Genomic DNA, 103196 nt, shown 5'->3' on the forward strand with positions numbered 1-103196 from the left:
ATTGTTATAGATTTAATCGTCGTTTCACGCTTGAGGATATGCTGCCTCGGTTTATGTTCGTTGCCTTACGTACTCCGCCTATGCCACAACGCTATTTAAGCATGGCTGAGCTTTATGGGTAATCAGGTATATTTATGTCTGACGAGATAAAAGAAAAGTGTTTTTATAAACAGCAGGATCCCCCCACTTTCTGTAACAACATAAAAAAGGGGCCGTGAACTTGCCCCTTTAATATTAAGCCATCTGCTCTATATCTTTGAAAATTTGTAGGTTCGATAACCACCAATCAGGTTATAAGCTGTGTAGCCATTATTGACAAGCTGACGATATGCCACATTACCACGTAGTCCCACTTGACAATAAATAACAATTTCTTTGTCTTTAGGCAACTCTCCCATGCGTTGACGAAGTTCGTCAACAGGGATATTAATCGCACCTGCAATATAACCCTCATTTTGCAGTTCATCTGGATTGCGCACATCCAGCAAGATCTGCTGATCGCTTAGATTATCAATTTCGTCATAATGGATCGGCATTGCATCGCCCTTGATGATATTACAAGCAACAAATGCTGCTTGGTTAATAACATCTTTGGCACTGCCATAGGGTGGCGCATAGGTCAGCTCAAGGTGTTGCAGCTGCTCAACGGTCATACCGGCACGTTGCGCAACAGCCATGATATCAATACGCTTATCAACACCGTCTTTTCCTGCGGCTTGCGCACCTAAAATTTTACCTGTCTGAGGGTCAAAAAGCAGCTTGAACGATACAATTTCAGAGCCGGGGTAGTAACTCGCATGGCTAGCCGTATGCACATAAACCTTTTCAAACTCGATTCCTTCGCGCTTAAGTTGCTTTTCATTTTTGCCAGTAGCCCCCACTGCGAGGTCGAAAATTTTACAAATTGCCGTCCCCTGTGTGCCTTGGTAAGTTTCCTGACGACCAAACATGTTATTTGCCGCCATCCGTCCTTGGCGATTCGCTGGTCCTGCGAGTGGGACAATCGTTTGCTTACCGGTTACGAAATCGGTTTCTTCAATTGCGTCACCCACGGCGTAAATAAAGGGATCGCTGGTCTGCATCGTCGGCTTAGTCCAAATACCTCCGAGCTCTCCAATCTTAAGACCCGCTGCGGATGCAAGTGTAGTTTCAGGGCGAACGCCAATCGCCATAATGAGGATGTCAGTCTTGAGCGATTCCCCATTACTGAGCGACAGATTCAAATGGCCGTAAATATGCTGATGGTTAGTACTTTCACCCGAATCAAAGCTTGCGATATGAGTTTCAGGTACATATTCAACAGCAGATAGTGCTTGTCCAAGACGTAAATCGATACCGTGACTACGGATTTCTGCGTGAGCAAAACCAGCTATTTCTCTGTCAACAGGTGCCATCACTTGATCTGCTAGCTCTAACAACGTCGTTTTAATACCACGTTGATGGAATGCTTCCATCATTTCAAGACCAATAAAACCACCACCAACGACCGTCGCGTGCTCTACGCTATTGGTTTTTATGGTATCAAGGATGCGATCCATATCTGGAATATTACGAAGGGAGTGCGTTATCGGGTTATCAATACCGGGGATGGGTGGAACGATAGGGCCTGCACCAGGACTGAGCAGTAAGAAATCATAACTTTCTGTATATTCGCTACCGTCTAATCGATTATTGACAGTCACCGTTTTTTGTTCTTTATTAATAGTTAAAACTTCATGCCTAACTCGCACATCGACATTGAAGCGTGCCAAGAAACTTTCAGGTGTTTGCAGTATAAGCTTGCTACGATCCTCAATATCGCCACCAATATGATAAGGCAAACCACAATTGGCAAACGAAACGAAAGATCCACGCTCAAACATAATAATTTCAGCTTGTTCATCTAAACGTCGTGCTCTAGCAGCTGCAGATGCGCCACCTGCAACACCGCCAATAATTAATATTTTTTTAGACATTGTTTTCCCCGAAGATAGTTACGTAAATATAATAATGAAATGGAAATTTAAAATAGTCGCTAAGAATAACTCACTTTTCTGAGTCCGATGGGGCGGATTTACAGCCACATTTCTTTAACAAAAACACCGCAGGACAGATCCCGGTAAAGGCGCTTTGCAGTAAATTAGCCCCCACAAAGAGGGTTAACCAAATAAAGGTGGGATGAACAAACTGTGTCAGGAAGACTGAAAGCAATATCATCAAACCAGCCATCGCTCTAACGCCATTTTCAATTGTCATTTCTATTTACCTTAAAAGTGAAGATTGATATACACAACAATGATAACCAACTAAATTAGTGCTGTCTAATAAATATTACCCTAAATTAGATTGATTAATAATTTAACTATCTGTAATATGTTTTCACTCAAATTAAGGGGACAGAATGAAAAATAAGTTAGCTAAAATTCATAATAAAGCAGCAGAAGTCAGTGAACTGCTAAAACTGATGGCACATGCTGATCGCATGGTTGTTTTATGCTTATTATCTGCGGGTGAAATGGGTGTTTCTGAACTGCGTGAACATACAAAATTAAGCCAATCCGCTTTCTCCCAACATCTGGGTGTATTAAGAAAAAATGAACTAGTCAAAATACGAAAAGAATCTCAGCAGGTATTCTATTCCTTGGCTGATGGTCGAGTCAGTTTATTACTTAATGCCCTACAACAGGCTTTTTGTCCGCCAGACGAATCCGATAAAGAATAGCAAATTATCTAATTAGTAAAATTTATATAAATTTAGTCCAGCATGATATAAATCTAACTGCGACCATTTTAACATTTGGAGTTCACGATGGAAAACTTTACCCCTTGGTCAGCCTTAGCGGGTGGCGCGCTACTCGGTTTGTCTGCTTCCCTACTGATGTTGTTTTCAGGAAAAGTTGCAGGTATCAGTGGCATTATTGGTGGTTTATTAGCTCCGCAAAAAGGCGAGTTTACATGGCGACTTGCTTTTGCTGTCGGCATGGTGGGCAGTTTATTTCTTTTAAAGCCCTTTTCAATTGATTTACCTGACCTAGTCAGCCAGCCGTCTGTGTATATTATACTAGCAGGCCTTCTAGTGGGTTTTGGTACACGTCTTGGTAATGGCTGTACCAGCGGGCACGGTATTATCGGGCTGGGCCGTTTTTCTAAACGCTCTATTGCTGCCACCAGTGTTTTTATGATTGTTGCCGCCTTGGTAGTATTACTTCGTCAACAGTTTGGAGTTTTATAATGTTAAAAGTTATCATCGCTTTAATTTCTGGCATCTTATTCGGTGCAGGCATGATCATCTCAGCCATGGTTGATCCTACCAAAGTGATCGCCTTTTTAAATGTAACAGGCAACTGGGATCCAAGCCTCGCATTTGTGATGGGGGGGGCACTGGCAGTTTTTACCCCTTGCTACCACCTGCTCATCAAAAAACGCAGCCATGCATTAAATGGAGACAAATTTAGCTGGACCAGCAATACTAAAATTGACCGCACATTGCTTTCTGGAGCCGCAATTTTTGGCGCTGGCTGGGGGCTTGCAGGATTTTGTCCTGGCCCCGCGATGGCAAGTATAGGTGGCGGTTCGACAACTATTTTCATTTTTATTATCAGCATGCTAATCGGTATTGTCTTAGCGAAACAATACCTACAAGGCCGGCTACCTTTTATTGGACGACGTAAAAAAGGGTGTGCTGTTTAAGAGCTGCTCAAGATAAAAACACATATGGATAAAATAGCTGTCATGATTTAATAATTTGCCAGCTATCCTACCTTCTCATCTTCCTATATAAAATGTCCACGCACCATAACAGGCTCGAACACTTCACTTCTTAAACAAAGCATTAACTGCAAATAGCAGAAAAATCAGAATGAAAAAAGATAAAATTTATATGCTTTGTCCCAAAAAACAAAATGTAAAAAATGTTGACTTGATTTTTATATTCGAGGTGTTTAATCTCAATCGCGTCTATAAACAAAACCCCTACAAATGTGATGACAGAAGCTTGGGTATCCACCCCATTATCAAGGAAAGGATAAAATAATGAACACGGGTAAAAGATCATTTAATACACTCTTCAGCACGATCACAGTGATGCTCTTATTATTTATGCTCGGTTGCCAGTCTGAAAATAAAGAGCTTAACAATATAGTCGTTACACCCAAATCACTTATTTTAGATGTTGGTGAGAATGTTAGCCTTTCAGTTACCGGTATCTATTTAGATCAGACAGAGGCAGATATTACTCCTTTAATGCTTGATTCCGGTCTTTGGCTAAGTGCCAATGAATCAATCGTCACCATTAATAAAGGAACAGTTACTGCGGTTGGTCTAGGTGAAACCTATTTAATGATCAAACTAAATACTCATTCAGCAAAAATTAACGTAGTCGTATCAGCAAATAAGGCAAAAGCAGCCGAAAAAAATGGACAACAAGACAATGCATTACAACCCGCTGACCACAAGTACTTAAAAATAGGTGCCACACTCAAAACAAAACGCTACCAACACAGCAGTAGTATAATCAACGGTAAACTTTACGTCGTTGGGGGGAACTCAGAAAGCGGCACCCTAAGCAGTATGGAGATATATGATCCCAAAACTGATAGTTGGACTGCGGGCGCACCATTAGCTACCGCCAGAAAAATGCATTCAGCGAATGTACTCGGTGGGAAACTTTATGTCGTTGGTGGTCGTGATGCTAAGGATAATGATCTAAATAGCCTTGAAGTTTATGATCCCGCCACCAATAAATGGCAATCAGGAGAGGCATTATCCACAGCACGTTATATGCACAGTAGCAGCGTGCTCAAAAATAAGCTCTATATAGTTGCCGGCGCCAATGCAAAAGGCTCTTTGGATAGCCTTGAGGTTTATGATCCAGTCACTGGAAGTTGGACAGTACGCGCGCATCTGAAAAAAGTGCGACGCGAACATAGTAGCAGCGTTCTAAACGATAAACTTTATGTTGTCGGCGGATATGGTACAACGCAATCATTAAATAGCGCAGAGCTATATGATCCGCTTAAAAATAGCTGGACGGAGATAGCCCCTTTAGCTATAGCCCGCCGTGGACATACCTCGACAGTCGTTAAAGGTAAACTTTATGTTGTTGCAGGTTATGGTGTACTTGGTTACTTAAACAGTGTTGAAGTTTATAACCCAGCAACAGGTAGTTGGACAACCCAGTCCGCATTGGCTAATGCACAATATCGGCATACCACCAGCCTGATAGACGGCATACTCTATTATATTGGCGGTAATGGCGAGGCGGGTAACTTAGATAACGTCAATAGTAATAATCTTGTTCAAGATAAATGGGTCCCGAGCACAACCTTGAAAACGGCGCGACGAGATCACACCAGCAATATCATTAATGGCAAGCTTTATGTCCTAGGCGGACAAAATGATATTGGCACACTCAACAGTCTAGAAATTTTTGATTTCACAGCAGATACTTCAACCTCGGCAGCAAGTGACGTTGTCATTGCACCATCAACGCGAACCACTGCTACCGATAAAAACACGGCGAAAGCATCGCTTCAAGTAGCCATGCAACCATTGCCTCAACCTGAAATTTTGCTATTAGAAACGGCCACTGAAAGTAGCCTGAATGTTGCTTGGAAAGCCGTCGACAAAGCCACTATTTATAGTGTTTATGTGGCAGAAAAAACGCTTGCTGGTACGACTAACTTTGCTAAAGCAGGGACCACCAGCTCAATTAACTACAATATCAGCGGACTGATACAGGGTAAGCAATACAGTGTCAAAGTAGAGGCTTCTAACGACAGCAGCAGCGCTATCTCCGATATTAAATCAGCCTTGCTATATTCCAATACTCCTCACCTAGCAGTGGGCAGTCCATTAGTAAGTAACAGATACCAACATACGACTAACAATATCAATGGTAAGTTTTATATTGTCGGGGGGCAGAATAAAAATGGCACCCTAAGCAGTGTCGAGATTTATGATCCGGCTAATGACAGCTGGACAACGGGGACATCATTAAGAACAGCCCGAGATCTACATAGCAGCAGCGTAGTGGGAGGGAAGCTTTATATCGTCGGCGGGCGAGATAGTGAAGGCAACTATTTACGCAGTATGGAAATTTATAACCCGACGACAGACTCTTGGGCAAAAGGACCATCATTAACAAATGCACGTTATCTACACAGTAACAATGTTATCAATGGTAAAATTTATGTGCTTGGCGGTAGTGATCAAAATGGTTACTCAAATAGTGTTGAAGTTTACAATCCAGCCACTCGGCGTTGGAGAGAGCGCGCGACACTAACAACCGCTCGAGAACAACACAGTAGCAATGTCATAGAAGGAAAAATTTATGTCACCGGCGGTTATAATGAGAGTGGATCATTAAACAGCACTGAGGTTTACGATCCCATTAGAAACCGTTGGACAATGGGTGCTACATTAGCAACCGCTCGACGTTACCACACCAGTAATGTTATCAAGGGCAAGTTATATATTTTAGGCGGCTATTCCGCCAGTGGATATTTAAACAGCGTGGAGATTTATGACCCGCTCGCAAATACGTGGACAAAGGGTCCAGCCATGACGACGGCTCGCTATGGGCATACCAGTAACCTTATCAATGGTAAATTGACAGTTATTGGCGGTATTGGTGAGACGGGACAATTAAACACGGTGGAGATCCTTGACAGCACTACTGATATCTGGACCGCGGGTAGCCCATTATCAACACGGCGCTATGGGCATAGCACCACCGTTAGCAATAACAAACTGTATATTATTGCTGGGTATAATGATAATAACTACCTAAATGATCTGGAGATTTACAATACTGCAGTTGACAAATGGACTGACTCTATTGCTTTGTCGATAGCTCGTTATGAACACACAAGTAACGTACTCGATGGCAAACTGTATATTGTAGGTGGATATGGTGATGGCAACGCCTTAACCAATATGGAAGTTTTTGATCCAAGCTCTGCGCGTTGGGCTTCCGCTCCCGCATTGCAAACTGCTCGATACGCGCATACGAGTAGCGTTATAAATAACAAACTTTATGTGATCGGTGGTCGTGATAGTCAAGGTGGCGATCTAGATAGTGTAGAAATTTATGATCCGGTCAGCCAAAGTTGGAGTACTGGAGAAAAAATGTTTACCGGTCGCTATCAACACACTAGCACTGTCATAAAAGGTGAAATTTATGTTGTTGGCGGATTTAATCGCAATAATGAGCCGTTAACCAGTATGGAGGTTTACGATCCGGTTACGAACAAATGGACCCGTAGTGCCAACTTAGCAATGGCAAGATATATGCACAGCAGCAATCTGCTTAATGATGAGCTTTATGTAACGGGAGGTTACAATGGCAGCGAAGGCGCCTTAAGTAATACTCAGACTTATGATCTAGTGACATTAATGGATCCCAGTGTTGTGGCTACATCCAGCAATCAAATAACGATCAGCTGGCCTGCAATATCTGCGGCAAGTGAATATCGTCTGCATTGGAATAAGAAAGGTAAGGTGGACAAGGAGGATAAATTCATCACCATCGCTGCGATGGAGAATCCCACTTATGTACATAATAAACTGGCCGCTAATACGCAATATTATTATCGCTTATCTTGGCTGATTGGAGGAAAAGAGATTGTGCTTTCTAACGAGCAGTCTGCGATAAGCAAACGTTAAACAAGTCAGTTAAGCCACTAGGGAAATGCACCAAAGTGCATTCCCTAGCCAAGATTATCTAATACTCACCGCTGATAGGGATAATGAAAACGCAATTATCTTTAATATTAGAAAGTTAAAATTTCATCCCCTACAGTGCTGACAGTCTTGTGCTGTTCAAGGCAAGTCAACCTAGCTATTGCTGCTAGGTTGATTTAACGCGAAAATGGCCGCTCTGTATCAATTTGCTTATTGCCTATGGAGGTTACCTACAAACGCCTCGCATCGAGCACATTTTTTAACTGTGTTAATTTAGTTAATAACAGGGAGATCTCTTCTCTATTATGAACCTCTAAATTCAGGTCAATAGTGGCTGATTGATTTTTTATATTAGAGAGGCTGTTTACAGCCAATAGATTCACTTTTTCATTGGACAACAATGTCGTAATATCTTTTAATAGCCCGCTGCGATCCAGCGCCTCAACACGCACGGTTAATGAATAACCGGAAGAGTGAGATTCCCCCCATGAAGCGTCAATAATCCTTTCCGGATGTGCCTCGCGTAGATCAGCAAGTTGTTCACACTGCTTACGATGCACAGAAATCCCCCGCCCTTGGGTGATATAACCTTCGATAGGTTCACCGGGAATGGGTTGGCAACAACGGGCCATTGTATGCATTAAATTACCAACACCATCTATGATGATATTCTTACTAACCGTCTTAGGTGTAAAACTATTTTTACGTTTTTCTAGCGCCTCAAGCACCGCAAGATCTTGTTGAGCCAATGTTTGCTGATGATGATAATTATCTAAAAAATGTATTAATTGGTTAATACGCAAATCACCATTACCAATACCGGCAAAAATATCCTCGTTTGAAGTGACATTAAAACGTTCAATCGCAGGGCTAATATCCGTTAATTTTAGTTTTACTTTACTCAGTTCAACTTCTAATAGTTCGCGCCCAGCTTGCACATTCTTATCACGGGCCTGTTGTCTGAACCAACTGGCTACTTTATGTCTTGCGCGCGGTGCATTGATATAACCTAAGTTCGGATTCAGCCAATCGCGACTCGGATTAGCTTCTTTTTGAGTTAGAATTTCAACTTGATCACCGGTCTTTAGTTGGTAAGTAAAAGGCACAATATGGTTTGCTATTTTAGCGCCAATACAGCGATGACCAACTTGGCTATGAATATAATAAGCGAAATCTAGTGGTGTCGCCCCTGCAGGCAAATCAATCACCTCTCCTTTGGGAGTAAATACATAAACACGATCATCAAATACCTGACTGCGCACTTCATCAACTAAGTTTTCAGTATCAGAAATATCTTCCTGCCATGCCAGCAGTTTACGTAACCAAGCTATCTTCTCTTCATACCCACCCGCAGCCTTACCACCCGCAGCCCCTTCTTTATATTTCCAATGAGCAGCGACACCCAACTCGGCATTATCATGCATCTGTTGGGTACGAATTTGCACCTCGATCGCTTTCCCTTCAGCACCCAACACAACCGTATGGATAGATTGATAGCCGTTAGGTTTGGGATTGGCAATATAATCATCAAATTCACTGGGAATATGGCGCCACTGGGTATGAATAATGCCTAATGCAGCATAACAATCTTGCAGTTTTTCAACCACCACCCGCACCGCTCGCACATCATACAGATCTTCAAATTGGAGATTCTTTTTCTGCATTTTTCGATAAATACTATAGATATGTTTTGGACGGCCATAGGCTGTACCATTAACCTGCATCTCTTTTAGCGAATTTTTTACACGTTCAACAAACTCATGAATATAATTTTCTCGGTCAATACGTTTTTCATCAAGTTGTTTTGCTATTTTTTTATAGATCTCAGGTTGTAGGTAACGAAAAGAGAGATCTTCTAATTCCCATTTTAATTGACCAATGCCTAAGCGATTTGCAAGGGGCGCATAAATTGATGATATTTCACCTGCTACTAGCACCTTTTTCTGCTCATCAGCGTCCTTAACTTGACGCAAAAAACATATCCGCTCGGCTAATTTGATCACCACTGCTCGTACATCTGCAACCATGGCCAACAACATATGGCGTAAGTTATCGACTTGTGAGACGCTGATTTGTGATCCGCCTTGATTCTGCAGCGCGCGGATCCCTTCCATATCGGTCGCCCCCTTAACGAGTTTGCCGATACGTTTCCCCCATAATTCATCAACCTGCTCTTGGGTTAATATTTTATGATCAAGTAAGGGGAAAATAAGTGCAGCATTTAAGGTGTCCATATCCATATTCAGGGTAACCAAAATTTCGACCATTTCGGTACCCAATTCTAATAGGTTTAATTGTTCAGGATGAGAACATAATGCAATGATTTTGTTGTTATTTTCTAATAACTTTTGTTGGTCTGAGGCACTTAACCCCAGTGTGGTCACCCATTTTTCAGGATCTTTCTGCGCGGTTTGATAAAAATGCGAATCTCGAACTGAAACCATAGAAGCAACTCCCAAAACAAAAACAAAAACAAAAAAAATACAAATACAAATACAAATACAAAAGAAGAGTTATCAAACTAGACTTTTATTTTAATCACAAACCACTCAGCAATAAACCGTAATAGCCGATTTAAATACACAAATTAGCAACGGATAAATAGCGCCATTGACTCCATATGTCCTGTCTGTGGGAACATATCGAGTAAACCTAACTTATCTAACTTATAGCCTTTCTCAAGCAGCAACCCACTATCACGGGCGAGTGTCACTGGATCGCACGATACATAAACAATATGTGATGGCTTAAGTGAGAGGATAAAAGGAATACAATCAAGTGCACCCGCGCGCGCAGGATCAAGCAATATTTTATTAAATTTCTGCATTGCCCAATGTTGTTTACCTAAATCAACGGCACTTAAATCAGCTTGGTAAAAAGTCGCATTGTTAATATGGTTAAGAGCCGCATTAGCAGTGGCACGATCCACCATTTTTTGTATCCCTTCAACCCCCACCGCAGAAGCCACTTTTTTAGCTATCGGCAGGGTAAAGTTACCCAAGCCACAAAAGAGATCTAAAACGATATCACCTTGGCTTAAGGCTAGCCAGTTCAAGGCCTGCGCGACCATTTTCTGGTTTACCTTACTATTAACCTGTAAAAAATCCGTGGGGCTAAAAGTATACGAGCAATCCCATTCAGGTAAGCGGTAACTAAGCTGCTCACTACCACTTAAACACACTAATGTAGAGGTAGAGTCTTGAGTGAAAAAATTTAATTGATGCAGCTCAGAAAACTGTTCAATCAGTTGCCGATCACTTTCAGGTAACGCCTTAAGATGTCGCAATAAAACGACAACACCTTGATCTGAAAAGATAAGTTCAATATGGCCTAAATCCATTTTACTTTTAAATGAATTTAATAAGCTTTTTAGCGGCAAAATTAAACACTCTAATTCGGGCAGTAAAACAGGGCAAACTTTTTGAGTAATGAGATCGTTACTTTGCGGACGGCGAAATCCCATTTTCAACTGTTTCAGTTTTTTATCATATTGCAGTCCAAAACGCGCGCTACGTCGATAACACCATGCTTTATCAACAATGGGCTCGGCAAGTTGCTGGGGCGATTGCTTCGCAAAACGTTTAAATAATGAAATTAAACCTGCCGATTTGATTTCAATCTGTTGTTGATGGCTTACGTGCTGCAAATGGCAACCACCACATTCATAATAGTGAGGGCAGCTCGCCTCGACACGCAACTCACTCACTTTATTGATTTTCTTAATCAAACCTGTGCTATAACGTTTTTTACTTTCTAAAATCTGAATATCCAGCAATTCACCGATAAGCGCGCCATCAATAAAAAGTGGCTTATTGTCGAAAGAAGCGATACCACGACCTTGATGGTCCAAATTTCCTACTTGTACATTTTTTAAAATACGATTTTTTGCATTATTTGTGCGTGATGCTTTAAAGAACTGAGCCATAAGTTATTCACAGGTGAGAGAAGCTATGCCATCATAGCTTTATATGTATAATTATCAATTGTACCATTGTCACAATGGTACGCAGAAAAGAATTCTTTACTCCCGACTCATTTTAGAAATAAGACCTATGACAAAATATGGACTGCGCGCTCAAGTTATTGCTTATACCATTTTGCCGACTATTCTTATCGGCGGATTATTAGCGAGTTATTTCTCATTTCATCGATATCAGCAAGCCAATGATTATTTAATTAACCGTGCGATTAATATTAGCGAACCACTCGCGATTGCTAGTGAATCGGGCATGTTAGATGAAACAAGAACCATCTTGCGCCGCCTGATCAGCGCAACGCATCGTAAAAACACACCAATGATTAAAAGCATCGCTATTTTTGATGCGAAAAATAAACTCTTTGTGACCAGTAATTATCATCGTAATTTCGAGATGTTACGTATCCAAGACGGTCAAAAAATTCCTGAGCTCACGAAAGTGACACATTTCCAAGACTCGATCATAATTCAGAGTCCAATCATAGACGAAACTAATTTTTTAGAATACCAATTAACCTTTGATCAACCACGAGAAATTGTTGGGTATGTTGCGCTGGAGGTAAATACCGATGAAGTTGAGTTGCAACTATATCGCGATACGGCGATCTCTTTTGCGATTGTGTTATTAGGTATCTTGGGCAGTTTATATCTAGCCTTTATGCAAGCCAGACGAATAACCGCGCCTATTTCTGAAATGGCTTCAGTGGTCGAAAAAATAAGCCTTGGACGCCTTAACTCTCGGGTAGAAGGTGATTATTCTGGCGAAATAGCACTTTTGCAACAAGGTATTAATGAGATGGCAGTGGCAATGTCGAAACATCATGAGGAGATGCAAGATAGTATAGACCTTGCCACCAGTGAACTACGAGAAACACTGGATCAGATGGAAATACAAAATATTGAGCTAGATATCACCCGAAAAGAGGCGCAACAAGCGGCGCTGGTGAAATCTGAATTCTTAGCGAATATGAGTCATGAATTACGCACCCCGTTAAATGGCGTAATCGGTTTTGCGCGGCAACTACTTAAAACTCAACTGAGCAATAACCAAGCGGATTATCTGCAGACTATTGAGCGTTCTGCGGGTAATCTCCTCAATATCATTAATGATATCCTCGACTTTTCGCGGTTAGAAGCGGGAAAATTAACCCTTGAACATATTCCCTTTGATCTACGCGACTGTCTCAATGAAACAATGCACCTGCTGGCCCCCAGTGCACATGAGAAAAATCTTGAGCTGACCATTATAATTGACAGTGAGATACCACATGAAGTCGTGGGTGATGCCATGCGTTTACAACAAATCCTAACCAACTTAATTGGTAATGCAATTAAATTCACACGCCAAGGCCATATCGAAGTACAAATTCAGAAAGTCAATGTAACACCAGAGAAAGAAGGTTATGTCACCTTGAAGATGATGATTTCCGACAGCGGCATCGGCATTTCAGAGAAGCAGCAAACGCACTTATTTAAAGCCTTTGGTCAAGCAGATACGAGCATCACACGTCAGTATGGCGGCACAGGATTGGGGCTGGTGATCACGCAAAAACTGGTCAAAGAGATGTGTGGTCGTATTGAACTAAAATCGGTGCCTACGCAAGGATCGACCTTTTGGTTTACCATTGAAATGGAAAAAAATCCTCACAGCCCCCTAGTTAGCTTAGCAATAGAGAGTTTACAGCAACAATCGGTCTTGGTTTATGAAACAAATCAGTATGCCGCGCGAGCTTGCTCACAACTGCTTAAACAATGGGAAACCAAGCTGTCACTAGCAGAAACCTCGCAACAGTGGCAAGAGCGGCTTAATAAACAATACGATAATATTATAATTGGTTATAGCCAGTGTGAAAACTTGCAGCCGCTTTTCAAACAAATACGCCAGGCTCGCCAATTTACAAGCAATATCATCGTACTCATCAATTCAAGTGATCCCAGTATTTATGAACAACTGATGGCAACGGGCATCAACCATTGTTTAAGCAAACCTATCAATCATAAAAACTTAGCCAACACACTTATTTCAGATAAATCAATGCTTACTGAGCTTGGACTGCCAAAAGCACTTGCGCTTGAGGTACGAAAAGATATTAATGTGATGGCCGTCGATGATAATCCAGCCAACCTTAAACTAATTTCGGCGATGCTCGCTGACCGAGTTCATCATGTCATCACCTGCATTGATGGCCAGCAGGCCGTTGAGCAAGCAAAAAATCAGGAATTTGATCTTATTTTTATGGATATACAGATGCCAGTACTTGATGGTATCAGTGCTTGCTTAGAGATAAAAAAGGGTAAAACCAACGCCAATACGCCGATAATTGCGGTCACTGCACATGTATTACCCAGTGAAAAAGAGCAGTTTTTACAGCAAGGGATGGATGATTGCTTAGCGAAACCGATTGATGAAATAGCGCTGCAACATATTATTAATAAATGGGCGCAAGATAAACCCGTACTGGAAAGTATAGCAGCGCAAATTGTCTCCGCTCAAACCTCGCTAGACAGCCATAACGGTATAACGAATAGCTCCTTTGATTGGTCACTGGCATTGCAACAATCTGCGGGCAAAGAAGATCTTGCCAAAGAGATGTTGCTTATGTTGATTGATGATTTTGCAACAATCAAAATGGAAACGAATAAAGCAATTGTGGGAAAAATAGATACTGCTGATTTTGTACAAATTATTCATAAATTCCACGGTGGCTGCAGTTACAGTGGCGTACCTAAATTAAAAAAGATTGCCGGCTTGATTGAGGAGGAGTTAAAACAAGGGATCAAACCAGCGTTACTCGAGCCTGAGTTATTAGAGCTGCTCGATGAACTCGATAATGTACAACACGCCGCACAGGTTTATTTAACCTAAAGCGGCTATTTAAACTAAAAAACGGCCTTGTTAACCCAACAGCAAGACAACTATCCTACCTCTTTAATGGGTGGCGTGATATGCAGTTGCCGAGTTGGGAAAGCAAATTGTGCTTGATGAGACTCAACAATATTAGCAACCTTAAGTAATACATCTTGTTTGATCTTATGATATAAAACCCAGTCAGTCGTTTTGGTGAAAGTATAAATAAAGAAGTCCAGCGAACTATTATTAAATAAATCAAAGTTAACAATTAACGTCTGCCCCTGATCAATATCAGGGTGTGACACTAGCATCTGCCTAACCGCTTCAATAATATCTTCTACTTGATGCATGTCGCTATAACGTAAAGCAAATGTTTCTTTAATACGGCGATTACTCATGCGTGATGCATTTTCAACAACAATCTGTGTAAATAAACTATTGGGCACATATAACGGCCGTTTATCAAAGGTGCGAATACGTGTAATACGCCAACCGATAGCTTCAACGGTGCCCTCGATGGATTTGTCTGGACTCCGAATCCAGTCGCCAACCTTAAAAGGTTTATCCATATAAACCATTAATGCACCAAAAAGATTAGACAGCAGATCCTTGGCTGCCATACCGACAACCAAGCCCCCCATACCACCAAAAGCAAGTACCCCAGAGATGCTAACGCCCAATGTTTGGATAATAGAAAGTGAAATGATAACCAGTATTGATAATTTTGCTAATTTAGCAAAGGCAGTGACTGTCGTTGTGTCTTTATCATCATGACCGATAAATACCAGCTCAGCTTTATTCACTAGACGTAAAAAAATCCAACCGATTAGCAATAAAATAGATATCTTTTGCACTACGGGCAGGTAATCTGAGATTAGTAACTGTTCACTTTCAGCGATAACACGCAACCCCATAGATCCGCCCATCAATAGAATCAACCAATTCATAGGGCGAGAGAGTGCATACCAAACAATGTCATCCCAGTGGTTATCGGTATGGTCGATAATACGTTGTGTTCTTTTAGTAAACCCACGCCACATTAACTGTAGTAGCAGCGTAATAGCCAATACCAAACTAAAATTCAACGCCCAATTACCTATATTTAAGGAAACTAATAATCCCTGTAAATACAGCTCAACTTTGTCCATCACCCTATTCCTCTTAAATACAAATAAGCCATCTATTAATACCAATCCTACTAATTAGATAATTTATTCAGGCGCAGGAAAAACCCATAAAAGCAAGGGTTTTATTTCCGTAACTAGTTGTTTTAATTGTAAAATCAATAACAAATGCAAATATTATTTGCGTCTAGCTAAGATCCTTTTTAACAAGCATCAGTGAATATAAAATTAGTAGATTCGCTATAAGCATATCAAATCATGGCTTTTAAATAGAAAAAATCTTAAATTAAAGACTGTTATTCAACAGCTGATCACTTTTCTGCTGATAAACAAGTGAGTGTAGTAATAAAAAAACAGTCGCGGGAGATAGAGCTCCGCTCTTTAATTTAGCTTTCAATAAGTCAAAAAAAATACCCTTTAGATTGCTCTAAACGGTATTTTCAATAGGTTTGAATAATTAACTATAAATTACATTTGCAGCAACTATTCGTTCACGTAGATAACTTCCATCATCTCTTCTTCGTCATCATCTTCATCATAGTCTTCTGCAACATCATCCATTGCTGACTCGTGATAATCATCCCACTGGAATTCGACTTGCTGACGCTCTTCTTCTGGGGTGTACTCTTTTGGCATCTCTTCTAAATGATCAGCTACATCTTGACATACTTGTTGTGTACCGGTTTTTGAGATAGCAGCCACTTTATAAATCGGGCCATCCCATTTAAGCGCATCAATAACACTTTGTATCACCACTTCAGCGTCTTCAGGCAACATAAGATCAATTTTATTAAATATTAACCAGCGTTGCTTTGAAGCTAATTTGGGACTGTGCTTGGCTAACTCATTAATGATAACAAGCGCATTCTCAGCAGGGTCACTACCATCAGCAGGTAACAGATCAACCATATGTAACAAAACTCGACAGCGCTCTAAATGCCGTAAGAAACGTGTTCCTAAGCCCGCGCCTTCTGATGCTCCTTCAATCAATCCCGGAATATCGGCGATAACAAAACTGCGACCATGGCCCATACTCACCACGCCTAGATTTGGAATTAAGGTGGTAAAGGGGTAATCCGCTACTTTTGGTTTTGCAGCAGAAACACTACGGATAAAAGTAGACTTACCGGCATTAGGTAGCCCCAGCATGCCCACGTCGGCCAGCAATAATAATTCCAGAAGCAAGTTTCGAACTTCTCCTGGTGTGCCATCCGTCTTTTGGCGAGGTGCGCGGTTAGTACTGCTTTTAAAACGCGCATTACCTAAACCATGGAAACCGCCTTTAGCGACCATTAGTTTTTGTCCCGCTTTAGTTAAATCACCGAGGATTTCTCCGGTATCATCATCACGACAGCGAGTACCAACAGGGACTTTAATTATTTTATCTTTACCGCGAGAACCAGTACAGTCACAAGTCTGACCATTTTCTCCACGGTCTGCATTGTAAAAGCGCACAAAACGGAAATCGACCAGAGTATTGAGGTTTTCATCAGCTTCAAGATATACATCTCCGCCATCTCCGCCATCACCACCATTTGGACCGCCACGGGGAATATATTTTTCTGTACGGAAGCCGATAACGCCGTTGCCACCATCTCCAGCATCAACCTTTATTTTTGCTTCATCAACAAACTTCATTACAACCTCCAAGAAAAACTATAGACCTATCGAACAGCCACGAATTACCGCTCGATTATACGCATTTCTATTGAATATAGATCACATTTTTTATATGCATCTTATTTAAGATAAAAAAAAACCTCGCATCAGCGAGGCTTTAAAACTTTTTAGTCGACGCTGAAGTTATTCAGCAACGATGCTAATGAAGCTACGCATCTTAGGACCTTTCTTTTCAAACTTAACTACACCAGTAGCTTTAGCAAAAAGAGTATGGTCTTTACCAACACCAACATTAGAACCAGCGTGGAATTGAGTACCACGTTGACGTACAAGAATATTACCAGCTAGCACTGATTCGCCACCGAAACGTTTAACACCTAAGCGTTTACTTTCCGAATCGCGACCGTTATTAGTACTACCACCAGCTTTTTTATGTGCCATTTTTAATAACTCCTAATTAAGCGTTAATTGCAGTAATTTTAACTTCAGTAAACCACTGACGATGACCCGCTTTGGTACGCGAATGCTTGCGACGGCGGAACTTAACGATTGTAACTTTCTTGCCACGACCATGAGCAACTACTTCAGCAGTAACTTTACTTCCTTCAACGTATGGAACACCAACTTTAACGTCTTCAGCACTTGCTACTAAAAGAACTTTATCAAATTCTATAGTCGCGCCAGCTTCAACGTCTAGTTTTTCCAAACGAAGAGTTTGTTCAACAGCTACACGGTGTTGCTTGCCACCACTCTGGATAACAGCGTACATGTTTCTTACTCCGTTCAGGCATCTCGTGCTATTTTATTTAAAATTTGCATCGAGAGCACACTTATTAATTTCAATGAGGCGGAGTCTACGGCAAATGATAGTAATTGGCAATAATATTTAGTAAAAACATGGCGATTTTATTAAAGATTAAATTAAGGCCACTAATAGCAAACATAAAAATCAGATATTTATCATAAATATCATAAAGTTACCCACAATAATCAAGCTTCAACCATGAACAATATCAAGACTAAATTAGTTACACTTTTAACCACCAACGGAGTTGAGATAAAGCCAATAAACGGCAATAATACCACTACTTATTTAAGTGCTAAAATTCGGAACTTTAAGATTATGAATATAAAAGAAATTCAGCAAATATCGACAACTGAAATGCAGCATGTGAATGAACTGATCACTGCACAATTAAGTTCAGATGTAGCTTTAATCAACCAACTGGGTTTTTATATTATCAATAGTGGCGGCAAGCGTATTCGTCCATTAATTACCGTTCTAGCAGCTAAAGCACTTAATATCTATGATCTTAAAATAACCAAACTCGCGACAATTATTGAATTTATTCATACCGCCACCCTACTTCACGATGATGTTGTAGATGAATCTGATCTGCGCCGTGGTAAAAAAACAGCAAATGCACTCTTTGGTAATGCCGCCAGTGTATTAGTCGGTGACTTTCTACATACACGCTCATTTCAGATGATGACTGAATTACAAAATTTAAAAGTACTCGACGTACTCTCTTCTGCAACCAATGTTATTGCCGAAGGTGAAGTTTTACAACTGATGAACTGCAACGATCCCGATACCACAGAAAAAAGTTACATGGATGTTATCTACTTTAAAACAGCCAAGCTCTTTGAAGCAACAAGTCAACTAGTTGCTGTATTGGGCGAGCAGTCAGCCGACGTGGAAAACGCATTACTGAATTACGGAAAATATTTAGGTACCGCATTCCAATTGACTGATGATGTGATGGACTACAGCTCAGACGCCTTAGTAATGGGTAAAAATACCGGCGATGATTTAGCTGAAGGCAAGCCAACTCTGCCTCTGATTTATGCAATGCAACATGGAAGTGAGCAGCAACGAGCACTTATTCGAGAAGCGATAGAGAAAGCCAATGGCATGGCGAACTTTGACAAGATAATGCAGGCCCTACATGAGACAAAAGCGCTGGAATATACAAAAGAACGGGCTCTTGAAGAAGCCCAAAAAGCAATTAATGCACTGTCAATCATCCCTAACAATCAATACAAACAAGCATTGATCAGCTTGGCGCACCTAGCTGCTAATCGAAAATATTAGGTTTTACTCTAGATAAAAAAGCCTTTAACACGACAGAGAAGTCAAAGGCTTTTCCTTACTGCCGATCACGGCTCACATCAATGATGTTCGATGAGTAAAACTCGGCTCTCATAAGGTTCGAGTTTTAGCAGATGCTGCGGTTTACCTAACATCAGCTCAGGGTAATTTCCGAGGATGTATTTGCCTTGTTGGATCTGCAAATTACTCGGTAATTCACATTCTACCGATTCACCATAATAGTTATTAATGCAGATAAGCGTTTGTTGCTCGCTACGGCGTTGATAACAAAATAGCTGCGGATGTTCAGGCATTAAATCGCTATAATCACCCGTGGTGATCACATCAACCTCTTTGCGTATCTCTATCAGCTTTCTGTAATAATGAAAAACTGAATTTTTATCTGCAAGCGCCTGCTGTACATTTATCTTTTTGTAATTTTCAGCCACACCTAACCAAGGAACTCCTTTTGTAAAACCACCGTTTTCCGTGTTATCCCATTGAATAGGTGTACGAGAATTGTCTCGCGATTTCTGGGCTAGAATAGCGAGTACGTCTTGTTTATTTTTACCTAGCTTATTAATCATGATTTCATACATATTGGTACTTTCAAGATCACGGTACTGCTCGATTGAAGAATAGCCTGGATTAGTCATAGCAATCTCTTCACCTTGATAAATATAAGGCGTTCCTTGCATCATATGTAGTGAAGTCGCTAGCATTTTTGCCGACTCAACACGATACTGTTGATCATCTCCTAAACGGCTAACGATGCGCGGCTGATCATGATTACACCAGAATAGGGCTGACCATCCTTTAGCAAACATGCCTTGCTGCCAATGATTAAAAATGCTTTTTAGTTGTAAGAAATCAAATGGCGCATTAGTCCATTTTTCACCCTTTGCATAATCGACTTTGAGATGGTGAAAATTAAACACCATCGATAATTCTTTTCCATCGAGCGATGAATATTTTTGACACTCTTGGAGTGTGGTGGAAGACATCTCACCCACGGTAACAGCGCCATATTTATTAAACACCGACTCACTGAGATCCCGTAAGTATTCATGCACACGCGGTCCATCGGTATAGAAGCGGCGCCCATCACCTTGTTCATCATTTAAATAATCTTGCTGCTTAGAGATCAAGTTAATGACATCTAGACGAAAACCATCAACGCCTTTTTCAGCCCAGAAGCTGATTATATTTTTCACTTGATCACGAACGTTGGGGTTTTCCCAATTCAAATCGGCTTGCTCTTTCGCAAAAAGGTGCAGGTAATATTGATCCGTTTTCTTATCTAATTCCCATGCATTGCCGCCAAATTTAGACACCCAGTTAGTCGGAGCCTGACCATTAATAGGATCCTTCCAAATATAATAATCTCGATATTCACTTTCTTTATTACCCAGTGCTGATTTAAACCAGTGATGCTCTGTTGAAGTATGATTAACCACAATATCAAGAATAATACGGATGCCTCTTTGATGAGCATTTTCCAGCAACAGATCAAAATCGCCCATACAACCAAAATCAGGGTTAATAGTATAATAATCGGAGATATCATAACCATTATCAATCATCGGTGATAAGTAAATTGGGGTAAGCCAAATTGCATCAATACCTAAGGTTTTAAGATAATCTAGTTTAGAGATAATACCGTTAATATCTCCGGTGCCTTTATCACTACTGTCACAAAAACTTTTAGGATAAATCTGATAAATAGTCGCGCTACGCCACCATTCCCTTTCTACTTTATTCATATATATTAGCTCTTAGATTTCTTTAATTAATAAAACCGTTGAGTCGCACTTAATACTCAACGGTTGAGATCTTTTTCAAGATCATGGGTTAACTAACCGCAGTTTCTAGCTCCTCATCAATTAAATCAACTTCCTTAAGATCACCTTTCTTTTCAGCTCGTTTATAAAAAATCATGGTTAAAGCAATTGGTACAACGATAGCAGCAAGCATCGCCACAGCGTAAACACCCCAGTATTGTGGCTGAATAGATAAAATACCTGGTAGTCCACCTACGCCAATCCCATTAGCCATTACTCCGGCAAGACCACAAATACCCGCAGCAACTGCAGAACCTACCATTGCACTTAGCATTGGGAATTTATATTTTAGATTGATACCGTACATAGCTGGCTCGGTGACACCTAGAAATGCTGAGATTGCCGCAGGTATCGAAATTTCACGCTCATTATGTTTTTTACTGATCCAGATAATACCGGCAACAGCAGAACCTTGGGCGATATTCGATAATGCAATTAACGGCCAGATGGGTGTTCCGCCCATATCCTGCATTAACTGTAAGTCAACCGCATTAGTTGTATGGTGAATGCCCGTTATAACCAATGGAGCATAAAAGAAACCAAAAATCATCGACCCAAATACAGCAAAATCACCGGTCATGGCCACCTTGGCTGCATAGCCGACAGCATTGCCAATTTCACGTCCGATTGGGCCAATAATCGCATGCGCCAAAAAGACCGCTGCTAATAAAGAGATAAAAGGCACAACCACTAAATACAAATAGGCAGGAATAATACGCTTCAGGTTTGTTTCAATCAGAGCTAATACAACACCGGCTAAGATAGCTGGAATAACCTGCGCTTGATAACCTACTTTCTCCATAACGAAAAAGCCGAAATCCCAAACATCTGGCGTTCCCGAGCCGATACCGTAAGCATTCATCAATTGTGGCGACACCAATGTAATGCCCAATACAATACCGAGAACAGGAGTTCCCCCGAGTTTCTTCACCGTCGACCAACAAACAGCAACGGGTAAGAAGTGGAATATAGCTTCACCGAGTAACCAAAGAAAAGAGTGAACCGCTGCCCAAAACTGGCTAATTTCAACCAAGGTTTTACCATCGAACATACGAATATCGCCGATGACATTTCTAAAACCGAGAATTAGACCACCCGTAATAATCGCCGGTAAAAGAGGTACAAAAATTTCCGCCATATGAGAGATACCGCGCTCAAGCAGGTTCATATTTTTTCGTGCAGCCAATTTTGTGGCTTCTTTATCCGCTTCTTTACTGCCGGTTATCTCAGTTAATATTTTATAAACTTCATCAACTTCAGTTCCGATCACGATTTGAAACTGCCCCGCAGTCGTAAAGGCACCCTTTACCATCGGAATTTTTTCAATTTCTTTGACTTTTGCTACGTCAGGATTGTTTAAGGCAAAGCGCAAGCGCGTTAAGCAATGGCTGACACTTGCTATATTGCTCTGCCCCCCAATAAGCTCAATCAAGCGTTCAACTTGTTGCGGATCAATTTTTTTACTCATTTCAATTCCCTTCTGTTGTGAGAGTTAATAAAATGGGACCGCTCCCATATACCCTTATGGTAACGCAAGCGACTTCCAACTTAAATGGGAGCGGTCCCATTTTGGGTTGTAAATCACATAATAGGGGTAACCAGCACAGATAAAGCGTAGGAAAAAAGTACCAATTATGTGCAGCCTGAGGAGCTTTAATATGACCAAACTGATCACGATTCTAATCATCGTACTGTTTTGCGTACTTCAAGACGATTGTTAGCAGGGGTAGCTCAGAAAAAAGATAGAAATAGCGGCACTGTATCAATTGGCTTATCCTGGGTGGAGATGATCTAGATGGCTCGATCTACCCCGCCATTTTTGCGAAGCATACTATCTCCATGTTACCTCGAGATGATATTCAAGCTAATTACCGTGGGGCAAGTTAAGTTGCACATATCTTCGCAGTTATAAAACATCAAGGTAAAGTGACTATGTTGCAATTTTATGCCGAGAAGCTAAGCACAATTTAGTTTCTGATTTTGCATCTTGAAGTATCATGGGTATAAAGGTTACTACCCCTTTACTTCAAACGTTTTGATTTATAGGTATTTTTTGCGTTAAATGTGTTACTTCTTGATCTCCCCCTAACTGTTTGATTAGCAAGTTAGCGGATGCCTCTCCAGCGGCATAGTAACCAGGATCGACACTAAATGTATTGGGGAAAATAAATGCTAACAACTCCGTCGCGCCAACCCCCGAAACCAATATATCAGCACGATCAAGTTCTTGTAAACGCTTGGCAACCCCGATAGCCAAGGTATCACTAGCACAAACAATTGCTTGAGTTTCCGACGTAAGGACTAAATCAGTCAATTCATAGGCACTTTTATAACTAAGCTGTCCGGTCTGAAAGCACGCCTTAATATTTGCTGCTTTACAATAATCCAAATAAGCATTAAGGCGCATTAGCCCCGTCGTTTTATCCTTAACATCAACACCAATAAAGCTAATATGTTGCTTTTTCTGCTTTGTAATATAAGCGATCACCTGATTAATAATGCCGTAATTATCATAACCAACAGAAGAAACATTATCACTATCCACTGCAATTACGACCGCTTTATGCGCTAATTTTTCAAGCGTAGATAGATCGTACCCAGTAAAACCAAATAGAATCACGCCATCAACATTTCTTTTTTGTAGGACAGCTAAGTGCTCATTTGTTTTAGCGCTGCTAAATTGTCCTTCCATAATAAGGGCATCATAGCCTGCAGCATAAACAGTATCTAGAATGCCACTCACCGCTTTATTTTCAGAGACGGAATCAAGGCGAGAAACAATAATCCCCACCACTTTGCTACGTCCGCCTCCCATAGCCTGAGCCGACTTAGACGGTACAAAACCAGACTCTTGAATAAGCCGTTCAACTTTTTCTCTGGTGCTCGCCTTTACCTTAGGATGATTGGTTAACACACGAGAAACGGTCGATTTTCCAACCCCAGCTAACTTTGCAATGTCGACGATGGTAAGTTTTTTTGTCATAAATTTATTCGACCTAAAAGATACTGTTTGGATATCGCCGTAAGGCGATTCTTTAATTATTGTGATTAGAATTGTTCAATAGTGTAGAGCAAAAAAAACCGTATCACTTTTCAGTAGTACGGTTTTTTATTAGGCTTTTAAATTAACGATTCAGCTAAATGGGTTAACCCTAATCATAGTTTCATTACGATCTGGCCCAGTAGAAATAATATCCATTGGCACACCGGTCACTTCTTCTAATCGTTTGATATATGCTTTGGCATTTTCTGGCAGCTGAGCAAATGATGTCACACCAAATGAGCTCTCAGTCCAACCTGGCATAGTTTCATAAATCGGCACCGCGAGATCGTAACCATCGGCAGACATTGGGGGAACATCCACGAGCTTACCACTAGGCATTTTGTAGGCGGTACAGATTTTTATCTCTTTCAAACCATCTAAAACATCAAGTTTAGTAAGGCAAAAACCAGTAATACTGTTTAACTGTACTGCACGTTTAATAGCAACCGCATCAAACCAACCGGTACGACGCAAACGCCCCGTCGTAGCACCAAACTCATGTCCTACTGTACCCAGATGTTTACCAGCAGGATCGAGCTTATCCAGACCATCGTATAGTTCAGTTGGGAAAGGACCTGCACCAACACGTGTGGTATAAGCTTTAACAATACCTAGCACGTAATTAATGTGTGTTGGGCCAAACCCACTCCCCGTAGCAACACCACCAGCAGTGGTATTGGAAGAGGTCACATAAGGATATGTACCGTGGTCAATATCAAGTAATGTGCCTTGCGCACCTTCAAATAATATATTTTCACCACGCAAACGCGCTTTATCAAGCTCATCGGTAACATCAATAACCATACTGATCAGCAGATCAGCTACATCAGTCATCTGTTTCAACACGTCATCAAAGTTAACAGCTTCAACTTTGTAGTAGTTAACCAGCTGGAAGTTGTGATATTCAATCACTTCTTTTAATTTTGTAGCAAATGTATCCATATTAAAGAGGTCATCAACACGTAAACCACGACGAGCGACTTTATCTTCATATGCAGGACCAATACCGCGCCCCGTAGTGCCAATTGCTTTATTGCCACGCGCTTTTTCTCGCGCTATATCAAGTGCAACGTGGTAAGGAAGTATTAATGGACAACCTTCACTGATGGAAAGACGCTCTTTCGCCGGCACACCACGATCTTCAAGCATTTTAATCTCTTGCAGTAAGGCTTCTGGTGATAAAACCACACCATTACCAATAACGCATTTTACGTTATCGCGCAAAATGCCCGATGGAATGAGATGAAGAACTGTTTTCTCCCCATCAATTACAAGTGTATGACCCGCATTGTGCCCGCCTTGATAACGAACAACCCATTGCGCTTTGTCTGTAAGTAGGTCTACAACCTTACCTTTACCTTCGTCACCCCATTGAGTGCCAAGAATTACTACGTTATTTCCCATCAGAATCACATATCTCTAGCGAATTGAGAAAAGATTTTAGCAAACATTAATCGTCCATTTCAATCTCTTTATGATTAAATCCGAAGGGAAACGAATCTAAATCAACTAGTTGTAATATCCTTCGCTTTCATTAAAACTGTAACCCATTATTTTTTATAACTATTTCAATTATCGTCGGGTATTTTTTAGGGAAAGTATTAATACCTTAACTGGCAATTTCGACGCGCGTAACGGTCAGATGACAGAGGGCTTTTAGTCAATAACCTCAGCTCGGGGTAAGCAAATCGATACAGTACCGCTATTTCCGAGGATTTCTACGTAAACTCAGCGACCAATAGCCCGCTATTGCCACACAGAGTTACCTCGATCTACACAAAACCATCAATAATAGATGGTGTGAGTTTTTAACTTTATGATCTTGATGTAAATTTCGCATTCATTCTCCCGAGTTGAGGTTAAATATAATTACTTAACCACCTTCCAAGTTGAACAGAAATAAATAACAGAGGGTTGCGCTGTAACAAGCAAACAGAATAGAGAGCGATATCTACTCCATCTAGCTTCGCTGGGCAAACAAAAAAGCCCCGCTTATTTTCATAAGCGGGGCTTTTTTCAAAAGTCAGCTAAAAGAGTTTATTTCTTAGCAGCTGCTTTGTCGGCTTTAACTTTTTCAATAACAGCTTCTGAAACACTGCCAGGACAAGGCATGTAGTTCTTAAACTGCATTGAGTACTGGCCACGGCCTGAAGTCATTGTACGTAGTGAACCGATGTAACCAAACATTTCTGAAAGTGGAACATCCGCTTTAATACGTACGCCAGAAGCACCAGCTTCTTGACCAGCGATCATGCCACGACGACGACTAAGGTCACCGATAACATCACCAACATGGTCATCTGGCGTGAACACGTCTACAGCCATAATAGGCTCCAGAAGTTGTGCACCCGCTTTAGGGATTGACTGACGGAATGCGCCACGAGCTGCTAATTCAAATGCGACTGCAGATGAATCCACGGCGTGGAAACCACCATCGAAAAGCTCGATTTCAACGTCAAGTACAGGGAAACCAGCAAGTACACCCGTATTCATCATGCTCTTGAAGCCTTTCTCAATCGCAGGGAAGAACTCTTTAGGAACATTACCACCAACAACTTTCGAGGTGAATACAAAACCACTTCCAGCTTCACCAGGCTTGATACGGTAATCGATTTTACCGAACTGACCAGAACCACCAGACTGTTTCTTGTGCGTGTAAGAATCTTCAATTTCTTGAGTGATTGTTTCACGGTAAGCAACTTGAGGTTCACCTACTATTAAGTCAACACCGTAAGTACGTTTAAGGATATCTACTTTGATATCTAAGTGAAGCTCACCCATACCAGACAGGATTGTTTCACCTGAATCGATATCAGTTTCAACTTTAAACGTTGGATCTTCAGCAACCATTTTACCGATAGCAATACCCATTTTCTCAGTTGAACCTTTATCTTTAGGTGTAACTGAGATAGAGATTACTGGGTTAGGGAATACCATCGCTTCAAGGATGATTGGATCTTTTGGATCACATAATGTGTGACCCGTTTGCACGTTAGTCTTCATACCAACGATAGCGATGATATCACCCGCTTGTGCTGAAGTAAGTTCGTTACGGTCATCTGCCTGCATTTCACACATACGGCCAACACGCTCAGTTTTACCTGTTGCGGCATTCATGATCGTATCGCCTTTCTTAAGTGTACCTGAGTAGATACGTACGAAAGTAAGCGAACCAAAACGGTCATCTGTGATTTTGAATGCTAACGCTTTAAATGATTCATCTGCAGAAACCAATGCAAATTTACCATTAGGCTCACCTTCTTCGTCTGTAAGCGGTTGCGGATCAACTTCATGTGGAGCAGGTAGATAATCAACAACAGCATCAAGAATGTTTTGCACACCCTTGTTTTTAAACGCAGAACCACAGTAAGTTGGGAAGAAGTCCATTGTACGTGTACCTTTACGGATACAACGCTTGATTTCTTCTAGAGAAGGCTCAACACCCTCTTCTAAATACGCTTCCATTAGATCATCATCTTGCTCAACCGCTGTTTCGATCAGTTTTTCACGGTATTCTTCAACAAGATCAACCATGTCTGCAGGAATATCAGTAATTTCGTAGTTTTCTGGAAGACCAGTATCATCCCAGATGTATGCTTTACGTGTAAGCAAGTCAACAACGCCACAAAATTCATCTTCAATACCGATTGGTAGAACCATTACTAGTGGGTTCGCACCTAATACGGTTTCAGTTTGCTTAACAACGCGGTAAAAATCAGCACCCATACGGTCTAATTTATTAACGAAGATAATACGTGCAACTTTTGAGTCATTCGCATAACGCCAGTTGGTTTCTGATTGCGGTTCAACACCACCACTACCACAGAATACACCGATACCACCATCCAATACTTTAAGAGAACGGTATACTTCAACAGTGAAGTCAACGTGTCCAGGAGTATCGATAACATTTAAACGGTGATCTTTCCAGAAACAAGTTACAGCAGCAGACTGGATAGTAATACCGCGCTCAGCTTCCTGTTCCATAAAGTCAGTTGTAGATTCGCCGTCATGTACTTCACCAGTTTTGTGGATCTGACCGGTAAGCTTTAGGATACGCTCGGTTGTGGTAGTTTTACCCGCATCAACGTGCGCGAAAATACCAATATTTCTGTATTTTGTTAAATCTTTCATTTTTTATACTCAGTCAGTTAATAAAAATCGAATCAATATTCCGAGGCATTATACAATCTTTACCGTTAAACAGAACACGGAATTTAAAAAAAACAGAAAATATGTTGATTTTTTCGCCATTATTTTGCTTGATTTTAAAAAAACAGGCTAAATAGTGAGAAAACGAGCCTCTCCTATAAATTACAGCAGCTATTTTAAATCGTCATTCTAATTAATAGGAATGAAAATCAGGGCAAACAGTGCAGAAAAAGCAAATGTACTTAAAGCCGTATTTTTTAATTCTTTATTAAACGTATCTCCGTCACGAAGATCCTTGCTAATAGCATGATGTAAAGACAAGCAACTTTTGCCTAGCGGACCTAAAGAAAGCAGGAAACAAAATTGCCAGTAGTACAACGTTCCACTATTCATTAAATACACGGCGGCGAGTAAAGGCGCTGTTAAAACTAAAAAAAGGTGGTATATAAATGCCGATTTACGTCCCCATAAGACCACCAGTGTAATTTTATGAGCCGCTTGATCGCTGTACATGTCGCGGATATTATTAATATTCAATACTGCAACAGACAACATGCCGACGCTGCATGCCGGTAGCAACAACCACCAGTTAAAGGTGTGCGCGTACAGGTAGTAGCTACCAACAACGCCTAATAAACCAAAAAAAATAAATACAGCTAAATCACCCAGTGCATAATAGCCATAAGGTACTTTTCCCATTGTATAAGAGATAGCGGCGGCAATCGCGAGCAAGCCAAAGAGTAAAAATAGTAACCAACTTTTGAGATCACTGCCTAATGCGACCACCAGCAAACACAACCCAGAGATAAAACACAACGCAGTGGTTAGCATAATCGCTTTTTTCATACCGCTTTGGCTAATCAAACCAGTTTGCATTGCCCGCGTGGGGCCAACTCGCGTTTCATTATCAGTGCCAGAGACCGCATCACCATAATCGTTGGCGAGATTAGATAATATTTGTAGTAGCAGCGCAGTGAGCAGCGCAAAGCTAAAAATAAGCACATTGAAGATACCCGCTTGTGCGGCGAGACCAGCGGCTAACAGAATCGATGCGGCAGCAAGAGGTAGAGTACGTAACCGTAAGGCGCTTATCCAAACCGAAACCTTGTTCATCTAAATTTTCCTAAGTATGATATGCACTCTTCCAATTAGGAATAAAGCGTAATTCGCGCTACATTAGCAAACTTGAATCTACAATACCAATAGCTACCTAAGGTTGCACCAAGCAAAACGTTAACTCCATGATTAATTTAATTAACAAACAGCTACAGCAATTTGCACAAACAGCAGGCGACAAACCCCGTACCAATTTAGTTATTCATCTGGCGGCGGTTAATCTATTGGCTTTATTAAAAGGGCAATCACTCGGCAAAGATCCTATTTATCCTGCAATTTATTGGCAAGACAAAGAGCAGCAACAGACCATCGCTTGTCTAGGACAGATTGAAGAGTGCACAAATATACCTCAACCCACAGCTCAAGCTTGCTATTTTGGCGGATTAGCTTTCCAGCAACAAGGCGAGCAGTGGCTAGATTTTCCTGCTATACGCTTTATTCGCCCCGCCTTAGAATTTAAGTTACAACAACAAAAATTGACGCTAACCTGCCATTTCAATGGTTTACACCGCATTGACAAAACCATCGCACTAGTCAATATGTTGCAGCCACCGCAAGCGTTAACCGCAGTGGAGACTACCATTCTCTCGCGCAGCGATTTACCCAATCAAGCGCAGTGGGCAGATTTAGTGGATCTGGCTATTGAATATAAAGCATTACTACCCAAAGTTGTCTTATCCCGTGAAACACAACTGCTATGTAAAAACAGGGTTAACCACTTAGATCTGCTTGCACAATGGCAACAGGCAAATCCCAATAGTTTTCATTTCAGCGTGCAGTTTTCGCAAAAACATGCTTTTATTAGCTGCTCTCCCGAGCGTCTTTTCTGTCGCAAAAAGTCACAGCTAAAAACAGAAGCATTAGCAGGCACGATTAACCGTGGGCGCACTGAACGAGAAGATGCCTTTTTATCGCAAAGTCTGTTAACAGATAAGAAAATAGATCGTGAAAACTACCTTGTACAGGAGTTTATTATCGCCAATCTTAAGCAACTAAAAGCAAAAATATCTTGTGAGGATGCATATGTCATGCAGTTACAGAATGTACAACATTTATGCGTACCGATTAACGCCACATTAAATGCACAGACAACAGATGCTAACCTATTATACAAACTCCACCCAACGCCTGCTGTTGGCGGCTCACCTAAACTCCCTGCGCTGCAATTCATTAATGATAAAGAGCCTTACCTGCGGGGCTGGTATGCGGGTGCGGTGGGTTATTTAAGTAGTGAAAAAAGTGATTTCAGTGTTGCCATTCGCAGTGCATTAATGACAGATCATAGTATAAAGCTGTTTGCCGGGGCGGGCATAGTAACCGGCTCCATTGCGGCGCAGGAATGGCAAGAGTTGGATAATAAAATAGGCACTGTTTTAGATATTTTATCAGCACAAAAAGGTGTTCGTTAATATGAGTGAAGTAGCAGCAAGCAATTCAACCTTTATGCACACCTCTGCAAATATTAATTTGTTGTGGGCTTCACTTCTTATCGAGGAGTTAGTGCGTCATAATATTTGTGATTTTTGCATCGCGCCGGGGTCTCGATCTACTCCGTTAACATTAGCAGCAGCTAGTCATAAAGCGGTTAACACACATGTTCATTTTGATGAACGTGGCCTCGGTTTTTTTGCACTCGGGCTGAGTCTATCCAGTCAGAAACCGGTGGTAGTTATCACCACCTCAGGAACGGCAGTGGCCAACCTTTACCCCGCAGTAATTGAAGCGAGGCAAAGTGCTATCCCGCTGATTATATTATCGGCTGACAGACCTCCTGAACTGCTTCACTGCGGCGCAAATCAAGCGATTGATCAATACGCTATTTTTAGCCATTATCCAGTTTTTTTCAGGCAAATCCCAAGCCCTACTTTACAAATAAAACCTAATTACCTATTAACTACCATTAATCAGGGTCTCGTTAAACAGCAGAACAGCCCTGCGCCAATCCATTTTAATGTCGCTTTTGCAGAGCCTTTATATCCGCAAGAAACACAGCTTAACTATCAACAATATCTATCTCCTTTAAAAAAATGGCTCACGAATCGGCATCCTTTCAGCCACTATCTTCAAGGGCAAAAGCGTTATGAAGGTAGATCAACGTTTTCTCTGCTAGGTAAAAAAGTTGTCGTCATTGCAGGACGCTTAGACAAAAAAGAGCAAGTCTTACAGATAGCCGAATTTGCTAAAAAAAATCACTACCCTCTGCTCGCAGATATTCAATCATCACTAACGGGCGCGATCAACAATCTTTGTTATTATGATCTTCTGCTGCTCAATAAAACGTTCCAACGGGCATTAGCGGAAGCGGATATTATTATCCAATTTGGCGACAAACTTATTTCTACAAGGTTGGCACAATTTATTGCTGAGTTTGCTGGTGACTATTGGTTAATCAAAAAGGGCGAACAAAGCATTGATCCTAACCTGCAGCTGACAACGCGTTTTGATAGCGATGCCAATGGATGGATTCAATCACAACATCTATTACAGCCAATAGATGAAAAGTGGCTAGTTAAGCTTACGCAGTATAATCAGAAAATTGCGCAGCAAATCATCGCCCCCTTTATGGCCAATACCCCCCTTTGTGAAATAAATTTAGTTGCTAGTTTGGATAACCTACTGAGTAATGATAGCCCGTTATTTATCGCTAATAGTATGCCCATTAGAATCACCGATATGTTTATGAAAAACAACCTCTCGCGGGTGTTTACTAATCGTGGTGCCAGTGGTATTGATGGCTTACTTGCCACCGCTGTCGGCATCGCTAAAAATGCGCGACAAACGACGACTTTATTGATAGGCGATACCGCTTTTCTTTATGATTTAAACTCCCTAACCTTATTAAAACAGCTTAGCCACCCTTTTATCATTATTCTGATTAATAATGACGGTGGTGCGATCTTTAACTTACTGCCCGTACCCGCACAACAAAAGCAAAAATTTTACCAACTCCCCCATGGTTTAACTTTTGCCGAGAGTTGCAAACAGTTCGCTATCGATTATTACAAACCGAGTCGACTTGATGAATTTAAAGCTGATTATAAAAAAGCATTAAAAAACAGGGGAGCACTGATTGAAGTTTGCGTGGAAAACAACCAAACTAGTGATCAACTTGAACAACTTAAAAAGCAGATAACAAATGCCACTTTTTAGTCAGACGCAAGGCGATCCCACCCACCCCACATTGGTTTTTTTACATGGTTTTTTAGGCAGTGTTAATGATTGGTCCGAGACCATTAACCATCTTAAAGGAAGTTACTATTGTGTTTGTTTAGATTTACCGGGTCATGGACATTCAGCCTCAATCACAGCACCATTAGAAGCAGGTTTTACGTACTGCCACCGTTTAATTCGATGTGCCTTAGATGACCTAAAAATTAACCAGTACACCCTAGTCGGCTACTCTTTGGGTGGCAGAATAGCGCTTGATTACGCGCGTACACAAAACGATCCGGACTTAAAAAATCTTATTTTAGAATCAGCACATATCGGTTTAGCTAGCGCAGAAGAGAAAGCACAACGTTATAGCCATGATCTTAATTGGGCGAAACGTTTTGCGACTGAAAATATAATGCAAAGCATCTATGAGTGGTACGAACAAACTGTTTTTAGTGATCTTTCTTGCAGCGAAAAAGATCGTCTAATTAATAGCCGAAGTTGTAACTATGGGGTCTGTTTAGCCAATATGTTATTGGCAACAAGCCTTGCTCGGCAAACAGATATGCACCCTTTTCTGGAAAGTAACCATTTGCGCATCACGGCGTTGCCTATTTATTATTGTTTTGGCGAGAAAGATCAGAAATTTAAAAATTTGGCGAAGCAATTATCCATACAACACAAGCTTAATGTTACTCAATTTGATGCTGTAGGGCATAATATTCATCAGCAAGCACCACTGCAATATGCACAATTTATAGCAAAGCAGATAACAACATAACTTTACACTAGGGTGAATAAACCCGAACAACTAATATGAGAAGAAAATGGCTGAACAAGATTCTTACACACCTATTTTTTGGGAAAAGAGCGAGCTGCAATTCACCGATATTATTTATAATAAAGCTGATGGAATAGCAAAAATCACCATAAACCGCCCACAACTACGCAATGCCTTTCGGCCACAAACAGTCAACGAGATGATGCAGGCACTTAATGATGCGCGTTATGATAATAAAATTGGCGTGGTCATTTTGACCGGTCAAGGGGATTTGGCTTTCTGTTCAGGTGGCGATCAAGGGGTGCGTGGTGATTCTGGTTATAAAGATGAAGTCGGTGGGCACCATCTTAACGTGCTAGATTTTCAACGCCAAATCCGCACTTGCCCCAAGCCTATTATTGCAATGGTAGCGGGGTATGCCGTAGGTGGCGGTCATGTTTTACATATGATGTGTGATTTAACCATCGCCGCTGACAATGCGCAATTTGGTCAAACTGGGCCTAAAGTGGGATCTTTTGATGGTGGCTGGGGGGCGAGCTATATGGCACGTATCGTTGGCCAGAAAAAAGCCCGAGAAATCTGGTTTCTATGTCGGATGTACAGTGCGCAAGATGCTGTGGATATGGGCTTAGTCAATACCGTTGTGCCACTTGCCGATTTAGAAAAAGAAACCGTTAAATGGTGTCGTGAAATATTACAAAACAGTCCAATGGCGCTACGTTGCTTAAAGGCCGCACTTAATGCGGATTGCGACGGGCAGGCTGGTCTGCAAGAATTAGCAGGTAATGCCACCATGTTATTTTATATGAGTGAAGAAGGCCAAGAAGGACGTAATGCCTTTAACGAAAAACGTAAACCGGACTTTTCGAAGTATGGCCGTAATCCTTAAATAACTTCAACACAGAGAATGAAGGAGAGGCTCTGTTTAACCTCATAAAGTAACAAACTCAGACCATACCGTGTTGATAGTTTTATGTAACTCGAGGCAATTCAACATAGCGGTATTGGTAGCTGAGTCAACGCAAAAACACAAGGAAACAGCGGCACTGTTTCAATTTATTTATCCCTCGCTGAGGCTAAATAAGCAACAGATCAAAATCTGCCTCTCAAACCTATATCTAGTAATTTTTTTTTTGATAGAGATAAACTATCAACTTGATTGGTATAAACAGTTCGATTCTGACTATACTTTCACGCATGCTAGGCAACGATATAGCAAGCACAATATGATTAACTGATTATTAAAAGGAAAACATCATGGTATTAGTAGGAAAGCAAGCACCTGACTTTACAGCCGCAGCAGTGCTCGGTAATGGCGACATTGTCGATAGCTTTAATCTTAAAGACTTTACCCAAGGTAAAGAAGTGGTTATATTCTTCTACCCTCTTGATTTTACTTTTGTATGTCCCTCTGAGCTAATTGCATTCGATAAACGTTTTGGTGAATTCCAAGCACGCGGTGTTGAAGTGATTGGTATTTCAATTGACTCTCAATTTACTCATAATGCATGGCGTAATACGGCTATCAATGATGGTGGTATTGGTGCGGTTCAGTATCCGCTGGTTGCAGATGTGAAACATGAAATTTGTAAAGCCTACGATGTTGAGTTAGCAGAGGCTGGTGTTGCATTACGCGGTTCATTCTTAATCGACAAAAATGGCTTAGTTCGTCATCAAGTGGTTAACGATCTTCCACTGGGTCGTAATATTGATGAGATGTTACGTATGGTTGATGCGCTGCAATTCCACGAAGAGCATGGCGAAGTTTGTCCTGCACAATGGGCAAAAGATAAAGCGGGTATGGAAGCCACTCCAGAAGGTGTGGCTAAGTACCTAGCAGCTAACAGCGACGATTTATAAGCGATCATCAGTAAGCCCGTGAATTAATAAAGCGGCCTCTTTATAGAGGTCGTTTTATTATCCCTGAGTTTATTTTAATGAGGCGTAGTAAGCCGCTAAGTTGGCCATCTCAATATCCGAGAGTAGATCGGCTTGTGCTTTCATAATGACAGACAGACCACCTTGGCGCTGACCTGATTTGTAAGCTTTTAATGACGCGTATAAATAAGCTTCTTTTTGTCCTCTTAAATTTGGATAGATAGGTACCGCAGAGATACCACCAGCACCATGGCACACCGTACAAGCAGCTGATCTAGCTTGACCTGCGCTAATATTTGCAGCCGATACTAGCGTCGGCAATGCAAACATTAATGAAACAAGTAATATTTTTTTCATTAAGTCTCCTTTTATTCTGGTTAAATGATTCTCCGTCGACAGCATCTACTATTCTAAATAGAGAATGCCTTCCCCCTGATATACCCATCATACCTCAAGGTGCTTTCTCAGGACTTAGCGTAAGCCAAATTGCATATTGAGGTGACATGGGTATCGATTAACCAATATGGTATAAATCATTAATTTTATCTAAGTTATCAAAATTCATATTGAGGTCCTTTAAACGTCCATCTTTCACTGAATAAATAAATCCATGCACCGTTAATGCCTGTCCTCTTGCCCACGCTTGCTGAACACAAGTGGTATGACAGACATTTTTCGCTTGTTCAATTACATTAAGTTCTGTCAAATAGTTTAAACGTTGCTCATCGGTCATCTGCTCATCAAAACTATCGCTATATTTTACATAGGTATCTTTAATGTTGCGCAGCCACCCATCAATTAAATCATAGGACTGCTTTTTCATAGCAGCCTTTATGCCACCACAATCATAATGCCCCGTAACAATAATATGTTTTACCTTGAGTACATCCACCGCATATTGAATAACTGACATACAGCTTAAATCGGTATGGATCACCAAATTGGCAATATTACGATGTACGAAAATATCACCCGGCATCATGCCTAAAAGTTGAATCGCAGGTACTCGGCTATCAGAACAGCCAATCCATAAATAATCGGGTGATTGTTGTTCCGCCAGTTGAGAAAAAAAGGTTGGATCTTCTTTATTTATTTTCGCGGCCCACTCTTCATTTCTCTTTAATAACTCATCTAATAAGCTCATACTTCACCTTTTATATATATACCTAAGCGACATTTGGGTATGCCCAAATAGTTTCGATATAATCGACTTTAGCCCTCATTGCCACTGACATTGTAGGAAAGATATGCTTATACCCTATCAAGATCTAGATTTCGACACATTACATAATTTAATCGAGTATTTTATATTGCGAGAAGGAACAGACTACGGTGAGCAAGAAGTCTCTTTGCTGGAAAAAACTGAAAATGTGTTGCAGCAACTCAAAAAAGGAACGGTGGTTATCTTATATTCAGAACTCTCTGAGAGTGTTACGCTGATTCGTAAAAGCCAGCTTAATTCTTAGGTGCTTACTAATTAAGCACTCAATTACGTCTGCTAGCTTTAAAATATATTAAAACAAACGTTTGATTGATAAAACCTTTGTTTTTTTTGACAAAGATCTAAGTTCTTCAACAACATAAAAAGATAAGTGTTATCGACAGCACGTAAAAAGAGATACAATTACTATTATTAATCTCATATTGAAAAACAACTTGAGATAGCAAATTAGCTACTCAATACCGATTAAGGGAAATCTATGATCATCACCAAACCTCAAGCCGATCCAACCTTAGAGTGGTTTTTATCACACTGCCATACACATAAATACCCGGCCAAAAGTATGCTTATCCACGCAGGTGAAAAAGCCGATACTCTTTACTTTATCGTGAAAGGATCAGTCGCTGTTTTGATCAAAGATGAAGAAGGTAAAGAGATGATCTTATCTTACCTCAATCAAGGAGACTTTCTTGGTGAATTAGGCTTATTTGATAAAGAAGAAGATCCAATTCGCAGTGCATCTGTTAAAGCCAAATCGTCTTGCGAAGTAGCAGAAATCTCGTATAAGAAGTTTACTCAACTGATTACTGTTAATCCTGAAATTTTAATGCGTTTATCACGCCAAATGGCAAATCGCCTACAAATCACCAGTCAGAAAGTCGGTAGTTTAGCCTTCTTAGATGTCACTGGCCGTATTGCGAATACATTACTTGACCTTGCAAAACAACCGGATGCGATGACGCATCCTGATGGTATGCAGATCAAAATTACTCGTCAAGAAATTGGGCAAATTGTAGGCTGCTCGCGCGAAACTGTTGGGCGAATCCTGAAAATGCTTGAAGAGCAAGGTTTAATCTCTGCTCACGGTAAAACCATTGTTGTATTTGGCACCCGTTAATGAAATAGAGTAGGGTGAGGTGCCTGCCTCATCCCTCTCATTGCCCCATAAATCTAGCTTTTCTCACCACTAACAGCCCATCAAGCAGCAGCACCTCGCAGCGACAATAGAATTAGAGTTTCCTTTGCAGTTTATAACTTGAGAAAACGCCAGATTCCCTCCGCTATTGTAGCAACTCCCAGTTAAGACAGCCCTGCCATCATGCACTGTATTGGCCAGTCGGAGTATCAGGGTTAACGCTATTTTAGAAACTTACTCGCCAGCGGAACAGTTTTTGTACCTTCAACTTCTCCAGTGGCTTCTTTCCTCCCCCTGTTAACTAGAGACGCACTTGCCAGTCAAATTATTCACCCGTAATAATACTTTCTTATAAGCAGTTAAGGGAACAGGTTGCGCCGATTAAACAAAAAAAAACAGCCCCCGAAGGAGCTGTTTGCAAAACTGAATAACGACTAGCCGTTAGCCTTTGTTACCACCTGCAGTTAAACCACCCACTAACCATCTCTGTGCAAGCATAAACACGATAGTGATAGGCATTGCAGAAAGTACTGCTGCGGCTGCGAAATCACCCCACAGGTAGTTTTGCGGCTGCAAGTACTGTTGCATACCTACTGCAAGGGTATATTTATCAACGGGAACATCCACTAGCAGCAATGATGCCACAGGCACTTCAGTTACCGCCCCCACAAATGAGAGAATAAATACTACAGCTAAAATTGGCACAGAAAGGGGTAATAGAACCAATCTAAATGCTTGCCAAGGCGTTGCACCATCTAATGATGCGGCCTCTTCTAGCGAGATATCAATGGTCTCAAAATAGCCTTTGATAGTCCAAACGTGTAGTGCAATCCCCCCTAAATAAGCGAAGATTAGACCACCGTGCGTATTTAAACCAAGGAAGGGGATGTATTCACCAACTTTATCAAACAACGCATATAATGCAACCAATGCAAGTACTGCAGGAAACATTTGAAATATCAACATTCCTTCTAACAATACTTTTTTACCCGCAAATTTCATTCGCGCAAAAGCATATGCAGAGGTCGTTGATAATGCAACCACCAAAATAGAGGTGATCCCTGCAACCTTCACTGAGTTCCACAGCCAAGACAACACTGGAAATGGTGGATTTGTAATCGAACCATCCGCATTATCAACCGCAAAACCGAGTGCAAGTTTCCAATGCTCTAAAGTTGGGTGCTCTGGAATCAAAGATCCTGCGGCAAAGTTACCTTCTCGAAATGAGATAGCAATAACCATTAATAATGGAAATAAGATTGTTGCACAAAATAACAGTAAAAACAGATGGGCGAACCAAACGCGTTTTTTTTCATTTTTAGATTTTACAATTGGCATAACATTATTCCTTAAGCTTGCTGTCTTTTTGAAACACGTAGGTTAATAAACGCGAGTGCACCAACCATCAAGAAGATTAATGTTGCGATTGCACTTGCCAAGCCAAAGTCTTGACCGCCACCACCTTCGAAAGCGATTCGGTAAGTATAACTCACTAATAAATCCGTATGTCCAGCAGGCGTCGATGAGCCAAGGATATCGGGTGTACCGTTAGTTAAGAGTTGAATCAATACAAAGTTATTAAAGTTAAACGCAAAACTGGCGATTAACAATGGTGCTAATGGCTTAATGATTAATGGAAAAGTAATCTTGAAAAAGTTATCAAGCGGGCCTGCACCATCAATTGCTGATGCTTCGTAAAGATCGCTTGGAATTGATTTTAACAGCCCCATACATAAGATCATCACGTAGGGATAGCCCAACCAGGTATTAACGATTAAGATCATTGTTTTAGCCAGGTAAGGTTCAGTAAACCACTGCAGCTTGACATGAAATAAGGCGTTTAATAGTTCGTTAATTTCACCAAAACTTTGATTAAATAAACCTTTAAAGATCAAGATTGAAATAAACGCAGGAACAGCATAAGGTAAAATAAGTAACATACGGTAAACCGCTTTACCTTTTAACTCATCCCATTGCACAACTGTTGCTAATACCAAACCAAATATCAATGTCAGCCCTACCGAGCCAGCCGAGAAAACCACTGTCCAGATAAATATTTGTAGAAACGGTCCTCTAATACCTTTATCTATAAAGATGCGTTTGAAGTTTGTCCAACCGGTATTAACCACAAATCCAGGGGACAGAATTTTTCCTGTAAAGGCTCCGTTTTCATCTACAACTTGGTAATTCCCAATTTCAAAATTTGGTTTCATCGCAGTATTGTCAATGCGATTAACTAACGTAATTTGATCGTCTTGTAGTTGATAGCGAGGTACAGTTTCTGAGAATTTACGCAACCCCCCCATACTCAAAATCTGACCCGTTTCTGTATTAAGTGATAGTTCGCTTAGTGCTTCACGATTTTTAACAAGAAAACGTATTTGAGCACGCTTTCCTTGCTTCTCACCCATTAATGCCGTCAGCGCAATATTCTTATTTTTTTGCCCTAACATTAGCGGCTCAGAAACGAATTCTTGATCACCTTTGCTCAGATGAAGTTGAATTTTATTACCCTCTAACAGGTAAACTTCAAAAGCATAACTTGTTCCCGGCTGCTCATATTCTTGCTCTAGAAATTGAGATTGTACACGTTCAAATGTTAATTGATTCGAACCACTGTAATTAGTAAAGGCAATACCCACGGTGTACACAAGTGGAAAAATAATAAACAAAAACATGGCTGCGATGCCAGGGTAAATATACCGATGAGAATAGGTATCTTTACGGCCAAAAATAACCACACCCGAGGAGACCAAAATTAAGGTTACCAGCGCAAACGCAATTTCACCTTGCGCGTACATTAGAACAACTGCATAACCTGCTACTAATGATATAAGTGTTAATAAAATCCACTTTATCCAATTCGCACGAGAAGATTGTGCATTTTCCGATTTAATAGATAGTTCCATAAATTCCTCAGAGGTAAAACCAGCTCAATAAAGGCCCTTAGGTAAATTACCCTAAGAGCCCCTTTTAACTTACTTTTTAATTATTTAACGATACGTGCAGCTGCAGCATCAAGTGCTTCAGATACTGTTTGACGGCCTTGTACAGCATTGTTGATTGCCGCGCCTTCAGCGTACCAGAACTTAGACATTTCAGGAATGTTCGGCATTAATTCACCTGTTTGTGCATTCTGCATTGTTGCAGCAATACGCGGATCGGTGTCTAATTTAGCTTGGAAAGAGTTCAATGCAACAGCGCCAAGAGGTTTGTCGTTATTTACCATCTCTAAGCCAGCATCTGTTAGTAGGTAGTTTTCAATAAACTCTTTTGCAAGTTCTTGATTTGGGCTTGAAATATTAACACCAGCCGTTAACACACCAACAAATGGTTTAGCTGATTTGCCTTTGAATGTTGGTAATACAGCAACACCGTAATTGATACCACTTTTATCGATATTACCCCAGCTCCAAGGACCATTAATAGTCATTGCAGTTTCACCTTTAGTGAATGCAGCTTCAGCAACCGAGTAATCAACATCAGCACTGATTTCTTTACGCGCAATCATATCAAGAAGGAACTGTAATGCCCCTTTAGAACCTGCATTATTTACGCCTGTATCTTTAACGTCGTAAGCACCATTTGAGAATTTAAATGCATAACCGCCATCCGCAGCAATAAGAGGCCATGTGAAGAACGGTTCTTTTAAGTTCCACATAATTGCAGATTTACCGTCTTTTTTAAGTTTTGCATCAATCGCGCTAATTTCTTCCCACGATTTTGGTGGTGTTGGCAATAAATCTTTATTGTAGATAAGAGAAAGTGCTTCAACCGCGATAGGGTAACCAATGTATTTACCATTGTAAGTAACCGCATCCCATGTGAAATCAGCCATTTTAGCTTTTAATGCTTTGCTTGGTTTGATTTCTGTTAATAGTCCAGCTTTAGCCCATCCACCAAAACGGTCATGTGCCCAAAAAACGATATCTGGACCCGCTCCTGTTGCTGCTACTTGTCCATATTTTTCTTCTAATTTATCAGGATGAGCAACGATGACTTGCACACCAGTATCAGCTTCGAACTTTTTACCAACTTCAGCTAAGCCGTCATAGCCTTTATCACCATTAATCCAGATGGTGATTTTGCCTTCGTCCATTTTTGCATGCGCAATGTTTACACTGCCTAATGCAACAAGTACTGAAACAGCTAATGTACCTAATACTTTTTTCATAAATATTCCTTTAAAATAAATAGTAGTGTGTTGTTCTGTTCAACTTAAGCAACTTTATAGTCGTTTAACGTTTCTTTTACTTCTAATATCGTTTCTCAAGTGGTTTATTTAACCTTAAAAACGATGCAGACAATAGTATGCTCACCTAGCATCGTCACCCTCCTTTTTTCTACGCCCCCCTTGACAAGGGTTGTTTATTGCCAAGAATGTTACCTACCGCACTAATTTACCTCCTCTATCCCCATATACGGTTGCAATGCCCCTCTTTTTGTTGCACTTTAGACGCACGGAGTGGGCTATCCCCCCCCCATAAAATGTTGACAGCCGTAGTTTATTTTTACTTTGTAACTAGATTACCGCTCAATTAAAAGTTTAAATGCTTTTATTTCCCCATAATTACTTTCAAATTCATGTAGTTAGTCTGGTCTGGTTGTGTTTAATACCGCACCTACTTAAGGGGGCGGAGATGAAGCGACAATCAACCGTGAAAATAACCCAGGTATGACAGGGAAAGTAAGAAACAAGTAGCCATGTAAAATGCCAAACGGCGATGGTTACTTCTTTTATTTAAGGTTTAGTATGATTATCAGATCAAAGTTATCAGCGCCAGCAGCACTCAAAAATGGTATCCTCCGCGAACGTTTAATGCACAATTTGGCAGACGCCAGATTAGGGTTAATTTGTGCACCCGCAGGATATGGAAAAAGCACGGCCATTGCTGACTGGACCAAAAACAAAAAGAATTTGGCTTGGTTTACGATTGATCGTTTTGACGATAATACCAGTCAGTTTTGCAATTATTTTATTCATGCAATTAAACAAATTCAAGCTATCTCTTGTCCCGCGTCTTTAGAGGCGGTAAAACAAAGCCAGTACCCTGACTTAATAAACCTGTTTACACTCTTTATTAGTGAGTTGGCCGAATTTAACGTGCCAATTTGCATTGTATTGGATGATTACCACCACATCAAAAACCCAGTGATCCATCAAGGTTTAGCTTTTTTTATTAAAAATATGCCTGCAAAATGGCAACTACTGATAGCCAGTAGAACTTCGCCACCGTTACCTGTATCAACTTTACGTATTAAACAGCAACTCTTTGAGATAAATGAAACAGATTTAGCTTTTACCGATTTAGAGACTGATAATTTTTTCTCAAAATGCACAACTTTTTTCCGTGACCCCGTCAAGCAACAAGCTTTAAGAGAAAATGTAGATGGTTGGCCAACTGCATTGCAACTTGTCTCTATTTTAAGTAAAGACACCGCAAGCTTTAATGCGTGTGCTGAACAGATAGGCAAAAGTAACCATGCTTACCTGTGGGACTATCTTGAAGAAGAGGTATTTTCCCCCTTAAATGCAACATTACAAGCATTACTATTAACCATTGCGCCACTTAATAAAGTGGATGCCAATATTGTCAATAAACTGTGTAATATTGACGATGGTCAAGTTCAGCTAGAGCGACTGCAAGAGCAAGGTGCGTTTATTGTTGCGGTTGATAACCAACAAGATTGGTTTACTTTTCACTCCTTTTTTAAAGCTTTTCTGCTACACAAATGTAAGCATACACCGAACTTTAAATGTGATCATAAAAAAATAGCCAGTCTGTGGCTAGAAAGAGGGAATATTGAAGAGGCATTGCCGCACGCTTTAAAAAGTCAAAATGAACAGCTCATTATTGATTTATTAAAAGAAGCCGGTTGGCAGTTATTTGATGCGGGTCAGTTAAACAGCTTAGAAGAGTGCTTTTCATTAATCAGGGACGCGGTGTGGGACAACCCAGACTTAATATTGTTAGAGCTATGGATGCTTCAAAGCCGACATCAAGGTTATAAAGTAGTACCTTTGATCAAAAAAGCAGAGCTAATCTTCGCTGAACAAAATATCGTTTTATCGGAACAACTGAAAAATGAATTTGCTGTTATCCATGCACAGATAGCTATCAATCACGGGAAAATAGATAGTGCATTAAAGCAAGCTGAGAAAACGCTATTATCCGTAGAAAGTAACAGCACCAGAGTCAACATTGTCGCACAAGCGATTGTTGGGGAAGCATACCATTGCCTAGGTAAACTGCCTTTAGCTTATCAATATTTTCAAGAAGTGAAGAAACTCGCTAGCCTGCAAAATATGCACCAAAATGTGATTTGGGCTTTATATCAACAAGGGGAAATACTACATGCACAAAGTAACCATGTTGAAGCCGATAGGCATATAGACGCTGCGATTAGCTCAATTAACAGATATCGTCTACAAAAGCTCCCATTGTATGCATTTCCGCTACATTTTAAAGCGCAACAAGCTTATCAAGAAGGTGATTTTGACCTCGCAGAGCGTTTATGCGCGCAAGCGCTCAAGGTTATCTCGCCTTACGGCGAACAGTGGCGAGTGTACACTTACACTCTACAAGCTAAAATTGCTCTTGAAAAAAACGACCTTCAACAAGGAGGATTATTAGTTGAAGAGATCGAAAGATTATTGCGCAATCAGCATTTTCACAGTGACTGGATTGCCGCTGCTAATTACACGCGTATTAAATATTGGCGAGCAACTAAAGACATTACAGCCATCGAGCGTTGGTTAGCGAGTGGACCGCGTCCCAAAAATGCATTTAACCATTTTGATCAATGTCATAACCGAAATCGGGCGCGTGCTTTCATCCAGCTAGGTGAGTTACAGACCGCGCACAATATATTGGAAAAAAATATCAATGATGCGCAACAATATCAGCTGCAAATGGAAATCAACCGTAATCTCATTCTTTTAACCAGTGTTGAGAGTCTGTTAAAACAATTTACTAATGCAAAGATTCATTTGACGCAAGCATTAGAGTTATCACTACAGACTGGTTTAAATACTTGCTTTGTGCGCGAAGCGGTTAATCTAAAACCTGTTTATCAAGAGTTAGCCAACGATTCTTCATTAATCAATTCAGTCAAAGAAAAATTGGCTTACTTGCTCTTGTTATCAGGTATCAATTTAAATGAAACACCTAAGAACCCATTTGATCCGGCCTCTGTGAGTAAAATCCAAGCGCATCCGCGCACCCCAAGGTTAGTTAAAAATATTCAACTAACACCAAGGGAATGGCAGGTACTCGGCTTTATTCACTCTGGATATCGCAATCACCAGATAGCAAAAGCGATGGCTGTTGCCCCGACCACCGTCAAATCGCATATACGTAATGTTTATCAGAAATTAGGATTAGAAGATCGCAATGAAGCCTTACTATTAAGTTCCGAACTCGTGGGCTTAATCGAGTGAAGAAAGACAAACAGGGGGCATGATTTTTTATACTCTAAGTAACATAAAGATAAACATCAACTGCATATAAAAACTAAAGCGAAACGGTTCAGAAACTACTCGAGACAACAAAAATGAGAAATTAAAGTGTTAATGGTGAATAACGGGATCTGCTTCGCAAAAGCTTCGACTAAGCCCCCCTAAAAATACCTCTACGCCCCCCGGGGGAGGATGTTTCGCCGCTACCCATAGCACAAGATAAGTAAAGGAAAAATACAGATTCAGATTATTCTCTTAGTCATATGCTAGATGATGATGGTTGTCTTGTGCATGTGGGCTAAAAAATCTGGCAAACATCAAGAATTAAGAAGGTAAAATTAATGGCAGGCGTCGTATTAAAAAAAATAACCAAAGCATTTGGTGATGTTATTGTACAAAAAGATGTTGACCTCGAAGTTATTGATGGTGAGTTTATCGCTTTCGTTGGTCCATCTGGCTGTGGTAAAACAACATTATTGCGCATGATTGCGGGTTTAGAGGATATCACATCGGGAGATCTTTATATCGATGGCGCACGTGTGAATGATACACCTCCATCACAACGCTCTATCAGTATGGTTTTCCAATCTTATGCACTTTATCCGCACTTAAACCTAAAAGATAATATGACTTTTGGTTTACGTTTAGCCAAAACCCCCGAAGCTGAGATTCAGGAGCGTCTAGATTACGCATCTTCAATTTTACAGCTAGGTTCGCAACTGCATAAAAGGCCAAAAGAGTTATCGGGTGGTCAACAGCAACGTGTAGCCATTGGTCGTACATTGGTTAACCGACCAAAAGTACTCCTATTTGATGAACCACTTTCAAATCTTGATGCTTCATTACGCGTACAGATGAGAATTGAAATCACCAAATTACATAAACGCCTTAATTCAACTATGATCTACGTAACACATGATCAGGTAGAAGCGATGACCATGGCCGACCGAATTGTTGTTTTAGAGAATGGCAGAGTTGCACAAGTAGGTACGCCGCTTGAGCTTTACCACAACCCAGAAAACTTATTCGTAGCTGGTTTTATTGGTTCTCCAAAAATGAACTTCGTAAAAGCTAAAGTGCTTGAATTATCAGATGAAGGTGTCATTGTTGAATTGCCAAATAAATCTCCGCTAACAGTACAAGTTGAACATGACACATTAAAAATAGGTGATGCGGTTACGATTGGTATTCGACCTGAACATATTGATGTATCATGTTCAACTCAATGTGGCGACGGAACAGCTAAAGACTGTTTCACTGGTGAAATCTACGTGCTTGAGCAACTAGGTAGTGAAACACAAATTTACTTAGATGCAAAAGAGATCGAAAGTGATTTAATCATCCGTTATTTCGACGTTGCAGAAATTGCTCTTGGACAGAATTTTTCATTCAAATTCCCAGCGCAACGCTGTCATCTCTTTAAAGAAGATGGAATGGCTTGTAAACGTACGTTTAAAGAGATTGGAAGTAAATAGTCTTTTATAAAACAGCAAAGTGATAAATAAGAAAACAGGAGCCTAGTGCTCCTGTTTTTATGTCAAGAAGTAAAAACCCTGCAAAGGCAATAATTTACACTTTTAATAAGCATCGCCTGCAGCGTAGCCATAACTTAGAAAATTTAGCCACCGCCCCAAAAAGTCAAATTATTATGCACTTAAAACCCAAGCAAATCAAACGATAAATCACAAATATATAAAATATAAGCCCACTAAAGAAGTTAAGTAATTTTGTCCTGCGTAGCTCGCCTTACCTCGTCGCGTATAATGATTAGAAAAGCCAACAATCACAATTTAATTTAAGATATTAAATCAATGACTTAAATATTAACATCTCCAATTGGATGCGAGAGCGCAGAAATGCATGGAAATAATTTCGCCGTGTCGATTTGCTTATCCCGATGACACAGATATTAAGTAAAGCTGCAAACAGTGAATAGTTAGATTTACAAGAAAGCGTGGAAAACTATTTTGTCAGTAACGGTTGTCTGACTCCGGTTCAGATCCATCAGTTAGTTAATAAGTTACTAGAAACAATTAACTAATATCTTTTCTAATGCTATACCTGTTTTTACAATCAAATCTGATACTCACTTTCCATCCTAGTGAGTATCAAACTCGATAATAATCTAACGATATAAAACCATAAGTCAAAAAACAGCGCTGTAATGCTACTGATTTTTGAGTTTCACACAAAGTAACAACAGGTTTAGTATAATAAGCGCGGTGTTGATTAGAAACCTCACCTCTACGCTGCTCTCCAAGTAGCTGATGTACTCTATTTGCAATCGCTTTCCCAGAATCGACCAATTGCACCTTATTTTTAAAACAGTTGGCAATCTCATTTTTTAATAGAGGGAAGTGAGTACAGCCCAACACTAAAGTATCCGGTCTTTTCTGTAAGAGTAACCAAGGCGCAAGTATTTTTTGTAAGCATTTTTGATCAAATGGTAAGCCAGCCATTTTTTCTTCTGCTAATTTAACTAACTCTGTCGAGCCGATTTTTAGCACTTCAATATTGGCGGCAAATTTATTAATTAGAAATGTCGTGTAGTTGCGTTTTATCGTGGCAGGTGTTGCCAATAAACCAATGACACCATTTTTGCTCAATTGCGCGGCGGGTTTAATCGCTGGGACGACACCGACCACAGGAATAGACAGATGCTCACGTAGCACCTGCAATACCAATGTACTCGCTGAATTACAAGCAATAACAATTAAATCTATTCTGTGTGTTGCTAGAAAAGAGAGCAGTAACTCGGTAATGCGGGTAATTAGAAAATCATCTTCGAGTTCACCATAAGGAAAATAAGCATTATCAAAGAGATAAAAATAATTTATATAAGGGTTTTGCTGCTGCACGTCTTGGAAAACCGATAACCCACCGACTCCTGAATCAAAGATCAAAACTTGTTTTATTAGCATTAATAGATCGCCGCTGGGTACATAGACAACCTGCATTTTAACCTGTAAAGGAAATAAAAAGAATATCTCTGGTCAAGTTGCAGAGGCTACTTTAAAATTCCTTTCTATTATTACGCTAATGAGGTTAAAAATGAGTCTGCAATTTGTTGATCCCGATAATTATGATAAACAGTTAAATACCAAAAAAGAGCAATTTAACAGACAATTCGCTAGCTTTAATCTTCCCGCATTAGAATGTTTTGAATCACCAAAACTCAATTACCGCATGCGCTCAGAGTTTCGCGTTTGGCATGACGGAGATGATCTTTCTTACATTATGTTTGATAAAGAAAGCAAAGAAAAAATACGTATTGAACAGTTTCCGCCAGCAAGTATGGCGATTAATCAGTTGATGCCACAATTAATCACCTTACTAAAAACAGCCGATATTTTACGGCGCAGGTTATTTCAGGTGGATTTTCTATCCAGTTTAAGTGGCCAAATCGTTGTCAGCTTGCTTTACCATAAACAGCTGGATGATAACTGGGTGGCAGAAGCGAATCGTATTAAACGAGAATTGTCGAAACAATTTAACATCAATTTAATCGGGCGCGCTAAAAAACAGAAAATATTGCTCGATCAAGATTATATTATTGAAGCCTTGGAAGTCGATGGTGAGAAATTATTTTATCAACAAATTGAAAACAGCTTTACTCAGCCCAACGTCGAAGTGTCTATTAAGATGCTTGAATGGGCCATCGACTGCACGCGCAACAGCCATGGGGATTTACTTGAGCTGTACTGTGGTAATGGCAATTTCACACTGGCATTGGCTAAAAACTTTACTAAAGTCCTAGCGACCGAAGTGGCTAAAAGCTCAGTGCACTCTGCACAGTTTAATATAGCTAAAAACAATATTGAGAATGTCACCATTATTCGTATGTCTGCAGAAGAGTTTACTCAAGCGATTAATGGCGAGCGCGAATTTAATCGTTTACAGGGCATTAATTTAAGTGATTATCAATGTAATACTATTTTTGTCGATCCGCCACGCTCAGGTCTTGATGATGAGACCGTCAAGATGGTACAAAGTTACGATAATATTTTATATATTAGCTGTAATCCTGATACTTTATATAATAATCTCAAAGTGTTTAATGATACCCATGAAGTAAAACGTTTCGCTCTGTTCGATCAGTTTCCCTACACACATCACACTGAAGCTGGCCTTTATTTAGTCAGGCGTTAAGCTCAGATTAGGAATCCTCTAGAGGCAATAAAATCTATCTACTGATATCCCCATATTACTTTAATATGCAAAATCAGCAGGCCAAATTACACTTAGATGCGAGGCATAAAATTGAAGTATAGTGATCCTATATTGATATATTATAACGATGCAGATGAGGGCAATTTGGCTTCCCCTGCGAGGACTCAACAGGAAACCAGTATTGCAGCATTACCGTATTCAATAAGAGAACCGGCATCCAAAATGTTAAATACTTGCATTCACACCTAGCGATGTAGTTAATCGCTCGAAAAGCCGTCATGCTGCGCTTTATTCTGCTATCCCTCAGCAGGGGGCAAAAAAACACTTTGAGGTATCATGGGGATAGTAAACTGTTTTATTGAAGCGCTTTAGTATATGAGCCGATCACTGTTACCTGATACTGATCTTTTATTTGCTGTAAGGCTTGCTTCACATTATCATCGAGCTGGTGCCCATCCACATCAATAAAAAAATGATATTTACCAAATTGAGACTTCGTTGGCCGTGACATGATTGAAGTTAGATTCACTTTTTGTAGAGCAAATGCAGTCACTATATTACTTAAAACACCCGGGCAATCTTTTTCATTTTTGACGACCACGGTAGTTTTGTAACTGTTTCCTGCAATACGTGGCTGTTGTTGCGTCCCGATCACAAGAAAACGGGTTTGATTATTATCATAATTAGTAACGTTAACATTGATCAGAATATTTTTTTCAACCCGATCCAATGCATGCTGAGGAATAATAGCCCCAGCTCCCCTGCCCTGTTTTTTGGCAAGTACTAACGATTCCATATTGCTCTGCGTATTGTGTATGGTGATATTTTGTAATTTACCGATGAATTCAGAACATTGACCATAGGCAACAAACTGTACATAAAGATCCGTTAATTGCGACAAATGATCGCAGTAAGCAACGAACGAGAACTGAATGGGCAAAAGCAATTCAGAAACCACCACTAAATCGGTATCAAACAGATGGTCGAGTACCACCTGAACATAACCTTCCGACAAGTTCTCTATGGGCAGGACAGCTATTTCACAACCTTTACCAATCGCGTTAAATGTATCAGAAAGGCTGCTGAAATACTGGACATCAAATTGGCTATCTTGGCTTTTTAAATATTGCTGGGTTGCCAAATCGGAGAATGTGTCTTTAGGACCAAGCGTTGCAATTTTAGGCATGAACCACCGAGCAGTAATGAAAAATTAAAGAGGGAAAAAGGTGAGCTTACTGCTCACCCTTTTATTTATGCTAAATCCATATTCGATTGTAATTTTTTCATGGCATTCGCTTCTAATTGGCGAACACGTTCCGCTGAAATACTATATCGAGCAGCAAGATCTTGCAAAGTTGCCTTGGGCTCACTTAACCAACGGGCGCTTACAATATCTTGGCTTCTTTCATCAAGCAGGGATAATGCCGAATAGAGTTTATTTTTCAAATGTGATTGCGAATTTTCAGCTTCCACAGCAATAGCAATATCTGCACTTTTGTCTTCAAGATATTGAACAGGAGCAAAATTTGCTTCATCATCATCGTTAGCACCTAAATCAAAAGACAAATCCTGGCCATTTAACCGAGATTCCATTTCTAATACATCGGTGGTGCTAACATTCAAGTGTTCAGCAACCGTTGCAACTTCATCGTGACTAAACCAACCCAAACGTTTCTTTGCTTTGCGCAGATTAAAAAACAATTTGCGTTGTGCTTTAGTTGTTGCGACCTTAACCATACGCCAGTTACGAATAACATATTCATGAATTTCCGCTTTTATCCAATGCACAGCGAAGGAAACCAGGCGCACCCCAACAGAAGGATCAAAACGTTTAACAGCCTTCATTAGGCCAACATTACCTTCTTGGATTAAATCAGCTTGCGGCAAACCATAACCCGCATAACCTTTAGCGACATAAACAACAAAACGTAAATGTGACATCACCAACTTTTTGGCAGCGTCTAGATCACCTTCATTGAATAAACGTTCCGCAAGTTCATTTTCCTCTTCCGCGCTAAGCATAGAGAACTGATTGACAGATTGAACATAGGCTCCAATACTTCCTTGAGGAACTAAACTCATTGAATTTATTGTTTTACTCATGTTTCACCTTATTGATTTCCGATGGATGATAAAAATGTAAAATGGGCACTTAATATATTGTGTTTTTTATTTAACAACAAACATCCATATACAAATACCAAGTGATAAAAATAACACTAAAAGTATTAACTGGCGAGTAAAAATTTGAGCTACACATTAATACTCAGATAACAATTTTAGACGACTCAGGCAAATCGTGGTCTCTATGATACCCGAAGATTGAGCGAGAGAAAATTAACAGTCATTACATTCAAAGTAGCATTATCAATGGCAATAACAATAACATCTAAGCAACCAATAAGTAACTCAGTCTATAATATTCAGATTATAATTTTTTTTGTGCTCATTCTCACAAATCAGAGTTTAGCACATAGGGAAAATAGAGATTAATTCAATGTTAATTAATTTTTGTTTTTTATAATTCAAAATACAGATAAGTAAATTCTATTTGCCAAACAAAAAAAGAGATCAAGTAAGATCTCTTCTTTAAATGCTATGACAATATTAACTTATTTAGGCTCTATCTTAACCAGGTATTGTTTAACTGAGATATAAGATGCAATAAAGCCAAGGAAAGTCGCGGTAGCGATTAGAATAGCGACCTCTTCTATGCTCATCGCCGAAATTTGAAATTGAGTCTGATATAAACCCATTAAATTATTCACCCCCGAGCGCAGCGATAGTACTAATCCAAAAGTTAGCAACCAGGCGATAACGCCACCTAAAAAACCATACCAAGCACCTGCATACAAGAATGGACGTTGAATAAAACTATTCGTTGCCCCCACTAATTTAAACACCTCTATTTCAGCGCGTTGATTTAATATATTTAAGCGAATGGTGTTACTGACAATTAATAATACTGATAGCAATAATAGAATAACAATCGCAATAACGATATCAACAACAACTGATAAAATAGCTTGTAGTTTTTCAATCCAGTCAATATCCACTCGAACCAACTCGACCCCTTGTTCACGTTTAAGTTTAGCAACAAGCAGTTTACTACCCGCTGCATTCATCGCTTGTTCAACGGGCACTACAATTAAAACGTCAGGTAAAGGATTTTCATCCAGATAATTCAATGCCTTAGAGAAACCAGACATCTCTTTAAATTCCTCTAGCGCTTGATGAGATGAAATATAACTAACACTATCAATATCACTATATAACTCTAATTTGTTTATCAGTACCTGTATACGCGGTTCCGAAATATCCTTATTCAAAAACAAGCTAATTTCAGACGCTTTGTCCCACTGGTCAGTGACATGCACAGTATTCTTATAGAGTACATGAAAAACACTGGGTAATGACAACGCCACACCTAATACTAAAATAGTCATAAATGTTGCAAAAGGCGTTTTCCATAATTCAGAAAAACTACTAAAAACCTGTTGAAAATGCTGCTGAAAAACCGATGCAACACGCCCCAAAAAGGAAACTTTAGTAATACGTGGTGAGCCAGATAATAGATTTTTATTTTGCTTAGCCATTGCGTTCTCTCATTAGTCCATCGTTAATCATTTCACCATTTTTAAGGGTTAATGTGCGATAGCGCATTTTGGCTATCAACCCCAAGTCATGTGTTGCAATTAAGACAGACATGCCAAATTCATTTAATGATTCAAATAAACTTAAAATCTCTAACGATAATTTAGGATCAAGATTCCCTGTTGGCTCATCAGCCAGCAGCAGAGGGGGTTGATTAATAATCGCCCGAGCAATACCAACACGCTGTTGTTCGCCACCGGAAAGGTGGATAGGTTCGTAATCTTCTTTACCAGACAAGCCTACCTTATCAAGCGCCACTAAACTACGACGTTTGATCTCATATTGATTGTAACCTTCAATTAATAGAGGCAACCCTACATTTTCTAATACCGTGCGGTTCATAAATAAGCGATGATCTTGGAATATCATACCAATATGGCGACGCATATAAGGGATATCATTACCTTTAATATGACTGATATCATTCCCATTTATAACAATACGCCCCGTTGTTGGACGTTCCATTAAGCTGATTAATTTTAATAATGTACTCTTGCCGGAGCCAGAATGGCCCGTTAAAAAAGCCATTTCACCCTGTTTCAAGTGAAAATCCACCTCTTTCAATGCACAAAAATCACCAGCATAAATCTTATTGACCTCTTCAAATAAAATCATTGTTCATTCTCACCTTGTTCTAAATTTTCCTCTTTCGAGAAAAGTGCATCAATAAACTCCTTGGCATTAAACTCCCGCAAATCATCAATGCCTTCACCTGTACCAATATAACGAATTGGTAATTTAAATCGGTCAGCAATCGAGAATATTATCCCTCCTTTTGCTGTTCCATCTAATTTAGTCAGCGTAATCCCCGTTAAACCAACCGATTGATCAAATAACTGTACTTGGCTAATCGCATTTTGCCCGGTACTCGCATCAATAGTAAGCATTATCTCATGGGGTGCGGTTACATCTTTTTTACGCATAATGCGCACCACTTTACTTAACTCATTCATTAAATGATCTTTGTTCTGTAAACGTCCAGCCGTATCTGCAATCAGAACGTCAATACCGCGAGCCTTCGCTGCATCCATCGCGTCAAATAAAACCGAGGCGCTATCTGAGCCTGTTTGTTGTGCAATAACAGGGATATTATTACGCTCTCCCCATACCTGTAACTGCTCGACAGCCGCTGCACGGAAAGTATCACCAGCAGCGAGCATGACCGATTTTCCTTGCTGCTGATATTTTTTAGCTAATTTACCTATGGTCGTTGTTTTACCAACACCATTGACTCCAACCATTAAAATAACAAAGGGTGATTGAGTTGCATCAATGATTAAAGGCTGCTCAACCTCATCTAATATTTCCAGAAGATCGGCTTTTAGTAGTCCGTATAAAGCCTCTGCATCTTTAAGCTGCTTGCGATCCGCATGAACCGTCAGTTTATTAATTATTTTTGACGTGGTCTCTACGCCAATATCGGCAATAATTAACTGTTCTTCTAACTCTTCGAAGAGCTCATCATCAATTTTTTTCCCTTTAAATAGCGAGAATAAACCACTGCCAATGCTTAAACGGGTTTTAGTTAAGCTTTGTCTGAAACGAGCAAAGAAACCCAATGTTTTTTCTTCTTTTTTAGACTCTCGCTTTTCTACAGCTCGCTTTTCTGCGGCTAGCTTTTCTGCGGCTAACTTTTCTGCAGCTTGCTTTTCTGCAGCTAACTTTTCTGCAGCTAGCTTTTCTGCGGCTAACTTTTCTGCAGCTTGCTTTTCTGCAGCTAACTTTTCTGCAGCTAGTTTTTCTGCAGCTAGTTTTTCTACAGCTAGCTTTTCTGCAGCTAGTTTTTCTGCGGCTAGTTCTTCTGCAACTCGCTTTTCTGCAGCTAGTTTTTCTGCAGCTCGCTTTTCTGCGGCTAGTTTTTCTGCAACTCGCTTTTCTGCGGCTAGCTTCTCTGCAACTAACTTCTTAGCTTCAATATTTTCATCTTGCGCTGATTTTTTACCAAACCAAGAAAATAGACCTTTCTTTTTTTCCATTAATTAAAAACCTTACTCACAATCAATTTGAACTGCTAAAATAGCAATATCCTTTACAACAGTATATTACCACCATATCGCCGGACTAAAAATTATATGGGTAGAAATCTGCATATTAAATCTCAAGAAAAAAGCAAAAAACCGATCAAAAACGGGTTTATTCGTTTAATCTCTGGAAAATGGCGCGGTAAAAAGTTACCCGTTAAGGATAAAGAGGGTTTACGACCGACAACGGATCGTACCAAAGAGACACTCTTTAATTGGTTAATGCACGATATTCGTGATGCAAATTGCTTAGATTGTTTTAGTGGAAGTGGTAGTTTGGCTTTTGAAGCTTTATCTCGTTTTGCCAAACAGGCAATATTATTAGAACGCGATAAACAGGTTGCTCAACAATTACGTAACAACTTAAAATCCTTGGACGTGGATAATGCAAGCGTAATTGAGATTGATTCACTGAACTATTTACAACAAATTGCAGGAGAGCAATTCGATATTGTATTTATCGATCCTCCTTTTAGTAAAGGTCTTGTACAACCTTGTTGTTCGGCTCTAGAAAAAAACGGCTATTTAGCACCGAAAGCATTAATCTATATCGAAAGGGAAGTGCAATTGTCAGATCTTGAATTACCAATCAATTGGCAACTTTTAAAAGAGAAAACGACGGGACAAGTTTCCTATCAGCTTTATTTAAGAGATGAGTAATGGGCTTAGATTTGCTAAGTTTACGATGATCATTATTGGAGATATTGCTGGGCAATCTATTTTCCCTTTGCAAGTCACATTACCACTTTTTTTAATCTGTTGTTAGGATTTGCACCTTAGCTAATGATTGCTTATTTACAGCGCATTTTCTGAAAACTTAAACTTACTCTATCAGAAGCCTTACCAATTTTTGTCTGGTGTATATTTAAACTTTGGCAGATAAAAGCACTTATAATTGATACTTTCATATTGCATACCATCACGAAAAGCCAGCAGAAAGGCTACGACTTGATTCGCTTCTTAGACAACAACCGGCACTGCTGAGATGTCAATTATCTAAGTAGCTTGCTAAGCAGCAATAAATATCAAAAACAGCGCGAGATTGTGCTGTTTTTGATAATCTATGCTTTGGTTTGCACTTATTATCCGTTGTATGGCTTGTTTGAAGTGATTTTAGCTAACCCCTTAATTATTCTGTAGACAGACCAAATCCATACGCCTAACAAGATAAAATAGCCAACGATAACAAAAGCTAAAATAAAACCTAGGATTGATAAACCCAGAACCCACCAGAAGGTATTCACAATATTTGCGTAATGATCTTCAAACAGAGTACCTACAGCTTCATCTCTTTTAACCATCGCCCAAATTGCACCAATGACCCAAAAGACACCTGTAAAGATGCCGACGATCATCAGCCCGTAAGCTATCAGTGCGTTTGTTTTTGCTGCATCATCTTGAATAGACAAGCTCGTCATCTGGCGCTCATTTTGTTGTAATTCTGACATTATTATATCCTCTAGATTATCTGTTGATTGAAATTAATAATCGCCTACTCAGTGGCTTTTTTATTGGAACACCAGAACGCGAAAGTTTATTTATTTTGCAGGGATCTTTCGTTTCCCGATAGGCTTTCATAGCAAGTGAATTAGCCCCCTAATAGACGCCCCCTGTTTGTCAAAAAACATTTCTCAGTACGAGGATGCAGGTTGCCAACGCATTTACAGCATCCGCTAACTTTTCCTTACTTATATAATCAACGTAACAACAGAGCCTGACCTAGCCATTACTTTGATCTTCACAATATCGAGTCTTTCTATTTATATCAATGGCTTTTAAAAAGTCTAAATGAAAAAGCAACAGACAAGTTATAAAGAGGTAAAAAAACCCAATGGATTAATTCACTGGGTTTTTAATATTGGATCGTTTTTTAATACACATTATTCTACTAAAGAATTCACTGGTTGAATACGAATAGCTGCAATATCAAACTTATTTACTGCACCTTCTGTACCACCACTACCTATAAAGCTGGTATTGCTAGACAGGTAACTCATATTATAAAAGTCTGTGACTTCCAATGAATAAGTGCCTGCAGCAAGATTTGCTGCAAGGGGAGTTGAGTAAACTAGTGGTTTTTTAGCATTTTTAACAGCAGCATGGGGCATCTGAATGACACCTTCAGCCAGTATATCTCCAGCAGCGTTTTTAACCTGCAACCATTTCACCCCATTGGTAATACCCAGGTTGATGGCATTAAAGCTATTATGATACTGCAACTGAATATCGTAGTCCCCTGCTGTTGCTAGTGTGATATTACTGACAGTTAAAATATCGTTTAAATCACCCCAGTTTTTTAGATAAGTACTTTCAATCTTACCATCAGCAGGAGTAACGGTGAGGTTAGAAACGACCCGAACATCAGAGACTGAGATATTTTGCGTTGTCCCAAAACAGACCGGCGCACTATGATGAGAGTAATTTTTTGTCTCAGCATAGACCGCTTCTACAGCATAACAACTACCTTCTCCGTTTGCTGGAGTAATAGTGTCAGCCACAATACCTTTGTCTACATTGGCTTTTACAAGCACACCATTACGGTACAGGTTGTAGCTAATATTACCCGTTTGCGTATCACTAAACTCCACAGCAAGATGTGTATCATCAGCAAATACACGCTGAATCAGCGGCTCTTTTGGTGCAAATACTGCTGCATCATTTGTACTGAGCGGATCAGCCGTCACTTTAGTAATATCAGTACTGCCGGCAACGAGATCACCTAAGGTAATGAGAATGTTATTAGTATCAGTAAGATCTGTCCAAGCAATCGCTTGAGTGGCTGCATTGCCATTGACTGTAACGCCTTGTATTGCATAATAACCAGTATCTTCAGACGCTTCCGGTAATACAATTTCCAGATTAATCACTTTACCTTGAAGAGTCAGCCCTTGTAATTTAAGGTTGCCACTATCTGCAAATTGTTCTTTGCGTAAGTTGCTGGTAATAAATGGTTTAAGGTTGATCCCTTGATCGTCAGTGCTAACACCAAACACATCTTCGATTACCATACCTATATAAGCACCAACAGACCAAAGTTGACGTTGCGAGTTGATTACAGGTCCAGATAGCGATGGATTATCAAAATCTAACAGATTAGGCTTAAGTGATAGCCACTCAAGGTTTTCCATATTAGACAGGTTAAGTGCAGCAGCACGGAACAATGTCTGGTAAGCAGCATTCGCGACGGCAGTGTTGCCTGTTTGTGCGGCCGCTTTTAGACCATAAGCGGTAACAAATGGCCAGATAGCACGGTTATGATAGATCGCAACATCAGGTTGTTGCGGGAAAATAACCGGTGCACCCATTGCGCTGTGCGGGTAACTTGCTAATACTTTATTGGCACGTGTTGTATCTGCGATACCGGTAATGATAGTAAGAGATTGACCTAACCAATCAAACTTATGCAGCGGTGCTAAATCTTGATGTCCGGCCGTTAAGCTGCTGTACATGCCAGCATCTTCTAACCAAAAACGTTTATTGATTGCAATTTTAAGCGCATCAGCCCAGCCTTGATATTTAGTCGCCACTGTAGGTGCGCCTTGCTCTGTTGCTAATTTAGCGATTAATGTTAATGCCTGGTAATGTGCTGCATTAGTCGAAAGTGCTTTTGCACTGCCCATGCTGGCGATATCACCAACGATCCAGCTTGCATAAGTTTGCTCTCGCCAATCAAGGAATGACTGCTCACCATTGTATAAACCGTCAACATTATCATAAGCTGCTTTACGATCATTTTCGACAGTATTAATCAATGCCTTATAAGCTTTTAATGCAAATGCATCACGTGTTTCACCGCTTAGATTTTGCAGTGCTTTTTCTGCGCCAAATGCCCAAGTTACACGGTCGGTACTGATTGGCCAGCTACCGCCTGAACCCGTATCTTGTACGATTTGCAGACCACTATCGTCACCAGATGCTTGCGTTGGTTTGCTTACTCCATCACGATAACCAGAAAGTTTAAACTCCAATGATGTTTTTACACGTTCAGGATCAAGCAGCGCTAACCCTAGGTTTGCTGCATAAGAAAGATCGCGAGTCCATACATAATGCCATTTAGCACCTGTTTCGAAACAGTTACAATCAATAGCTTGACCGCCATTGTAACCGCCATCTTTAATCTCAGAAACACTGTTTTGCTCGGTTTCATTCACTGCTAATGAAAAAAGCGCATCAAAGGCAAGGTTGCCAGAACGGATTGTTGGTTGCCCCGCTTTTTCTTGATAAATAACATAACCATCGCCAGGGTCGCGCAGATCCTGAGTGGTTGACTGTGCATAGCTGCGATATTGAGCTGTTACATCATCTGCCGAGAAGGTGGCTGCTTCTTCTTTGTCATCATAAGTGGTGAACGTCAGTTTTTGTATATTTTCACGCCCTGCATGCGGATTCACTTCCACTCCCTCACTGCCATCTGTGGCAACTATATGCAGTACAGGCGCAGCTGCGTCTGATGCATCGACTGTAAATTTATAGTAACCCGTCTCGGTAACAAAGAAGCTGGCATTAGCGCCGCCACCAATCATTGTGTAGTCATTCTCTAACTCAGCTGTTACAGCCTCTTCACCTAATACCCATTCGCTTGACCAGTCATCTGCTGCTAGTTTAAATTCATGGTTACCGGGTGCAACTTTCATGATCACTTGGTAAATGTTATCCCCAAGGTATTTCAGTTGGTTGTCAGTACTCCAGCCGTTGAACCCACCACGAATATAGAGATCGTAATCTAAAGGTGCAACATCTTGCGCATAGCTGAATGTTGGATGAAGCAGGTCATCACCCACTTCTAGTTTAAAATCATATAAACCCGCGTTTGTAATTAAAAGCGCCATATTAGAAGCGCCGTCGCCTGTTTGCAGAGTATAAACTGTATCAGGCTCTACTTGTGTAAGGTTTTCTATATCTACAGTGAAACTCGTATCGACAGCCCATGCATCATCAGCCACCTTGAACTCTGGAATACCAGCAACAAATTCTACATTCTCAAGGTAATAACCATCATCTTTGAAAATCAATTTGAAGGTATCTTCAGCACCCCAACCACTGAATCCACCTTTAAGGTAAAGATCTACTGCGTAAGGCGCTGTGGGTTCAGGAATGATACAAGCTGTTTGTGTTTCATCTAAAATTTGCGGCAGATCACAAGTTAATATTGTGTTGTTTTCGTCATTTGCACACCCTGTCAACACGGTGCCAACGGCAAGTAAAATAGCTGTAGCAAGGTATTTTTTTGTAAATTTAAAATTTTTCATAGGGTAATAAAATCCTTTTATATTTCATGGTCAGAAATGGCAGCGGGTCTGCTTTGAGCACCACCTGAATGAATATCTATTTATCTATTAAGTATGCTTTTCAGACACACATAAAATTGATTTAAAAGGAGGAATCTAGCGCAGCAAAGTATTTTTTAAAATATAAACCAATAAAAGCAACACTTTATAGCACCTCTTTGTAGATCACTTTAAAGTCAGGATAGTGAAATTAAAGTAACAATGATATCGCTTGTTAATTTCATTGTTTTTTTTGAGGCGTTGCGCTTCTTTTTGGAAAAGTAAGATAGATGGATGCAAAAAGTTGAACCGGCAAAGGCTTAAATATTAAAACGTGGAGTTACTGTCATTGAATAGTATATGTTACCTTCAATATGTGATGCCCATAATACGACTATCTGATCTACGTTATCAGTGAGGGTATATGCGTATTTTTTATCTCACCTGTTTTTTACTGGCGCCCCCCTAGACTAACAACTCGCCTTTTCTGAATTAGGCTGCAACATTATGCCATTAGGTGTTGAGCAATAAATCCTTTAACCACTGGCGCTCATTCTTTTTCTGGCGGTGTTCATTAAGCTGATGGCGAATTGCCTTAAGCGCATCCGCTTCTGTTTGCTCCCCGGCAGGAAAAATTTCATGACAAAGCAGTACATGTAAGCCCATTTCACTTTCAATGATGGCGCTAAGAGTACCAACTTGTAGCGTAAACAGCGCGTTATCTAATTGCGGGTAAAGTTGGCCGCGCGTTACATTGCCAATTAAGCCTTTGTTTAATGCGCTCGGACATTCAGAGTGTTGCAGGGCTAACGCTGGGAAATTGTCGATATTAGCGCATAATTGAGCATGCAATTTGGTCAATCGTCGAGTAGCTTCTTTTTTGCTGTTTTCAGGATATTTATCGTTAATGGTGATCAAGATATGGCTTACTTTGCGCTGCTCTGGGTGCTTAAATCTGGCGCGATTTTTTTGATAATAATCAAATGCCTCCAGCTCGGTCACTGCACGGTAATTTTGGCTTTGCGCAGCAATGATTTTTTCACAAAGCAGATCCTGATAGATAGCTTGTTGCAATTGCACCTCGCTTAATCCCTGCTCTTTCAGTGACAGAATAAAACTTTGGTGATTTCCAAACTGCTGCTGCAATTGTTTAATCACAAAATCAACCTCTTCTTCCCGCACCAGATGATCTTTTGCGGTGCTGCTCTGCAATACCGCCGTTATTAATTTCCCAGCCACTTCAGCCTGTTTCTGGAGGTTTTCTTGGGTACAAATATCCAAGGATTCTGGACCGCTTTGAGCGTGATTCCATGCAAGCTTAATTAGTTGATAAGAGAGGCTGACTGGGGTGCTGCTTTGCACTTTACTTAACATAGCATCCTTCCTGATTCATTTTTTACAGACACGCTTACTCCGGATTCATCCAATTTCAATACCGTCTCAGGTATCAACCACGAATTGCTATCTAGGCTATTTTCACGCATAAATGACACTCGGTAGTAGAGCGGTTTTTGATTGCTTTCTAGGCCTAAAATGGTGCCGCTGTCACCCACACTAACAACAACCACCCCAGCACTGGTTAGTGATTTTTGCACAATGACACTATCACCGCGCTCGAACAATCTATCCACCCAAGGCGTTGTTAAATCGCCAAGCTCTGACTCGCGGCAACCTACCGTGCACCCCTGCTCAAGAAAATGGACCTGGTAGATGACCTGATCTTGGAGAAATTTACCAACCCCTTTAATATAACCGACACTGCCTCTTCGGATAATGAGATCACCACGATTTGTGCCCATAAATGTGCCATCATTCCTAATATTTTTAATCACTCTGACTTTATCGCCATAATCAAAACAAGCATTCATTATCAATATCCTTAAATTAGTGTTCTGAGCCAAAAATCAGGCTGCTGATCCCCAGTAACTCGGTGTCGGATGGGTTACGTTTACGACAAATTGCAAACGCCTGCACCGCAGATAATAACTTGCTACTCTGGGGCTTATTTAATCTAATGCCAATCCGCGCAAATACGGCTCTGACCGCAGCTTGACCTGAATGTTTGCCTAACACGAAGGTATGATTGCGCCCTAATAACTGCGGATCTAATCCTTGATAATTGCGCACATCTTTAATTAAACCATCAACATGGATACCCGATTCATGAGTAAAAACCCGTTCACCCACTAAACTTTTTTGTGTCGGTATGGGCCGGCCAGCAGCTAACGAAACCGCTTCACAAAGCGCGGGAAAACCGAGCAGATCGATTCCAGTATCTATCTGGTAACACTGTGCTAACGCAGCAACCACTTCTTCTAATGCGGCATTGCCAGCGCGCTCGCCTAGCCCCACTACGGTTGTATTGGCATAACACGCGCCCGCTTTAATAGCAGCAAGCGTATTGGCTGTTGCCAACCCTAAATCATCATGACAATGAATTTCAATCGCTAGCGGCTGAGCACTACTGAGCAGTTTGATTTGCTCATAAGTTGTAAAAGGGTCGAGCAAACCGAGCGTATCGGCGTAACGCAAGCGTGCTGCACCCGCGCGGCTGGCAACAATGCCAATTTCAATTAAAAAATGTAGCGAAGCGCGTGATGCATCTTCACAACCGACACATACCTGCAAACCCAGCGATACCGCGTAGCAAATGGCTCTTTGCAGCTCCGCTAAAATAACCTCTTTGGTGCACCTTAATTTATGCCTGAGCATCTGATCTGAACTGGGAATGGAGATATCAACCCAGTCAAGTTGCAGTTCTGCAGATCGTTTTATCTCTTTCAATTTAGGGCGACACCATCCCATTAATATCGCTTTAGGCAGCTCAGCGCGAATAGCGGCGATGGTCAAGCATTCCTCATTGCCCATCGCCGGAATGCCCACTTCTAAATGCGTCACTCCCGCCGCCACCAGCATGCTCGCTAAGGACACTTTTTCTTGGCGCGTAAAGGAAACACCGGGCGTTTGCTCCCCATCTCTTAGCGTTGTATCGTTAATAATGACCATAAGTACAACCTATTAGGCAAATGTGGGCGCAAAACGTTCCATCTCAACGGGCTTACCATTCTGCCAATAAGGCGATAACAAGCGCAGCTTATCAATGATTGCAGCAATCACATCGATCACTTTGTCTATCTCTTTTTCTGTTGTATAACGCGACAACGAAAAGCGAATAGTGCCGTGCGCTGCGGTGAATGGAATCGACATCGCCTGCATAACATGGGAAGGCTCAAGTGAGCCGGAGGTACATGCACTGCCACTTGATGCGGCAATTCCCTGTTGATTAAGGAGCATCAAAATGGCTTCACCTTCCACATATTCAAAGGCGATATTACAAGTATTAGCGGTACGATTACTCGGATCACCAGTAACAAAAGCATGTTCGACCTGCGCCAAGATCCCTTTTTCAAGTTTATCGCGCAGTGTTTTGATTCTCCCATTCATAGTTTCCAGATGCAGCTCTGCCTGCTCAGCGGCCACGCCGAAGGCAACAATACTGGCACAGTTTTCAGTCCCTGCTCGGCGACCGCGTTCCTGATGACCGCCACGTAATAGCGGGCGATAACGGATACCTCGACGTACATATAAAGCACCAATTCCTTTCGGTGCATGCAATTTATGGCCAGAAAATGAGAGCATATCGATGCCCGAATCTTGTACTTCAATAGGGATTTTACCCGCCGCCTGCACCGCATCGGTGTGAAATAATATTCCTTTTTGACGGGCTAACTGCGCCATTTCAAGAATAGGAAATAACGTTCCCGTTTCATTATTAGCCCACATAACACTGACCAGCGCGACATTATCTGAAAGCACCTTTTGGTACTCATTTAAATCGACTCGCCCCCGCTTATCAACCTTTAACCAATGGATTTTGTAGCCTTCAAGCTCAAGCTGCTCACAGACCTCCAACGTAGCAGGATGTTCAACCACAGTGGTAATGATCTCTTTTCTATGCGGATGTACTTTTAATGCAGAATAGATGGCGGTAGTGGTCGACTCTGTTGCGCAGGAAGTGAAAATAATCTCAGTTTCATGTAATGCACCAATCAGATCGGCCACACGTCTGCGCGCTATTTTAAGCTGCGCGCCAACTTTATCAGCAAAACTATGAATAGAAGAGGGGTTACCGAACTGCTCGGTAAACAGCGGCAACATAGCCTCTAGTGCCATCGCATCGAGCTTAGTGGTGGCATTGTTATCTAAGTAAATCGCTTTCATAATAAGCTCCTTCGGTTAAGGGTGCGCTAAATGGGAGAGTTCCTGTAATTCCTGCGGTTCATGGCTCTCTGGTATTTGATTGACCACGGGTATCGGAAAGCCTAATTTTTCTGCAATTTGATCCTGCAACCAACCCATCGTGATATCTGTCATCATGCATCCCGTACAGGCTCCCGATAAACTCACTGTTATCAGATGTTCGCTCGCTTGCACTAAGCTCACATCACCGCCATCAACCTGCAGATAGGGTCTTAAATTACTGATAATTTCGCGCACATTCTGAGTCAGCTGATCGCCTAATGAAACTGCTGAAGCAAACGAGCCAGCTGCGGCCTCTACAGGATAATTAACAAAGTTACTAGATGATGAACAGGCCGCTTTTTTCTTGGCCAGCACAGCATCAATTACTCGCTCTATTTTTTCATGGCAACCGGTACAAGCACCGCCCGCCTTAGTGTAATTAATCACATCGTCAATACTGCTGAGCGAATGTTTTTCAACCGCGCGACTGATTTTCCCCTCATCAACGGCAAAACAACGACAGATAAGTTTGCCCTCTTCATGGTCGTCTGCTTTTAACTCAATTCCGCGATAGTTGGCGATAGCGGCTTCCAACGCTTCCTGTCCCATCACTGAACAATGCATTTTTTCTGGCGGCAAGCCGCCCAGATAATCAACAATCTCCTGATTACTTACCTTCTCCGCATCGGTGATTGTTTTGCCAATAATTAATTCTGTTAAAGCGGATGATGAAGCGATCGCGCTACCGCAACCAAACGTCTGAAAACCAGCATCTTCGATAATATCGGTGTGCTTATTCACTTTCAGCGTTAAACGTAAAGCATCACCACAACTAATAGAGCCGACATCACCAATCGCATTCGCATCCTCTAGCGCTTTGGCATTTCTTGGATTAAAAAAATGATCTTTTACCGTTTCTGAATAATCCCACATAATCACTACCTCATAACCGATTTCATTTTGTAAATTGATATTTGCAAAACATAGACCAAATAGAATTACATTTATATTCAATAGCTTACAAAATCAATGTGAGAGAATAAGAGGGTAATGTCACAGTCCAATGTACGCTTTGTCGGATATGGCACATAAGTTAGCGAAATAGCTTTTAACCACAAAAAAACGTTACGAATAGGATGTACATTTTCCTACAATTGTCTTCTATACCACCAATCGTGCGCTCCTCCCTCCCTTTTTAAATTCAGGTTTTTATCTTAATAGGCATATTTATCAATTGGTTAACAACATATATTTGTCTGGTATAAAGATTGCACTTAAATCAGTAATCATTCCTTTTTAGGTAGACAATTATGGATAGTCACGATAATAAACACCATACAGAGACAGATACTGATTCGCGTCCAAGTTGTAAAACGAAGTGCGTCAGCGAATCGCTCACTTCTGATATTAATCTCAGCAAACAAGCCGACAGCACTGCTGATATTGGCCTATCACAGCTGCAGAAAGTATCGCAACATCCCTGCTATTCCAATAATGCGCATCATAAATATGCGCGTATGCATTTAGCGGTAGCGCCAGCCTGCAATATTCAATGTAATTACTGTAATCGTAAATATGACTGCGCTAATGAATCACGACCCGGTGTTGTCTCTGAGCTACTAACACCAGTGCAGGCACTGCAAAAAGCACAAGCCGTTGCCAAAGCAATTCCGCAATTGTCAGTAATAGGTATTGCAGGTCCTGGCGATCCTTTGGCTAACCCTGTGCGCACCTTAACTACTTTGGCATTAATACGTGAGGCAATGCCTGATATCAAACTGTGTCTGTCAACCAACGGCCTGACTTTAATCGATCATGTTGATGAGTTGCTGCAGTTAGGGGTGGATCATGTCACTGTCACTATTAATGCGTTGGATGAGGTGATTGCCGCGCAGATATATAAATGGATCTATCTCGATGGCAAACGCTATACTGGCGTTGAGGCAGGCAGAATATTAATTCAGCGGCAGATGGCAGGTCTGCAGGCGCTGGCTAGAGCGGGTATATTAACAAAGGTAAACTCGGTGCTAATACCGGGTATTAATGAACATAACCTGCCAGAGCTAAGTCGTGAACTTCGACGTAATAATGTTTTTTTACATAATATTATGCCACTTATCAGTCAACCTGAGCATGGCACCTTTTTTGGACTTAACGGACAGCGGGAACCATCAGAGGCGGAGCTTGAACAGGTGCGCGAAGAATCGGGCGGCAATGTCAGCCAGATGAAACATTGCCAGCAATGTCGCGCGGACGCGGTAGGGATGCTCGGCGAAGACAGAAGCAGTGAGTTTAATATTAAGGATATTAATTTACAGTCAGTCGATTATGCGCACACGATGCTTGCCCGCAGCCGTTTTCAATCGGCGCTTGCCAGTCGAGGCGCTTCAGAGCAACAAGCCTCTTTAATCGTTGCTATCACCAGCGATAATAACGAACAGATCAATCTCCACTTTGGCCATGCCAATTGCTTTAAACTCTATCTGCTTATTAAAAATGAACATTATTATATCGGCGAACGGCGCATCAAACGTTACTGCAGCGGCTCTGATGAGTGCCCTGATACAGATGATCATCAGAGTAACCATAACCGCAATTTACAACAGGCTATAAAGGCGCTGCATGGGGTTGATCTATTGCTGTGTAGTCGTATTGGCAACGAGCCGCAACAGGCGTTAGAGGCGGCCGGTATTAAGGTAGATGTTGACTATGGTTACCATAGCGTGAAAACAGTATTACCTGAGCTGTTTGGCAAATATCAACAACAAGCAAAGTTGAAATGGCGACAACAAAATACGCTGGAGGCAAGTTAATGGCATTGCAAATAGGAGAGGATTGTTTTGCTTGTTACGCCTGTGAGACAGTTTGTCCAGCAGGCGCAATAAGCATTAAAGGCAGTATTTTTGTTATTAACCCAGCGTTGTGCAGCGAGTGTAAAGATATTGATATTGCTCGCTGCTTGGCTATCTGCCCGGAGCCTAGTGTGATTAACCATCGAGCTTAACAGGTCACATCAGATAAACAGCGGGGATTGATGACCTCACAAAGCAAATAAAAAAGGCCGCCTAGGCGACCTTTAAAGCAATAAGGCTGTCTTTATTTAGGCGCATCTTCTTTCGTTGCAGCTTTAATATCTAATAGTTCCACTTCAAAAATCAGTGTAGAACTAGGCGGAATAGAGCCCGCACCCGCTTCGCCATATGCGAGGTCAGCTGGAATAACGAATTTGTATTTTTCACCAACACTCATTAACTGCACACCTTCCGTCCAACCAGGTATTACGCGGTTAAGTGGGAATGTAGCAGGTTGGCCACGTTTAACTGAACTATCAAATTCAGTACCATCGAGTAGTGTACCTACATAATGCACTGTCACTGTATCTTCAGCTTTTGGTTTAGGGCCTTCTGCTTTGGTAAGAACAGAATACTGTAAACCAGATTCGGTCACCGTCACACCTTCTACTTTTGCATTTTCATCCAAGAAACTTTTCGCTTCTTCTGCTGCTTTTTCGGATTTTTCTTTCATCTGTTTTTCAGCAGCGGTTTTGACCTCTTCACCATAAGCCTTGAGTGTTGTCATTATATCGTCGTCAGTTAATTTAGAGCTGCCGCGTAATGTATCTGTGATACCTTGAAGTACAACCTCTTTATCTAATTCCATTCCCAATTCAGCTTGTTTAGCAAGCATCGTATTAAACTGCTGAGAAAATGAAGTGCCAATTGCATAAGCCACTTTATCTTGGTTATTTGCAAAAGTAGCCGGAGCTTCTATTGCGACAGCGGCTGCTACTGGTTCTTTCTTTTCATTACAGCCAACAGTTAATACAACCGCAGCGGCTAATAAAGAGATTTTAAATACATTTTTCATTGTTACTCCAAAATTGTTCTTGTTTATTAAATAAAATATCCAACGATACTATTTTCCATCCCAAAATGGGGGAAAGCAGGTATCAAAATTGATAAGCTTATACTAACCTTAAAGCTAATTTAAACCAAAAGTTAATTCTAAAATGTCATTAAACATCTATTTTAAATCACTTTTTTCATTACTAATCCTCACTCTAGTAATCTCTTGCAGCGAATCAGATCAGCCATTAAAACGATATGAGCATGCTGTAGAGGGCGCCTTTGCGGCTGAAATTTCTCAAAATGGCGATTACTCAATTATCTCCTCAATTCATCATGGTTTGAGCCTTTGGGATAACCGTAATAACAAATTGTTATTCCAATGGCGACACCACAATGTGCAAGACAATGATATTTATATAGTACGTATCTCCGCAAGCAACAGTCATGCATTGTCAGCAAGCCGTCATGAGTTTGCCATTTGGGATATCAAATCAGGACAATCATTGGGCTTTTATAAAGTGAGTGATTCGCCTATTCGTGATATCCGCATATCTGCAAATGGCCGATATGTTTTGTATGGACAAGTAAATGGTAAAGTAGTTCACATTGATTTACAAACAGGCCGACGTTTAGAGATGCCTATTCACACTGAAAAAATAAATAGTATCGATTTATCGGCCAATGGTCTATACGCACTATCGGGCGGCAATGATCACCGCGCTTTCTTATGGAATACAAAAACAGCACAAATTATCCAAGAGTTTAACTTTGAGCATCGCGTTTCTATGGTCAAATTTGAAGCCCAAGGACGTTATGCTTTTATTGCCGATACTCAAAAAGCATCGCAAATATGGAACTTAGAAACAGGAAAATTACAAAGTACACTAAACTATACTGCGCGCCAATCTATCTTCTCTTCTGTGCGTTTTATTAATGATGGTAAACAGCTGCTGACAGGCAACGGTACAAAAACGATAACTTTATGGGATGTAAAAACAGGTTTAAGCCGACAAAGCTGGACGGTTACCCCAAGAAAAGAAACACGTCCGAAAACAGCTGTAGTATACTCCGCCACATTATGGGATGGTGATAAAATTGCCAGTGAAAGCTCAGCCGGATTTTTAGAAATATGGCCGCTAGATCCGCTTACAAAATAACAGATAGAGAAAATAATGAAGCAAGAAAATCGTATTGAACAGCTGGAAATGAAAGTGGCATTTCATGAAGATAATATCGAAACGTTAAATAATGAACTATTCGAACAACAACGTAAATTACAATTACTTACTGAGCAGGTATCTTTGCTTGTAGCGAAATTAAAGGAGGCAGAACCGAATCAACTTGCCTCTGAAAAGGAAGAAATGCGCCCTCCACATTATTAAATTGAAACAGATCGTTTAGATTGCTTGGGTGCAATGTTAAATAATTTACTTTATCTGGCTTGCCGTTTTTATATGATAAAAATCGGACAGCTAATCTGCAAATAATGTTGTCAGATTGACATTAGTAGCCAACGCCGGATTATTAATGGGGCCATAATTTTTCCATCCCGAGTTAGCATTGGGATCGATCACATCATGTGGACGCCCCTTACCGATTGAATGAAACGCAGTGGCTTCATATAATTCACTATTATAGATAACAAAGGCTCCTTTTTTATAATCTATTTTCGGCTCAAAATAGATTATGTCATTACTTTCGAGGAGTGAAATAATAATATCTACTGGATAAGATAGTTCCCCTTCTATGAGCTGTGTATTTAAATGAACCAGCTCAGAATAAGTGAAAGTTTGCTTTTCTCCTTTTGCATCTCTCCATGTTATCTTTAACTGTACTTCGCGTATCCCTTCACCAACCTCACTGCCCAGGTCAGCACTGACCTTCCACACAGACGTAAACTGGGTTTGCTGAAGACCGAGAATATCCGATTCACTTTTTGCATTCAACGCATCTACAGTGTCAATATCCACCGATTTTAGCAGCGCTTCCATCTTACTTATTGCTAGCTCTATCACCGCGCTATGTGCAACATTATTACGATTTTGATCTATCACCATTTTTTGCAATCCGCTGACATTTACCGCTGCTAAACTGACCACGAATAATGAAACTAAAATCTCAACCAATGAAAATCCACTAAATCTACTTACAGGTATCATCAGAAGTCTCTCCAAGTTCCAGGTTTAATACTGTAATTACTGCTCAGCGCTGCACCACCCGCATCTTGATAGAGATCATTAAGCACAGCAATGTCATAACGTGTAGAAAAATGCTGCTTAATACTCGTATTCTCTGTTTTATCGTAACCGTCATATGAGCATTTATATTCAGTCAGTAATGCACCGTTTACGCGGATCCCCCCCATATCAACACTTAAATCTTCCACGGTGATAACATGATCATCACTGTCGACAACATAGTGCTGACTTGGAAGGAAATACAGCAAGCCGACAACAGAAGCCCCTGTATTGGGCTGGTTAACAAAGGTGCCTCCTTCAATAAAGACCATTTTAGGGTGTTCAACTGAGCCAATCGTAAAACGTCTGTTTTCTGACATGTTATTTTTTAATGCGTCATTCTGCTCAATATCACAATCTCCTTTAATATAAATAACGACATCTTCGTCAGTCACTTTTTTTAATTGCTCAGAGCAACTTACCGCCCCAGCAATAGTCATATCAACCAAAAAAGAAAAATCTGCAAGCGCCAACATATTACTATCATTTTTTTCAATACCAAATGTAGCCTCAAATAAAGAACTAGGCTCTAAAGTTGAATCGGAAGTAAGACCAAAAAACAGCGACCCTTCCGGTGCGAGGACATTTCCCCAATCGCCCTGATTATCGACCACACGATCACCTAAGTAGTCACCAGAATAAGCCTCCGAATCGATACTGTTTGCATCAAGTGAAGCGCCTGCAAAACAAAGAGCATCCCCTTCATTCTGTTGATTCAGTGTAACGCTGCCATCAGGATTACTGACTATCATGTGCTCTGAAATATTCGAGTCTGAAATACACCCGGCTGCAGTAAAACCATCACAACCATCATTAATATTGGCAGTAAAGTTTAGATTTAATTTCCCATTGCTAGAAACCGGAGCGGAGGGAGGATTGCGATTAAGCAGATAATTAACTTCTAATTGAATAGTACGCTGAGCGGTCTCATCCGCGGATCGACCCGAAGAGATAAACTGCAATGTATTACCGTTAATTTGCTTAGCTTGTACTGTATAGTGACGATCTTTAGAGGTATATTGACGCGGTAGTGAGGAGATCAATTCTGTCGCTAGTTTGCTGTCTGTGAGTTTACTAAGCAGTAGATTGATACCCGATTGCGCATTAACAAATGCTTCATTATTACGGTAGTAGTTAGCAATGACTTGATTATCAATTAATTGGGTCGATGCCATATTGGCCGTGAAGGCGATGGCTGCAATACTTAACAGAAGCGCAGATGTTAATACGGCAAAACCTTTATTTTGCTTAATAGAATACATACTATCTCCTATACGCTCATAAGAGAGGAACTCCCCCTCCCTAATGGAAATTGACCTAGACGGAGTTAAGTCTAGAAAAGATCACGTAAAAGTAAACCGCATTGACCAATATTTAACCTAAATAAAGATCCCTTGATTATAGGCCTCTGCTTTTATTAGTATTTAATCTAAAATAATTTTTTAATAGCGATTGATTTAAACCGCTTTTCCCCTATCCTAAATTATAAAAATATTGAAATCAGTTCACTTTTGACTATTTAAAAAAGAGAAGAGTAGCCAGTTTGTAAAAGAGCAGATAAACTCCCAAAGTAACTGTTTATAGGAGTTTTTTATGTCACCAAAAATAAAAGTGCTAATTTTAAATGGCCCAAATTTAAATTTACTCGGTCAACGTGAGCCTGATGTTTACGGCAGACAAACGCTCGACGATATAATTCAAGCACTAGGCGATGAAGCGCTGCAATTAAACCTAGAACTCTCCCACCTACAATCAAACAGAGAATATGAACTCATTGAAAAAATTCATCAGTCATTGAATAAAATAGATTTCATTATCATTAATCCGGCCGCATTCACGCATACCAGTGTCGCCATCCGTGATGCGTTGTTAGGAGTCAACATTCCTTTTATTGAAGTCCACCTTTCCAATGTGCATGCGCGTGAAACGTTTCGCCACCACTCCTATTTATCCGATATTGCGCAAGGGGTTATTTGCGGCTTAGGTGCAAAGGGATATTCATTCGCCCTACAATGCGCCGCTCAGTATAAAAAAAATGATGAATGAATTTGATTTATCGTGTGATAAAAAATGGCTGATGAACGCACAAATTTAATCAAACCCTCTGCGCAATAGGGATTTGCAAATTACTTTACGTTTTTTCACTTCCCTCTTTATTAATGCACTTGTTCAAGTTGCGAGGTCGCACAGCTTTAACACCAACAAAAATAAACAGAGAAGATCAAGACAGCATCATAAGATGAACCCTCAAGCAAAACTATATTATTACCCGCTTCCCCTGTATTCTTGCCCTATTACAATAATGACTATGAGTAAAAATAATGCCTTGGATACAACTGAAACTTAATGCAACGTCTATAAATGCGGAAGATATTGGTGAATTACTGATGCAAACGGGCGCACTCTCAGCGACCTTTACCGACTCACATGATGTGCCTATTTTTGAGCCAGCACCCGGCGAAACACGTCTTTGGGGTGACACCGACATTACAGGCCTTTATGACGCTAGCACTGATATGACACCTGTACTTGCACAATTACAAAAGAGCCCACTGTTAAGTGACCACTTTGCTCTAAAAATTGAGCCACTAGAAGATAAAGATTGGGAACGCGAATGGATGGATAATTTTCATCCAATGAAGTTTGGTGAACGTTTATGGATCTGCCCAAGCTGGAAACCCGTACCGGATCCGACGGCTGTCAATGTAATGCTCGATCCTGGCCTCGCTTTTGGCACGGGTACACATCCAACAACCGCGTTATGCTTAGCTTGGCTAGATGGGCAAGAATTACAAGACAAAGTAGTTATCGACTTTGGCTGTGGCTCAGGAATTCTAGCGATTGCAGCGCTTAAGTTAGGTGCAAAACGTGTCATCGGAATCGATATTGATCCGCAAGCTATCACGGCTAGTCGTGACAATGCTCAGCGCAACAATGTCTCTGAACAACTTGAATTGTACTTACCAGATGATCTACCTAAAGGTATTTTAGCCGATGTCCTGGTGGCCAATATTTTAGCCGGCCCATTACGTGAGTTATCTACTCATATTGAAGCGCTAATCAAAGACAATGGTGTATTAGCATTATCCGGCATTTTAGAACAGCAAGCAGAGGAGTTAATTGCTGTTTATAGCCAGTGGTTCACAATGGATAAAGCAAAAATTAAAGAAGAGTGGGCGCGCCTTTCTGGTATTAAACATCTATAAATAAAGCAAGAACTCAAAATCAGCTCATTTGCAAGCGAAATAATTTCAAAATGGTTACTTATTAACCTTTATTCTGACGGCAAAAATGCGTACACTACGCCGCCTTGGGTTAGAGAGATTGTATATTTTATATGCGTATTGGGCAGTATCAATTAGATAACAACATCATTCTAGCGCCGATGGCGGGGGTAACTGATCGCCCCTTCCGTGAGCTTTGCCGTTCACTCGGTGCTGGACTGGCAGTTTCTGAGATGCTGTCATCTAATCCCCGTGTATGGAATAGTAAAAAATCTAAGCTAAGAATGGACTACCGTAATGAATCTGGCATTAGATCTGTGCAGATATCAGGCTCCGAGCCGATTGAAATGGCAAAAGTTGCACAGTTAAGTATGCAGCAAGGTGCCCAGATTATTGATATTAATATGGGTTGTCCGGCCAAAAAAGTGAATAAGAAGAGAGCAGGCTCTGCTTTATTACCTCACCCTAAACTTGTGCAAGCAATTTTAGAGAGTGTTGTTGATGCCGTAGATGTCCCTGTCACCTTGAAGATTCGCACTGGCTGGGATCCTGAAAGTATAAACGGTGTTGAAATTGCACAACTTGCACAACAATCGGGCATCCAAGCACTTGCTGTGCATGGTCGTACAAGGCAGTGCTTTTACAATGGTTTTGCTGAATATGACACAATAAAAAAAATCAAAGAAAATGTAACTATCCCTGTAATTGCCAATGGCGATATAACTTCAGTGGAAAAAGCGAAATTTGTGCTTGATTACACGGGAGCTGACGCCATTATGATTGGACGAGGGGCACAGGGTGCGCCTTGGATATTCAATGAAATTAACCACTACCTGAAAACAGGTGAGCAACTTGCTCCTCTGGGACCGATGGAAGTAAGCACCATTCTTCTTGGCCATGTGCAAGCATTACATGACTTCTATGGTGAGGTAATGGGACCCAGAATTGCTAGGAAGCATGTTGGGTGGTATTTAAAAGAGCAAGATCAGTTAGGTTACTTTAAACGACAATTTAATGTCATCAATTGCGCTTTTGAGCAGTTAAATGCATTAGAAAATTTTTTAAATCATTAGTAATTAAAGAGTTAATAGCCATGTTTGAACAAAATATTTCTTCAGAAACACTTACAACAACAACCAGTATTCCTGCTACAGGGCAAATAACTCAACGACCACTTCGCGATTCAGTACGTCAAGCTGTTTCTGGTTACGTAGCGCAACTTAATGGTCAAGATACAACTGAGCTATATGAACTTGTTTTATCTGAGGTTGAAGCACCATTATTAGATATTATTATGCAGTACACGCGTGGTAACCAAACGCGTGCAGCAACAATGCTTGGTATTAATCGCGGTACACTACGCAAAAAATTAAAAAAATATGGTATGGGTTAATTATTCAGCCGTCTTAATAAAAAAAGCGACATAATAGTCGCTTTTTTTATGCTCGTAACAAAAATAGCAGACCTTTTATCTCGCTTACGATAAGATCTAAACCAACCTTTATGAACGTATTAGGAATATATGCTTTTATTACCAATAAATGACCAGTTAAAGCGCTTAGCATCATGGCAGCAAAGTGTTTTTTGCATAGCTCTTACGCAACACACTATCCTACATTTCCACCTTTTTTGTGAAGCGGTTGAAAGTGAAAATGGGAAAATAATTGATAATATCAATCAGCTATTTTGGGAAAAAATGACAGTAAAAGGAGCAAAAATCAATTTTACTATTCAGCAAGAACATTTCGAAGCGATTATTCCTGATGCCTGCGATTTCCAGTTCTATGGTGTCTATCCCGCGATTGATCACTGCGTCATTATGAGTTGTGCTTTTAACTCTTTATTAAGCAAATCGGCCGATGAAGCGTTCAATGCAAGCCAAACAGCATTTTCTACTATCGCTAGCTTTATGGAATTACAAAGCGGCAAAGAAGTCGATAAAAATGAGTTACAAGAGACTTCTCTTTTCCAAGAACAGCTGATATTTCAAGAAGCTTTATTAGCAAAATTGAGCAATCAACGCAGCCCCGAATTAATAAAATCTATCCGTCAGTACGTTTTAGACTTTGGTGTGACTAATCTGGGTATCGCATTAAGCGATTAAATTGATAATTTTTTTGTGACTTTTAACACAGTAAGGACAATTAAAAGTAATATATTCTGTTTTTATAGCCATTAGTCTTTACTTGAGCCAGCGACTTGCAATACATTCATTGTTGTCAGGTAAAGGCCAATTCTAACTAACTATAAAAATGGAAATACTAAGATGAACAAAACTCAACTTGTTGCTGCAATTGCTGAAAAAGCAGATTTAACAAAAGTTCAGGCTAAAGCCGCTTTAGAACAAATGCTTGCTAGCGTTACAGACAGTTTAACAGATGGTGAACCAGTGCAATTAATCGGTTTTGGTACTTTTAAAGTAAGCCACCGAGCAGCACGCACAGGACGTAACCCACAAACCGGTGCAGACATCCAAATTAAAGCAGCTAACGTACCTGCTTTCGTAGCCGGTAAAGCACTTAAAGAATCGGTTAATAAATAATCCTGCTTTATTTTGCTTAAAAAAAAGCACCCTCAGGTGCTTTTTTTTCTTGTCTGATATTAACTTTTATTTTTTCTCTCGAGCAATCGCTCTATAAGCTATATCACTGCGATAGAACATTCCTTCCCAACTGATCTGTTTCGCCAATTGATACGCCTTTTGTTGCGCCTCAGTAACGGTATTACCCAGTGCTGTAGCACAAAGCACACGCCCACCATTGGTCACGACTTTTCCGTCAACTCCAGAAGTGCCACCATGGAACACTTTCAGACCTTCCGTTTCTACTTTTGGTAGACCTGATATTTGCAATCCTTTTTTATAATCTGCGGGGTAACCACCAGCAGCGAGAACAACACCAATCGCCGCGCGCGGATCAAACTCAGCAGTCATATCTGCAAGTTCACCATTAACACCTGCCAAGCAAAGGGTTACCAGATCTGACTTCATACGCAGCATAATTGGCTGCGTTTCCGGATCGCCAAAACGACAGTTATATTCGATCACTTTAGGTGTACCATCAGCCATAATCATCAGGCCTGCATAGAGAAAGCCAGTGTAGGTATTGCCCTCTGCAGCCATCCCTTTAACTGTCGGGTTAATCACTAACTCCATAACACGTTGATGCATTTCAGGCGTGACCACTGGCGCTGGCGAGTAAGCCCCCATACCGCCCGTATTTGGTCCTGTATCACCATCACCAACACGTTTATGATCTTGACTGGTTGCCATCGGCACGACATTCTCACCATCAACCATAACGATAAATGATGCTTCTTCACCATCTAAGAACTCTTCAATGACAACACGGTGTCCTGCAGAGCCAAATGCGTTACCAGCAAGCATATCTTGAATCGCATCTTCAGCTTCTTGTAATGTCATTGCGACAATGACACCTTTGCCCGCGGCAAGGCCGTCCGCTTTAATCACAATGGGCGCACCTTTTTCACGGACATAAGCGAGCGCAGGCTCAATTTCAGTGAAGTTTTGGTACCAAGCCGTTGGAATATTATGGCGCGCTAAAAAGTCTTTAGTGAACGCTTTAGACCCTTCTAATTGAGCAGCTGCTTTGGTTGGGCCAAAACAAGCAAGTCCAGCATCTTGGAAGGCATCAACCACACCAATGACAAGTGGTGCTTCTGGGCCAACAATGGTGAGTTCAATATGATTTTCTTTAGCAAAAGCAACCAGCGCATCAATGTCATCAACCGCGATATTGACATTGCTTACTTTAGCTTCAAGTGCACTACCTGCATTACCTGGTGCAACAAAAATATTTTTCACCAATGCATTTTGTGCCACTTTCCATGCCAGAGCATGTTCACGACCACCACTACCAATAATTAAAACGTTCATTGTTTAACCTTATTTATTCAATAATTTGGGTATAAATTAATCTTAATACTTGCAAAGTGATTTAATTCGCAATCAAGGAGAAAGCGCGCTGCTTGCTACTGCAAGTGACCACTTTCAACGCAGAGTGCGAATAAAAGTACAAAGCAAAATAGGATTAATGGCGGAAGTGACGCATGCCGGTGAACACCATTGCCATACCGTGCTCATCTGCAGCAGCGATAACTTCATCATCGCGCATAGAACCACCCGGTTGGATAACACAACTTATGCCCGCTTCAGCAGCCGCATCAATACCATCACGGAAGGGGAAAAAAGCATCCGATGCCATCACCGATCCTTCAACCACTAAGTTTTCATCCGCCGCTTTAATACTCGCTACTTTAGCACTGTAGACTCGACTCATTTGACCTGCACCAACGCCGATTGTTGAGCAATTTTTCACATAAACAATCGCATTTGATTTGACAAATTTAGCAACTTTCCAACTAAAGAGTAGATCTTTTAATTCTGCAGCCGTTGGTTTGCGTTTAGAGACCACTTTCAGATCCGCTAAATCAACCATCCCTTGATCACGATCTTGCACCAGCAAACCACCATTGACTCGTTTAAGATCAAATTCCGGTGTTTTGCTTGCCCATTCTCCACATTCAAGTAGACGAAGGTTTTTCTTAGCGGCAATAATTTGCGCCGCTTCTGAACTGACTTTGGGCGCAATAATGACTTCAACAAACTGGCGAGAAACAATTGCCTCAGCTGTATCGGCATCAAGCTCGCGGTTAAAGGCAATAATGCCACCAAAGGCAGATGTAGGATCAGTTTTGTAAGCTCCTTCATAAGCATCAAGAATATTGCCACCGATTGCAACACCACAAGGATTAGAGTGTTTCACAATCACACAAGCAGGTTCAGCGAACTCTTTAACACATTCAAGTGCTGCATCTGTATCGGCAATATTGTTATAAGAAAGAGCTTTGCCTTGAAGTTGTGTTGCCGTTGCAACTGAGGCTTCTTTTATCTCCGCTTCAACATAAAAAGCAGCGGCTTGATGGCTGTTTTCACCGTAGCGCATATCTTGCTTTTTTTCGAATTGCATATTGATTGTACGCGGGAATTTAGACTCAATATCACCGTCTTTATTTTCACCGTAACTTGGCACCATCGTACCGAAATAGTTAGCAATCATGCCATCATATTTGGCGGTGTGCTCATAAGCGGCAATAGCCAGATCAAAACGCGTTTTATAAACGAGTCCGCCATCGTTTTCTTTCATTTCATCAAGAATGCGCTTGTAATCACTTGCGTTGACGACAATAGCAACATCTTTATGATTTTTAGCCGCCGCGCGCACCATCGTAGGGCCTCCAATATCAATATTTTCGATAGCATCTTGTAACGAACAATTTGGCCGAGCAACCGTTTCAGCAAAGGGGTAAAGGTTAACCACTACCATATCGATAGCTTCAATACCGTTATCTGCCATAATCGCTTCATCAATACCGCGACGAGCAAGGATACCGCCATGAATTTTAGGGTGCAAAGTTTTTACACGCCCATCCATCATTTCAGGAAAACCAGTGTAATCAGAAACTTCCGTTACCTTAATGCCATTATCAGCAAGTAGTTTACAGGTGCCACCAGTAGAAAGGATCTCAATACCTTTTTCCGCTAATTCTCTTGCAAATTCAACAATGCCAGCTTTATCTGAAACACTTAGTAACGCTCGTTTAATTGGTCGGCTATTTTCCATTTTCTTACATATTCCTCGGTTAATGAATCAATAAACACAATTGTTTTTAATTCAAAAAATAAAAGTTATTTGTACTAGGCGGTATTCTACCCGAAAATGATGCGAATTTGAGCTGTTTTATCGAATAAAATAATAGACCAACCAGCAAAGTGACTGAATAGATTGTATATAAAGAGGTTTTACGCCAAATAAGCATAAGAGAGTGCATTTACCAGAGGGGTTCTGGATTAGATAAAGGATATTTTGGGGAATGATTTGGCCTGTAATTAATAACTAACCTCAGCTCAGGATAAGCAAATCGATGCAGCGCAGCTATCTCCGTGTTTTCAGCGACTAACAGCCAGCTATCGCTACGCGGAGTTGCCTTGAACTGCACAAAACTATCAACACTGTATGATATTAAATAGAATTTCCCTTGCATCATCCCGATTTGAGGTTAACTAGAAAAGCACGCCAAAACATAGTCTTCTAGTTAGCTTATAAGTGGTACTGCGCACTTAATTCATGAACCGCATCCACAAAAACTTTTGCATTTTCGGGTGGCACATCCAGATGAATGCCATGGCCTAAATTAAAAACATGGCCGGGGCCTTGTCCAAAACTTTGCAAAATAGTGGCGACCTCTTCGCTTATCCTTTGCGGGGATGCGTATAACATAGAAGGATCCATATTTCCCTGCAACGCAACACGCGAGCCAACTCGTGCTTTGGCGCTAGCCATATCGATCGTCCAATCAAGTCCAATTGCATCACAGCCAGTATCAGCAATCGATTCCAACCACTGCCCCCCATTTTTAGTAAACAGGGTAACCGGAATTTTTTTACCTTCATAGGTGCGCTTCAACCCAGCAACAATTTTAGCCATATACTGCAGCGAGAAATCCTGATAATCGCGTGGCGATAATACTCCGCCCCAGGTATCAAAAAGCATCACTGACTGAACGCCTGCTGAAATTTGTGCATTTAAATAATCAATAACCGAATCACTCAACTTATCCAGCAAGGCATGTAATATTTGTGGCTCAGAAAAGGCCATTTTTTTTATTTTAGTAAATGCCTTTGAACTCCCGCCTTCAATCATATAAGTTGCTAATGTCCATGGACTACCCGAAAAACCAATCAAGGGGACTTCGCCTTTTAACTCTCGACGAATAGTGCGTACTGCATTCATCACATACTGCAGTTCACCTTCAGGATCCGGCATTATTAAATTATCAACATCTCTTTTAGAGCGGATTGGGCGGGCAAATTTAGGCCCTTCTCCCTCTTCGAAATAGAGCCCCAACCCCATTGCATCTGGCACAGTTAAAATATCAGAAAATAAAATGGCAGCATCAAGATCAAATCGACGCAGTGGCTGCAAAGTCACTTCACAAGCAAGATCTGCATTACGACATAATGACATAAAATCACCTGCTTGTTTGCGTACTGCTTTATATTCAGGTAAATATCGACCAGCTTGGCGCATCATCCATACGGGCGTTTTATCGACCGGTTGCTTTAATAATGCACGAATATAACGATCATTTTTTAATTCAGTCATGCTTCTTTTATTCCACCATTAATTTTTTGTAGTTAACATTTACGAATATGTTGCAACTATGCTAGCATTTTTAACATCTTTTTTTACATTTAAATTTTTCAGCTAACCTCAGATCGGTGTAATAAAAGCGTAACTATTTTTTAATATCATGCAGTGTTGAGAGTTTGTGTCGTTCAAGGCGAACTGGCTAGCAATAGCGGACTATTGCTAGCCGAGTGAACCCAGAACAGAAGTTAGCCTAACGGCACTCGATGATCAGCTGATCAATGAGTTTCCTTGCCAACGTGCCGGGGTTAGGTAAAACAGGTAGATCATCTATCTCATACCAAGCGGCACTGCATAGCTCTTTCGGATCGATATTAATTTTCCCAGATTGATATTCTGCTGTATAGCCCATCATTAACGAATGCGGAAAAGGCCAGGGCTGACTGGTGACATATTGAATATTTTTTATCTTAATGCCCGCTTCTTCATAAACTTCTCGTTCAACACAATTTTCGACAGTCTCCCCCGCCTCAGTAAAGCCAGCCAAAATAGTAAATACAGGTCGATTATCTTGTTGGTGACGACGATGTAGCGCCAATAATATTTGTTTATCTTTACGTATACCAACAATAGCGCAAGGCGAAACTCGCGGGTAACAGCGGTGCTGGCAGTGATAACATTTCATAGCGATTTCCCAATCAATTGCACGCATCTTTTCACCACATTGTCCGCAATATTGGTGTGTTTGAAAAAACAGCGAAATCTGAAAAGCACGGCCAGCCATATCAAATAACGAATCCTCCACCCGCCCTAATAAAAAACGCAAACTAGAATATTCACCTAAACCCACGTCAATTTTCTCAGCCAATTGCACCAGATAACAAGGACTGGAATGATATTCACCAATTTTAATTTTATTACCAATTAACGACGCAGAAAAAGGTAAATCATCCAGGTTACCATAAGGAATAAAATCACCTTGGGGTTGCAATACTATTTCTCCTTGAGCAACAATAAACCACCAAGCATCCTCTTGGTTGTTAATATTCTGAGCGGCTAACGTCATCTTTATTCCTTACTTAAAAAATTACTTTAGAAATCAATTGCACATCAAATTTAACCTAATTAAATATGATAACATCGCTGGTTTAAGGCTATTTAGCCATAAATGGCAGGGATGAGTATTAGTTCACAGTTATACAGGAAGATTATCTCTATCTTCAAATTCAAGTTGACGATAAGTACAATATTCTTTAGCTTTGATGTTAATAAAAATTATAATCTACTTAAAAAGGAAGTGTTATGCTAACCAAATTAGAACAAGCCAAGAATGAATGGGGTGGCACGCTTTCAGTTATTGATAACTGGTTAAAAGATCGCCAAGAATTAGTGGTTTTATATTGTAAGATAGCGGCTTTACCGCCTTACCAACAAACAATACGCAGCTTACCCACTCAAGAAAACATAACCAAATTCTGCCAAATATTACTCGATTATACTTCGAAAGGACATTTCGAAGTATATGAGCAGATTATTTTGCAATGTAAATTAGATGGCGAAAATAACTTGAAAATTGCACAAGAACTTTATTCTCGCATCACAACGACAACAGATACTGCATTAAGTTTTAACGATAAATATGCTTATTCTGCCAGTGATAGCGCATTACTGGACTTTGATGAGGATTTATCTGAATTGGGTCAAGTGATGGAAAGCCGTTTCGAACGCGAAGATCAGCTACTTGAGGTCGTACACCTGCACCACACCTTGTCATAGAATAAAAAACCAATGCGTACTGTATTGGTTTTCCACTTGAAGAAGTAGTTAAAGATTTATTGGTACTTGCGAATCTAAACTGTTTTTAAGTAGCAAAAAGTACTCTTCGATAAATTCAACTTGTGACGGTGTTGCAGGCTTCTCCCATAAGCGTCCTAAAATTTGCTCTATATCATCAACCAATTTATCCCCTTCTGCAATCACAACCAGTCGTGTTTCATTACTCAACTGCGGTTGTTGCTGACAGAAACAGATCAACATATCAGCAACCTGATCAGAGACAATATCTGAAATTAAATCTCCCCGGTCCGAGCTGTTTTGTCCTTCAAAAATATCTAAGTTATCAGAAAAATAACCGATACAAGCTTCGTAAGCATCACTTTTTAATAACATATAACGACCCCAATTGAGTAAAGAGCCAACCCCTTAATTATAATATAACGCTATTTACATAATTAACAATACGTAACTTGATGTAATTATGTGAAATTTTTGTATCTTGTTTGCTATTTAAATGGAGGTTTCCCCCATCTCTTTCAAGAAAAGATCTCGTCGTTGCATAAACGTTTTTATCTGCTTACGAGGCACTTCTTTAGAAAGAGGTAATCTCGCTTTCATAGCATCAACAGGGCGATCGTAAACGTGCAACTCATAATGCAAATGCGCTCCCGTGGAACGGCCTGTATTGCCTGTTTTAGCTATCAAAGTATCCATCGTGACACGTTGTCCTTTATGAACATAAATTTTGCTAAGATGTAAATAACGGCTAGTGTATTTTCGCCCATGCTTGATCACGATATAGTTACCTGCTGCGGGATGATAACCAGCACGAACGACTATACCATCTCCAATAGAGTAGACCTTTGTGCCTGTTGGCGCCGCAAAATCGGTACCATTATGGGGGCTAATTCTTTTAGTAATAGGGTGCAGCCTTCGGAGGTTAAAAGGTGAGCTAATACGGTATCTTTTAATCAGAGGGGAGCGGCGATAGGCTTTATTTAAACCTAAACCGTTTTGATCATAATAACGCCCATCTTCATATAAAAACGCGCTGTAATTTTTCAATCGCGTTTTAATTAAAATTGCTAATACTTCACTATCAAAACTATATTCACCGTCAATATACTGTTTAGAGACTAAAATATGGAAAGTATCACCTAAACGAAACTGACGATTAAAATCAAACTTATCTTGCAACGCACCAGAAATTTGTTGAATTTGCCCCGCAGAGAGACCCGCTTGTTTGGCATCAAGATAGAAACTCCCGGTGACACTGCCCTGGAAAACACTATTACGCCACTCTCCCTTTTTGATTTCCAATAAAGAAATATATTGATCGTCTTTAAGCGTAAAAGTTAAGGTATTGGCCAGATCTATCACCACTTTTAAAACGAGTAGTTTATTTTCAGGGTTAATTAATAACTTAACTTTCTGTCCTGGTAATAAATTACTTAGGCGAAGATACTGCTTATCCTCTTCTAATAACTCTTGTAATAATGCCGCAGATAATCCCTCTTGTTGAAAAATTTCGCTTAATGTATCACCCGTTTTGATCTCAATTTGTACTTCTCTATTTCCTGAAAAATCGGGAAACACTTCGCTATATACCTCTTTAACAGCGGCAATAGGTTCGGCAATGGCATAATTTTCAGCCGTTGTCGACATAGGTGGCAACACTAATTGGCGTTCAATTGTTTTTTTTCTCAACTTTTGACTAGGTATAAATGAAATAATTAATAAAAATACAAATAGAAGGATTAGTGCAAAAAAGTGCTTGCGGGGAAGGTTATTAATAAATAAAACACACGTTTTTAATAACGCTTTTAAACGAATCGCTAATAACATAATAAAACTCAATACAATAATCAGAAAAGGAGCGGCTAAAACCAGAGAACTAAAGAACTGAGTATACCAAAAATATTAAGCTCTTTTACAAAAACTAATACTCATATTTATTAAAATATACTGTTATTTAACTATTTGAATTTACAACAAATAATTATTAAACGATGTTACTGGTTAATAATAAGGTGCCTTCTATCACAAAAATATGTATTATGGACGTCTAGATGTAAAAACATCTAAAACAATTTAAACCCATATTATTTAGGAGTTCACATGTCACGTGACTTATTTACATCTGAATCAGTATCTGAAGGTCATCCAGATAAAATCGCCGATCAAATTTCAGATGCGGTACTTGATGCAATTTTAAAACAAGATAAAAAAGCGCGTGTCGCTTGTGAGACTTATGTAAAAACGGGTATGGTCATGGTGGGTGGCGAAATCACCACTGATGCGTGGGTTGATATTGAAGAAATCACCCGAGAAACAATACGCAATATTGGCTATACCAGTTCTGAAATGGGCTTTGATGCAGATTCATGCGCTGTTCTTAATACTGTAGGCAAACAATCGCCTGATATTAATCAAGGTGTTGATCGTAGTGATCCGCGCGAACAAGGTGCCGGCGATCAGGGCATCATGTTTGGTTATGCAACCAATGAAACTGATGTGTTTATGCCAGCACCGATCACTTATGCACACCGCCTTGTAAAACGTCAAGCCGATGTGCGTAAGAAGAAAATCCTACCGTGGTTACGCCCAGATGCCAAAAGCCAAGTTACTTTTGCTTATGATCAGGGTAAAATTGTTGGCATAGATGCAGTGGTACTTTCAACACAACATTCAGAAGATATTAAGCAAGAAGATTTAATCGAAGCGGTAATGGAAGAGATTATCAAACCTGTATTACCGGCAGAGTTACTGAGCGCACGCACTAAGTATTTTATTAACCCAACAGGTCGTTTTGTGATCGGTGGACCAATGGGTGACTGTGGGTTAACGGGGCGTAAAATTATTGTTGATACCTACGGTGGTTCAGCTCGCCATGGTGGCGGTGCTTTCTCTGGTAAAGATCCATCAAAAGTTGACCGCAGTGCTGCATATGCAGCACGTTACGTAGCGAAAAATATCGTCGCAGCAGGCCTTGCAGATCGTTGTGAGATCCAAGTTTCTTATGCCATAGGCGTGGCAGAGCCAACATCAATCAGCGTGGAAACCTTTGGCACCGAAAAGGTGAAAAAAGATCTGATTATCCAGCTAATACGCAAGCACTTTGATTTGCGCCCTTACGGTTTGATCGAAATGCTCGATCTCATTCAACCGATTTATCAATCTACTGCAGCTTATGGCCACTTTGGCCGAGAAGAATTCCCTTGGGAAGCGTTAGATAAGGTAGCCGATTTGAAAGCGGCAGCGTTTTAATTTTAAATTAATAACAACCATGCCAACTGACGAAGATAAAAAAGTACTCCGAGCTAAAGGTGAAGATTGTTTCATTTTGGCAGAGTGCTTTTTTGATCGCCCTTTCAAACGGCCAGATTACCTTTTTAATCAACGCGGTAGAAGTGCTGCCACCGCCCATCTACAACGCAATATTATCAAATTCAATGCCACCCTCTTTAAACAGAATCGTAGTGAATTTATTAATCAAGTTGTAGCACATGAAGTGGCGCATTTAATTGCTTTTCAACACTATGGAAAAGTTCGCCCACATGGCCGAGAGTGGCAATCTATTATGCGCCATGTTTTCGACTGCCCCGCTAACACGACTCATTCTCTGGATATTAGTGATGTGCGAGGCCAACTGTTTAACTATCAATGTTTATGCAGCGCACATCAGCTGACAATACGCCGTCATAATAAAATATTAAGAGGGGAGAAATATTTGTGTAAAAAATGTAAAGGAGTATTGCAGGCAAGTTCTCAGCACGCAGATGCTAACAAAAGTTAGATCACTTAGCGCTTAAAATTATCCAATATAATGCCCGTAGCCATAGCGACATTTAATGACTCCGCTTTTCCGAAGCTAGGGATAGTTATTTTATCTGTAATAAATTTAGCCACCTCGCTCGATATACCATGCGATTCACTGCCCATCACAATAACTGCACTTTGAGTTAAAGCCGTTTTATGGATGTTATCCCCTTCTAAGAATGCACCATAAATTGGTTTTTTCTGCTGCATCAAATAGGCTGGCAACTCTGTATGGCTAATTTTCACTCGAGCAAATGACCCCATTGTCGCGGCAATCACTTTAGGATTATAAAAATCAGCACAATCAGGGCTACAAACAATATGCTCAATGCCATACCAATCGGCTACTCGAATAATAGTGCCTAAGTTACCGGGATCACCCACCTGATCTAATACCAAAACTAATTCGTTAGCAGCAATTTCCGGCAGCTCGGCGGGCTGGCATTGAACGACAGCAACAACACTGTTATTTGAAACTAATGTCCCTGCTTTTTTAAGTTCCTCTTCTGTTGCTTCAACCGTAACGCTAACCAGCCCCTTTTCACCGAGTAATGAATTATTTTTATTGATATAAGGCGCCGTTGCAAAGAGCTGCTTGATAATGAAGGTCGAATTAAATAACTCCGCCACATTCTTTTCTCCCTGCACTAAAAAAAGCCCCAATTTTTTACGCTGTTTTTTCTGCTCAAGAGCTTGGATAAGCTTTAGTTGATTTTTCGAGATCATCTTTTTATTCCACTGTTAATATATTTTATTTGATAATATCGTTACAGATAACAACACATCACAATCGCGTCTTCACGCCCCTTTGCGCAAGGGTAATAACCTTGGCGTCGCTCAACTTCCATAAAACCGAGTTTATCGTACAGGGCTAATGCCGTAATATTAGAGGCACGTACCTCTAACCAGATCTCTTCTTCTCCTTTTTTCTTACTGTATTCTATTAAAAATTGTAACAATATTCGCCCATATCCCGCGCCTTGTCGCGCAGGTGAAATAACCAGATTCATCAGAGTAACTTCACCGGCAACCGAACTCGCCACAAAATACCCGATCACTTTTTCATCTTCTAGTAACAGATGATTAAAATAGCGCGAGCCAAAGTTGCTTAAGAATATTTTTTCAGACCAAGGGTGGCTATGGCACTGGACTTCAAGCTGATAAACACTATTAATATCAGCAAGTCCCATTGGCACAACTTGTAATAATGGATGATTAGTTAAATGCACAAAACTGCTCCCATAACGCTTTTTTCTGTGGCGGGCTATTTTCAAGTTCAGCGACAGGGGGAGAGGTTAATAATTTGTGACCAACCGGTTCACTAATTTCACCAAAAGTAGACCAGATATATTCAGGTAAAGGCCCCTGCAAATTTTCAAACTCAGCCACTGAGCAATTGTAAACAGCATCAACGGGAAAATTAAATGCTTTTAATATTTTCTTCATTAACGGATGAGAAAAATCAGCTTCTGAACTTAGCACCAGTAATGAGTAATGACTTAAATCAACGGGCACAGTTACAGATAAATGGCTAAATAGTGTTGGTTTACGGACTTGCCAACGGGTTATCCCCATCTCTTGTAAATAAACAGCTTGTTGGTGTTTCATAGCAAGTCCAATGAAAATATAATGCCTCAAATATAACATCTAATGCGGATGAATCGAAGCATTGCCCCTTATTTTCCAGCTTTTTTCCCTGTAACAATATACTCAGCGCCGCTCAAAATACCGATTCAGAGGTAGCTTGGGTATGCATTCAGCTGTTCTAATTAAACAATAAAAAGTAACTTTTATGTGATCATTACGCTAAAAGATGATCGTGAAGCTATACTCTATTCATAGTTGAAGTATCGCAGACTTGTTCTTTATTACATGTAAATCCCATTACACTGCTTCTACTATTGCGCTTTATATATGTAACCTCAATTCTGGATAAGCTAAACGATACAGTACCGTTATTTACGCGTATTTCTGCGTTAAATCATCTAGCAATAACCAGTTATTGCTGCGATGATTCGCCTTGAACTACGCAAAACTAACAGCACTGTATAATATGTTTTTTAACTTTTTGATATTTAATCTAATTTCGCTTCCATTATCCAGAACTGAGGTTATGTACTTAACTGCATCAAAGATGTAATTAGCTAAAAGAGAAAATCATGTACAAAACGTATCCCCATAAAACAGTTAAAAAATCCGATATGACTTTAAACAGTATATTGGATTTAATTGCTGAAGGTATATGGGATTGGGATGGAAATACAGGTCATGTTACCAGGAGCCCTGGCTGGTACCGCATGCTGGGTTACCAATTGGGGAGCTTTAAAGAAGATGTTTTTACATGGGAAAATATTATCCATCCAGAGGATTATGACCATGTTATGGCTCATTTTGACTCCTATTTGACGGCCAAAATAGATAATTACCAAATAGAGTATCGCTGTAAAAAAGCTGACGGCTCATATTTATGGATAGTTGATCACGGTAATATCATTCAATATAACACGGATGGCAGCCCGGCCAGAATGATCGGTGTACATCATGATATCGATGAACAAAAAAAAGCCCAGCTTGCTCTTATTGAACAGAATCTATTGCTTAAAAACGGCAATTTAACACTCGGAAAGATAGTCGATATAAAAACCAAAGAACTAGAAAATAAAAACCGACAATTAGAAAAAAAGATCACTGAAATCGAGATCATTTCAAACAGAGATCCTTTAACTAAAATAGCTAATAGACATAAATTTGAAAATGTACTGTGCAGAGAAATATCACGGGCCAATCGCTATCAACACCCATTATCTTTAGCTATATTTGATATCGATTTATTCAAGCATATTAATGATCAGTACGGTCATAAAACGGGTGATCTTTTACTCTGTGCCATAAGCCAACTTGTATCGGACAATATAAGGAAGCTTGATCTGGTAGCTCGTTGGGGAGGCGATGAATTTGTGCTCATTTTCCCAGAGATAACTCACGAAAAGGCATATCTAATATGTGAAAAACTAAGAATATTAATTAGCCAAAGTAAAGTAAGCGATGATCTATCAGCAACATGTAGTTTCGGTGTCTCTGAATATCGGTACGGTGACACCTTAGATACACTTTTCCAACGGGTAGATAAATTGCTATTCGTTTCCAAAGAGAATGGACGAAATAGGGTTCATTCTGAAAGTGAAGCACTTTAAGTATTGTATCGATTAATATTTGCTTTTAGTTGTAACCGCAAATCAACCTCAACGCACAATAAAGAAAGCAAACGAGTAGCTAGATTAATCAAGGAGATAGATGCACTATATCAATTTACTTATCCCGGACCGAGGTTAAATTAATATGTGATGAAAGCACCGGAATAAAAATATTTCAATGGCCTTTAAACTAGACCGCTATTGTTATTCCAATGTAAATGGGTTGCCCGATGGCATTTATTTATCAATATAGGGGTTGCTGAGCACTGACAAAGTATCGATCATAATATATTATTTTATAATGAATAATTATGCAGTTATTTTGACAATTAAGTTATTGATAATTGTTCAATATTATTTATCATTGCGCGAGCAATTCGCAACGCATCTAATAGAGTAATTTTAATATGAAACAATCAACTGAATTAATGGACGTCTTTAAAGAATTATTGAAAAAAGAGCGATTAAGTTCCCAAGGTGAGATAGTCGAAGCATTGCAAAAGGCTGGCTTTAACAATATTAATCAGTCAAAAGTTTCACGAATGTTAAGTAAATCGGGATCAGTGCGCACTAGAAACACCAAGGGAGAAATGGTTTATTGCCTGCCAGCAGAACTGGGAATTCCAACCACATCCAGTCCATTGAAAAATCTTGTTCTAGATATTGATTACAATGATTACCTGATAGTTATCCGCACCAGTCCTGGTGCGGCACAATTAATAGCTCGTTTGCTAGACTCAATCGGTAAAGCAGAAGGTATTTTAGGCACCATTGCGGGTGATGACACGGTCTTTGTAACACCTAAAAACAGTAAAAAAATAGATGACACATTAAGTGTAATAAAGCAATTGTTCCATTAATCAACAATCATCTCTCTCAGCAAAGATTAAACTTAAAACCTAGCATGGAAAGCAAATAAATACTTTTTCAGCGATGGCTTTGCTAATAAAGATCTACACTATTCTCACTCGCATATTAAAAATTAGATAAGTCAACGGAATAAAGGTGAGATTACGTTATGAAAAAAACGCACGGTTTTACATTAATCGAACTATTGGTTGTTATTGCAATTATAGCCATACTCGCCAGTATTGCTTACCCATCTTACCAGTCGCATATTATTAAAGTGCGGCGCGGAGATGCCAAAGCTGAGTTAATAAAAGCGCAGTTACAGCAAAGCAGTTTGCACATTTTGAATCCCAGCTATGCAGCTATAGCAGCCGATATAGGACTTCCCCAAAACCATGCTTATTATACATTTTCAGTGGTTTCGGCAGGAATAACAACCTATTTAATGAAAGCAGTTGCTAAAACTGGCAGCACACAAGCTCACGATGAAAGTGCCTGCAAAACACTGTTTATAGATCAGAACAGTCACCATAGTAGCGATGGCAACACGAATAATGATGCCTGCTGGTAATCGTCAAGCTTTTACTATTAGCTTACTAATAGAGATTTACAGATTAAAAGCGTGCATCAAGCTCAGTCGGAGTAAGAAGCTCAAGTGGCTTATCTAGAATGTGCTGGTAGATAAGATTATAGGCTAAAACATTTTTAACATAACGGCGCGTTTCTTTATAAGGGATAGTTTCAATCCAACTATCCATTCTTAATCCTTGCTCTGCCCGGCCCTTTTTATTACCTTGCCAACGATCAACGCGATTCGGTCCGGCATTATAAGCTGCCGTTGCCAGAATTCGATTACCGTTATATCGTTTAACTAAAAAATCAAAGTAAGCGGTTCCAAGCTGGACATTAATATACCCCTGATTTAATTGCGTTCTCGCTTTATATTCTGTCAGCCCTATTTTTCGTGCCGTATCAATGGCGGTGCCCGGCATTAATTGCATATACCCACGCGCACCGACGGGGGAATAAGCGAACTCATCAAAAGAGCTTTCTTGGCGAGTAATTGCGTAGATATAGGTTGGTTCGAGTTGATATTTTTTGGCTGCAGATAAAAAAAGATCCGGATCAACTTGTGGAAAGCGAATATTCAATGCATCCCAGCTTTTAGAGTGGATGCTTGCAACGACAGAGAGGTGCGCCCAGCCTTTTTGGAAAGCATAGAGGCCTAATTGTCGCTGAGCATGGTAGCTCTGATTACCCAACAAAGCCTGCCATTCACGCTTTAACAGTCGCTGAAGCTTATTGAAATGTAACTCTTCAATATGGGCAAGTTGAGGCTGTAATGCTTCTAAATTATCCAATGTTGCAGTGACTAGTTGCGCATTAAATTGATATGCTAAACCAAGTTTTTGCGCTGCAAAAAAACCATAAAAAGTACGCTCAGTGGCAATTTGTCGATACAGCTTATTCGCTTGCTCTGGCTGTTGCTTATTCTCCAATACCCGAGCTTGCCAATATAACCATTTATTATCTTGTTGCATTGGCAATGACAGCTGCGTTAGCCAAAATTCAATATCAACCCAGTTGTCTAATTTAATCGCATAGCGAATACGCTGTTCAATTAAGTCTTGATCACCTAAATCCAGCAGCTCTTTATCTGACCAGCTAAGCAAGCTTGTTTCATTACGGATTAAAATACGTGAGATAAAATATTTTTTTAAACTGATTTTTTCAAATAAAGTAAATGGGATTTTTTTATCGTAGGCTAAGTAAGCATTAATCCCTAAGCTAATCTCTTTTTGAGCCAAACGCTTAATACCGATTAACAGAAAAGAGTAACTGGCTTGCTCTTTTTCCTGAAATAATTTACTGCTTAGCAATTTTTCTGGCGATCGTCTTAACTGCAACAATTGTCGCGCTAACAGCTGACTTTTTTTATCCATTAAGGTCAGTAAATAAGCACTTAAGGAGGTTTGATTGTGAATATAAGCAAGTTGAAAACGTTGCCAAATTAACGCGCTAGATATTTTATGGTTGTCCAAATAATAGTCTAAGACACTATCACAGGCATTCGGCAGTGAATATCCAGTTAACCACGTTTCTTGCACTAGAGGCCAAATTTTATCTGCACCTCCTTGCGCCATTTGGGCTTGAAAATGAAAGCATTTCAGATCCAACGAATTGGGCAGATGTGGGTAAAAGCGCAGAAAATCAGGCCAATACTGATTATCGGCTAAGTAATATAAATAATCTCGTTGCAGATCGCTACTGACTTTTCGTCTTGAATAATGATTAATAAAGGACTGTACTGCGGATAAACTATTTCGATCAAAATGCGCTTTAATATATTGATAATCAAGCAGGTAGGTTAACGGGTATTGTGGAATCAAGGCTGCATTTTGAGCCGCCTCTTCCCATAGTTGCCGCTCCTGTAAAGCCGCTGTTTTTGCATATATTTGCCGTTGCTGACTAAGCGGCAAAACGGTCGAAAAGCTGCAACTAGAGAGTAGACATAAACATAAAACAAATATTTTTTTCATAGCCGCTCAAGTTAATCATTATAGTTATAAACACTACAAAGGTAGCATCATATGCTAGCGCATGATAATAATAGTTGAGTATATTTTTGCTGCGGCCGTGCAAATAGTTCCTGTGTTACCCCTTGCTCAATGATTTCCCCCGCGTGCATCACTAAGACACGGTGGCTAATCGATTTCACAACAGAGAGATCGTGGCTAATAAACAGATAACTTAAAGCAAACTCTTTTTGTAACGAAACCAGCAAGGCTAAAATCTGCTTCTGAATACTTCTATCTAATGCCGAGGTAGGCTCATCGAGCACGATCAGCTGCGGCTGCAAAATCAATGCGCGTGCAATCGAGATACGCTGCCTCTGCCCACCAGAAAACTCATGCGGGTAACGTCCGCCACTATCTTTATCCAGCCCAACCCTAGCTAAAACGGTTGCCACTTCATTATCCATCTGCTGCTTAGTTAAGCGCGGGTTATGAATTTCTAAGCCTTCTACAATAATCTCGCGTACCGATAAACGTGGACTTAAACTGGCAAACGGATCTTGAAAAACAATCTGTAACTTGGCGCGCAGTTTTTGCAGCGCATTATGCTTTATCGAATCAATCTGCTGCCCTAGATAAAGCACTTGCCCGCTACTTTTATTAAGTTGCAATAACGCATGTGCCAACGTACTTTTCCCTGAACCACTTTCACCAACGATGGCAAGCGTCTCGCCTTTATAAATTTGTAAACTCACATTTTTAACCGCTTGTAAGCTATTAACTGTTTTCCCCCAAAAGTTCTTTTTCAGCGGATAGCTAACATTGATATTTTTTGCGCACAATATCAGTTGCGGATCAACTATTGCGGGCATATTCCCAGATGGAATAGCATCCAATAATGTTTTTGTGTAGGTATGCTTGGGGTGGTTAAACAAATCATCTGTGCTGTTATATTCAATAATCTCGCCATCACGCATCACTAAAACTGAATCCGCAATCGAGCGCACAATATGCAAATCATGGGTGATTAGCAAAATACTCATATTAAGCCGTTTTTGTAATGATTTAAGCAGATCCAAAATTTGTTTTTGGATAGTAACATCCAGCGCCGTTGTTGGCTCATCGGCTATCAGCAACTCGGGATCGTTGGCCAATGCCATCGCAATCATCACCCGCTGCCGCTGTCCACCTGATAATTCATGAGGGTAGGACTGTAAGCGTGTTTGCGGCGCCTCAATGCCAACTAAATCCAGTAATTCAAGAACCCTATTGCGCGCCTTTTGCCCGCTTAACCCTTTATGAATCAGTAAGCTTTCGGCTATCTGTTTTTGCACTGTATGTAATGGATTAAGGGAAGTCATCGGCTCCTGAAAAATCATACTGACCTTATTCCCTCTAATCGCCTCTAATATGGCTTCTCCTTTACCTATTAGAGCCTGCCCACAAAGCGTGATCTGTCCTGAAGGGTGATGGGCATGCGGATAAGGCAACAATTGCAGAATAGACAATGCAAGCAATGATTTACCCGCGCCACTTTCGCCGACAATGGCCAATGTTTGCCCTTTGTCCAATGTAAAACTGACTTTTTTAACAATCTCTTGCTGCGCAAAACTAATCGATAGATCTTGCACTTTGAGCAATTCATTTGATTCTATTTCAAGGGGCATCATCTTTTCCTTGGGTCAAAAGCATCACGCGTTGCTTCACCGATAAACACCAATAAAACTAAAATAGTGGAAAGTGAAATAAAGGCGGTAATAGCGAGCCAGGGTGCATGTAGGTTATCTTTTCCTTGTGCGACCATTTCCCCTAACGAGGCTGATCCGAGCGGCAAACCAAAACCCAGAAAATCGAGTGACGTTAATGTCGTTAACGCGCCAGTAAAGAGATAAGGCATAAAGGTTAATGTGGCAATCATCGCATTGGGTAAAATATGTTTAAACATAATTTTACTATCGCTAACGCCCAGTGCACTTGCTGCTTTCACATACTCTAAGTGGCGGCCACGCAAAAATTCAGCACGCACGACGCTGACCAGACTCGGCCAGCTAAATAGAATCATCAATCCGAGTAACCATGAGAATGTCGGCTCAACAAAACTGGCTAAAATAATTAACATAAAGAGCATTGGCAGTCCTTCCCAAATCTCTAAAATTCGCTGCCCCCAAAGATCCATGCGTCCACCGTAATATCCCTGAACAGCCCCGACAACAATACCGATAATTGAACTGAAAAAAGTTAAGGTTAGAGCAAATAGAACCGAAATTCTAAAACCATAAACTAAGCGTGCGAGTAGATCTCGTCCCTGGTCATCCGTGCCTAAATAATTAATATTACTCGGCGGTGAAGGTGCCGGTTCGCTTAATTCAAAGTTAATAGTGTCAAAAGAAAAAGGCACTAGAGGCCAAAGGATCCACCCCGCTTTCTCTATTTGCGCAACCATATAAGGATCGCGGTAATCCGTGTTGATATCAAAATCCCCCCCTAATCTATTTTCGGGTATCTCTTCAATAATAGGAAAATACCAATGCTGTTGGTAGGAAACCATAACTGGCTTATCATTTATCCATAATTCAGCCAATAAACTGAGCATAAAAAGAGTCATGAATATCCATAACGACCAGTATCCACGTTTGTTCTTTTTGAACTGTGTCCAACGATTGCCATTGATCGGGTTGTTACGCATATTGTGCCATGTACTAAGCAATGACATATTATCGTCCTTCAAAGCTAATACGGGGATCGATTAAGGTATAGGTGATATCACTAATCAATTTCAACACCAACCCCACGAGGGTAAAAATATACAGCGAAGCAAAGATCACCGGATAATCACGGTTAATAACCGATTCGAAACTAAGTAATCCTAATCCATCCAATGAGAAAATAACTTCAATCAACATTGAACCGGTGAAAAAAATACCGATTAACGCAGCGGGTAGCCCTGCTAACACTAATAACATCGCATTACGAAAAATATGTCCATATAAAACGCGATTTTTCGAACACCCTTTCGCCCGAGCAGTGATCACATATTGTTTATGGATCTCATCGAGAAAGGAATTTTTGGTGAGCATGGTTAATGTCGCAAAGCTGGCTAATACCGAAGCTAAAATAGGCAGCGTTAAATGCCAAAAATAATCTTTAATTTGTCCCCAAAGACTCAGCTGATCGAAATTATCCGATGTTAATCCACGCAAAGGAAACCAGTCGTAATAAGAGCCACCAGCAAATAAAACAATCAGCATAATCGCTAAAATAAACGCTGGGATTGCATAAGCGGTGGTCACGAGAGTACTGCTCCATATATCAAAGCGGCTACCGTGTGAGGTTGCTTTTTTAATACCCAATGGAATCGAAATGAGATAGGTCAGCAGTGTTGTCCATAACCCTAAAGAGATCGATACAGGCATTTTATCCAGAATCAAATCAATGACACTCTGATTACGGTAGAAGCTCTCACCAAAATCAAACTTGGCATAACGCCATAACATAGTTAAATAACGCTCTAAAAGTGGTTTATCAAACCCATATAATTTTTCAAGTGCTTTAATATATTGAGGATCGATCCCTTGCGCGCCGCGATATTGGCTGGTGTTATTATTTTTTTTTATATCGCTGCTCGTACCCGCTGCGATCCGGGTTGAATTACTACCATCGATACCTTGATATTGTGCGATGGCTTGCTCAACCGGTCCGCCGGGGGCGATCTGCACAATAAAGAAATTAATGGTCATAATGCCAAGTAATGTGGGAATGATAAGCAGTAGACGGCGTAAAATATAAGTATTCATGGGGAGACCTCCTGATTGCCATCTATCGAAGGACGACGCCACCAAGTTGCTACCCCTAAATCATAGAGGGGCGCTATTTTCGGGTGATCAAACTTATCCCAGTAAGCGATACGGTAGGCGGGGAGATACCACTGTGGGATCACTAAATGTTGCGCAAGCAGAACTCTGTCTAATGCTTTACTAGTGTTCACTAACTTATCTCGAGTATCAGACATAATTAATTGGGTGATTATTTTATCAATCACTGGTGAGCAGATTCCAGACCAGTTAGCCGTTCCCACCTGCATCGCGCTAGCGCATCCCCAGTAACTCATCTGTTCATTACCAGGGGAAATGGATTGCCCTCGGGGCAGCGAAATAAGATCAAAATCGAAATTGTTCAGACGGTTTATAAACTGAGACACATCCACCAAACGGATCGATGTTTTAATACCAATTCGCTGTAAATTCCGACGAAAGGGGTGAACAATTCGCTCAAAATCTTTGCTGTAAAGTAAAAATTCAAAGCTCAACTGCAGACCATTTTTGTCTTGCATTTTGCTCCCTTCCAATTGATAACCCGCCTGCTCAAGCAATTTGACAGCTTCTCTCATCTGCACACGAACATTACCATCAGCATTGGTTTTCGGAAAGTCGATGGGGTCAAATACTGCAGCAGTCAATTGCGCCTTATAAGGTTCTAAAATAGCGTATTCCTGCGCCGATATTTGTCGTTCTGTAGCCAGTTCCGAGCCCGCATAAAAACTATTAGTGCGTGTATAAGCATCATAAAAGAGCGTTTTGTTTGTCCATTCAAAATCAAACAGTAAACTAATTGCCTTGCGAACGCGCACATCTTTAAATTTATTTTTGCGTAAATTAAACCAAAACCCTTGCATTCCCTGAGGCGTTTTATCTGCTATTTTAGCAGTGATAATTTCACCTGCAGAGAACATGTTCCCCTTATAGCCAGTTGCCCAACGTTTCGATGATGTTTCCTGGCGAAAATCAAAAGCACCCGATTTAAACGCTTCAAAAGCAACACTATCATCGCGATAATAATCAAATACCATCGTATCAAAATTAAACATGCCTTTATTGACTGGCAGATCCTTTGCCCAATAATCCTTCACACGTTGATAAGTGATTCTTTTTGATGCATCAAAGTCACCCACTTGATAGGCGCCCGATCCAAGCGGAATAACCAGACTGCTTTTAGAAAAATCTTTATCCCGCCAGTAATGCGCCGGAAAGATGGGAAGCTGACCAATAATCAAAGGTAATTCGCGATTACCGCCCTCTTTGAAATAGAAAGTGACTTGTAGCGGGCTATCAACAACGACTTTGCTCACTCCCGCATAGTATGAACGGTAAAGCGGAGTACCTTGTTCAATTAGCAGTTCAAAACTAAATTTAACATCGCTTGCTTGAATACTGTTGCCATCATGAAAACGTGCATTTTTATTAATTAAAAAGCTGACCGAAGAAAAATCATCTGCAACTTTTACTTTCTCTGCAATCAAGCCATAACCACTGAAAGGCTCATCGCTTGATTGCTTAAGTAAAGTATCATAAATTAGATTAATCCCTGCCACAGCATTTCCTTTGACAATATAGGGATTTAGCGAATCAAAACTACCAATAGCAGCTTGTTTGAAAACACCACCTTTTGGCGCGTTCGGATTAACATACTGAAACTGCGTGAAAGTAGGTGGATATTTTAAATCACCATAAAGGCTTAAACCGTATAACCAAGGAGAGGCAAATAATAACGAACTCTGGATACATAGGTAGCAAAAAGTGCATAGGTAGCAAAATAAAGAAATGCGTGTAAACTTAAAAGTGAAGGGTAGCAACATGTAATAGTTCAACTGTAATAAAAAAGGAGTCAAAAAGTAAAGATAACAAAATGAGAGAACAGAAAAAAGATATTTCAACAAAAAAGGAGAAGTAAAAGAAGGGAATTTATTCTTTATAATATGCCCTAAGTTTTTACTTGCAACAAGCGCTTTATCTTTTTTTTAAAAAGAAAATAAACATAGGTCAAAGAATGATTTCCTTAATAACAAAAGCAAATTAAATGAGATCTCAGTCTCTTTTAAAATAGTTAGAAAAAGCTTAGTCTATTTAAGAACACAATATGTGTATAACAAAAAGGTGTCTTCTATGAGAATTGAAATTACAAGTAAACAAATCACTATCACTGACACAATGCGCACCAAAGTAGAGGAACGTTTCCAACGATTAGAAAAATTACAAATCCCTCTTATTAGCCCACACTGCATCATCACCAAAGAGCCTAAAGGCGTCAAAATTGAAGCGACTATCAACATACCTAACGGTAAGATATTTGCTCATGCAGAACACGATGATCTCTATATAGCAATTGGGCAGTTATTCCAAAAAATTGAACGACAACTAAACAAATTTATCCATAAGGCTGAAGCGGATCGTGCCAAAAAGAATGGTAAAGATATGTGCCGCACTGGTGAAATATCAGGAGAAACGATTGAAGAGCCAGAAATTGAAATTGAGTCGGATGCAGAAATTAAATTAAATAAAGAGTTTGTCGCATAAAATACTCAAACAAAATAATATAAATAAAAAGGAGGTTAATAACCTCCTTTTTATTGCCGTCAGAAAACCTCACTTTCAGAATTTATTTATCTTCATAGTGACGTTTATCATGAGCATGCTGTAAAAGTGCACGGCTCTCATCCAAAAATAGAGTTGAATAATCTCCCATCCAATCAGTGACTGATTTGAAACGGTTGATAAAGGCATCTCTATCCGCATGCTCTAATAATTCAATCGCATCAGAAAAGTGTTTATGGTAACGCTTAATCATGGCCAAATTATTTTTCTGAGAAAGAATAATATCTGCATATAAAGCCGGTTCCTGAGCAAATAATCGACCAACCATCGCCAACTCCAAGCGATAAATTGGCGAACTTAGATCAAGTAACTGCTTTAGATCTGCGTTTACTTCCTGCAGATGCACCCCATAAACAAAACTGGTGAAATGACGTAATGCTTGAATTAAGGTCATTGACTCATCATGGGTTTCCGCTTTCACAGCATAAAGATGTGCGCCCCAAATTTTCATCTGTTCAATGAGCCACCCATATTTATCCTCTCCACGACCATCACAATAAACAATAACTTGTTTAGCGAAGCTCGAAATATCAGGCCCGAACATAGGATGCAGCCCTACTACAGGGCCTTTATGAGTATCCAGCATCGCCTGCAACGGCCCAACTTTAACACTGGTAATATCGGCGAGAATACAATCATCAGGCAAATAAGAAAGTTGTTTAATAATCGACTCGGTGACATCAATCGGCGAGCCAACAATAACTAATCCAGCTTTACTACAAATTGATTCCGCCTGTTCCCAATTAGCGCGCCCTAAAATATCAACCTGATAACCCGACAGTTCAAACATTTCAACAAAACGTTTACCTAAAAGACCATTACCACCAATAATAACAATGCGTTTCATCTGAGGATTAACTGTTTTAAAACCCGTTTCATTTTCACTTGCATAAGACTCGCGCATAATACGACGTAAAATATCCTCAATTAAATTAGCGGAGACCCCTTTTGACTCGGCTTCGGCTCGGCGTTTAGCAAGCATTTCAGCTTCGCGCTCAGGGACATAAATAGGTAGTCCATGTTCAGTTTTAACTTCACCAACCTCACCGACTAAACGCAAACGCTCAGCGAGCAGATCAATTAGTTGCTGATCAACTGCGTCAATTTGATCTCTTAATTTACTTAAAGGCATAAATTTCTTCTTATCTTGTTTGTAACGTGTCTTTTAACAAACGAGCAGCGTCCGCAAGTAGTTGGCTGGTAGTATCCCAATCAATGCAGGCATCGGTTACTGATACGCCATATTTCAGTTGTTCTTTGGCTAAATCAGCTGATTGATTACCTTCATTAATATTACTTTCAAGCATGATTCCAATAATCGACTTATTACCTTTAACCACCTGGTGGAATACATTATCAGCAACTAATGGCTGTAATGAATAATCTTTGCTTGAATTGGCATGACTACAGTCAACAATCAATATATCTTCAACACCCGCTTTACGAAGTGCTTGCTCTGCTAATGCTACATTGACAGAATCATAATTAGGCTTACCGCCGCCACCACGCAGAATAACATGGCCATCTTTATTACCGCTAGTTTGTAATAACGCGCTTTGCCCTTGCTGATTAATCCCCATAAAGCGGTGTGCAGAAGAGGCAGACTGCATCGCATTAACTGCGGTTGATAAACTGCCATCAGTGCCATTTTTAAAACCGACAGGCATCGACAGACCACTTGCCATTTCTCTGTGTGTTTGTGACTCTGTTGTGCGCGCACCGATAGCGGACCAACTAAAGAGATCACCAATATATTGCGGACTAATTGGATCAAGTGCTTCTGTTGCAATCGGTAAGCCCAAATCAGAGATCCATAAAAGCAATTCTCTCGCTTGCTTTAAGCCGGTTTCAATATCAAACGAATCATCCATATGTGGATCGTTAATTAATCCTTTCCAGCCAACTGTTGTACGTGGCTTTTCAAAATAAACTCGCATCACAATATACAAAGTATCTTTATATTGATCGTGTAATTTTTTCAATTTAACAGCATATTCTTTAGCCGCATCAAGATCGTGAATAGAGCATGGTCCACAAATAACTAAAAAACGCGGATCTTTTTTATGCACGATATTGGCGATAATTTGGCGCGATTCGGCAACGGATTGATAAACACTTTCAGAAGCAGGAAGTAAGTTTTTTAGTTCTAAGGGTGTAATTAGCACAGTTTCTGATTGGATGTAAATGTTTTCATTTTGCAGCGTAGTCATTATATTCTCGTTAACATTTAAAAGTGAAAGGATCCTATCATAGCGAAAAAACAGATAATGTGAATAACAAATTGAAAGTCATTAAATGAATAATTATTCATATCCCATTTAACAAATGGGCTTATATCAAGATAATCCCAAAATTAGCATAAGGTATTTTTGAATTGATCATATCTGATCTGCGACTCCTGCAAATTCATTTCTTCTGCGTATTCCTGCAACCGTGCTAATATACCTTTCTATCAGTAAACTAACTGTAATGCCAATTTAACGCTATTAACCGAGAGCTGACGTTATGCATCGCCCTTTATTAGAACGTGCTATCGATATTTGTAAACACAAAAAAATTCGCTTCACCGCGACAAGGCAGCGTGTTTTTCTATTAATGGCAGAGCAGAAAGGAGCAATCAGTGCTTATGATTTACTCAAATTATTACAAGGCCACGATACCAATGCCAAACCCCCGACGATCTATCGCGCCTTAGATTTTTTGTTAGAAAATCATTTTATTCATCGCATTGAATCATTAAATGCTTACTTGATGTGTAACCATTTCGGTAGTGAACATCCAATGCAATTATTGATTTGCGATAATTGTCATAAAATTATAGGATTAACCGATCCCGTGATAGATGACGCGTTTTCAGAGCGAGCTAAGCAATCAGGCTTCAAAATAACGAATAAAGTCTTAGAAGCTCATGGCGTTTGTTATAACTGTCTCTATAATTAATCGTTTATACTCAGAACGCGAGGGTATATTTTACTAAATTTTATCTACTACTCAATACAAGTGTATAAACTATGAATGCAGAATTTGTGAACCCTTTTTTATCTTCTTTTATCAATGTCCTACAAACAATGGCTCAAATAGAAGTAAAACCTGGGAAACCGTCCCTTAAAAAAGACGCAATTGCACGTGGCGATGTATCAGGTTTAATTGGCATGGTAGGACCGACAGCTAAGGGCTCTTTTTCCATTAGTTTTGAAAAGAAACTGGCTCTCAATGTATTTCGCTTAATGGTTGGCGAAAGTGTTGATGATATTTCTGACGATATCACCGATATGATGGGCGAAATTACTAATATGGTGGCAGGTGGAGCGAAACGTCAATTAGGTGAGAAAGGTTATGAATTTAATATGGCCACCCCAGTCGTTGTTTCTGGACCAAATCACGCTATAAAGCACCAAGTAGATGGTTCGAAAGTGTTGATGCCCTTTATATCAGAACATGGCAACGCCTTTATTGAAATCTGCTTTAATCAATAAAAACAAACCGATATATTAAAAACACAACTGATTGAATTCACTGTGTTTTCACTCCCCAGCCCTTTCTATTCACTTGGCAAAATATCTTTATATCTGCTGCTATAAATTATCTAAAACAAACAGATAGCAAGCGATATAGTGTTAAAATAAAAAAGTTGAAAGCAAAAAAAAAACCTCTTTGCACTATGAATTGCAAAGAGG

The 103196-nt window shown here is 40.3% G+C and carries 87 protein-coding genes and 1 pseudogene; 37 read left to right on the forward strand and 51 right to left on the reverse strand.

What is annotated here, in order from left to right:
- Nucleotides 1-122 (forward strand): annotated as a pseudogene (locus KSO91_RS02435) (IS1595 family transposase); the annotation flags it as partial.
- Between the two features lie 126 nt (nt 123-248).
- Here the strand turns inward: KSO91_RS02435 and KSO91_RS02440 are convergent.
- Both KSO91_RS02440 and KSO91_RS02445 read right to left on the reverse strand, forming a co-directional pair.
- On the reverse strand, nt 249-1955 hold the full coding sequence (locus KSO91_RS02440; RefSeq protein ID WP_238741007.1) for an FAD-dependent oxidoreductase: 1707 nt from the start codon (nt 1953-1955) through the stop codon (nt 249-251).
- 70 nt (nt 1956-2025) lie between these two features.
- On the reverse strand, nt 2026-2235 hold the full coding sequence (locus KSO91_RS02445) for a YgaP family membrane protein (RefSeq protein WP_238741009.1): 210 nt from the start codon (nt 2233-2235) through the stop codon (nt 2026-2028).
- Between the two features lie 145 nt (nt 2236-2380).
- Between KSO91_RS02445 and KSO91_RS02450 the strand changes: the two genes are divergently transcribed.
- The 4 genes from KSO91_RS02450 to KSO91_RS02465 all read left to right on the forward strand — a co-directional run bounded on the left by KSO91_RS02450 (nt 2381) and on the right by KSO91_RS02465 (nt 7644).
- The gene (locus KSO91_RS02450; RefSeq protein ID WP_238741011.1) at nt 2381-2701 is read left to right on the forward strand and encodes an ArsR/SmtB family transcription factor; all 321 of its coding nucleotides are present in this window, start codon (nt 2381-2383) and stop codon (nt 2699-2701) included.
- Nucleotides 2702-2788: 87 nt separating this feature from the next.
- Nucleotides 2789-3211 carry a YeeE/YedE family protein gene (locus KSO91_RS02455; RefSeq protein ID WP_238741013.1) on the forward strand — a complete coding sequence of 141 codons (423 nt, stop codon included), beginning with the start codon at nt 2789-2791 and terminating at the stop codon, nt 3209-3211.
- On the forward strand, nt 3211-3669 hold the full coding sequence (locus KSO91_RS02460; RefSeq protein WP_238741015.1) for a YeeE/YedE family protein: 459 nt from the start codon (nt 3211-3213) through the stop codon (nt 3667-3669). The genes KSO91_RS02455 and KSO91_RS02460 overlap by 1 nt, the downstream gene beginning before the upstream one ends.
- Nucleotides 3670-4011: 342 nt before the next feature.
- Nucleotides 4012-7644: a Kelch repeat-containing protein gene (locus tag KSO91_RS02465; protein ID WP_238741016.1), complete on the forward strand. Its 3633-nt coding sequence runs from the start codon at nt 4012-4014 to the stop codon at nt 7642-7644.
- 248 nt (nt 7645-7892) lie between these two features.
- Here the strand turns inward: KSO91_RS02465 and relA are convergent, their stop codons facing one another.
- Complete coding sequence (relA, locus tag KSO91_RS02470; RefSeq protein ID WP_238741017.1) at nt 7893-10106, reverse strand: GTP diphosphokinase; 2214 nt, start codon at nt 10104-10106, stop codon at nt 7893-7895.
- Between the two features lie 143 nt (nt 10107-10249).
- Nucleotides 10250-11587 carry a 23S rRNA (uracil(1939)-C(5))-methyltransferase RlmD gene (gene rlmD / locus KSO91_RS02475; RefSeq protein ID WP_238741018.1) on the reverse strand — a complete coding sequence of 446 codons (1338 nt, stop codon included), beginning with the start codon at nt 11585-11587 and terminating at the stop codon, nt 10250-10252.
- A gap of 127 nt (nt 11588-11714) precedes the next feature.
- Between rlmD and barA the strand changes: the two genes are divergently transcribed.
- A complete protein-coding gene (barA, locus tag KSO91_RS02480) occupies nt 11715-14504 on the forward strand; it encodes a two-component sensor histidine kinase BarA (RefSeq protein WP_238741020.1) in 2790 nt (929 codons plus the stop codon).
- Nucleotides 14505-14554: 50 nt separating this feature from the next.
- Here the strand turns inward: barA and KSO91_RS02485 are convergent, their stop codons facing one another.
- The 4 genes from KSO91_RS02485 to rplU all read right to left on the reverse strand — a co-directional run bounded on the left by KSO91_RS02485 (nt 14555) and on the right by rplU (nt 18002).
- The gene (locus KSO91_RS02485) at nt 14555-15637 is read right to left on the reverse strand and encodes a mechanosensitive ion channel family protein (RefSeq protein ID WP_238741022.1); all 1083 of its coding nucleotides are present in this window, start codon (nt 15635-15637) and stop codon (nt 14555-14557) included.
- Between the two features lie 459 nt (nt 15638-16096).
- Complete coding sequence (gene cgtA / locus KSO91_RS02490) at nt 16097-17251, reverse strand: Obg family GTPase CgtA (RefSeq protein WP_238741024.1); 1155 nt, start codon at nt 17249-17251, stop codon at nt 16097-16099.
- Nucleotides 17252-17416: 165 nt separating this feature from the next.
- Nucleotides 17417-17674, reverse strand: a complete 258-nt coding sequence (gene rpmA, locus KSO91_RS02495) for a 50S ribosomal protein L27 (protein WP_238741027.1) — start codon at nt 17672-17674, stop codon at nt 17417-17419.
- 16 nt (nt 17675-17690) lie between these two features.
- Complete coding sequence (gene rplU, locus KSO91_RS02500; RefSeq protein WP_238741030.1) at nt 17691-18002, reverse strand: 50S ribosomal protein L21; 312 nt, start codon at nt 18000-18002, stop codon at nt 17691-17693.
- A 354-nt stretch (nt 18003-18356) separates the two neighbouring features.
- Here rplU and ispB point away from each other — a divergent pair, with 354 nt between their 5' ends.
- The gene (ispB, locus tag KSO91_RS02505) at nt 18357-19328 is read left to right on the forward strand and encodes an octaprenyl diphosphate synthase (protein WP_238741032.1); all 972 of its coding nucleotides are present in this window, start codon (nt 18357-18359) and stop codon (nt 19326-19328) included.
- A 77-nt stretch (nt 19329-19405) separates the two neighbouring features.
- Here the strand turns inward: ispB and treC are convergent, their stop codons facing one another.
- From treC to menA, 6 genes are all read right to left on the reverse strand, one after another.
- On the reverse strand, nt 19406-21088 hold the full coding sequence (gene treC, locus KSO91_RS02510) for an alpha,alpha-phosphotrehalase (RefSeq protein WP_238741033.1): 1683 nt from the start codon (nt 21086-21088) through the stop codon (nt 19406-19408).
- 88 nt (nt 21089-21176) lie between these two features.
- Nucleotides 21177-22634: a PTS trehalose transporter subunit IIBC gene (gene treB / locus KSO91_RS02515; protein WP_238741034.1), complete on the reverse strand. Its 1458-nt coding sequence runs from the start codon at nt 22632-22634 to the stop codon at nt 21177-21179.
- A 558-nt stretch (nt 22635-23192) separates the two neighbouring features.
- Nucleotides 23193-24149: a trehalose operon repressor TreR gene (treR, locus tag KSO91_RS02520; RefSeq protein WP_238741035.1), complete on the reverse strand. Its 957-nt coding sequence runs from the start codon at nt 24147-24149 to the stop codon at nt 23193-23195.
- Nucleotides 24150-24299: 150 nt separating this feature from the next.
- A complete protein-coding gene (locus KSO91_RS02525) occupies nt 24300-25613 on the reverse strand; it encodes an adenylosuccinate synthase (RefSeq protein WP_238741037.1) in 1314 nt (437 codons plus the stop codon).
- Between the two features lie 633 nt (nt 25614-26246).
- Nucleotides 26247-28343, reverse strand: a complete 2097-nt coding sequence (gene fusA, locus KSO91_RS02530) for an elongation factor G (RefSeq protein WP_238741039.1) — start codon at nt 28341-28343, stop codon at nt 26247-26249.
- A 207-nt stretch (nt 28344-28550) separates the two neighbouring features.
- On the reverse strand, nt 28551-29474 hold the full coding sequence (gene menA / locus KSO91_RS02535) for a 1,4-dihydroxy-2-naphthoate octaprenyltransferase (RefSeq protein WP_238741041.1): 924 nt from the start codon (nt 29472-29474) through the stop codon (nt 28551-28553).
- Between the two features lie 128 nt (nt 29475-29602).
- On the opposite strand from menA, the gene KSO91_RS02540 reads away from it, so the two are divergent.
- The 5 genes from KSO91_RS02540 to KSO91_RS02560 all read left to right on the forward strand — a co-directional run bounded on the left by KSO91_RS02540 (nt 29603) and on the right by KSO91_RS02560 (nt 35271).
- The gene (locus tag KSO91_RS02540; RefSeq protein WP_238741043.1) at nt 29603-30886 is read left to right on the forward strand and encodes an isochorismate synthase; all 1284 of its coding nucleotides are present in this window, start codon (nt 29603-29605) and stop codon (nt 30884-30886) included.
- Between the two features lies 1 nt (nt 30887).
- A complete protein-coding gene (gene menD, locus KSO91_RS02545) occupies nt 30888-32627 on the forward strand; it encodes a 2-succinyl-5-enolpyruvyl-6-hydroxy-3-cyclohexene-1-carboxylic-acid synthase (protein ID WP_238741045.1) in 1740 nt (579 codons plus the stop codon).
- Nucleotides 32614-33411: a 2-succinyl-6-hydroxy-2,4-cyclohexadiene-1-carboxylate synthase gene (gene menH, locus KSO91_RS02550; protein ID WP_238741047.1), complete on the forward strand. Its 798-nt coding sequence runs from the start codon at nt 32614-32616 to the stop codon at nt 33409-33411. The genes menD and menH overlap by 14 nt, the downstream gene beginning before the upstream one ends.
- 46 nt (nt 33412-33457) lie before the next feature.
- Nucleotides 33458-34300 carry a 1,4-dihydroxy-2-naphthoyl-CoA synthase gene (gene menB, locus KSO91_RS02555; protein ID WP_238741049.1) on the forward strand — a complete coding sequence of 281 codons (843 nt, stop codon included), beginning with the start codon at nt 33458-33460 and terminating at the stop codon, nt 34298-34300.
- 365 nt (nt 34301-34665) lie between these two features.
- On the forward strand, nt 34666-35271 hold the full coding sequence (locus KSO91_RS02560; protein WP_238741150.1) for a peroxiredoxin C: 606 nt from the start codon (nt 34666-34668) through the stop codon (nt 35269-35271).
- A gap of 69 nt (nt 35272-35340) precedes the next feature.
- Here KSO91_RS02560 and KSO91_RS02565 read toward each other — a convergent pair whose 3' ends face one another.
- On the reverse strand, nt 35341-35646 hold the full coding sequence (locus KSO91_RS02565) for a c-type cytochrome (protein ID WP_238741051.1): 306 nt from the start codon (nt 35644-35646) through the stop codon (nt 35341-35343).
- A gap of 157 nt (nt 35647-35803) precedes the next feature.
- Complete coding sequence (gene can / locus KSO91_RS02570; protein WP_238741053.1) at nt 35804-36433, reverse strand: carbonate dehydratase; 630 nt, start codon at nt 36431-36433, stop codon at nt 35804-35806.
- A gap of 103 nt (nt 36434-36536) precedes the next feature.
- On the opposite strand from can, the gene KSO91_RS02575 reads away from it, so the two are divergent.
- Together KSO91_RS02575 and crp are read left to right on the forward strand one after the other, a co-directional pair.
- On the forward strand, nt 36537-36755 hold the full coding sequence (locus KSO91_RS02575; RefSeq protein WP_238741054.1) for a YheU family protein: 219 nt from the start codon (nt 36537-36539) through the stop codon (nt 36753-36755).
- A 234-nt stretch (nt 36756-36989) separates the two neighbouring features.
- Nucleotides 36990-37628: a cAMP-activated global transcriptional regulator CRP gene (crp, locus tag KSO91_RS02580; RefSeq protein ID WP_238741055.1), complete on the forward strand. Its 639-nt coding sequence runs from the start codon at nt 36990-36992 to the stop codon at nt 37626-37628.
- A 459-nt stretch (nt 37629-38087) separates the two neighbouring features.
- Here the strand turns inward: crp and malG are convergent, their stop codons facing one another.
- From malG to malE, 3 genes are all read right to left on the reverse strand, one after another.
- On the reverse strand, nt 38088-38984 hold the full coding sequence (malG, locus tag KSO91_RS02585) for a maltose ABC transporter permease MalG (RefSeq protein WP_238741056.1): 897 nt from the start codon (nt 38982-38984) through the stop codon (nt 38088-38090).
- Nucleotides 38985-38995: 11 nt separating this feature from the next.
- On the reverse strand, nt 38996-40555 hold the full coding sequence (malF, locus tag KSO91_RS02590; RefSeq protein WP_238741057.1) for a maltose ABC transporter permease MalF: 1560 nt from the start codon (nt 40553-40555) through the stop codon (nt 38996-38998).
- Between the two features lie 80 nt (nt 40556-40635).
- Nucleotides 40636-41820, reverse strand: coding sequence for a maltose/maltodextrin ABC transporter substrate-binding protein MalE (malE, locus tag KSO91_RS02595; protein WP_238741058.1), 1185 nt, complete (start codon nt 41818-41820; stop codon nt 40636-40638).
- Nucleotides 41821-42399: 579 nt separating this feature from the next.
- Between malE and malT the strand changes: the two genes are divergently transcribed.
- Nucleotides 42400-45087: an HTH-type transcriptional regulator MalT gene (gene malT / locus KSO91_RS02600; protein WP_238741060.1), complete on the forward strand. Its 2688-nt coding sequence runs from the start codon at nt 42400-42402 to the stop codon at nt 45085-45087.
- Nucleotides 45088-45446: 359 nt separating this feature from the next.
- The gene (gene ugpC / locus KSO91_RS02605) at nt 45447-46580 is read left to right on the forward strand and encodes a sn-glycerol-3-phosphate ABC transporter ATP-binding protein UgpC (RefSeq protein WP_238741062.1); all 1134 of its coding nucleotides are present in this window, start codon (nt 45447-45449) and stop codon (nt 46578-46580) included.
- Nucleotides 46581-47213: 633 nt separating this feature from the next.
- Here ugpC and murI read toward each other — a convergent pair.
- Entirely contained in the window at nt 47214-48026 is an 813-nt protein-coding gene (murI, locus tag KSO91_RS02610; protein WP_238741063.1) for a glutamate racemase, read from the reverse strand.
- Between the two features lie 130 nt (nt 48027-48156).
- Here murI and trmA point away from each other — a divergent pair, with 130 nt between their 5' ends.
- A complete protein-coding gene (gene trmA / locus KSO91_RS02615; protein ID WP_238741064.1) occupies nt 48157-49254 on the forward strand; it encodes a tRNA (uridine(54)-C5)-methyltransferase TrmA in 1098 nt (365 codons plus the stop codon).
- Between the two features lie 376 nt (nt 49255-49630).
- Here trmA and KSO91_RS02620 read toward each other — a convergent pair whose 3' ends face one another.
- From KSO91_RS02620 to ftsY, 5 genes are all read right to left on the reverse strand, one after another.
- Nucleotides 49631-50461 (reverse strand): prephenate dehydratase, encoded by an 831-nt coding sequence (locus KSO91_RS02620; protein WP_238741065.1) that lies wholly within the window; start codon nt 50459-50461, stop codon nt 49631-49633.
- Between the two features lie 65 nt (nt 50462-50526).
- Nucleotides 50527-51378, reverse strand: coding sequence for an RNA polymerase sigma factor RpoH (gene rpoH / locus KSO91_RS02625; RefSeq protein ID WP_238741066.1), 852 nt, complete (start codon nt 51376-51378; stop codon nt 50527-50529).
- Nucleotides 51379-51887: 509 nt separating this feature from the next.
- Nucleotides 51888-52871: a permease-like cell division protein FtsX gene (gene ftsX, locus KSO91_RS02630; protein ID WP_238741067.1), complete on the reverse strand. Its 984-nt coding sequence runs from the start codon at nt 52869-52871 to the stop codon at nt 51888-51890.
- The gene (ftsE, locus tag KSO91_RS02635; protein WP_238741068.1) at nt 52864-53544 is read right to left on the reverse strand and encodes a cell division ATP-binding protein FtsE; all 681 of its coding nucleotides are present in this window, start codon (nt 53542-53544) and stop codon (nt 52864-52866) included. Before ftsE ends, ftsX begins: the two co-directional genes overlap by 8 nt.
- Entirely contained in the window at nt 53541-54905 is a 1365-nt protein-coding gene (gene ftsY / locus KSO91_RS02640) for a signal recognition particle-docking protein FtsY (protein WP_238741069.1), read from the reverse strand. The genes ftsE and ftsY overlap by 4 nt, the downstream gene beginning before the upstream one ends.
- Before the next feature lie 96 nt (nt 54906-55001).
- On the opposite strand from ftsY, the gene rsmD reads away from it, so the two are divergent.
- Nucleotides 55002-55610 carry a 16S rRNA (guanine(966)-N(2))-methyltransferase RsmD gene (rsmD, locus tag KSO91_RS02645; protein WP_238741071.1) on the forward strand — a complete coding sequence of 203 codons (609 nt, stop codon included), beginning with the start codon at nt 55002-55004 and terminating at the stop codon, nt 55608-55610.
- A 422-nt stretch (nt 55611-56032) separates the two neighbouring features.
- On the opposite strand, the gene KSO91_RS02650 is transcribed toward rsmD, so the two are convergent.
- From KSO91_RS02650 to nifU, 7 genes are all read right to left on the reverse strand, one after another.
- Nucleotides 56033-56398 carry a DUF4870 family protein gene (locus KSO91_RS02650; RefSeq protein ID WP_238741073.1) on the reverse strand — a complete coding sequence of 122 codons (366 nt, stop codon included), beginning with the start codon at nt 56396-56398 and terminating at the stop codon, nt 56033-56035.
- Between the two features lie 432 nt (nt 56399-56830).
- Nucleotides 56831-60199, reverse strand: coding sequence for an MGH1-like glycoside hydrolase domain-containing protein (locus KSO91_RS02655; protein ID WP_238741075.1), 3369 nt, complete (start codon nt 60197-60199; stop codon nt 56831-56833).
- Nucleotides 60200-60730: 531 nt separating this feature from the next.
- The gene (gene nifM, locus KSO91_RS02660) at nt 60731-61591 is read right to left on the reverse strand and encodes a nitrogen fixation protein NifM (protein ID WP_238741077.1); all 861 of its coding nucleotides are present in this window, start codon (nt 61589-61591) and stop codon (nt 60731-60733) included.
- Nucleotides 61585-62085: a nitrogen fixation protein NifZ gene (locus KSO91_RS02665; RefSeq protein ID WP_238741079.1), complete on the reverse strand. Its 501-nt coding sequence runs from the start codon at nt 62083-62085 to the stop codon at nt 61585-61587. Before KSO91_RS02665 ends, nifM begins: the two co-directional genes overlap by 7 nt.
- Nucleotides 62086-62101: 16 nt before the next feature.
- Nucleotides 62102-63223 (reverse strand): homocitrate synthase, encoded by a 1122-nt coding sequence (gene nifV / locus KSO91_RS02670; protein WP_238741081.1) that lies wholly within the window; start codon nt 63221-63223, stop codon nt 62102-62104.
- 12 nt (nt 63224-63235) lie between these two features.
- Entirely contained in the window at nt 63236-64438 is a 1203-nt protein-coding gene (gene nifS, locus KSO91_RS02675) for a cysteine desulfurase NifS (protein WP_238741082.1), read from the reverse strand.
- 15 nt (nt 64439-64453) lie between these two features.
- The gene (gene nifU, locus KSO91_RS02680) at nt 64454-65392 is read right to left on the reverse strand and encodes a Fe-S cluster assembly protein NifU (protein ID WP_238741083.1); all 939 of its coding nucleotides are present in this window, start codon (nt 65390-65392) and stop codon (nt 64454-64456) included.
- Between the two features lie 377 nt (nt 65393-65769).
- Between nifU and nifB the strand changes: the two genes are divergently transcribed.
- Together nifB and KSO91_RS02690 are read left to right on the forward strand one after the other, a co-directional pair.
- Entirely contained in the window at nt 65770-67272 is a 1503-nt protein-coding gene (gene nifB, locus KSO91_RS02685) for a nitrogenase cofactor biosynthesis protein NifB (protein ID WP_238741084.1), read from the forward strand.
- On the forward strand, nt 67272-67463 hold the full coding sequence (locus tag KSO91_RS02690; RefSeq protein ID WP_238741085.1) for a 4Fe-4S binding protein: 192 nt from the start codon (nt 67272-67274) through the stop codon (nt 67461-67463). Before nifB ends, KSO91_RS02690 begins: the two co-directional genes overlap by 1 nt.
- A gap of 92 nt (nt 67464-67555) precedes the next feature.
- Here the strand turns inward: KSO91_RS02690 and fkpA are convergent, their stop codons facing one another.
- The gene (fkpA, locus tag KSO91_RS02695; protein ID WP_238741086.1) at nt 67556-68326 is read right to left on the reverse strand and encodes an FKBP-type peptidyl-prolyl cis-trans isomerase; all 771 of its coding nucleotides are present in this window, start codon (nt 68324-68326) and stop codon (nt 67556-67558) included.
- Between the two features lie 142 nt (nt 68327-68468).
- Here fkpA and KSO91_RS02700 point away from each other — a divergent pair, with 142 nt between their 5' ends.
- Nucleotides 68469-69464 carry a WD40 repeat domain-containing protein gene (locus KSO91_RS02700; protein ID WP_238741088.1) on the forward strand — a complete coding sequence of 332 codons (996 nt, stop codon included), beginning with the start codon at nt 68469-68471 and terminating at the stop codon, nt 69462-69464.
- Nucleotides 69465-69479: 15 nt separating this feature from the next.
- Nucleotides 69480-69689 carry a SlyX family protein gene (locus tag KSO91_RS02705; RefSeq protein ID WP_238741090.1) on the forward strand — a complete coding sequence of 70 codons (210 nt, stop codon included), beginning with the start codon at nt 69480-69482 and terminating at the stop codon, nt 69687-69689.
- Between the two features lie 90 nt (nt 69690-69779).
- On the opposite strand, the gene KSO91_RS02710 is transcribed toward KSO91_RS02705, so the two are convergent.
- Entirely contained in the window at nt 69780-70466 is a 687-nt protein-coding gene (locus tag KSO91_RS02710) for a type IV pilus modification PilV family protein (RefSeq protein ID WP_238741092.1), read from the reverse strand.
- Nucleotides 70466-71806 carry a hypothetical protein gene (locus tag KSO91_RS02715; protein WP_238741094.1) on the reverse strand — a complete coding sequence of 447 codons (1341 nt, stop codon included), beginning with the start codon at nt 71804-71806 and terminating at the stop codon, nt 70466-70468. Before KSO91_RS02715 ends, KSO91_RS02710 begins: the two co-directional genes overlap by 1 nt.
- Nucleotides 71807-72137: 331 nt before the next feature.
- On the opposite strand from KSO91_RS02715, the gene aroQ reads away from it, so the two are divergent.
- The 6 genes from aroQ (at nt 72138) to KSO91_RS02745 (ending at nt 76310) form a co-directional block, all read left to right on the forward strand.
- Nucleotides 72138-72590 (forward strand): type II 3-dehydroquinate dehydratase, encoded by a 453-nt coding sequence (gene aroQ / locus KSO91_RS02720; RefSeq protein WP_238741095.1) that lies wholly within the window; start codon nt 72138-72140, stop codon nt 72588-72590.
- 275 nt (nt 72591-72865) lie between these two features.
- Nucleotides 72866-73750 (forward strand): 50S ribosomal protein L11 methyltransferase, encoded by an 885-nt coding sequence (gene prmA, locus KSO91_RS02725; RefSeq protein WP_238741098.1) that lies wholly within the window; start codon nt 72866-72868, stop codon nt 73748-73750.
- Nucleotides 73751-73881: 131 nt separating this feature from the next.
- Nucleotides 73882-74841, forward strand: a complete 960-nt coding sequence (dusB, locus tag KSO91_RS02730) for a tRNA dihydrouridine synthase DusB (RefSeq protein WP_238741100.1) — start codon at nt 73882-73884, stop codon at nt 74839-74841.
- A gap of 20 nt (nt 74842-74861) precedes the next feature.
- Nucleotides 74862-75161 (forward strand): DNA-binding transcriptional regulator Fis, encoded by a 300-nt coding sequence (fis, locus tag KSO91_RS02735; RefSeq protein WP_238741102.1) that lies wholly within the window; start codon nt 74862-74864, stop codon nt 75159-75161.
- A gap of 129 nt (nt 75162-75290) precedes the next feature.
- Nucleotides 75291-75872 carry a YjaG family protein gene (locus tag KSO91_RS02740; protein ID WP_238741103.1) on the forward strand — a complete coding sequence of 194 codons (582 nt, stop codon included), beginning with the start codon at nt 75291-75293 and terminating at the stop codon, nt 75870-75872.
- Nucleotides 75873-76034: 162 nt separating this feature from the next.
- Nucleotides 76035-76310 carry an HU family DNA-binding protein gene (locus KSO91_RS02745; RefSeq protein WP_238741104.1) on the forward strand — a complete coding sequence of 92 codons (276 nt, stop codon included), beginning with the start codon at nt 76035-76037 and terminating at the stop codon, nt 76308-76310.
- Nucleotides 76311-76376: 66 nt separating this feature from the next.
- Here KSO91_RS02745 and purD read toward each other — a convergent pair whose 3' ends face one another.
- The 4 genes from purD to nudC all read right to left on the reverse strand — a co-directional run bounded on the left by purD (nt 76377) and on the right by nudC (nt 82003).
- Entirely contained in the window at nt 76377-77663 is a 1287-nt protein-coding gene (gene purD, locus KSO91_RS02750; protein WP_238741105.1) for a phosphoribosylamine--glycine ligase, read from the reverse strand.
- A 154-nt stretch (nt 77664-77817) separates the two neighbouring features.
- Nucleotides 77818-79410, reverse strand: coding sequence for a bifunctional phosphoribosylaminoimidazolecarboxamide formyltransferase/IMP cyclohydrolase (gene purH / locus KSO91_RS02755; RefSeq protein WP_238741106.1), 1593 nt, complete (start codon nt 79408-79410; stop codon nt 77818-77820).
- Between the two features lie 477 nt (nt 79411-79887).
- Nucleotides 79888-80952 (reverse strand): uroporphyrinogen decarboxylase, encoded by a 1065-nt coding sequence (hemE, locus tag KSO91_RS02760; protein WP_238741108.1) that lies wholly within the window; start codon nt 80950-80952, stop codon nt 79888-79890.
- Between the two features lie 238 nt (nt 80953-81190).
- Nucleotides 81191-82003, reverse strand: a complete 813-nt coding sequence (gene nudC / locus KSO91_RS02765; protein ID WP_238741110.1) for an NAD(+) diphosphatase — start codon at nt 82001-82003, stop codon at nt 81191-81193.
- A 236-nt stretch (nt 82004-82239) separates the two neighbouring features.
- Between nudC and rsd the strand changes: the two genes are divergently transcribed.
- A complete protein-coding gene (rsd, locus tag KSO91_RS02770; protein WP_238741112.1) occupies nt 82240-82713 on the forward strand; it encodes a sigma D regulator in 474 nt (157 codons plus the stop codon).
- A gap of 48 nt (nt 82714-82761) precedes the next feature.
- On the opposite strand, the gene KSO91_RS02775 is transcribed toward rsd, so the two are convergent.
- Nucleotides 82762-83106: a DUF3802 family protein gene (locus KSO91_RS02775; RefSeq protein WP_238741114.1), complete on the reverse strand. Its 345-nt coding sequence runs from the start codon at nt 83104-83106 to the stop codon at nt 82762-82764.
- A 117-nt stretch (nt 83107-83223) separates the two neighbouring features.
- Entirely contained in the window at nt 83224-84558 is a 1335-nt protein-coding gene (locus KSO91_RS02780) for a peptidoglycan DD-metalloendopeptidase family protein (RefSeq protein ID WP_238741116.1), read from the reverse strand.
- Nucleotides 84559-84831: 273 nt separating this feature from the next.
- On the opposite strand from KSO91_RS02780, the gene metK reads away from it, so the two are divergent.
- Nucleotides 84832-85980 carry a methionine adenosyltransferase gene (gene metK / locus KSO91_RS02785; protein ID WP_238741118.1) on the forward strand — a complete coding sequence of 383 codons (1149 nt, stop codon included), beginning with the start codon at nt 84832-84834 and terminating at the stop codon, nt 85978-85980.
- Between the two features lie 19 nt (nt 85981-85999).
- Entirely contained in the window at nt 86000-86509 is a 510-nt protein-coding gene (locus tag KSO91_RS02790) for a SprT family zinc-dependent metalloprotease (RefSeq protein ID WP_238741120.1), read from the forward strand.
- Between the two features lie 5 nt (nt 86510-86514).
- Here the strand turns inward: KSO91_RS02790 and KSO91_RS02795 are convergent, their stop codons facing one another.
- The 3 genes from KSO91_RS02795 to KSO91_RS02805 are packed head-to-tail and all read right to left on the reverse strand — an operon-like array spanning nt 86515 to nt 88140.
- Nucleotides 86515-87258, reverse strand: coding sequence for an RNA methyltransferase (locus KSO91_RS02795; protein WP_238741122.1), 744 nt, complete (start codon nt 87256-87258; stop codon nt 86515-86517).
- Nucleotides 87259-87299: 41 nt separating this feature from the next.
- Nucleotides 87300-87761 (reverse strand): ribosomal protein S18-alanine N-acetyltransferase, encoded by a 462-nt coding sequence (rimI, locus tag KSO91_RS02800; protein WP_238741124.1) that lies wholly within the window; start codon nt 87759-87761, stop codon nt 87300-87302.
- Nucleotides 87748-88140, reverse strand: a complete 393-nt coding sequence (locus tag KSO91_RS02805; RefSeq protein ID WP_238741126.1) for a DNA polymerase III subunit psi — start codon at nt 88138-88140, stop codon at nt 87748-87750. The genes rimI and KSO91_RS02805 overlap by 14 nt, the downstream gene beginning before the upstream one ends.
- A 551-nt stretch (nt 88141-88691) precedes the next feature.
- On the opposite strand from KSO91_RS02805, the gene KSO91_RS02810 reads away from it, so the two are divergent.
- From KSO91_RS02810 to KSO91_RS02825, 3 genes are all read left to right on the forward strand, one after another.
- A complete protein-coding gene (locus KSO91_RS02810) occupies nt 88692-89726 on the forward strand; it encodes a sensor domain-containing diguanylate cyclase (protein WP_238741128.1) in 1035 nt (344 codons plus the stop codon).
- 407 nt (nt 89727-90133) lie between these two features.
- A complete protein-coding gene (gene argR / locus KSO91_RS02815; protein WP_238741130.1) occupies nt 90134-90586 on the forward strand; it encodes a transcriptional regulator ArgR in 453 nt (150 codons plus the stop codon).
- Between the two features lie 158 nt (nt 90587-90744).
- Nucleotides 90745-91146 (forward strand): type IV pilin protein, encoded by a 402-nt coding sequence (locus KSO91_RS02825; protein ID WP_275113890.1) that lies wholly within the window; start codon nt 90745-90747, stop codon nt 91144-91146.
- A gap of 43 nt (nt 91147-91189) precedes the next feature.
- Here the strand turns inward: KSO91_RS02825 and KSO91_RS02830 are convergent, their stop codons facing one another.
- Genes KSO91_RS02830 through KSO91_RS02850 form a run of 5 tightly spaced genes read right to left on the reverse strand, consistent with a single transcriptional unit; the run spans nt 91190 to nt 98459 of the window.
- Nucleotides 91190-93115 (reverse strand): transglycosylase SLT domain-containing protein, encoded by a 1926-nt coding sequence (locus tag KSO91_RS02830; RefSeq protein ID WP_238741132.1) that lies wholly within the window; start codon nt 93113-93115, stop codon nt 91190-91192.
- Nucleotides 93116-93162: 47 nt separating this feature from the next.
- Complete coding sequence (locus KSO91_RS02835) at nt 93163-94761, reverse strand: ABC transporter ATP-binding protein (protein WP_238741133.1); 1599 nt, start codon at nt 94759-94761, stop codon at nt 93163-93165.
- A complete protein-coding gene (locus tag KSO91_RS02840) occupies nt 94758-95804 on the reverse strand; it encodes an ABC transporter permease (RefSeq protein WP_238741134.1) in 1047 nt (348 codons plus the stop codon). Before KSO91_RS02840 ends, KSO91_RS02835 begins: the two co-directional genes overlap by 4 nt.
- Before the next feature lies 1 nt (nt 95805).
- On the reverse strand, nt 95806-96885 hold the full coding sequence (locus KSO91_RS02845; RefSeq protein ID WP_238741136.1) for a microcin C ABC transporter permease YejB: 1080 nt from the start codon (nt 96883-96885) through the stop codon (nt 95806-95808).
- Nucleotides 96882-98459: an extracellular solute-binding protein gene (locus KSO91_RS02850; protein WP_238741138.1), complete on the reverse strand. Its 1578-nt coding sequence runs from the start codon at nt 98457-98459 to the stop codon at nt 96882-96884. The genes KSO91_RS02845 and KSO91_RS02850 overlap by 4 nt, the downstream gene beginning before the upstream one ends.
- A gap of 571 nt (nt 98460-99030) precedes the next feature.
- Between KSO91_RS02850 and hpf the strand changes: the two genes are divergently transcribed.
- On the forward strand, nt 99031-99441 hold the full coding sequence (gene hpf / locus KSO91_RS02855; protein ID WP_238741140.1) for a ribosome hibernation-promoting factor, HPF/YfiA family: 411 nt from the start codon (nt 99031-99033) through the stop codon (nt 99439-99441).
- 82 nt (nt 99442-99523) lie between these two features.
- Here the strand turns inward: hpf and tyrA are convergent, their stop codons facing one another.
- On the reverse strand, nt 99524-100651 hold the full coding sequence (gene tyrA / locus KSO91_RS02860; protein WP_238741142.1) for a bifunctional chorismate mutase/prephenate dehydrogenase: 1128 nt from the start codon (nt 100649-100651) through the stop codon (nt 99524-99526).
- A 10-nt stretch (nt 100652-100661) separates the two neighbouring features.
- Nucleotides 100662-101729: a 3-deoxy-7-phosphoheptulonate synthase gene (locus KSO91_RS02865; RefSeq protein ID WP_238741144.1), complete on the reverse strand. Its 1068-nt coding sequence runs from the start codon at nt 101727-101729 to the stop codon at nt 100662-100664.
- Between the two features lie 295 nt (nt 101730-102024).
- Here KSO91_RS02865 and KSO91_RS02870 point away from each other — a divergent pair, with 295 nt between their 5' ends.
- Nucleotides 102025-102459 (forward strand): transcriptional repressor, encoded by a 435-nt coding sequence (locus KSO91_RS02870; protein WP_238741146.1) that lies wholly within the window; start codon nt 102025-102027, stop codon nt 102457-102459.
- 71 nt (nt 102460-102530) lie between these two features.
- On the forward strand, nt 102531-102995 hold the full coding sequence (locus tag KSO91_RS02875) for a chemotaxis protein CheX (protein WP_238741148.1): 465 nt from the start codon (nt 102531-102533) through the stop codon (nt 102993-102995).
- Nucleotides 102996-103196: the final 201 nt, after the last annotated feature.

It is taken from the genome of Psychromonas antarctica (genome assembly GCF_022267535.1).
In the GTDB taxonomy this organism is placed as follows: Bacteria; Pseudomonadota; Gammaproteobacteria; order Enterobacterales; family Psychromonadaceae; genus Psychromonas; species Psychromonas antarctica.

What these genes read in the sequence shown, in the direction of transcription:
- KSO91_RS02440 (WP_238741007.1), bottom strand. Translation starts at nt 1,955, where the DNA reads ATGTCTAAAAAAATATTAATTATTGGCGGTGTTGCAGGTGGCGCATCT.
- KSO91_RS02445 (WP_238741009.1), bottom strand. Translation starts at nt 2,235, where the DNA reads ATGACAATTGAAAATGGCGTTAGAGCGATGGCTGGTTTGATGATATTG.
- KSO91_RS02450 (WP_238741011.1), top strand. Translation starts at nt 2,381, where the DNA reads ATGAAAAATAAGTTAGCTAAAATTCATAATAAAGCAGCAGAAGTCAGT.
- KSO91_RS02455 (WP_238741013.1), top strand. Translation starts at nt 2,789, where the DNA reads ATGGAAAACTTTACCCCTTGGTCAGCCTTAGCGGGTGGCGCGCTACTC.
- KSO91_RS02460 (WP_238741015.1), top strand. Translation starts at nt 3,211, where the DNA reads ATGTTAAAAGTTATCATCGCTTTAATTTCTGGCATCTTATTCGGTGCA.
- KSO91_RS02465 (WP_238741016.1), top strand. Translation starts at nt 4,012, where the DNA reads ATGAACACGGGTAAAAGATCATTTAATACACTCTTCAGCACGATCACA.
- relA (WP_238741017.1), bottom strand. Translation starts at nt 10,106, where the DNA reads ATGGTTTCAGTTCGAGATTCGCATTTTTATCAAACCGCGCAGAAAGAT.
- rlmD (WP_238741018.1), bottom strand. Translation starts at nt 11,587, where the DNA reads ATGGCTCAGTTCTTTAAAGCATCACGCACAAATAATGCAAAAAATCGT.
- barA (WP_238741020.1), top strand. Translation starts at nt 11,715, where the DNA reads ATGACAAAATATGGACTGCGCGCTCAAGTTATTGCTTATACCATTTTG.
- KSO91_RS02485 (WP_238741022.1), bottom strand. Translation starts at nt 15,637, where the DNA reads ATGGACAAAGTTGAGCTGTATTTACAGGGATTATTAGTTTCCTTAAAT.
- cgtA (WP_238741024.1), bottom strand. Translation starts at nt 17,251, where the DNA reads ATGAAGTTTGTTGATGAAGCAAAAATAAAGGTTGATGCTGGAGATGGT.
- rpmA (WP_238741027.1), bottom strand. Translation starts at nt 17,674, where the DNA reads ATGGCACATAAAAAAGCTGGTGGTAGTACTAATAACGGTCGCGATTCG.
- rplU (WP_238741030.1), bottom strand. Translation starts at nt 18,002, where the DNA reads ATGTACGCTGTTATCCAGAGTGGTGGCAAGCAACACCGTGTAGCTGTT.
- ispB (WP_238741032.1), top strand. Translation starts at nt 18,357, where the DNA reads ATGAATATAAAAGAAATTCAGCAAATATCGACAACTGAAATGCAGCAT.
- treC (WP_238741033.1), bottom strand. Translation starts at nt 21,088, where the DNA reads ATGAATAAAGTAGAAAGGGAATGGTGGCGTAGCGCGACTATTTATCAG.
- treB (WP_238741034.1), bottom strand. Translation starts at nt 22,634, where the DNA reads ATGAGTAAAAAAATTGATCCGCAACAAGTTGAACGCTTGATTGAGCTT.
- treR (WP_238741035.1), bottom strand. Translation starts at nt 24,149, where the DNA reads ATGACAAAAAAACTTACCATCGTCGACATTGCAAAGTTAGCTGGGGTT.
- KSO91_RS02525 (WP_238741037.1), bottom strand. Translation starts at nt 25,613, where the DNA reads ATGGGAAATAACGTAGTAATTCTTGGCACTCAATGGGGTGACGAAGGT.
- fusA (WP_238741039.1), bottom strand. Translation starts at nt 28,343, where the DNA reads ATGAAAGATTTAACAAAATACAGAAATATTGGTATTTTCGCGCACGTT.
- menA (WP_238741041.1), bottom strand. Translation starts at nt 29,474, where the DNA reads ATGAACAAGGTTTCGGTTTGGATAAGCGCCTTACGGTTACGTACTCTA.
- KSO91_RS02540 (WP_238741043.1), top strand. Translation starts at nt 29,603, where the DNA reads ATGATTAATTTAATTAACAAACAGCTACAGCAATTTGCACAAACAGCA.
- menD (WP_238741045.1), top strand. Translation starts at nt 30,888, where the DNA reads ATGAGTGAAGTAGCAGCAAGCAATTCAACCTTTATGCACACCTCTGCA.
- menH (WP_238741047.1), top strand. Translation starts at nt 32,614, where the DNA reads ATGCCACTTTTTAGTCAGACGCAAGGCGATCCCACCCACCCCACATTG.
- menB (WP_238741049.1), top strand. Translation starts at nt 33,458, where the DNA reads ATGGCTGAACAAGATTCTTACACACCTATTTTTTGGGAAAAGAGCGAG.
- KSO91_RS02565 (WP_238741051.1), bottom strand. Translation starts at nt 35,646, where the DNA reads ATGAAAAAAATATTACTTGTTTCATTAATGTTTGCATTGCCGACGCTA.
- can (WP_238741053.1), bottom strand. Translation starts at nt 36,433, where the DNA reads ATGAGCTTATTAGATGAGTTATTAAAGAGAAATGAAGAGTGGGCCGCG.
- KSO91_RS02575 (WP_238741054.1), top strand. Translation starts at nt 36,537, where the DNA reads ATGCTTATACCCTATCAAGATCTAGATTTCGACACATTACATAATTTA.
- crp (WP_238741055.1), top strand. Translation starts at nt 36,990, where the DNA reads ATGATCATCACCAAACCTCAAGCCGATCCAACCTTAGAGTGGTTTTTA.
- malG (WP_238741056.1), bottom strand. Translation starts at nt 38,984, where the DNA reads ATGCCAATTGTAAAATCTAAAAATGAAAAAAAACGCGTTTGGTTCGCC.
- malF (WP_238741057.1), bottom strand. Translation starts at nt 40,555, where the DNA reads ATGGAACTATCTATTAAATCGGAAAATGCACAATCTTCTCGTGCGAAT.
- malE (WP_238741058.1), bottom strand. Translation starts at nt 41,820, where the DNA reads ATGAAAAAAGTATTAGGTACATTAGCTGTTTCAGTACTTGTTGCATTA.
- malT (WP_238741060.1), top strand. Translation starts at nt 42,400, where the DNA reads ATGATTATCAGATCAAAGTTATCAGCGCCAGCAGCACTCAAAAATGGT.
- ugpC (WP_238741062.1), top strand. Translation starts at nt 45,447, where the DNA reads ATGGCAGGCGTCGTATTAAAAAAAATAACCAAAGCATTTGGTGATGTT.
- murI (WP_238741063.1), bottom strand. Translation starts at nt 48,026, where the DNA reads ATGCTAATAAAACAAGTTTTGATCTTTGATTCAGGAGTCGGTGGGTTA.
- trmA (WP_238741064.1), top strand. Translation starts at nt 48,157, where the DNA reads ATGAGTCTGCAATTTGTTGATCCCGATAATTATGATAAACAGTTAAAT.
- KSO91_RS02620 (WP_238741065.1), bottom strand. Translation starts at nt 50,461, where the DNA reads ATGCCTAAAATTGCAACGCTTGGTCCTAAAGACACATTCTCCGATTTG.
- rpoH (WP_238741066.1), bottom strand. Translation starts at nt 51,378, where the DNA reads ATGAGTAAAACAATAAATTCAATGAGTTTAGTTCCTCAAGGAAGTATT.
- ftsX (WP_238741067.1), bottom strand. Translation starts at nt 52,871, where the DNA reads ATGGCTAAGCAAAATAAAAATCTATTATCTGGCTCACCACGTATTACT.
- ftsE (WP_238741068.1), bottom strand. Translation starts at nt 53,544, where the DNA reads ATGATTTTATTTGAAGAGGTCAATAAGATTTATGCTGGTGATTTTTGT.
- ftsY (WP_238741069.1), bottom strand. Translation starts at nt 54,905, where the DNA reads ATGGAAAAAAAGAAAGGTCTATTTTCTTGGTTTGGTAAAAAATCAGCG.
- rsmD (WP_238741071.1), top strand. Translation starts at nt 55,002, where the DNA reads ATGGGTAGAAATCTGCATATTAAATCTCAAGAAAAAAGCAAAAAACCG.
- KSO91_RS02650 (WP_238741073.1), bottom strand. Translation starts at nt 56,398, where the DNA reads ATGTCAGAATTACAACAAAATGAGCGCCAGATGACGAGCTTGTCTATT.
- KSO91_RS02655 (WP_238741075.1), bottom strand. Translation starts at nt 60,199, where the DNA reads ATGAAAAATTTTAAATTTACAAAAAAATACCTTGCTACAGCTATTTTA.
- nifM (WP_238741077.1), bottom strand. Translation starts at nt 61,591, where the DNA reads ATGTTAAGTAAAGTGCAAAGCAGCACCCCAGTCAGCCTCTCTTATCAA.
- KSO91_RS02665 (WP_238741079.1), bottom strand. Translation starts at nt 62,085, where the DNA reads ATGAATGCTTGTTTTGATTATGGCGATAAAGTCAGAGTGATTAAAAAT.
- nifV (WP_238741081.1), bottom strand. Translation starts at nt 63,223, where the DNA reads ATGGTCATTATTAACGATACAACGCTAAGAGATGGGGAGCAAACGCCC.
- nifS (WP_238741082.1), bottom strand. Translation starts at nt 64,438, where the DNA reads ATGAAAGCGATTTACTTAGATAACAATGCCACCACTAAGCTCGATGCG.
- nifU (WP_238741083.1), bottom strand. Translation starts at nt 65,392, where the DNA reads ATGTGGGATTATTCAGAAACGGTAAAAGATCATTTTTTTAATCCAAGA.
- nifB (WP_238741084.1), top strand. Translation starts at nt 65,770, where the DNA reads ATGGATAGTCACGATAATAAACACCATACAGAGACAGATACTGATTCG.
- KSO91_RS02690 (WP_238741085.1), top strand. Translation starts at nt 67,272, where the DNA reads ATGGCATTGCAAATAGGAGAGGATTGTTTTGCTTGTTACGCCTGTGAG.
- fkpA (WP_238741086.1), bottom strand. Translation starts at nt 68,326, where the DNA reads ATGAAAAATGTATTTAAAATCTCTTTATTAGCCGCTGCGGTTGTATTA.
- KSO91_RS02700 (WP_238741088.1), top strand. Translation starts at nt 68,469, where the DNA reads ATGTCATTAAACATCTATTTTAAATCACTTTTTTCATTACTAATCCTC.
- KSO91_RS02705 (WP_238741090.1), top strand. Translation starts at nt 69,480, where the DNA reads ATGAAGCAAGAAAATCGTATTGAACAGCTGGAAATGAAAGTGGCATTT.
- KSO91_RS02710 (WP_238741092.1), bottom strand. Translation starts at nt 70,466, where the DNA reads ATGATACCTGTAAGTAGATTTAGTGGATTTTCATTGGTTGAGATTTTA.
- KSO91_RS02715 (WP_238741094.1), bottom strand. Translation starts at nt 71,806, where the DNA reads ATGTATTCTATTAAGCAAAATAAAGGTTTTGCCGTATTAACATCTGCG.
- aroQ (WP_238741095.1), top strand. Translation starts at nt 72,138, where the DNA reads ATGTCACCAAAAATAAAAGTGCTAATTTTAAATGGCCCAAATTTAAAT.
- prmA (WP_238741098.1), top strand. Translation starts at nt 72,866, where the DNA reads ATGCCTTGGATACAACTGAAACTTAATGCAACGTCTATAAATGCGGAA.
- dusB (WP_238741100.1), top strand. Translation starts at nt 73,882, where the DNA reads ATGCGTATTGGGCAGTATCAATTAGATAACAACATCATTCTAGCGCCG.
- fis (WP_238741102.1), top strand. Translation starts at nt 74,862, where the DNA reads ATGTTTGAACAAAATATTTCTTCAGAAACACTTACAACAACAACCAGT.
- KSO91_RS02740 (WP_238741103.1), top strand. Translation starts at nt 75,291, where the DNA reads ATGCTTTTATTACCAATAAATGACCAGTTAAAGCGCTTAGCATCATGG.
- KSO91_RS02745 (WP_238741104.1), top strand. Translation starts at nt 76,035, where the DNA reads ATGAACAAAACTCAACTTGTTGCTGCAATTGCTGAAAAAGCAGATTTA.
- purD (WP_238741105.1), bottom strand. Translation starts at nt 77,663, where the DNA reads ATGAACGTTTTAATTATTGGTAGTGGTGGTCGTGAACATGCTCTGGCA.
- purH (WP_238741106.1), bottom strand. Translation starts at nt 79,410, where the DNA reads ATGGAAAATAGCCGACCAATTAAACGAGCGTTACTAAGTGTTTCAGAT.
- hemE (WP_238741108.1), bottom strand. Translation starts at nt 80,952, where the DNA reads ATGACTGAATTAAAAAATGATCGTTATATTCGTGCATTATTAAAGCAA.
- nudC (WP_238741110.1), bottom strand. Translation starts at nt 82,003, where the DNA reads ATGACGTTAGCCGCTCAGAATATTAACAACCAAGAGGATGCTTGGTGG.
- rsd (WP_238741112.1), top strand. Translation starts at nt 82,240, where the DNA reads ATGCTAACCAAATTAGAACAAGCCAAGAATGAATGGGGTGGCACGCTT.
- KSO91_RS02775 (WP_238741114.1), bottom strand. Translation starts at nt 83,106, where the DNA reads ATGTTATTAAAAAGTGATGCTTACGAAGCTTGTATCGGTTATTTTTCT.
- KSO91_RS02780 (WP_238741116.1), bottom strand. Translation starts at nt 84,558, where the DNA reads ATGTTATTAGCGATTCGTTTAAAAGCGTTATTAAAAACGTGTGTTTTA.
- metK (WP_238741118.1), top strand. Translation starts at nt 84,832, where the DNA reads ATGTCACGTGACTTATTTACATCTGAATCAGTATCTGAAGGTCATCCA.
- KSO91_RS02790 (WP_238741120.1), top strand. Translation starts at nt 86,000, where the DNA reads ATGCCAACTGACGAAGATAAAAAAGTACTCCGAGCTAAAGGTGAAGAT.
- KSO91_RS02795 (WP_238741122.1), bottom strand. Translation starts at nt 87,258, where the DNA reads ATGATCTCGAAAAATCAACTAAAGCTTATCCAAGCTCTTGAGCAGAAA.
- KSO91_RS02805 (WP_238741126.1), bottom strand. Translation starts at nt 88,140, where the DNA reads ATGAAACACCAACAAGCTGTTTATTTACAAGAGATGGGGATAACCCGT.
- KSO91_RS02810 (WP_238741128.1), top strand. Translation starts at nt 88,692, where the DNA reads ATGTACAAAACGTATCCCCATAAAACAGTTAAAAAATCCGATATGACT.
- argR (WP_238741130.1), top strand. Translation starts at nt 90,134, where the DNA reads ATGAAACAATCAACTGAATTAATGGACGTCTTTAAAGAATTATTGAAA.
- KSO91_RS02825 (WP_275113890.1), top strand. Translation starts at nt 90,745, where the DNA reads ATGAAAAAAACGCACGGTTTTACATTAATCGAACTATTGGTTGTTATT.
- KSO91_RS02830 (WP_238741132.1), bottom strand. Translation starts at nt 93,115, where the DNA reads ATGAAAAAAATATTTGTTTTATGTTTATGTCTACTCTCTAGTTGCAGC.
- KSO91_RS02835 (WP_238741133.1), bottom strand. Translation starts at nt 94,761, where the DNA reads ATGATGCCCCTTGAAATAGAATCAAATGAATTGCTCAAAGTGCAAGAT.
- KSO91_RS02840 (WP_238741134.1), bottom strand. Translation starts at nt 95,804, where the DNA reads ATGTCATTGCTTAGTACATGGCACAATATGCGTAACAACCCGATCAAT.
- KSO91_RS02845 (WP_238741136.1), bottom strand. Translation starts at nt 96,885, where the DNA reads ATGAATACTTATATTTTACGCCGTCTACTGCTTATCATTCCCACATTA.
- hpf (WP_238741140.1), top strand. Translation starts at nt 99,031, where the DNA reads ATGAGAATTGAAATTACAAGTAAACAAATCACTATCACTGACACAATG.
- tyrA (WP_238741142.1), bottom strand. Translation starts at nt 100,651, where the DNA reads ATGCCTTTAAGTAAATTAAGAGATCAAATTGACGCAGTTGATCAGCAA.
- KSO91_RS02865 (WP_238741144.1), bottom strand. Translation starts at nt 101,729, where the DNA reads ATGACTACGCTGCAAAATGAAAACATTTACATCCAATCAGAAACTGTG.
- KSO91_RS02870 (WP_238741146.1), top strand. Translation starts at nt 102,025, where the DNA reads ATGCATCGCCCTTTATTAGAACGTGCTATCGATATTTGTAAACACAAA.
- KSO91_RS02875 (WP_238741148.1), top strand. Translation starts at nt 102,531, where the DNA reads ATGAATGCAGAATTTGTGAACCCTTTTTTATCTTCTTTTATCAATGTC.